Annotated in this window: 108 protein-coding genes and 1 tRNA gene (1 of these 109 only partly in view); 60 read left to right on the top strand and 49 right to left on the bottom strand. The window is 67.5% G+C overall.

All coding sequences use genetic code 11. The features are described 5' to 3' along the window. From whiA to CXY76_RS15940, 7 genes are all read left to right on the top strand, one after another. Nucleotides 1-202 carry the final stretch of a DNA-binding protein WhiA gene (gene whiA, locus CXY76_RS15970; RefSeq protein WP_104166284.1) on the top strand. The gene continues 779 nt to the left of window position 1, outside the view, so the window shows 202 of its 981 coding nt (coding positions 780-981); its start codon lies off the left edge, out of view; the stop codon is at nt 200-202. 158 nt (nt 203-360) lie between these two features. Beyond that, the gene (locus CXY76_RS15965; RefSeq protein ID WP_104166282.1) at nt 361-987 is read left to right on the top strand and encodes a superoxide dismutase; all 627 of its coding nucleotides are present in this window, start codon (nt 361-363) and stop codon (nt 985-987) included. A gap of 78 nt (nt 988-1,065) precedes the next feature. Further along, complete coding sequence (gene gap / locus CXY76_RS15960) at nt 1,066-2,070, top strand: type I glyceraldehyde-3-phosphate dehydrogenase (protein WP_104166280.1); 1,005 nt, start codon at nt 1,066-1,068, stop codon at nt 2,068-2,070. A gap of 14 nt (nt 2,071-2,084) precedes the next feature. Continuing rightward, nucleotides 2,085-3,299 carry a phosphoglycerate kinase gene (pgk, locus tag CXY76_RS15955; protein ID WP_104166278.1) on the top strand — a complete coding sequence of 405 codons (1,215 nt, stop codon included), beginning with the start codon at nt 2,085-2,087 and terminating at the stop codon, nt 3,297-3,299. Next, nucleotides 3,290-4,081: a triose-phosphate isomerase gene (gene tpiA / locus CXY76_RS15950; protein ID WP_104166276.1), complete on the top strand. Its 792-nt coding sequence runs from the start codon at nt 3,290-3,292 to the stop codon at nt 4,079-4,081. The genes pgk and tpiA overlap by 10 nt, the downstream gene beginning before the upstream one ends. A gap of 115 nt (nt 4,082-4,196) precedes the next feature. Further along, nucleotides 4,197-4,448 carry a preprotein translocase subunit SecG gene (secG, locus tag CXY76_RS15945; RefSeq protein WP_066595498.1) on the top strand — a complete coding sequence of 84 codons (252 nt, stop codon included), beginning with the start codon at nt 4,197-4,199 and terminating at the stop codon, nt 4,446-4,448. A gap of 123 nt (nt 4,449-4,571) precedes the next feature. Further along, nucleotides 4,572-4,940 (top strand): RNA polymerase-binding protein RbpA, encoded by a 369-nt coding sequence (locus CXY76_RS15940; RefSeq protein ID WP_066595496.1) that lies wholly within the window; start codon nt 4,572-4,574, stop codon nt 4,938-4,940. A 62-nt stretch (nt 4,941-5,002) separates the two neighbouring features. Here CXY76_RS15940 and pgl read toward each other — a convergent pair whose 3' ends face one another. From pgl to tkt, 6 genes are read right to left on the bottom strand one after another with little or no spacing between them, the layout of a single operon-like run. After that, nucleotides 5,003-5,773, bottom strand: coding sequence for a 6-phosphogluconolactonase (gene pgl / locus CXY76_RS15935; RefSeq protein ID WP_104166274.1), 771 nt, complete (start codon nt 5,771-5,773; stop codon nt 5,003-5,005). Continuing rightward, nucleotides 5,770-6,729: a glucose-6-phosphate dehydrogenase assembly protein OpcA gene (locus tag CXY76_RS15930; RefSeq protein WP_104166272.1), complete on the bottom strand. Its 960-nt coding sequence runs from the start codon at nt 6,727-6,729 to the stop codon at nt 5,770-5,772. The genes pgl and CXY76_RS15930 overlap by 4 nt, the downstream gene beginning before the upstream one ends. Continuing rightward, a complete protein-coding gene (gene zwf, locus CXY76_RS15925; RefSeq protein WP_088456243.1) occupies nt 6,726-8,267 on the bottom strand; it encodes a glucose-6-phosphate dehydrogenase in 1,542 nt (513 codons plus the stop codon). The genes CXY76_RS15930 and zwf overlap by 4 nt, the downstream gene beginning before the upstream one ends. 43 nt (nt 8,268-8,310) lie before the next feature. Beyond that, nucleotides 8,311-9,918, bottom strand: a complete 1,608-nt coding sequence (locus tag CXY76_RS15920; RefSeq protein WP_104166270.1) for a glucose-6-phosphate isomerase — start codon at nt 9,916-9,918, stop codon at nt 8,311-8,313. After that, nucleotides 9,915-11,027: a transaldolase gene (gene tal / locus CXY76_RS15915; protein WP_104166268.1), complete on the bottom strand. Its 1,113-nt coding sequence runs from the start codon at nt 11,025-11,027 to the stop codon at nt 9,915-9,917. Before tal ends, CXY76_RS15920 begins: the two co-directional genes overlap by 4 nt. Before the next feature lie 43 nt (nt 11,028-11,070). Further along, entirely contained in the window at nt 11,071-13,164 is a 2,094-nt protein-coding gene (gene tkt / locus CXY76_RS15910; protein ID WP_104166266.1) for a transketolase, read from the bottom strand. 294 nt (nt 13,165-13,458) lie between these two features. Here tkt and CXY76_RS15905 point away from each other — a divergent pair, with 294 nt between their 5' ends. Beyond that, the gene (locus tag CXY76_RS15905; protein ID WP_233200058.1) at nt 13,459-14,382 is read left to right on the top strand and encodes a heme o synthase; all 924 of its coding nucleotides are present in this window, start codon (nt 13,459-13,461) and stop codon (nt 14,380-14,382) included. 226 nt (nt 14,383-14,608) lie between these two features. Here CXY76_RS15905 and CXY76_RS15900 read toward each other — a convergent pair whose 3' ends face one another. After that, complete coding sequence (locus CXY76_RS15900) at nt 14,609-15,550, bottom strand: heme A synthase (protein WP_104166262.1); 942 nt, start codon at nt 15,548-15,550, stop codon at nt 14,609-14,611. 285 nt (nt 15,551-15,835) lie between these two features. Between CXY76_RS15900 and sufB the strand changes: the two genes are divergently transcribed. From sufB to CXY76_RS15860, 8 genes are all read left to right on the top strand, one after another. Continuing rightward, nucleotides 15,836-17,254 (top strand): Fe-S cluster assembly protein SufB, encoded by a 1,419-nt coding sequence (sufB, locus tag CXY76_RS15895; protein ID WP_104166259.1) that lies wholly within the window; start codon nt 15,836-15,838, stop codon nt 17,252-17,254. Further along, on the top strand, nt 17,255-18,481 hold the full coding sequence (gene sufD / locus CXY76_RS15890; RefSeq protein ID WP_104166257.1) for a Fe-S cluster assembly protein SufD: 1,227 nt from the start codon (nt 17,255-17,257) through the stop codon (nt 18,479-18,481). Between the two features lie 2 nt (nt 18,482-18,483). Further along, entirely contained in the window at nt 18,484-18,810 is a 327-nt protein-coding gene (locus tag CXY76_RS15885; RefSeq protein ID WP_104166255.1) for a non-heme iron oxygenase ferredoxin subunit, read from the top strand. 70 nt (nt 18,811-18,880) lie between these two features. Then, on the top strand, nt 18,881-19,645 hold the full coding sequence (gene sufC, locus CXY76_RS15880) for a Fe-S cluster assembly ATPase SufC (RefSeq protein ID WP_104166253.1): 765 nt from the start codon (nt 18,881-18,883) through the stop codon (nt 19,643-19,645). A gap of 4 nt (nt 19,646-19,649) precedes the next feature. After that, nucleotides 19,650-19,979, top strand: a complete 330-nt coding sequence (locus CXY76_RS15875) for a metal-sulfur cluster assembly factor (RefSeq protein ID WP_104166251.1) — start codon at nt 19,650-19,652, stop codon at nt 19,977-19,979. A 175-nt stretch (nt 19,980-20,154) separates the two neighbouring features. Next, complete coding sequence (locus CXY76_RS15870; protein WP_104166248.1) at nt 20,155-20,742, top strand: dihydrofolate reductase family protein; 588 nt, start codon at nt 20,155-20,157, stop codon at nt 20,740-20,742. A 48-nt stretch (nt 20,743-20,790) separates the two neighbouring features. After that, a complete protein-coding gene (locus CXY76_RS15865; RefSeq protein ID WP_104166246.1) occupies nt 20,791-21,441 on the top strand; it encodes a TetR/AcrR family transcriptional regulator in 651 nt (216 codons plus the stop codon). 121 nt (nt 21,442-21,562) lie between these two features. Further along, entirely contained in the window at nt 21,563-23,161 is a 1,599-nt protein-coding gene (locus CXY76_RS15860) for an ABC-F family ATP-binding cassette domain-containing protein (RefSeq protein WP_104166244.1), read from the top strand. A gap of 78 nt (nt 23,162-23,239) precedes the next feature. On the opposite strand, the gene CXY76_RS15855 is transcribed toward CXY76_RS15860, so the two are convergent. The 3 genes from CXY76_RS15855 to CXY76_RS15845 are packed head-to-tail and all read right to left on the bottom strand — an operon-like array spanning nt 23,240 to nt 24,701. Next, nucleotides 23,240-24,082, bottom strand: coding sequence for an SURF1 family protein (locus CXY76_RS15855; protein ID WP_104166242.1), 843 nt, complete (start codon nt 24,080-24,082; stop codon nt 23,240-23,242). Then, on the bottom strand, nt 24,079-24,309 hold the full coding sequence (locus CXY76_RS15850; protein ID WP_104166240.1) for a hypothetical protein: 231 nt from the start codon (nt 24,307-24,309) through the stop codon (nt 24,079-24,081). Before CXY76_RS15850 ends, CXY76_RS15855 begins: the two co-directional genes overlap by 4 nt. Beyond that, entirely contained in the window at nt 24,306-24,701 is a 396-nt protein-coding gene (locus CXY76_RS15845) for a DUF3099 domain-containing protein (RefSeq protein WP_104167314.1), read from the bottom strand. The genes CXY76_RS15850 and CXY76_RS15845 overlap by 4 nt, the downstream gene beginning before the upstream one ends. Nucleotides 24,702-24,879: 178 nt before the next feature. Between CXY76_RS15845 and fabG the strand changes: the two genes are divergently transcribed. After that, a complete protein-coding gene (gene fabG, locus CXY76_RS15840) occupies nt 24,880-25,590 on the top strand; it encodes a 3-oxoacyl-ACP reductase FabG (protein WP_104166238.1) in 711 nt (236 codons plus the stop codon). Between the two features lie 55 nt (nt 25,591-25,645). Here fabG and serB read toward each other — a convergent pair whose 3' ends face one another. Both serB and CXY76_RS15830 read right to left on the bottom strand, forming a co-directional pair. Next, entirely contained in the window at nt 25,646-26,293 is a 648-nt protein-coding gene (gene serB, locus CXY76_RS15835) for a phosphoserine phosphatase SerB (protein WP_104166236.1), read from the bottom strand. Continuing rightward, nucleotides 26,290-27,534 (bottom strand): glucose-1-phosphate adenylyltransferase, encoded by a 1,245-nt coding sequence (locus tag CXY76_RS15830; RefSeq protein WP_088456226.1) that lies wholly within the window; start codon nt 27,532-27,534, stop codon nt 26,290-26,292. Before CXY76_RS15830 ends, serB begins: the two co-directional genes overlap by 4 nt. An 81-nt stretch (nt 27,535-27,615) precedes the next feature. On the opposite strand from CXY76_RS15830, the gene glgA reads away from it, so the two are divergent. From glgA to CXY76_RS15815, 3 genes are all read left to right on the top strand, one after another. After that, nucleotides 27,616-28,797, top strand: coding sequence for a glycogen synthase (glgA, locus tag CXY76_RS15825; RefSeq protein WP_104166234.1), 1,182 nt, complete (start codon nt 27,616-27,618; stop codon nt 28,795-28,797). A 40-nt stretch (nt 28,798-28,837) separates the two neighbouring features. Continuing rightward, a complete protein-coding gene (locus CXY76_RS15820; RefSeq protein WP_104166232.1) occupies nt 28,838-29,620 on the top strand; it encodes an ABC transporter ATP-binding protein in 783 nt (260 codons plus the stop codon). 133 nt (nt 29,621-29,753) lie between these two features. After that, nucleotides 29,754-30,005: a type B 50S ribosomal protein L31 gene (locus CXY76_RS15815; RefSeq protein WP_066595443.1), complete on the top strand. Its 252-nt coding sequence runs from the start codon at nt 29,754-29,756 to the stop codon at nt 30,003-30,005. A 64-nt stretch (nt 30,006-30,069) separates the two neighbouring features. Here CXY76_RS15815 and treS read toward each other — a convergent pair whose 3' ends face one another. Beyond that, nucleotides 30,070-31,767 carry a maltose alpha-D-glucosyltransferase gene (gene treS, locus CXY76_RS15810; RefSeq protein ID WP_104166230.1) on the bottom strand — a complete coding sequence of 566 codons (1,698 nt, stop codon included), beginning with the start codon at nt 31,765-31,767 and terminating at the stop codon, nt 30,070-30,072. Between the two features lie 112 nt (nt 31,768-31,879). On the opposite strand from treS, the gene CXY76_RS15805 reads away from it, so the two are divergent. Both CXY76_RS15805 and CXY76_RS15800 read left to right on the top strand, forming a co-directional pair. Beyond that, nucleotides 31,880-32,809: an alpha/beta fold hydrolase gene (locus tag CXY76_RS15805; protein ID WP_104166228.1), complete on the top strand. Its 930-nt coding sequence runs from the start codon at nt 31,880-31,882 to the stop codon at nt 32,807-32,809. A gap of 20 nt (nt 32,810-32,829) precedes the next feature. Then, nucleotides 32,830-33,915, top strand: a complete 1,086-nt coding sequence (locus tag CXY76_RS15800) for a glycosyltransferase family 1 protein (RefSeq protein WP_104167312.1) — start codon at nt 32,830-32,832, stop codon at nt 33,913-33,915. 9 nt (nt 33,916-33,924) lie between these two features. On the opposite strand, the gene CXY76_RS15795 is transcribed toward CXY76_RS15800, so the two are convergent. Then, nucleotides 33,925-34,494: a histidine phosphatase family protein gene (locus CXY76_RS15795; protein WP_233199949.1), complete on the bottom strand. Its 570-nt coding sequence runs from the start codon at nt 34,492-34,494 to the stop codon at nt 33,925-33,927. A gap of 43 nt (nt 34,495-34,537) precedes the next feature. Then, nucleotides 34,538-35,392: a Sir2 family NAD-dependent protein deacetylase gene (locus CXY76_RS15790; RefSeq protein WP_104166226.1), complete on the bottom strand. Its 855-nt coding sequence runs from the start codon at nt 35,390-35,392 to the stop codon at nt 34,538-34,540. A 162-nt stretch (nt 35,393-35,554) separates the two neighbouring features. On the opposite strand from CXY76_RS15790, the gene CXY76_RS15785 reads away from it, so the two are divergent. Together CXY76_RS15785 and CXY76_RS15780 are read left to right on the top strand one after the other, a co-directional pair. Further along, complete coding sequence (locus tag CXY76_RS15785) at nt 35,555-36,358, top strand: RNA methyltransferase (protein WP_104166224.1); 804 nt, start codon at nt 35,555-35,557, stop codon at nt 36,356-36,358. A 63-nt stretch (nt 36,359-36,421) separates the two neighbouring features. Beyond that, nucleotides 36,422-37,645, top strand: a complete 1,224-nt coding sequence (locus CXY76_RS15780) for a D-alanyl-D-alanine carboxypeptidase family protein (RefSeq protein WP_104166223.1) — start codon at nt 36,422-36,424, stop codon at nt 37,643-37,645. Here the strand turns inward: CXY76_RS15780 and CXY76_RS15775 are convergent. Next, a complete protein-coding gene (locus CXY76_RS15775) occupies nt 37,642-38,475 on the bottom strand; it encodes an SGNH/GDSL hydrolase family protein (RefSeq protein ID WP_104166221.1) in 834 nt (277 codons plus the stop codon). The two genes, CXY76_RS15780 and CXY76_RS15775, sit on opposite strands and share 4 nt — an antisense overlap. A 134-nt stretch (nt 38,476-38,609) precedes the next feature. Between CXY76_RS15775 and CXY76_RS15770 the strand changes: the two genes are divergently transcribed. Beyond that, nucleotides 38,610-40,469: a DEAD/DEAH box helicase gene (locus tag CXY76_RS15770; protein WP_104167308.1), complete on the top strand. Its 1,860-nt coding sequence runs from the start codon at nt 38,610-38,612 to the stop codon at nt 40,467-40,469. A 125-nt stretch (nt 40,470-40,594) separates the two neighbouring features. After that, nucleotides 40,595-41,074, top strand: coding sequence for an Lrp/AsnC family transcriptional regulator (locus tag CXY76_RS15765; protein ID WP_066595420.1), 480 nt, complete (start codon nt 40,595-40,597; stop codon nt 41,072-41,074). A gap of 186 nt (nt 41,075-41,260) precedes the next feature. Here the strand turns inward: CXY76_RS15765 and CXY76_RS15760 are convergent, their stop codons facing one another. From CXY76_RS15760 to CXY76_RS15740, 5 genes are all read right to left on the bottom strand, one after another. Beyond that, the gene (locus CXY76_RS15760; RefSeq protein WP_035840308.1) at nt 41,261-41,464 is read right to left on the bottom strand and encodes a cold-shock protein; all 204 of its coding nucleotides are present in this window, start codon (nt 41,462-41,464) and stop codon (nt 41,261-41,263) included. Between the two features lie 250 nt (nt 41,465-41,714). Continuing rightward, nucleotides 41,715-42,554 carry a DUF3097 domain-containing protein gene (locus CXY76_RS15755; protein ID WP_199190336.1) on the bottom strand — a complete coding sequence of 280 codons (840 nt, stop codon included), beginning with the start codon at nt 42,552-42,554 and terminating at the stop codon, nt 41,715-41,717. A 10-nt stretch (nt 42,555-42,564) separates the two neighbouring features. Continuing rightward, nucleotides 42,565-45,966: an error-prone DNA polymerase gene (locus tag CXY76_RS15750; protein ID WP_104166219.1), complete on the bottom strand. Its 3,402-nt coding sequence runs from the start codon at nt 45,964-45,966 to the stop codon at nt 42,565-42,567. Nucleotides 45,967-46,013: 47 nt separating this feature from the next. Beyond that, nucleotides 46,014-47,642 carry a DNA polymerase Y family protein gene (locus CXY76_RS15745; protein WP_104166217.1) on the bottom strand — a complete coding sequence of 543 codons (1,629 nt, stop codon included), beginning with the start codon at nt 47,640-47,642 and terminating at the stop codon, nt 46,014-46,016. Then, nucleotides 47,639-48,337 (bottom strand): hypothetical protein, encoded by a 699-nt coding sequence (locus CXY76_RS15740; protein ID WP_233199945.1) that lies wholly within the window; start codon nt 48,335-48,337, stop codon nt 47,639-47,641. Before CXY76_RS15740 ends, CXY76_RS15745 begins: the two co-directional genes overlap by 4 nt. Before the next feature lie 83 nt (nt 48,338-48,420). On the opposite strand from CXY76_RS15740, the gene CXY76_RS15735 reads away from it, so the two are divergent. From CXY76_RS15735 to CXY76_RS15730, 3 genes are all read left to right on the top strand, one after another. Continuing rightward, entirely contained in the window at nt 48,421-49,146 is a 726-nt protein-coding gene (locus CXY76_RS15735; RefSeq protein ID WP_104166215.1) for an SOS response-associated peptidase, read from the top strand. A gap of 91 nt (nt 49,147-49,237) precedes the next feature. Next, nucleotides 49,238-49,402: a hypothetical protein gene (locus CXY76_RS19555; RefSeq protein WP_199190335.1), complete on the top strand. Its 165-nt coding sequence runs from the start codon at nt 49,238-49,240 to the stop codon at nt 49,400-49,402. Between the two features lie 58 nt (nt 49,403-49,460). After that, nucleotides 49,461-50,309, top strand: coding sequence for an SMP-30/gluconolactonase/LRE family protein (locus tag CXY76_RS15730; protein ID WP_104166213.1), 849 nt, complete (start codon nt 49,461-49,463; stop codon nt 50,307-50,309). Between the two features lie 21 nt (nt 50,310-50,330). Here the strand turns inward: CXY76_RS15730 and CXY76_RS15725 are convergent, their stop codons facing one another. Next, nucleotides 50,331-50,978, bottom strand: coding sequence for a DUF1345 domain-containing protein (locus CXY76_RS15725; protein WP_233199943.1), 648 nt, complete (start codon nt 50,976-50,978; stop codon nt 50,331-50,333). A 126-nt stretch (nt 50,979-51,104) separates the two neighbouring features. Here CXY76_RS15725 and CXY76_RS15720 point away from each other — a divergent pair, with 126 nt between their 5' ends. Continuing rightward, entirely contained in the window at nt 51,105-52,031 is a 927-nt protein-coding gene (locus tag CXY76_RS15720; RefSeq protein ID WP_104166211.1) for a DnaJ domain-containing protein, read from the top strand. A gap of 17 nt (nt 52,032-52,048) precedes the next feature. On the opposite strand, the gene CXY76_RS15715 is transcribed toward CXY76_RS15720, so the two are convergent. Continuing rightward, nucleotides 52,049-52,939, bottom strand: coding sequence for a hypothetical protein (locus tag CXY76_RS15715; protein ID WP_104166210.1), 891 nt, complete (start codon nt 52,937-52,939; stop codon nt 52,049-52,051). A 65-nt stretch (nt 52,940-53,004) separates the two neighbouring features. Here CXY76_RS15715 and CXY76_RS15710 point away from each other — a divergent pair, with 65 nt between their 5' ends. Both CXY76_RS15710 and CXY76_RS15705 read left to right on the top strand, forming a co-directional pair. Continuing rightward, the gene (locus CXY76_RS15710; protein WP_104167300.1) at nt 53,005-53,385 is read left to right on the top strand and encodes a hypothetical protein; all 381 of its coding nucleotides are present in this window, start codon (nt 53,005-53,007) and stop codon (nt 53,383-53,385) included. Then, on the top strand, nt 53,382-54,977 hold the full coding sequence (locus tag CXY76_RS15705) for an ABC-F family ATP-binding cassette domain-containing protein (protein ID WP_104166208.1): 1,596 nt from the start codon (nt 53,382-53,384) through the stop codon (nt 54,975-54,977). The genes CXY76_RS15710 and CXY76_RS15705 overlap by 4 nt, the downstream gene beginning before the upstream one ends. 31 nt (nt 54,978-55,008) lie before the next feature. On the opposite strand, the gene CXY76_RS19290 is transcribed toward CXY76_RS15705, so the two are convergent. From CXY76_RS19290 to CXY76_RS15690, 3 genes are all read right to left on the bottom strand, one after another. Further along, nucleotides 55,009-55,725, bottom strand: coding sequence for a hypothetical protein (locus tag CXY76_RS19290; RefSeq protein ID WP_146073474.1), 717 nt, complete (start codon nt 55,723-55,725; stop codon nt 55,009-55,011). 35 nt (nt 55,726-55,760) lie between these two features. Beyond that, complete coding sequence (locus CXY76_RS15695; RefSeq protein WP_104166204.1) at nt 55,761-58,232, bottom strand: GH36-type glycosyl hydrolase domain-containing protein; 2,472 nt, start codon at nt 58,230-58,232, stop codon at nt 55,761-55,763. Nucleotides 58,233-58,562: 330 nt separating this feature from the next. Beyond that, a tRNA-Leu gene (locus CXY76_RS15690) sits at nt 58,563-58,647 on the bottom strand. A 105-nt stretch (nt 58,648-58,752) separates the two neighbouring features. On the opposite strand from CXY76_RS15690, the gene CXY76_RS15685 reads away from it, so the two are divergent. From CXY76_RS15685 to mshC, 3 genes are read left to right on the top strand one after another with little or no spacing between them, the layout of a single operon-like run. Beyond that, nucleotides 58,753-60,078: a M20/M25/M40 family metallo-hydrolase gene (locus CXY76_RS15685; RefSeq protein ID WP_104167298.1), complete on the top strand. Its 1,326-nt coding sequence runs from the start codon at nt 58,753-58,755 to the stop codon at nt 60,076-60,078. A 51-nt stretch (nt 60,079-60,129) separates the two neighbouring features. Beyond that, entirely contained in the window at nt 60,130-60,984 is an 855-nt protein-coding gene (locus CXY76_RS15680) for an undecaprenyl-diphosphate phosphatase (protein ID WP_104166202.1), read from the top strand. A 13-nt stretch (nt 60,985-60,997) separates the two neighbouring features. Next, nucleotides 60,998-62,278, top strand: coding sequence for a cysteine--1-D-myo-inosityl 2-amino-2-deoxy-alpha-D-glucopyranoside ligase (gene mshC, locus CXY76_RS15675; protein WP_104166200.1), 1,281 nt, complete (start codon nt 60,998-61,000; stop codon nt 62,276-62,278). Nucleotides 62,279-62,312: 34 nt separating this feature from the next. Here mshC and CXY76_RS15670 read toward each other — a convergent pair whose 3' ends face one another. Then, entirely contained in the window at nt 62,313-63,254 is a 942-nt protein-coding gene (locus tag CXY76_RS15670) for a PAC2 family protein (protein ID WP_104166197.1), read from the bottom strand. 83 nt (nt 63,255-63,337) lie between these two features. Here CXY76_RS15670 and CXY76_RS15665 point away from each other — a divergent pair, with 83 nt between their 5' ends. The 10 genes from CXY76_RS15665 (at nt 63,338) to lnt (ending at nt 73,707) form a co-directional block, all read left to right on the top strand. Then, entirely contained in the window at nt 63,338-64,069 is a 732-nt protein-coding gene (locus CXY76_RS15665; protein WP_255408483.1) for an HAD family phosphatase, read from the top strand. Next, nucleotides 64,066-65,067 carry a tRNA (adenine-N1)-methyltransferase gene (locus CXY76_RS15660; protein ID WP_104166195.1) on the top strand — a complete coding sequence of 334 codons (1,002 nt, stop codon included), beginning with the start codon at nt 64,066-64,068 and terminating at the stop codon, nt 65,065-65,067. Before CXY76_RS15665 ends, CXY76_RS15660 begins: the two co-directional genes overlap by 4 nt. Before the next feature lie 105 nt (nt 65,068-65,172). Next, nucleotides 65,173-66,138, top strand: a complete 966-nt coding sequence (locus CXY76_RS15655) for an FKBP-type peptidyl-prolyl cis-trans isomerase (RefSeq protein ID WP_104166193.1) — start codon at nt 65,173-65,175, stop codon at nt 66,136-66,138. Between the two features lie 74 nt (nt 66,139-66,212). Further along, entirely contained in the window at nt 66,213-67,253 is a 1,041-nt protein-coding gene (locus tag CXY76_RS15650) for a YafY family protein (protein WP_104166192.1), read from the top strand. Continuing rightward, on the top strand, nt 67,250-68,266 hold the full coding sequence (locus CXY76_RS15645; RefSeq protein WP_104166190.1) for a YafY family protein: 1,017 nt from the start codon (nt 67,250-67,252) through the stop codon (nt 68,264-68,266). The genes CXY76_RS15650 and CXY76_RS15645 overlap by 4 nt, the downstream gene beginning before the upstream one ends. Next, nucleotides 68,266-68,607: a hypothetical protein gene (locus tag CXY76_RS15640; protein WP_104166188.1), complete on the top strand. Its 342-nt coding sequence runs from the start codon at nt 68,266-68,268 to the stop codon at nt 68,605-68,607. The genes CXY76_RS15645 and CXY76_RS15640 overlap by 1 nt, the downstream gene beginning before the upstream one ends. Next, entirely contained in the window at nt 68,601-68,843 is a 243-nt protein-coding gene (gene tatA / locus CXY76_RS15635) for a twin-arginine translocase TatA/TatE family subunit (RefSeq protein ID WP_104166186.1), read from the top strand. Before CXY76_RS15640 ends, tatA begins: the two co-directional genes overlap by 7 nt. Nucleotides 68,844-68,848: 5 nt before the next feature. Beyond that, nucleotides 68,849-69,643 (top strand): twin-arginine translocase subunit TatC, encoded by a 795-nt coding sequence (tatC, locus tag CXY76_RS15630; protein WP_369826162.1) that lies wholly within the window; start codon nt 68,849-68,851, stop codon nt 69,641-69,643. A gap of 8 nt (nt 69,644-69,651) precedes the next feature. Further along, nucleotides 69,652-72,096: an RNA helicase gene (locus CXY76_RS15625; protein WP_104166183.1), complete on the top strand. Its 2,445-nt coding sequence runs from the start codon at nt 69,652-69,654 to the stop codon at nt 72,094-72,096. A 9-nt stretch (nt 72,097-72,105) separates the two neighbouring features. Further along, nucleotides 72,106-73,707: an apolipoprotein N-acyltransferase gene (lnt, locus tag CXY76_RS15620; protein ID WP_233199941.1), complete on the top strand. Its 1,602-nt coding sequence runs from the start codon at nt 72,106-72,108 to the stop codon at nt 73,705-73,707. 49 nt (nt 73,708-73,756) lie between these two features. Here lnt and CXY76_RS15615 read toward each other — a convergent pair whose 3' ends face one another. The 4 genes from CXY76_RS15615 to CXY76_RS15600 form a co-directional block, all read right to left on the bottom strand. Then, complete coding sequence (locus tag CXY76_RS15615; protein ID WP_088456196.1) at nt 73,757-74,119, bottom strand: RNA polymerase-binding protein RbpA; 363 nt, start codon at nt 74,117-74,119, stop codon at nt 73,757-73,759. Between the two features lie 89 nt (nt 74,120-74,208). Continuing rightward, nucleotides 74,209-74,988: a glycerophosphodiester phosphodiesterase family protein gene (locus tag CXY76_RS15610; protein ID WP_104166181.1), complete on the bottom strand. Its 780-nt coding sequence runs from the start codon at nt 74,986-74,988 to the stop codon at nt 74,209-74,211. Continuing rightward, on the bottom strand, nt 74,978-75,958 hold the full coding sequence (locus CXY76_RS15605) for an SPFH domain-containing protein (RefSeq protein WP_104166179.1): 981 nt from the start codon (nt 75,956-75,958) through the stop codon (nt 74,978-74,980). The genes CXY76_RS15610 and CXY76_RS15605 overlap by 11 nt, the downstream gene beginning before the upstream one ends. Nucleotide 75,959: 1 nt before the next feature. After that, nucleotides 75,960-76,430 (bottom strand): NfeD family protein, encoded by a 471-nt coding sequence (locus tag CXY76_RS15600; RefSeq protein ID WP_104166177.1) that lies wholly within the window; start codon nt 76,428-76,430, stop codon nt 75,960-75,962. Between the two features lie 57 nt (nt 76,431-76,487). Between CXY76_RS15600 and CXY76_RS15595 the strand changes: the two genes are divergently transcribed. Next, nucleotides 76,488-77,282 carry an SDR family oxidoreductase gene (locus CXY76_RS15595; protein ID WP_233199939.1) on the top strand — a complete coding sequence of 265 codons (795 nt, stop codon included), beginning with the start codon at nt 76,488-76,490 and terminating at the stop codon, nt 77,280-77,282. Nucleotides 77,283-77,288: 6 nt separating this feature from the next. On the opposite strand, the gene CXY76_RS15590 is transcribed toward CXY76_RS15595, so the two are convergent. Beyond that, nucleotides 77,289-77,891 carry an HdeD family acid-resistance protein gene (locus CXY76_RS15590; RefSeq protein WP_104166175.1) on the bottom strand — a complete coding sequence of 201 codons (603 nt, stop codon included), beginning with the start codon at nt 77,889-77,891 and terminating at the stop codon, nt 77,289-77,291. 141 nt (nt 77,892-78,032) lie between these two features. Between CXY76_RS15590 and CXY76_RS15585 the strand changes: the two genes are divergently transcribed. Next, nucleotides 78,033-80,420 (top strand): excinuclease ABC subunit UvrA, encoded by a 2,388-nt coding sequence (locus tag CXY76_RS15585; RefSeq protein WP_104166173.1) that lies wholly within the window; start codon nt 78,033-78,035, stop codon nt 80,418-80,420. A gap of 509 nt (nt 80,421-80,929) precedes the next feature. Here CXY76_RS15585 and CXY76_RS15575 read toward each other — a convergent pair. Genes CXY76_RS15575 through dhaK form a run of 4 tightly spaced genes read right to left on the bottom strand, consistent with a single transcriptional unit; the run spans nt 80,930 to nt 83,716 of the window. Then, nucleotides 80,930-81,250, bottom strand: a complete 321-nt coding sequence (locus CXY76_RS15575; protein ID WP_104166171.1) for a hypothetical protein — start codon at nt 81,248-81,250, stop codon at nt 80,930-80,932. A 54-nt stretch (nt 81,251-81,304) separates the two neighbouring features. Further along, complete coding sequence (gene dhaM / locus CXY76_RS15570; protein ID WP_233199937.1) at nt 81,305-82,063, bottom strand: dihydroxyacetone kinase phosphoryl donor subunit DhaM; 759 nt, start codon at nt 82,061-82,063, stop codon at nt 81,305-81,307. Nucleotides 82,064-82,065: 2 nt separating this feature from the next. Then, entirely contained in the window at nt 82,066-82,704 is a 639-nt protein-coding gene (gene dhaL, locus CXY76_RS15565) for a dihydroxyacetone kinase subunit DhaL (RefSeq protein ID WP_104166169.1), read from the bottom strand. A 10-nt stretch (nt 82,705-82,714) separates the two neighbouring features. Next, nucleotides 82,715-83,716 (bottom strand): dihydroxyacetone kinase subunit DhaK, encoded by a 1,002-nt coding sequence (gene dhaK / locus CXY76_RS15560; RefSeq protein WP_104166167.1) that lies wholly within the window; start codon nt 83,714-83,716, stop codon nt 82,715-82,717. 282 nt (nt 83,717-83,998) lie between these two features. Here dhaK and CXY76_RS15555 point away from each other — a divergent pair, with 282 nt between their 5' ends. Beyond that, nucleotides 83,999-84,715 carry an MIP/aquaporin family protein gene (locus CXY76_RS15555; protein WP_233200055.1) on the top strand — a complete coding sequence of 239 codons (717 nt, stop codon included), beginning with the start codon at nt 83,999-84,001 and terminating at the stop codon, nt 84,713-84,715. A gap of 120 nt (nt 84,716-84,835) precedes the next feature. Next, nucleotides 84,836-86,350 carry a glycerol kinase GlpK gene (gene glpK / locus CXY76_RS15550; protein WP_104166163.1) on the top strand — a complete coding sequence of 505 codons (1,515 nt, stop codon included), beginning with the start codon at nt 84,836-84,838 and terminating at the stop codon, nt 86,348-86,350. 86 nt (nt 86,351-86,436) lie between these two features. Here glpK and trpD read toward each other — a convergent pair whose 3' ends face one another. Next, a complete protein-coding gene (gene trpD, locus CXY76_RS15545; protein ID WP_104166161.1) occupies nt 86,437-87,489 on the bottom strand; it encodes an anthranilate phosphoribosyltransferase in 1,053 nt (350 codons plus the stop codon). Nucleotides 87,490-87,631: 142 nt separating this feature from the next. Between trpD and CXY76_RS15540 the strand changes: the two genes are divergently transcribed. From CXY76_RS15540 to CXY76_RS15520, 5 genes are all read left to right on the top strand, one after another. Next, nucleotides 87,632-88,261, top strand: coding sequence for a heme-copper oxidase subunit III (locus tag CXY76_RS15540; protein ID WP_369826161.1), 630 nt, complete (start codon nt 87,632-87,634; stop codon nt 88,259-88,261). A gap of 24 nt (nt 88,262-88,285) precedes the next feature. Continuing rightward, the gene (locus CXY76_RS15535) at nt 88,286-89,098 is read left to right on the top strand and encodes a cytochrome c (RefSeq protein WP_104166157.1); all 813 of its coding nucleotides are present in this window, start codon (nt 88,286-88,288) and stop codon (nt 89,096-89,098) included. Nucleotides 89,099-89,152: 54 nt separating this feature from the next. Then, a complete protein-coding gene (locus tag CXY76_RS15530; protein ID WP_104166154.1) occupies nt 89,153-90,226 on the top strand; it encodes a ubiquinol-cytochrome c reductase iron-sulfur subunit in 1,074 nt (357 codons plus the stop codon). Nucleotides 90,227-90,240: 14 nt separating this feature from the next. Beyond that, nucleotides 90,241-91,839, top strand: coding sequence for a ubiquinol-cytochrome c reductase cytochrome b subunit (locus CXY76_RS15525; RefSeq protein WP_104166152.1), 1,599 nt, complete (start codon nt 90,241-90,243; stop codon nt 91,837-91,839). Nucleotides 91,840-91,942: 103 nt separating this feature from the next. Then, nucleotides 91,943-92,749: a hypothetical protein gene (locus CXY76_RS15520; RefSeq protein ID WP_233199935.1), complete on the top strand. Its 807-nt coding sequence runs from the start codon at nt 91,943-91,945 to the stop codon at nt 92,747-92,749. Between the two features lie 67 nt (nt 92,750-92,816). Here CXY76_RS15520 and CXY76_RS15515 read toward each other — a convergent pair whose 3' ends face one another. The 5 genes from CXY76_RS15515 to CXY76_RS15495 form a co-directional block, all read right to left on the bottom strand. Next, nucleotides 92,817-93,239, bottom strand: a complete 423-nt coding sequence (locus CXY76_RS15515) for a cytochrome c oxidase subunit 4 (protein WP_104166150.1) — start codon at nt 93,237-93,239, stop codon at nt 92,817-92,819. Next, nucleotides 93,240-94,976 carry a cytochrome c oxidase subunit I gene (ctaD, locus tag CXY76_RS15510; protein ID WP_104166148.1) on the bottom strand — a complete coding sequence of 579 codons (1,737 nt, stop codon included), beginning with the start codon at nt 94,974-94,976 and terminating at the stop codon, nt 93,240-93,242. It lies immediately after the preceding gene. 3 nt (nt 94,977-94,979) lie between these two features. Next, entirely contained in the window at nt 94,980-95,867 is an 888-nt protein-coding gene (gene coxB, locus CXY76_RS15505) for a cytochrome c oxidase subunit II (RefSeq protein ID WP_104166146.1), read from the bottom strand. A gap of 266 nt (nt 95,868-96,133) precedes the next feature. Then, complete coding sequence (locus tag CXY76_RS15500; RefSeq protein ID WP_104166144.1) at nt 96,134-96,490, bottom strand: iron-sulfur cluster assembly accessory protein; 357 nt, start codon at nt 96,488-96,490, stop codon at nt 96,134-96,136. Between the two features lie 130 nt (nt 96,491-96,620). Next, complete coding sequence (locus CXY76_RS15495; protein ID WP_104166142.1) at nt 96,621-98,057, bottom strand: dipeptidase; 1,437 nt, start codon at nt 98,055-98,057, stop codon at nt 96,621-96,623. Nucleotides 98,058-98,096: 39 nt separating this feature from the next. Between CXY76_RS15495 and CXY76_RS15490 the strand changes: the two genes are divergently transcribed. Continuing rightward, complete coding sequence (locus tag CXY76_RS15490; RefSeq protein ID WP_104166140.1) at nt 98,097-98,693, top strand: DUF3043 domain-containing protein; 597 nt, start codon at nt 98,097-98,099, stop codon at nt 98,691-98,693. Nucleotides 98,694-98,754: 61 nt separating this feature from the next. Here the strand turns inward: CXY76_RS15490 and CXY76_RS15485 are convergent, their stop codons facing one another. Next, on the bottom strand, nt 98,755-99,837 hold the full coding sequence (locus tag CXY76_RS15485; RefSeq protein WP_233199933.1) for an alkaline phosphatase family protein: 1,083 nt from the start codon (nt 99,835-99,837) through the stop codon (nt 98,755-98,757). Nucleotides 99,838-100,000: 163 nt separating this feature from the next. On the opposite strand from CXY76_RS15485, the gene CXY76_RS15480 reads away from it, so the two are divergent. After that, nucleotides 100,001-102,487 carry a DNA topoisomerase (ATP-hydrolyzing) subunit A gene (locus tag CXY76_RS15480; RefSeq protein WP_104166136.1) on the top strand — a complete coding sequence of 829 codons (2,487 nt, stop codon included), beginning with the start codon at nt 100,001-100,003 and terminating at the stop codon, nt 102,485-102,487. A gap of 40 nt (nt 102,488-102,527) precedes the next feature. Here CXY76_RS15480 and CXY76_RS15475 read toward each other — a convergent pair whose 3' ends face one another. Beyond that, the gene (locus tag CXY76_RS15475; RefSeq protein WP_199190334.1) at nt 102,528-104,606 is read right to left on the bottom strand and encodes a type IIA DNA topoisomerase subunit B; all 2,079 of its coding nucleotides are present in this window, start codon (nt 104,604-104,606) and stop codon (nt 102,528-102,530) included. A gap of 199 nt (nt 104,607-104,805) precedes the next feature. On the opposite strand from CXY76_RS15475, the gene CXY76_RS15470 reads away from it, so the two are divergent. Further along, the gene (locus CXY76_RS15470; RefSeq protein ID WP_066595309.1) at nt 104,806-105,042 is read left to right on the top strand and encodes a hypothetical protein; all 237 of its coding nucleotides are present in this window, start codon (nt 104,806-104,808) and stop codon (nt 105,040-105,042) included. A gap of 41 nt (nt 105,043-105,083) precedes the next feature. On the opposite strand, the gene CXY76_RS15465 is transcribed toward CXY76_RS15470, so the two are convergent. The 5 genes from CXY76_RS15465 to CXY76_RS15445 form a co-directional block, all read right to left on the bottom strand. Beyond that, entirely contained in the window at nt 105,084-105,821 is a 738-nt protein-coding gene (locus CXY76_RS15465; RefSeq protein WP_104166134.1) for a type 1 glutamine amidotransferase, read from the bottom strand. Then, a complete protein-coding gene (locus CXY76_RS15460) occupies nt 105,818-107,092 on the bottom strand; it encodes a MurT ligase domain-containing protein (RefSeq protein WP_104166132.1) in 1,275 nt (424 codons plus the stop codon). The genes CXY76_RS15465 and CXY76_RS15460 overlap by 4 nt, the downstream gene beginning before the upstream one ends. A 4-nt stretch (nt 107,093-107,096) precedes the next feature. Further along, nucleotides 107,097-108,425, bottom strand: a complete 1,329-nt coding sequence (locus CXY76_RS15455) for an RNA polymerase sigma factor (protein ID WP_104166130.1) — start codon at nt 108,423-108,425, stop codon at nt 107,097-107,099. Between the two features lie 238 nt (nt 108,426-108,663). Beyond that, nucleotides 108,664-109,998, bottom strand: a complete 1,335-nt coding sequence (locus tag CXY76_RS15450; protein WP_104166129.1) for a nitrate/nitrite transporter — start codon at nt 109,996-109,998, stop codon at nt 108,664-108,666. A 65-nt stretch (nt 109,999-110,063) separates the two neighbouring features. Continuing rightward, nucleotides 110,064-110,987: a proteasome assembly chaperone family protein gene (locus CXY76_RS15445; RefSeq protein WP_104166127.1), complete on the bottom strand. Its 924-nt coding sequence runs from the start codon at nt 110,985-110,987 to the stop codon at nt 110,064-110,066. 95 nt (nt 110,988-111,082) lie between these two features. Here CXY76_RS15445 and CXY76_RS15440 point away from each other — a divergent pair, with 95 nt between their 5' ends. The 3 genes from CXY76_RS15440 to CXY76_RS15430 all read left to right on the top strand — a co-directional run. Beyond that, nucleotides 111,083-112,570, top strand: coding sequence for a leucyl aminopeptidase (locus tag CXY76_RS15440; RefSeq protein WP_104166125.1), 1,488 nt, complete (start codon nt 111,083-111,085; stop codon nt 112,568-112,570). A 107-nt stretch (nt 112,571-112,677) separates the two neighbouring features. Next, nucleotides 112,678-114,051, top strand: a complete 1,374-nt coding sequence (gene lpdA, locus CXY76_RS15435) for a dihydrolipoyl dehydrogenase (protein WP_104166123.1) — start codon at nt 112,678-112,680, stop codon at nt 114,049-114,051. 67 nt (nt 114,052-114,118) lie between these two features. Beyond that, the coding region (locus tag CXY76_RS15430) for a biotin/lipoyl-containing protein (protein WP_304481759.1) at nt 114,119-114,459 on the top strand (341 nt) is incomplete at its 3' end.

Raw genomic sequence — 114,459 nt, 5'->3', positions numbered from 1 at the left:
CCTGCGCTACGCGGGGGAGCTGCGCCTGTCCTTCCGCGACTCCAGCCTGGACGAGCTCGGCCACCACGCCGACCCGCCCATGACCAAGGACGCTGTGGCCGGCCGGATCCGGCGCCTCCTGGCGATGGCCGACAAGAAGGCCGTCGACCTGGGCATCCCCGGCACCGACGCGAACCTGCCGGCCGATCTCGACGACGTCTGATCGGTTGCCGGTTGTCCGCCCACCCCTCAGCGGGCGGCCTGCACACCGGTAAGAGGGGACTAACGTCCCCTATTCACCTGAGTAGACTAAAAAGGTCACTTACAGTGCAGCCGACGGGAGAAATCCCGGTGCTGCCACACAATGAGGAGATACGAGCTATGGCCGAATACACCCTGCCTGAACTGGCTTACGACTACTCTGCGCTCGCGCCGAGTATCAGCGGCACCATCATGGAACTCCACCATGGCAAGCACCACCAGGCGTACGTGACCGGCGCCAACACCGCCATCGCCCAGCTTGCGGAGGCTCGCGACTCAGGCAGTCTCGTGTACGTCAACAAGCTCGAGAAGGACCTCGCGTTCAACCTCGGCGGTCACGTCAACCACTCGATCTTCTGGACCAACATGTCGCCGAACGGTGGCGACAAGCCGGTCGGCGAACTCGCCAGCGCGATCGACGACTTCTTCGGTTCCTTCGACAAGTTCCAGGCGCACTTCGCGGCCACCGCGATGGGCGTGCAGGGCTCCGGCTGGTCCGTGCTGGCCTGGGACTCCATCGGGCAGCGCCTGATCATCCAGCAGTTCTTCGACCAGCAGGCCAACTTCGCGGCCGGCACGGTGCCGATCCTCATGCTCGATGTCTGGGAGCACGCCTACTACCTCGACTACCAGAATGTGCGGGCGGACTACGTCAAGGCGTTCTGGAACATCGTCGACTGGGAGAACGTTCAGGCGCGATTCGTCGCCGCCCGTGAGAAGACCAGCGGACTCCTGCTGCTCTCCTAGCGTCTCCCCACTCACACCTTCAGTTCTTTTCTTTCCCACCACCCGGCGCCACACGCGTCATCAATAACAGGAGCTATTTTGTCTGTAAAGATTGGCATTAACGGATTTGGCCGCATTGGCCGCAACTACCTGCGCGCCGCACTGGCCCAGGGCAGCGACATCGAAATCGTCGCCGTGAACGACCTCACCGACACCAAGACCCTGGCGCACCTCCTCAAATACGACTCCATCACGGGCCGTCTGGACGCCACCGTCTCCGTCGAGGGCGACTCCATCCTCGTCAACGGCAAGCCGATCAAGGTTCTCGCCGAGCGCGACCCGGCCAACCTCCCCTGGGGCGCCCTGGGCGTCGACATCGTGATCGAGTCGACCGGTCGCTTCACCAAGGCCGACGATGCGCGCAAGCACATCACCGCCGGTGCCAAGAAGGTCATCGTCTCCGCTCCCGCCACCGGCGACGTTGCGACGATCGTCATGGGCGTCAACGAGGAGACCTACGACTCCGCGAAGTTCGACATCATCTCGAACGCATCCTGCACCACGAACTGCCTCGCACCGCTCGCCAAGGTCTTCAACGACAACTTCGGCATCAAGAGTGGCCTGATGACCACCATCCACGCGTACACCGCAGACCAGAACCTGCAGGATGGCCCGCACAGCGACCTGCGTCGCGCCCGCGCCGCCGCCGTCAACATCATCCCGACCTCGACCGGTGCCGCCAAGGCCCTGGGCATCGTCCTCCCGGAGCTCGCCGGCAAGCTTGACGGCTTCGCCCTGCGCGTACCCGTGCCCACCGGTTCCATCACCGACCTGACCGTCATCGCCGAGAAGCCGGTCACCGTCGAAGCCATCAAGGCCGCGTACAAGGCAGCAGCAGAGGGCCCCCTCAAGGGCATCCTGATGTACACCGAGGACGAGATCGTCTCCAGCGACATCGTGACCGACCCGCACTCCTCGATCTTCGACGCCGGCCTGCTGCGCGTCCTGGGCGACCAGGTCAAGCTGTCCTCCTGGTACGACAACGAGTGGGGCTACTCCAACCGCATGGTTGACCTCACCGAGTTCGTCGCCGAGCGTCTCTAACTAGGGGACACGCAGTGACGCTTCGCACTATCGAATCGCTGGGATCGCTCCACGGCAAGCGCGTCATCGTTCGGTGTGATCTGAACGTTCCGTTGAAGGACGGTCAGATCACCGACGATGGCCGTGTGCGGGCGTCCCTGCCCACCCTCAAGGCTCTGGTCGAGCAGGGTGCCCGTCTGGTGATCGTTTCTCACCTCGGGCGCCCTGACGGCCAGGTCAACCCCAAGTACAGCCTGGCGCCCGTTGCGGCGCGCCTGGCCGAACTGATCGGTTCCCCGGTGGCGTTCGCCACCGACACCGTCGGCGAATCCGCCCAGGCCGCGGTCGCGGCTCTGGCAGACGGTGACATCGTCGTGCTGGAGAACCTGCGCTTCAACGCGGGCGAGACCAGCAAGGTCGAAGCCGAGCGGGTGGCCTTCGCCACCGAGCTCTCGGCCCTCGGCGACGCCCTGGTCTCCGACGGCTTCGGCGTCGTCCACCGCAAGCAGGCCAGTGTCTTCGACCTGGCCCAGATCCTGCCGAGCGCGGCCGGCCTGCTCATCGCGGCAGAGCTCGACGTGCTCGACCGCCTCACCGAGAAGCCCGAGGCGCCGTACACGGTGATCCTCGGCGGCTCGAAGGTGTCGGACAAGCTCGGGGTCATCGGCCACCTGCTGCCGCGGGTGAACTCCCTCCTGATCGGCGGCGGCATGCTGTTCACCTTCCTCGCGGCCCAGGGCCACAAGGTCGGCGCCAGCCTGCTCGAGGTCGACCAGATCGAGACCGTTCGCGGTTACCTCGCCGAGGCCGACCGTCTCGGCGTGAAGATCGTCCTGCCGACCGACGTCGTCGTCGCCTCCAAGTTCGGAGCCGACGCCGAGTACGTCACGACGCCGGCCGACCAGATCGAGGACACCCCGTTCGGCGCTGCCGGACTGGGCCTGGACATCGGACCGGACACCGCAGCCGCATTCGCTGCGATCATCCGGGTGTCGAAGACAGTGTTCTGGAACGGCCCGATGGGCGTTTTCGAACTGGCACCATTCGCCGACGGCACCCGCACGGTTGCCGCCGCACTCACCGAGGTCAATGGGCTCAGCGTCGTCGGCGGAGGAGACTCCGCCGCTGCCGTGCGCATCCTCGGTTTCAATGATGACCAGTTCGGTCATATTTCTACCGGCGGTGGCGCCAGCCTCGAGTTCCTCGAGGGTAAGCGACTGCCAGGACTGGAGGTCCTCGGATGGCAGTAAGCACGCGTGTTCCCCTGATTGCAGGAAACTGGAAGATGAACCTGGACCACCTCCAGGCCATCGCCTTCGTGCAGAAGCTGGCGTGGAGCCTCAAGGACGCCGGACACGACTTCACCTCGACCGAGGTCGCCGTGTTCCCGCCCTTCACCGACCTGCGCAGCGTGCAGACCCTGGTGACCGCGGACAAGCTGCCCCTGGCCTACGGCGGCCAGGACGTCTCCACGCAGGAGTCCGGCGCGTACACCGGCGAGATCTCGGCTGCCTTCCTGGCCGCGCTCGAATGCCAGTACGTGCTGATCGGCCACTCTGAGCGACGCACCCTGCACAACGAGACCGACGATGTCGTCGCCGCCAAGGTGACCGCCGCGTTGAAGCACAACCTGGTTCCCATCATCTGCGTCGGCGAAACCGCCGCAGACCTGGAACTACACGGTCCCAGCGCCGTCCCGGTCGCTCAGCTCAAGGCCGCGCTGGCCGGAGTCGACAACGCCGCGGACATCGTCGTGGCGTACGAGCCGGTCTGGGCCATCGGCTCCGGCCAGGCGGCGACGCCCGACCAGGCCGAACAGGTTGCGGCGCAGCTGCGCCTGACCCTGGCCGAGGTTCTCGGCCAGGATGTCGCCGACAAGACCCGGATCCTCTACGGTGGTTCGGTCAAGGGCGTCAACATCGCCGGTTTCATGAAGGAACCGAACGTTGACGGAGCACTGGTGGGAGGCGCGAGCCTGGACATCACCGAGTTCTCCAGCATCGTCCGCTTCCAGAAGCACGTCGGACTGTAACGAGTGCCCGTCGTACCCCTTGCGGGGGGTGCGGCGGGTTTCGTTTGCCGTCAGGCTATAATTGCCAGTGGTCTTGGTGGAGCTCTAGCGCCCATCGTTTTGTGAAAGGTTTCGCGTGGAGATTCTCCAGGTTGTATTGCAGGTTTTGCTCGGCATCACGAGCCTCCTGCTCACCATGCTCATTTTGCTCCACAAGGGGCGCGGTGGGGGTCTATCCGACATGTTCGGCGGTGGGGTCACCTCGAACCTCGGCGCCTCGGGCGTTGCGGAACGTAACCTCAACCGCATCACCATCATCCTGGCCGTACTGTGGATTTCCTGCATCGTCGTGCTGGGCCTGATCACCAAATTCGATACCGGCGCCTAGCGGCGTCGGAGGGTCGCGGCACCACACCCGCGACACACAATGCATCCGGTCACCCACGGCGCGACCGGATGCGTAGCAGGACAACCCGAACAAGCCGAACAGTTTTTATAGCGGAGGAACACAATGGCATCTGGTGGAAGCGCAATTCGCGGCTCGCGAGTCGGAGCCGGCCCCATGGGCGAGCAGGACCGTGGTTTCCACGCCGATCGCATCCGCGTGTCCTACTGGGACGCTCTCGGCAATGAGACCGTTCGGTACTTCGCGGCGAACCTGCCGGACGAGGAGATCCCCGACACCATCGATTGCCCGTCGTCAGGTCTCCCCGCCGGTCGCGACAAGGAGAACCCGCCGTCGGTGGTCAAGCTGGAACCGTACAAGACGCACCTCGCGTACGTGAAGGAACGCCGCACGGAAGAGGAAGCGGAGTCGCTCCTGGAAGAGGCCCTGCAGCAGCTGCGGGTGCGTCGGGGCAAGCTCAGCGCCACCAACTAACAGCCACAAGAAAAGCGCATCGGTTCCGAGGAACCGATGCGCTTTTTGGTGTCTGCGGGGGCCTAGTGCGGCTGGGCGATCAGGTTCTCCGGAACCTCCGCCGCGGCCTCGCCGTCGACGAAGAAATCGGTGTAGTGCCGACCACGGATGCCGGCGACGGGCACCTCGTCACGACTCGCGCCGGCCAGGGCCAGGCCCAGCGCCGACGCCTTGTCGGTGCCGGAGACGACGAGCCAGATGCGCTCTGAGGAGTTGATCACCCAGCGGGTGAGACTCAACCGCTCCGACGGGGGCTTGGGCGAATTCAGCACCGCGATCACCGTGAGGTCATTCTCCCGAATGCCCTGCATGTGCGGGAAGAGCGACGCGATGTGGCCGTCGGGGCCGACACCGAGGAACGTGACGTCGAACTGTGGCACCAGGGAATCCGGTGCGGCCTTGCTCGCTAGTTCGGCCGCGTAACGATCGGCGGCGGCATCAAGGTCCAGGCCCTCATCCGAGGCCGGGAACGAGTGCACGTTCGCCGCGGGGATGTCGATGTGGTCCAGCAGCGCCGCGCGAGCCTGCACCTCGTTGCGGTCGGCGTGCGCGCGCGGAACCCAGCGCTCATCGCCCCACCAGAAGTCGATCTTGGCCCAGTCCACGCTGTCACGGTCGGGGGAGGCGTTGATCGCCTCCAGCACACCGGTGCCGACGGTCCCACCGGTCAAGATCACGTGGGCGTGCCCCTGCTCGTGCAGGATGTCGGCCATCTTGGTGATGAACCGGGCGGCGACCGAGGCGATCAGGGCCGACTTGTCGTCGTGTACGAGCACGCGCCTGTCGTGTGTCATGAGTGGTCTCCGGTCGATGTGGTGGGACCTGCCAGTTGGGGCAGGCCGCAGGTGATGACCTCGCCGTACAGCTCGTCGGGATCCAGGCGGCGCAGTTCGTCGCTCAGGCAGTCCCGCAGGCTGCGGCGCTTGAGGGTCAGGTCCTGCACGGGCTGGCCCGACTGGGTGAGCGTGGCAATGCCGGGAACCTCGCGTTCGAGCGAGATGACCCCGGACGCCCGGGTGAGGTGCACGCCGTGGATGCCGTTCGCGTGCTGGCCCGAGGTGAGCTCGTAGTCAACCGGGACCTGCAGCTGCAGCTGCAACCAGGCCGCGAGGAGGGTGGTGGAGGGGGAGTCCAGCGCGCCACTGACGGACACGGCGGTGATGGGCTCGTAGGGCGGTTGGTCCAACACCGCGGCAAGCTGAGCGCGCCACAGGGTCAAACGCGTCCACGCGAAGTCGGTGTCACCGGGGCGGTAGGTGGAACAGATACGCGTCAGAGCGGCCTGCGGGTCCGGCTGAGCCGACGCGTCGGTGATCCGCCGGTAGGCGATACGTCCCAACGGGGACTCTGCGGGCACCGCAGGGGCCTCGCCGGGCCACCAGGCCACGACGGGGGCGTCCGGCAGCAACAGCCCGGTCACGAGGCTCTCCGGGTCGCTGGCGGCGTCACCGTAGGCGCGCAGCACGATGACCTCGCTCGCGCCGGCGTCCCCGCCGACCCGAATCTCGGCATCCACGCGGGGCTCGTGCGCTATGGCTCCCTCTGCCTGGGTGGAGAGCACGATGACACGCATCGGGTGCTCCCGTGAGGCATCGTTCGCGGCCTCGATGGCGTTCTCCTCGTTGCCGAGCTCGGCAGCGATGATGAGGGTGAGCACCCGGCCGAGGGCGACAGCGCCGCCTTCCTCCCGGATGCGCACGAGTGCCTTGGAGATTTTGGCCGTGGTGGTGTCGGGCAGATCGACGATCATGGGCGTCTCCAGTTCCGGCCGTCTCGTGACAGCAGTTCGTCGGCTGATGCGGGCCCCCAGGTTCCGGGTCGGTATTGTTCCGGCTGTCCCTGGGTGGTCCAGAATTCCTCGATCGGGTCGAGAATCTTCCACGATAGCTCGACCTCCTCGTGGCGGGGGAAGAGCGGCGGGTCGCCCAGCAGCACGTCCAGGATCAGACGTTCGTAGGCCTCGGGGCTGGCCTCGGTGAACGCGTGGCCGTAGCCGAAGTCCATGGTCACGTCGCGCACCTGCATGCCGACACCGGGAACCTTCGACCCGAACCGGATGGTGACACCCTCGTCGGGCTGGACCCTGATGACCAGGGCGTTCTCGCCCAGTGCGGCCGTCTGGCTCTTCTCGAAGAGATACTGCGGTGCGCGCTTGAAGACAACGGCGATCTCGGTGACCCGGCGGCCGAGGCGTTTGCCGGCGCGGAGATAGAACGGCACGCCGGACCACCGACGGGTGTCGATCTCCAGGCGCAGGGCCGCGTAGGTTTCGGTCAGCGACTCCGGGTTCATGCCGTCTTCCTCGAGGAAGCCGAGGATCTTCTCCCCGCCCTGCCAACCGCCGGCGTACTGGCCACGGGCGGTACCCGTTGCCAGGTCTTCCGGCAGGCGCACGGAGGCGAGGACCTTTTCCTTCTCGGTGCGCAGGTCGGCCGCGTCGAAGGAGATGGGCTCCTCCATCGCGGTGAGCGCCAGAAGCTGCAGCAGGTGGTTCTGGATGACGTCGCGGGCGGCGCCGATACCGTCGTAGTACCCGGCCCGACCGCCGACGCCGATGTCCTCGGCCATGGTGATCTGCACGTGATCGACGTAGTTGGCGTTCCAGATGGGTTCGTACAACTGGTTCGCGAAGCGCAGCGCCAGAATGTTCTGCACCGTCTCCTTGCCCAGGTAGTGGTCGATGCGGAACACCGAATCGGCCGGGAAGACCGACTCGACGACGTCGTTGAGTTCGCGTGCCGTCTTGAGGTCGCTGCCGAACGGCTTCTCGATGACGACACGTCGCCACTGGCCGTTCTTCTGCTCCGCCAGACCGGACCGCCGCAGCTGCTCGGTCACCTGGGGGAACGCCTTCGGCGGAATCGACAGGTAGAACGCATGGTTGCCCATGGTTCCACGCTCGCGGTCGAGCTCCTCGATGGTTTCCTTGAGGAGCTCGAACGCGGCGTCGTCGTCGAAGGTGCCCGGCACGAAGCGGATGCCCTCGGCCAACTGGGCCCAGACATCCTCGTGGAACTCGGTGCGTGCGTACTCCTTGACGGAGTCGTGCACCACCTGCATGAAGTCCTGGTTGTCCCAGTCCCGCCGGGCGAACCCGACGAGGGCGAACCCGGGTGGCAGGAGCCCCCGGTTGGCCAGGTCATAGACAGCGGGCATGAGTTTCTTCCGCGACAGGTCTCCGGTTACGCCGAAGATGACGAGGCTGGAGGGCCCCGCGATCCGGTTCAGGCGATAGTCAGAGGGTGAACGCAACGGATTGAACTCCGGGGTGATTTCCACCGGGGACATGCGGCTCCTTAGAGGATTGAAGCGGTACGGCGCGAAGACGGACTTAGCGGAGCGCGTTGAACAGAGTGCTGATGTTCGCGGCCGGGTCGGTCAGGGTGAGGGTGAGCACGGGGCGACCCTTGTCGGCGAGGACGCTGGCGTCACCGCCGGCCTGAGCCTGGATGAGCTCGCCGAAGGTGAACGGACGGTCCGGGATATCGAGGTCCTCAGCGGGGGTGCTGAGGATCTGCAGGAACACGCCGGTGGGAGTGCCACCCTTGTGGAACTGGCCGGTGGAGTGCAGGAACCGGGGTCCCCAGCCGAACGTGACCGGGCGCTTGGACAGCGTCGCGAGCAGTCCGCGCAGCTCGGCGAGCTGGGGGAGCGCCAGACGGTCCACATACGCCTGCACGGCAACGTACCCGTCGGGGCCGAGCTCCTCGAGCAGCGCGTCGACGGCGCTGGCCAGGTCGCTGGCGGCACCGATCACGTGCGGCGTGCCACGAACCTCGATGCCGTCCGAGATGAACGCGGCGGGTTCGGGCTCCGGGCGGGAGTCCAGGAGGCCGCGGGTCGCGATCTTGGCGGACTCGACGTCGGGCTGGTCGAACGGGTTGATCCCGAGCAGCCGGCCGGCGATGACCGTCGCGTACTCCCAGACCAGGAACTGTGCGCCGAGGGTTCCGCTGACGCGGATCTCGTCGGCACCGTCGTGGTCGGCGAAGACCTCGTCACCGGCATCCGCCACGACGCGCACGATCTGCACGTCGGGCAGTGCCGCGGTGAGCTCGGGGGCGTCAAGGTCGAGCACGACGGGCAGGATGCCGGTGCCGATCTTGCCGGTCGACTCGGCGATGAGCTGTTCGGCCCAGTCGGCGAAACCCACGATGTGGGTGCCGTCGGAGACGATGGCCAGCTTGTCCCGGCGGGGAGTGGTCGACGCGATGGCCGCACCGAGGATGAGCCCCGGGTTGTCCACGGAGTCGACGGCCAGGGCCAGCGAGACCGCTTCGGCCTCGTCGAGTAGCTGTCCGATGTCGACGCCGGCCAGACCCGACGGCACGAGGCCGAACGCGGTCAGCGCCGAGAAGCGCCCACCGACGGTCGGGTCGGCGTTGAAGACGCGGTACCCGGCCTCGGTCGCGGACGCCTCGAGAGGCGAACCGGGATCGGTGACCACGATGATGCGATCAACGGGGTCGATGCCGAGGTCCCGGAACGCGCGTTCGAAGACGCGGCGCTGGCTGTCGGTCTCGACGGTGCCGCCCGACTTGGACGACACCACGAGGGCGGTCGACTCCAGACGGTCGTTCAGGGCTGCGAGCACCTGGCCGGGGTCGGTCGTGTCGAGGACGGTCAGGTCCACGCCGCTGGTGAGCGTGATGACCTCTGGCGCGAGCGACGAACCGCCCATGCCGGCCAGCGCGATGTGGCTGACGCCCTTGGCGTGCAGTTCCTCGCGCAGGGCGAGGATCTCGGCGACGAGGGGACGGGACGACACGACGGACTCGGTCCAACCGAGTCGCTTGCCGGCTTCCTCCTCGGCCTCTGGACCCCACAGGGCGGGGTCCAGCGACGTGATTCCGGAGGCGACGAGGTCGGCCACGAGGGTCGGCACCACGGTGCGGACGGCCTCAGCGGCCGCACCGCTCACCGAGATGTGGAAGCTCACTTAGCGGCCTTGAGCGCCGCCGTGACGGTGTCCAGGAGTTCGTTCCAAGAGATGATGAACTTCGAGACGCCTTCCTCTTCGAGGACGCGGGTCACGTCGTCGTAGGAGACACCCTGCGCGGCGATCGCGTCGAGCACGGCGTTGGCGGCATCGTAGGAGCCGGTGACGGCGCCTTCGACGATGACGCCGTGGTCGAAGGTGGCCTCGAGGGTCTTCTCCGGCATGGTGTTGACAACCTCGGGGGCGACCAGTTCGGTCACGTACAGGGTGTCGGGCAGGTCGGCCGACTTGACGCCGGTGGAGGCCCAGAGCGGACGCTGCTTGTTGGCGCCGGCCGCGAGGAGCCCGGAGGCACGCTCGGTCGTGAAGGACTGCTCGAAGACCTGGTAGGCCAGCTGGGCGTTGGCGACGCCGGCCTTGCTCTGCAGGGCCAGCGCCTCATCGGTGCCGACGGCCGCGAGGCGCTTGTCGATCTCGGTGTCGACACGCGACACGAAGAAGGACGCAACGGAGTGGATCGTCGACAGGTCGATGCCGGCCGCCTTGGCCTTCTCCAGGCCGCTGAGGTAGGCGTTGATGACAGCGCGGTACCGCTCGAGGCTGAAGATCAGGGTGACGTTGACGCTGATGCCCAGGGCAATGGTCTCGGTGATCGCCTCGAGGCCTTCGATGGTCGCGGGGATCTTGATCATCGCGTTGGGGCGGTTGACCTTGTTCCAGAGCTGCTGAGCCTGGGCGAGGGTCTTCTCGGCGTCGTGGGCGAAGCCGGGCTCGACCTCGATCGAGACGCGGCCGTCGAAACCCTTGCTGGCGTCGTAGATCGGGCGGAAGATGTCGCAGGCTGCGGCGACGTCATCCGTGGTGATCTCGAACACGGCGTCGGTGACGGTGGTGCCGGCGGCGGCCAGGGTGGCCACCTGGGAGGCGTACGCCTCGCCCTTGCTCAGCGCGCCGGCGAAGATCGTCGGGTTGGTGGTGACGCCGACGACGTTCTTCTCTTCGATGAGCGTCTTCAGTCCGCCGGACTGGATGCGCTGGCGGGACAGGTCATCGAGCCAGATGCTGACGCCGGCGGCCGAGAGTGCGGCGGTGGGGGTTGTTTCAGTCATGAAAATCAAATCTCCTTGAATGCTGCGCTAGTAGGTGTCGCGCTCAGAGCGCGGCGAGGGATTCTTTGGCGGCGGCCACAACGGCTTCTGTCGTGATGCCGAATTCGCGGAACAGGGTCTTGTAGTCGGCCGAGGCACCGAAGTGCTCGATCGAGACGCTGCGGCCGCGGTCGCCGACGTACTTGTTCCAGGTCAACGCGATTCCGGCCTCAACCGATACCCGGGCGGTGATCGCCTTGGGCAGAACGGACTCGCGGTACTCGGCGGACTGCTCCTCGAACCACTCCAGGCTCGGCACAGAGACGACGCGGGCGTTGATGCCGTCCGCCTTCAGCGTCTCGCGGGCGGCCACGGCGAGCTGTACCTCGGAGCCGGTCGCGATCAGGATGACGTCCGGGGTGCCGTTCGGTGCTTCGGCGAGCACGTAGGCGCCCTTGGCGACGTTCTTGGCCGAGGCGAAGGTCTCGCCGGTCGCGTCGCCGTCTCCACGCTCGAACACCGGGATGTTCTGGCGGGTCAGGACGATCCCGGCCGGGCCGTTGCGACGCTCGAGGATCGTCTTCCAGGCCCAGGACACCTCGTTGGCGTCGCCGGGGCGCACCACGTCGAGTCCGGGGATGGCGCGGAGCGACGCAAGCTGTTCGATCGGCTGGTGGGTGGGGCCGTCCTCGCCGAGGGCGACGGAGTCGTGCGTCCAGACGAAGATCGACGGTGCCTTCATGAGCGCGGCCAACCGCACCGCGGGGCGCATGTAGTCGCTGAAGATCAGGAACGTGCCACCGAACGGGCGGGTGTTGCCGTGCAGCACGATGCCGTTGAGGATGGCGGCCATCGCGTGCTCGCGGATGCCGAAGTGCAGGACGCGGCCGTACTTGTTACCGGTCCATTCACCCGTGGAGTGCTCGCTGGGGATGAAGGAGGCGGAGTTACTGATGGTGGTGTTGTTCGACTCGGCGAGGTCGGCGGAGCCGCCCCACAGTTCCGGGATGACCGGGCCGAGCGCGTTGAGCACCTTGCCGGACGACGCACGGGTGGAGACCTCGGTGCCGGCCTCGAAGACGGGCAGGGCCGCCTCGACGCCGTCGGGCAGGTCGCCGGAGAGGATGCGGTCGAGCAGGATCTTGCGCTCGGGGTTCGCTGCGGCCCACGCGTCGAAACGCACGTTCCACTCCGCGTGCTGCTCGGCGCCACGGTCGAGGGCCTTGCGGGTGTGCGCGATGACCTCGTCGGATACCTCGAAGGACTTCTCGGGGTCGAAGCCGAGGATTTCCTTCACGCCGGCGAGTTCCTCGGCGCCGAGGGCGGAGCCGTGGATCTTGCCGGTGTTCTGCTTCTTCGGGCTCGGCCAGCCGATGATGGTCTTGAGGATGATCAGCGACGGCTTGTCGGTGACGGCCTTGGCCGCCTCGATGGCGTCGTTGAGGGCGGCGACGTCTTCGACGTACTCGCCGGTCTGCTTCCAGTCCACCGTCTGCACGTGCCAGTGGTACGCGTCGTAGCGGGCCGCGACATCCTCGGTGAAGGCGATGTTGGTGTCGTCCTCGATCGAGATCTGGTTGGAGTCGTAGATCGCGATGAGGTTGCCGAGCTGCTGGTGTCCGGCGAGCGAGGACGCCTCGGAGGTGATGCCCTCCTGCAGGTCGCCGTCGCCGGCGATGACGTAGACGAACTGGTCGAACGGGCTGGTGCCGACAGCGGCCTCGGGATCGAACAGGCCGCGTTCGAAGCGCGCGGCGTACGCGAAGCCCACGGCGGAGGCGAGTCCCTGGCCGAGCGGGCCCGTGGTGATCTCGACGCCGTCGGTGTGGCCGTATTCGGGGTGGCCGGGGGTCTTGGAGCCCCAGGTGCGCAGGGCCTTGAGGTCGTCGAGCTCGAGGCCGTAGCCGCCGAGGTACAACTGCACGTACTGGGTGAGTGAGCTGTGGCCAACCGAGAGGACGAACCGGTCACGGCCGATCCACTCGTTGTCAGCGGGATCGCGACGCATCACCTTCTGGAACAGCAGGTACGCCGCCGGAGCAAGGCTCATGGCGGTACCCGGGTGGCCGTTCCCGACCTTTTCCACGGCATCGGCCGCGAGGATGCGGGCGGTGTCAACTGCCCTGTTGTCGATGGAATCCCACTGCAATGCTGCCACGTGAACTGACCCTTCTGAATCCGTCAAAGGCGGCACGTGTTTATCCCGCGCCGCTGGAGAGTGTTTGCCCGCCGACGTCGTTATCGGCATCGAGGTGCGCCGGAGAGTGCCCGTATCAGGTGGCTCACGGATGCATGCACCTCAGATTGGCGAGCGTTTCAAGTATACGGACCCCGGCTTGTTGACGTTGTTTCGCGAGTATTGCGGCGGTGTCGCACACGCGAGCCGGGAGTGAGAGGCGGCGAAATGATCTAGAATTGCGGCAATATGCGAAGCGCACGAGAAGCACCCGAGATGGCCGAGAACCCCCGCGAACAGGGGGTGACGGATCGTAACGAACGGATCCGGAACACCATCCGTGCGTACGTTTCGCTGACCAAGCCGCGTGTCGTCGAATTGTTACTCGTGGTGACGGCCCCGACGATGATCCTGGCAACCGGGGGCATCCCGGACCTGTGGCTGGTACTCGCCACGCTCATCGGCGGTGCGCTCAGTGCCGGCTCGGCCGGCGCATTCAACTGCTACCTCGACCGTGACATCGACCGCCTGATGAACCGCACCCAGGGTCGGCCGCTGGTCACCGGGGAACTCACCGACCGGCAGGCCCTGGTGTTCGCGTGGGTTCTGGGCGGCATCTCGATCGCCTGGCTGGCCCTGTTCACCAACTGGGTCGCCGCAGCGCTGTCGCTGGGCGCCATCCTGCTCTACGTCGTCTTCTACACGATGATCCTCAAGCGCCGCACCGCGCAGAACATCGTCTGGGGCGGTGTCGCCGGCTGCATGCCCGTGCTGATCGGCTGGGCCGCCGTGACCGGTGACCTGTCCTGGCCGCCGTTCATCCTGTTCATGATCATTTTCCTCTGGACCCCGCCGCACTACTGGCCGCTGTCGATGAAGTACCGCGACGACTACCAGGCCGCCGGCGTGCCCATGTTGTCAGTGGTGCGTGGACGCGCGCAGGTGGGCCTTCAGGTCATCCTCTACGCCTGGGCCACGGTGGCGTGTTCGCTGCTACTGGTGCCCATCGCCGGCATGGGGCTGGTCTACACCCTGGTCGCGGTCGGCTCCGGCGCCTGGTTCATCTACGAGACCCACCGCCTCTACAACCTCGCCATCCGCCACGAGCACGTGTCGCCGATGCGGGTGTTCCACGGTTCGATCGCGTACCTCACCCTGGTCTTCGTCGCCGTGGGTGTCGACCCGCTGCTGCCCTTCTAGCCGGACCCAGCGCCGAGCCGGGCCCCGTGCTCTCTCGCTCGGTGCCCGCCTGCCGCGAAAGCGGTGATGTGGCTGCTTCGAGCACGCTGAGGTGACCGTTTCACCGCTCTCGCGGAATGGGGCTACCGCGAAAGCGGTGATGTGGCTGCTTCGAGCGCGCTGAGGTGACCGTTTCACCGCTCTCGCGAGGGTGCTTGAGCGCAGGGGAGCGGGTGAGCGGCGCGGGTCAGCGGGCGAGGGACTCCGCGGGAGCTTGCGGCGCCGGGGGAGCGTCCGACATCACGGGCTGCTTGAGGTTCAGGATCAGGGCGGTCATCGCCGAAGCGAGCACGCAGGCCAGCACCATGTGGATGCCCACGAGCAGGGCCGGCAGGCCCAGGTTCGCCTGGATGAGGCCGACCGCGGTCTGCGCGAGTTCGACCGCGAGGAGCAGCACAACCCACCGGCGCACCGGTAGGCGCCGGGTGACGGCCCAGACGACGAGGACGAGGGTCAGGACCACGGTCACGTAGGCGGGCCAGCTGTGGATGTGCTGCAGCAGCTCCGAGTCCAGCCCGTTGCGGGGCGCGTCCGCGTCGCCGGCGTGCGGACCGGAGCCGGTGGTGAGGATGCCGACGGCGATGGTGACCGCCACGGCGACGCTGGTGAGGTGGGTCACGATCAGGAAGCCCAGCGGCACGACCCGCTCGCGCGGCCCTGGCGCCGTGTACAGCCTGTACACGAACGCCGTGCAGAGGCCGACCAGGCCGACGGAGATCACGAAGTGGATGCCGACGACATACGGGTTCAACTGGGTCAGCACGCTGACGCCGCCGATCACGGCCTGCGCCGGGATGCCCAAACCGGCCAGCAGGGTCAGGGTGAACAGGTCTGGCCGGCTGCGACGCATCCGCAGCACCGCAACGAACGCGGCGATCGCCACCAGGCCGAGCAGGACACCGAGCAGACGGTTGCCGAACTCGATGACGCCGTGGATGCCCATCTCCGGCGTGTTCACGATCGAGTCGGCCGTGCACTTGGGCCAGGTGGGGCAGCCCAGGCCGGAGCTGGTGAGGCGGACGAGGCCTCCCGTGCCGACCAGGAAAATCTGAGCGGCGAGGTAAACCCAGCCGAGCACCCTCAAGCGACGGTCCACTTGGGTGGGCAACCATTGGATAATCCGGTTCACGGGTTCTGCTCCCTGCTGGTGCGCGCGTATGTGAATACGCCGGGCGCACTACTAATGCGATCACTAGCCTGTAGAATTAGGTGTTTCACGGGCTCCGTGTGCGCGACGTTCATTCGTACAACGCGACACGACCGGCCCTGTTCATCTTAGGTACGCAACGTAGCCATCCACACAACTCACGCGCGCACCGGGCGTGCACGTCCGACCAAACGGTCGGGCGACGCACCCGGCTCGGGAATGACCGGACTGATATCCGGGTTGATGTGGGTAGGAGAAGAGGTAAAGATGTCTGACGTATTGCTGAACCGACCCGAGCTTGACGGGCTGGGGGTCTACGAATTCGGCTGGTCCGATTCCGACGCCGCCGGCGCCTCCGCCCGCCGCGGTATCTCGCCCGAGGTTGTCACCGACATTTCGAACCTCAAGAAGGAACCGGCCTGGATGCTCGAACGCCGGCTGAAGGCCCTGGCGCTCTTCGAGCGCAAGCCGATGCCGACCTGGGGAGCAGACCTCTCCGAGATCGACTTCGACAACATCAAGTACTTTGTGCGGTCCACCGAGAAGCAGGCCCAGACCTGGGAAGACCTGCCCGACGACATCAAGAACACCTACGAGAAGCTCGGCATCCCCGAGGCTGAGCGCATGCGCCTGGTTTCCGGCGTCGCCGCGCAGTACGAGTCCGAGGTGGTCTACCACCAGATCAACGAGGAACTCGAAGCTCAGGGCGTCATCTTCATGGACACCGACACGGCGCTCAAGGAGCACCCGGAGTTCTTCGAGGAGTACTTCGGCAGTGTCATCCCGTCCGGCGACAACAAGTTCGCCGCACTGAACACCTCCGTGTGGTCCGGCGGCTCGTTCGTCTACGTGCCGCCCGGCGTGCACGTGGAGATCCCCTTGCAGGCCTACTTCCGGATCAACACCGAGAACATGGGCCAGTTCGAGCGCACGCTGATCATCGCCGACGAGGGCAGCTACGTGCACTACATCGAAGGCTGCACCGCACCGATCTACAAGTCGGACTCGCTGCACTCCGCCGTGGTGGAGATCATCGTGAAGAAGAACGCCCGCGTGCGTTACACGACGATCCAGAACTGGTCGAACAACGTCTACAACCTGGTCACCAAGCGCGCCACGGCCGCCGAGGGCGCCACCATGGAGTGGATCGACGGCAACATCGGCTCCAAGGTCACCATGAAGTACCCGTCGATCTACCTGATGGGGGAGCACGCCAAGGGCGAGACCCTGTCCGTGGCCTTCGCCGGCCCCGGCCAGCACCAGGATGCCGGCGCCAAGATGATCCACATGGCCCCGTACACCCAGTCCTCGATCGTCTCCAAGTCGATCGCCCGCGGTGGCGGCCGCGCCGGCTACCGCGGCGAGGTACGAGTGGATGCCACGGCGCACCACTCCGCCAACACCGTGCGCTGCGACGCCCTGCTGGTGGACACCCAGTCGCGCTCGGACACCTACCCGGCCATCGACATCCGGGTCGACGACGTACAGCTCGGCCACGAGGCCACCGTCTCGCGGGTCAGCGAAGAGCAGCTCTTCTACCTGATGAGCCGCGGCATGCCCGAAGACGAAGCCATGGCCATGATCGTGCGCGGCTTCATCGAACCGATCGCCAGGGAGCTCCCGATGGAGTACGCCCTCGAACTCAACAAGCTCATTGAAATGGGCATGGAAGGATCCGTCGGCTAAATGTCCGCCGCCTCGACTTCAACAGCACCCACGTCCTCACCAACCTCGTCAGAGGCTCTGCCCACCGCGGAACAGCACGGCATCAAGGAGCACTCGGACGGACGCTTCGGCTTCGTCCCCGTGCAAACCAGATCCGCCCGGTTCAAGAGCTTCGACGTCGCCGACTTCCCCGCCGTCACCGGCAGGGAAGCGGTCTGGAAGCTCTCACCCGTCGCGAAGTTCACCGACCTCACCGGCGGAGAACTCGACGGCTCCGCCTATGACATCGACACCGCGTCGCACGCCGAGGTCGACGTCTCCTGGGTCGAGCGCTCTGATGCCCGCATCGGCACCGCCGGCGCACCGGAAGAGCGCGCCGCCGCGAACGCCTGGAGCAGCTTCGAGACGGCCCTGGCCATCACCGTCAGCGGCGAGGAAGCCAAGGAGATCACTCTCACCCGGGCGAACCTCGGCTCCGCACCCCGGGCCGCGCACACCATCATCGAGGCCCGGCCGTTCAGCCAGGCCGTCGTGATCCTGCAGAACACCGGCGACGCCCGGCTCTCCGAGAACGTCGAGATCATCGTGGGCGAATCCGCGAACCTCACCGTCGTGACGGTTCAGGAATGGAACGCCGACGCCGTACAGCTGGCGAATCACTTCGCCACGATCGGCCGCGACGCCCGCCTCAAGCACGTCGTCGTCTCCCTCGGCGGCGGTATCGTGCGGGTCAACCCGTCGGTGCACCTCGCCGGTCAGGGCAGCGACACCGAGCTGTTCGGCCTGTACTTCGCCGACGCCGGCCAGCACCTCGAGCAGCAGGTGTACGTCAACCACGACGCGCCGAACAGCCGCAGCCGGGTCACCTACAAGGGTGCCCTGCAGGGCGCCGGCGCCCGCACCGTCTGGATCGGCGACGTGCTGATCGGCCGCACCGCACCGGGAACCGACAGCTACGAGCAGAACCGCAACCTGGTCCTCACCGAGGGCACCAGGGCCGACTCCATCCCCAACCTGGAGATCGAGACCGGCGACATCCTGGGTGCCGGCCACGCCAGCGCCACGGGTCGCTTCGACGACGAGCAGCTGTTTTACCTGCAGTCCCGCGGCATCGGTGAAATCGAAGCACGACGCCTCGTCGTACGCGGCTTCCTCAGCGAAATCGTGCAGCACATTGGATCGAAGCCGCTCGAGGAACGCCTGCAGGGCGCCATCGAAGACGAGCTCCGCGGAACAGAAGGCAACTGAACATGGCGTCCACCAAGATTTGTGCGCTCGACGAGCTCGAACCCAACGAGGCCATCAAGGTTGAGATCGGCGGCGTGAACATCGCCGTCGTCCGCGACTCCCACGGCGCCGTCTTCGCCATCGGCGACACCTGCACCCACGGTGACATCTCGCTGTCGGAGGGTTTCGTCGAGGGCGACACGCTCGAGTGCTGGGCGCACGGCTCGAAGTTCTCCCTCCGCACCGGGCGTCCCCTGACCCTGCCGGCCTACGAGCCCGTTCCCGTCTACCAGGTCGACCTGATCGACGGCGACGTGTTCATCGATCCTCTGGTCACCATCGCCGTTTGATGCGCCCCGCCGCATCCGGCCCCACACACTGAAGCCCGCACCACGCGGACAACGAAAGAGATACTGAAAAATGTCTGTTCTTGAGATCAAAGACCTGCACGTCAGCGTCGAGACCGACCAGGGCACCAAGCAGATCCTGCGCGGCGTCGACCTCACCATCAACGAGGGCGAAATCCACGCGATCATGGGGCCGAACGGTTCCGGCAAGTCCACCCTGGCCTACACAATCGCCGGCCACCCCAAGTACCACGTCGACAGCGGTTCAATCCTGCTCGACGGCGCCGAGGTGCTGACCATGACGGTCGACGAACGCGCCCGTGCGGGCCTCTTCCTGGCCATGCAGTACCCGGTCGAGATTCCGGGCGTCACGGTGACCAACTTCCTCCGCACAGCCAAGACCGCCATCGATGGCGAAGCACCGGCGATCCGCACCTGGATCAAGGATGTCCGCGAGTCGATGGCCAAGCTGCGCATGGACAAGAGCTTCGCCGAGCGCAACGTCAACGAGGGCTTCTCCGGCGGCGAGAAGAAGCGCAACGAGATCCTGCAGCTGGAACTGCTCAAGCCCAAGTTCGCCGTTCTCGACGAGACCGACTCCGGCCTCGACGTCGACGCCCTGAAGATCGTGTCGGAGGGCGTGAACCGCGCCAAGGAGAACACCGGCCTCGGTCTGCTCCTGATCACGCACTACACGCGCATCCTGCGCTACATCAAGCCCGACTTCGTGCACGTGTTCGTTGACGGACGGATCGCGGAGCAGGGTGGCCCCGAGCTCGCCGACCGCCTGGAAGATGAAGGTTACGATCGCTTCCTCACCGAGACGCCCGTAGGCTAGAGCCATGGTTTCGACACTCACCCCGGCGCGCTTCGACGAGATCGAAGAGGCCCTCAAGGACGTCATGGACCCGGAACTCGGCATCAATGTCGTGGACCTCGGTCTCATCTACGACCTCGGCTGGGACGATGAGAACGATGCGCTCATCATCCACATGACTCTCACCTCGGCCGGCTGCCCGCTCACCGATGTGCTCGAAGAACAGACCGCCGAGGCGCTGGACGGCGTCGTCGACCAGTTCCGCATCAACTGGGTGTGGATGCCGCCGTGGGGTCCCGAGAAGATCACCGACGACGGCCGCGACATGATGCGAGCCCTGGGCTTCGCGATCTGACCGTCACCAGCACCTGCACCACCTGTCCCGCGCCGGGACGGATGCCATCGCATCCGTCACCCGGCGCGGTTCTGCGTTAACCGGCTCGTCACGGAACACCCTTCAGCAGCACGATCCGCCACGAACCGCGACGCTCCGGCTATTTTGGGGGCACCCCGAGGCGAAGGAGAGCAGCATGAGCACAGTAGTCATGTACAGCACGGTGTCGGTGGACGGCTTCATCGCGGACGAGAATGACCAGCCCGGAGCACTGTTCGACTGGTTGACCAGCGGTGACGTGCCGTTGGACGAGAGCGGCCAGTTGACGGTGTCGCAGGCGTCCTACGACTACACGCGGCAGTACTGGGACCAGATCGGGGCGACCGTCGTCGGCCGCCACGTCTTCGACATGACGGACGGCTGGGACGGGACGCCGCCGGCCGGCATCGACCACGTGGTCGTCGTGACGCACCGGCCAGCGCCCGAGGGCTGGGACCCCGAGGCGCCGTTTCACTTCGTCTCCGGCGTCGAGGCAGCCGTGGCCAAGGCACGTGAGCTTGCGGGGGACCGCATGGTCGAGATTGCCGCTGGCGACGTCGGTGGCCAGGTGCTTGCCGCGGGCCTGATCGACGAGGTGCGCATGGACGTCGTACCCGTCGTGTTCGGGTCCGGCAAGCGCTACTTCGGGTCGGTCAACGCGCAGCACCTGTTGGAGGATCCTGACGTGGTGATCCAGGGCAACCGGGTGCTTCACCTGCGCTTTCGGGTGCGCCGTCGACCCTGACAAGCCTGTGGAACCGGATGTCAGTCATTAGAGGGGTATTCTATTGTCATGGACAAGCCCCGCACCCGCAGTCAGATCCGCCGAGATATGCAGACGGCGGGCACCCGGGGGGACATCGTCGAGGCCGCCGCCGACCTGATGCGGGAGAACGGCTACGCGGGCACGTCGATCGCCGCCATCGCCGAGCGCGGTGGCGTGGCCGTCCAAACCATCTACAACACCGTCGGTTCGAAGGTGGATGTTCTCGCCGCGGTACTCGCGGCGGCCAACACCGCGTCGCGGGCCACCGGACTCTCCGTGGCCGAGCTCGCCGCCGGCATCAGCGAGGCCGCGACACCGGCCGTTGCCGTCGGCGGCCTGGCGGGCTGGATCGCGGCAGACAACGAGCGGGCGGCGCCCCTGTACCGCGTGGTGAACGAGGCCGCCGGAACCGACCCTGAAATCCGTGAGCTCGAAGTCACCATGGCCGCCCGGAGTCTGCACGCCTATGCCGAGGCCGTCGGCGCCCTCCGGGCGCAGTTGGGCCTGCGGCCCGGGCTGAGCGACCACGAAGCGGCGACGTCGATCTGGGCTCTCGGCCATCCCCAGGTGTTTCACACTCTGGTGGTCGGGCTCGGCTGGTCCAGGGAGACCTACACGGCCTGGCTGCGATCCGCGCTGCCGGGAGTGCTGCCGACCGGGCGGTTGCCGGCCCGGTAAACCGCCTTCGGCCGGGTCGGTTCCGGCACTTCGGCTCAGAAACCGCGCGCGAGCAAATATACTGGTTAATTGGCCATGTTCGGCCGCTCTCCCACGACTCCCCTTTGAATGGACTATTGCTGTGCTCAGTGTGCAAGATCTCGAAATCCGAGTAGGGGCGCGCGTGCTCATGGAGGACGTGAGCTTCCGCGTTTCCGCCGGCGACAAGATCGGCCTGGTCGGGCGCAACGGCGCAGGCAAGACCACGCTGACCAAGACCTTGGCGAGGGAGACCATGCCCACCAAGGGCAAGATCGAAAGCTCAGGCGAGATCGGCTACCTGCCGCAGGACCCCCGCTCCGGTGACCCGGACATGCTCGCCCGCACCCGCATCCTCGATGCCCGCGGGCTCGGCACCATCTCCCTCGGCCTCACCCAGGCCGGCATCGAGATGGGCAGCACCGACAGCAAGACCAGCGAACGGGCGATGAAGCGCTACGGCACCCTCACCGACGAGTTCAACGCGCTCGGCGGCTACGCGGCCGAGGCCGAAGCAGCGTCGATCGCCAGCAACCTGAACCTGCCCGACCGCATCCTCGACCAGCCGCTGCGCACCCTGTCCGGTGGTCAGCGCCGCCGCATCGAACTGGCCCGCATCCTCTTCTCCGCCGCCGAGACCATGATCCTCGATGAGCCCACCAACCACCTCGACGCCGACTCCGTCGTGTGGCTGCGCGAGTTCGTGAAGAACTACCGCGGTGGCTGCATCATCATCAGCCACGACATCGAACTCGTCGGCGACACCGTCAACCGGGTGTTCTACCTCGATGCCAACCGCATGGTCATCGACATCTACAACATGAACTGGAAGAACTACCAGCGCCAGCGCGTCGCCGACGCCGACCGTCGCAAGAAGGAACGCGCCAACGCCGAGAAGAAGGCATCGACCCTGCAGCTGCAGGCCGCCAAGTTCGGCGCCAAGGCCAGCAAGGCCGCCGCCGCGCACCAGATGGTTGCCCGTGCCGAGAAGCTGCTCTCCGGACTCGACGCCGTGCGCGCCGTCGACCGGGTGGCCAAGTTGCGCTTCCCCGAGCCCGCGCCGTGCGGTCGCACCCCGCTGATGGCCACCGACCTGTCCAAGAGCTACGGCTCGCTGGAGATCTTCGCGGCCGTGGACCTCGCCATCGACCGCGGCTCCAAAGTCGTCATCCTGGGCCTCAACGGTGCCGGTAAGACCACCCTGCTGCGGATGCTGGCCGGCGTGGACAAGCCTGACACCGGCGAAATCGTGGCAGGCCACGGCCTGCGGATCGGCTACTTCGCCCAGGAGCACGAGACCATCGATGTGAAGCGCAGTGTGCTGCAGAACATGATCTCCTCCTCGCCGAACATCACCGAGATGGAAGCCCGGCGTGTGCTCGGCTCGTTCCTGTTCACCGGCGACGACTCGCACAAGCCGGCCGGGGTCCTCTCCGGCGGAGAGAAGACCCGTCTGGCCCTGGCGATGATCGTGGTCTCCGGCGCGAACGTCCTGCTGCTCGACGAACCGACTAACAACCTCGACCCGGCCAGCCGTGAAGAGATCCTGGACGCCCTGGCGCACTTCACCGGCGCCGTGGTGCTGGTCAGCCACGATGAGGGCGCTGTCGAGGCGCTCAACCCCGAGCGGGTACTCATCATGCCCGACGGCACCGAGGACCACTGGAACAAGGACTATTTGGACCTGATCACGCTGGCCTGACCGCTCGAGTCTCCGCACAAGAAAACCCGCCGTCCCTCACGGGGCGGCGGGTTCTTCGTTCCCGGCGAGCTGATCAGGCTAGGGGCGCTGATCGATCAGCTCGTCCTCGATCTCGGCATCGCTCCTGGGCCTGGCCGCCTTGCGACGGGCGCGCTCCGCGGCCCTGTCTTGCTCCTCCGGGACGTCGGCGTTGATGCTGCGGTACTCCTGCCGTGCCGCCCAGCCCAGACCGATGAAGGCCATCAGGGCGAAGACGAACCACTGGAAGGCGTAGGAAAGGTGCGGGCCTTCATCGCGGACCGGGCGCGTGACGGCCGTCGGCCGGTCGGCGGGAGCCGGGTCCTCGGACTTCATGAGGCCGTACGCGCCGGTGTATGTCTCGGTGCCGAGACGCTCGGCGATCTCGGTCAGGTTTATCGTGGCGATCTGGTTTCCGCTGGCGCTACGACCGGCCAGTGACGGCTCGCCCTGCTTGAGGCGGGCGATCACGGTGACCTCACCGGACGGGGCCTCCGGTACGGCGTCTGGTGCGTTCTGGTTTTCGCCGGTGGGGATCCAGCCGCGGTTCACGATGAAGACGTCGCCGTTGGTCAGCAGCAGGGGAGTGAGCACCTCGAAGCCGGGGTTGATGTTCAGCGGCCGGTTGCGCACGAGGAGTTCGTCGTCCGTGAGATAGGTGCCGGTCAGTTCGACGGGCAACCACTTCTGGGATTCCTCGAAGGACTCCAGCGTGGGCAGGGCATCGGTGACGGGAACGCCCTCGGCGTCGAAGTTCGCATCCACCCGGCTGATCTCGGCCTGCGCCTCCGCCCGCCGAGCGAGCTGCCACGCCCCCAGCCCCGCACAGACCACGGCGAACACGATCGTCAGCGCGAGGTAGCCGGCCCATTGCCTGGAGAGCAGAAACCGCCAGCCGGTCATGCCTTTTCCGTTTCGTCGAGCTTGAGTGGACTCACCCGGAGCGGGAAATCACGGGTCAGCAGGAAATCACGCAGGAAGTCGACGTGCTCGTCGCAGGCCAACCAGGTCTTGACCCGGTCCTCCGCGTGGATGCGCGGATTGCGCCAGTCCAGCCGCCAGAGCGCCGGCTCCCTGCAGCCGGCTCGTGAGCAGCTGGTCGATTCCGGTGCTGCGCCGAATCCAATCACCGGGGGTCCTTGCTGTCGGGTGAAGCAGTGTCGTGTGAAGCGGTGTCGTGTGAAGCGCTGTCACCGGGGGTGCCGGCGTCCGGAGGGGTCGCGTCGGGCCGGGTCGGATCGGGCGCGGCCGGATCGGGGCGGGGGAGCACGGCCACGGCGCCGGGACGAAGCACGGTCTGGGACCGTTGGTCACCATGCACGTTCGCGGCGATGACCGCGAAGTACGGCAGCAGGATGGCCCCCAGCGCGCAGACCACCAGCCACCAGCCCTGTACGAAGAGCATCATCACGATGCACACCATGCGGATGCCCATGGTCACGGCATACCTGATCATGCGGCGGCGCCGCTCCTCCTCCGGCGACAGAGGGAGCGTCGTAATCGACTGCTGCTGCTTCATCATGCCCATCGCTCAACTGACGGTGACGATCTCATCCCGTCCGGGGTCCCAATACGCCTGTCCACGCGTTGATTCAAGACTACGTCCACTGTCCGTTCCCCGGGTCCGATCACGGGACGCTCTAAGCTGAATGAATCTGTGCCCGCCGTTCGGCGGGCGTTCCCACTGAAAGGACCGCGCCATGGCGACCGCTCGAACAGTTCTGGTAACGGGAGGCAACCGCGGCATCGGCTACGCCATCGCCGAGGAATTTCTCGCCAAAGGCCACAGGGTCGCCATCACAGCGCGCTCCGGCGAAGGCCCGGCCGGAAGCCTCACCGTGCGCGCCGACGTCACCGATTACGCCTCGATCGACGCCGCCTTCACCGAGATCGAGGCCGCATACGGCCCCGTGGAGGTCGTCGTGGCCAACGCCGGAATCACCAAGGACACCCTGCTGATGCGTATGTCGGAGGACGACTTCACCTCGGTCATCGACACCAACCTCAGCGGTGCGTTCCGGGTGGTCAAGCGGGCCTCGAAGGGCATGCTCAAGGCGAGGTTCGGCCGGATCGTGCTGATCTCCAGCGTCGTGGGTCTGTACGGTTCCGCCGGGCAGGTCAACTACTCGTCGTCGAAGAGCGGCCTGGTCGGCCTGGCCCGATCCGTCACCCGCGAGCTCGGCGCCCGCGGCATCACCGCGAACGTCGTCGCCCCCGGTTTCATCGAGACCGACATGACGGCGGCGCTGCCCGAGGCCCAGCAGGCCGAGTACAAGCGCAACATCCCGGCGGGCCGGTTCGCGTCCCCGAGCGAGGTCGCCCGGGTGGTCAGCTGGATCGCCGGTGACGACGCGTCCTACATCTCCGGCGCCGTGATCCCCGTCGACGGCGGACTGGGCATGGGCCACTAGGCCGTAGCCGCCAGCCTCACGAGGCCGGCCCCGACCGGGGGAATCCCGGTCGGGTTCAGCCGCGCAGCCCCAGCAGCGGCAGCACCTGGCTGAGATCGTTCGTGCCGATGACCAGATCGGCCGAGCGGCGCACCACGGGCTTGGCGTTGAAGGCGACACCCAGGCCGGCCACCCGCATCATGGTGAGATCGTTGGCGCCGTCCCCGACGGCGACGGTCCCGCACAGGTCGACGCCGTCCAGGGCCGCCCATTCGGTGAGCGCGTGCGCCTTGGCCGTGGCATCGATGATCGGCCCGACCAGACCGCCGGTCAACCGGCCGTCCCGCACCTCGAGGCGGTTGGCCCGCCAGTGGTCCAGGCCCAGGGTCTCGGCCAGCGGGTCCAGGAGTTCGTGGAAGCCGCCCGAGACGACACCGACCCGGCTGCCCCCGGCATGCAAACCGTCGATCAGCGCGTGCACACCATTCGTGGGGCGGATGAGCGCGCCCACCTCGGCGAAGACATCGGTCGAAAGGCCCGCCAGGGTGGCCACCCGCTGCCGCAGGCTCGCGGCGAAATCGAGCTCGCCCCGCATGGCGCGGTCGGTCACCTCGGCCACAAGGGCGAGGGAACCGGCCGCGTCGGCGAGAAGCTCGATGACTTCGTTCTCGATGAGGGTCGAATCGGCATCAAGGACGACGAGGAATCGGGCTGCAGGAATCACGGGTGGACGTGCACGCCCTTGCCGACCACGGTGATCCCGGATTCGGTGACGCTGAAGCCACGCGCGAGGTCGCGGTCCCGGTCGACGCCGATCGCGGCGCCCTCCGCAACGATGACGTCCTTGTCGAGGATGGCGCGGTGCACGACGGCGCCCGGACGGATCTGCACCCTGTCGAACACGATCGAGTCCACCACGTGGGCGCCGGAGTCGATGACGGCCCACGGGCCGACGACGCTGCGTTCCAGGTGGGCGCCGGAGATGACGCAGCCCAGCGACACTATGGAGTCGATGGCGGTCCCGAGTGAGCCCTTGCTGTCACGCACGAACTTGGCCGGCGGGGAGTTCAGCTGCTGGCTGAAGATCGGCCAGCTCTGGTTGTACAGGTTGAAGACCGGCAGCGCGGAGATCAGGTCCTGGTGGGCCTCGAAGAACGAGTCGATGGTTCCCACGTCGCGCCAGTAGTACCGGTCGCGGTCGGTCGACCCCGGCACGTCGTTGCGCTGCAGGTCGTAGACACCGGCCTCGCCACGCGAGACGAAGTCGGGAACGATGTCACCACCCATGTCATGGCTGGAGTCGGTGCGTTCGCCGTCGCGGCGCACGGCCTCGATCAGGGCGTCGGCGTTGAAGACGTAGTTTCCCATCGAGGCGAAGACTTCGTGCGGCGCGTCGGCGAGCCCGACGGCATCCTTGGGCTTCTCCAGGAAGTCCTTGATCCGGTCGGGGGTGGCGGCATCCACTTCGATGACGCCGAACTGGTCGGCCAGGCCGATCGGCTGGCGGATGGCGGCGACCGTCGCCTGCGCACCGGACGCGATGTGCGCCTCGATCATCTGGGAGAAGTCCATCCGGTAGACGTGGTCTGCACCGACCACGACGACGATGTCGGGCTTCTCATCGTGGATGAGGTTGAGGCTCTGCAGGATGGCGTCGGCCGAGCCGCTGAACCAGCGCTTGCCAAGCCGCTGCTGGGCGGGGACCGAGGCGATGTAGGAGTTGAACAGCCCTCCGGAGACGTGCCAGGTCTGTGAGACGTGGCGGTCGAGGCTGTGCGACTTGTACTGGGTGAGCACGACGATCTGGGTGACACCGGAGTTGATCAAGTTCGACAGCGCGAAGTCGATCAGACGGTAATGCCCTCCAAACGGCACTGCTGGCTTAGCGCGGTCTTCGGTCAACGGCATCAGCCGTTTTCCCTCGCCGCCTGCGAGAACGATTCCAAAGATCTTCTTGGCCTTCATAACTTCAGAGTAGGGCCATACGGGGGGAACGACCAGCGTGTGGGGGTGTGTCCGCCGTTCAGCCTGCGCTAGTTTTACTGCATGCGCGTCGATCTGCTTACCAAGGAATACCCGCCCGAGATCTACGGAGGAGCCGGCGTCCACGTCGCCGAGCTGGTCAAGGCCCTCCGTACCGACATTGATGTCACCGTGCGGTGTTTCGGTGCCCAGAGGGCCGAGGCCGACACCTTCGCCTACGGCGTTCCGGCCGAACTCGCCGACGCCAACGCCACTCTGACCACGCTCGGCGTGGACCTGCAGATGGCCCAGGACGTGCAGGGTGCCGATGTCGTGCACTCACACACCTGGTACGCCAACGGTGCCGGCCACATCGCCAAGCTGCTGCACGGCGTGCCCCACGTCGTCACAGCGCACAGCCTCGAACCGCTGCGCCCGTGGAAGGCCGAACAGCTCGGCGGCGGTTACCGCGTCTCGAGCTGGATTGAGAAGACCGCCTTCGAGGCGGCCGACGCCGTCATCGCCGTCAGCGGCGGAATGCGCGCCGACATCCTCCGCAGCTACCCGGCGCTGGACGAGGCGCGTGTGCACGTTGTCTACAACGGCATCGACCTGGACCGGTGGAAGCCGACCACCGACGACGACGTCGTTCGCGCCCTGGGGATCGATCCCGACCGGCCTTCCGTCGTGTTCGTCGGCCGGATCACCCGCCAGAAGGGCCTGCCGTACCTGCTCCGTGCCGCCGCCCTGCTGCCGCCAGAGGTGCAGCTCGTACTGTGTGCCGGCGCCCCCGACACGCCCGGCATCCTCGCCGAGGTCACCGAGCTGGTCGAGGCGTTGCAACGGGAACGTTCCGGCGTGGTGTGGATCGACAGGCTGCTTCCGCAGCACGAACTCTCGGCCGTGCTCACCGCCGGAACCGTTTTTGTCTGCCCGTCGGTGTACGAGCCGCTGGGCATCGTCAACCTTGAAGCCATGGCCTGCGGCCTGCCCGTCGTCGGCACCGCGACCGGCGGCATCCCCGAGGTCGTTGCGGATGGCGTGACGGGACGCTTGGTGCCCATCGACCAGCTCAGCGACGGCACCGGCACACCGACCGACCCGGAGGTCTTCGTGTCTGACCTGGCCCGGACCCTCACCGAGGTGCTGGCCGACCCCGCCCTGGCGGCGCAGATGGGCCGCGCCGGGCGCGTGCGCGCTGAGGAGATGTTCAGTTGGGGTCAGATTGCCGCGAGCACTCGGGAGATTTACGCCGCGCTGCTCTAGCGTGACCGAGGGCCCCGGCGACGCCCGATAACATGGCTGTATGGTCAACGTTCTTCACTTCACCGGAGTTTCCGTCGTCCGGGGTGGCACAACCATCCTGGACTCAGTGGATTGGAGCGTCGACGGCGATCAGCGCTGGGTCATCCTGGGCCCCAACGGTGCAGGCAAGACCACCACGCTCCAGATCGCGGCCGCGCTCATCCACCCGTCCCAGGGAACGGCCGAGGTCCTCGAAGAGCCGCTCGGCGGCAGTGACCTGTTCGAATTGCGTCCGCGCATCGGCTTCGCCTCCACGGCCATGGCCCGCCGGGTGCCGGCCGGTGAAACGGTTCTGAACGTGGTGATGACCGCCGCGTACTCGGTCACCGGCCGGTGGAACGAGGAATACGAGGAGATCGACGAGCGTCGTGCCCAGCGCGTCCTCGGCGAGTGGAAGCTCGATCACCTTGCCGATCGCAAGTTCGGGACCCTGAGCGACGGCGAGCAGAAGCGCGTGCAGATCGCCAGGTCCATCATGACCGACCCGGAGATCCTGCTTCTGGACGAACCGGCAGCCAGCCTCGACCTCGGAGCCAGGGAAGAACTGCTGCGCCTGCTCAGCGGGTACGCGAGCGAGCCCAACTCCCCGGCCATCATCATGGTCACCCACCACGTGGAAGAAATCCCGCGGGGATTCACCCACGTGCTGCTGCTCGCCGACGGCAAGATCGTCAGCGCCGGCCCCCTGACCGAAGCGCTCACCTCCGACACTCTCACCGAGGCTTTCGGTCTCCCGATCGAGCTGACCGAGACCGACGGGCGCTACGCGGCACGCGCAATCTGAGCTTTCCAGGGTCTGGCCACTCCCGGCCTCAAGATTCTGCTAAACTCGGTAGCTGGTCCTCGTGACCGATACACTTTTCTGCCGCAACCGGCGAGCCAGATCCCACCCATCGAAACGCAACAAGGAAGTCTCCATGAAGTCTGACATTCACCCCACATACGCTCCCGTGGTCTTCCGCGACCTCGCGTCGGGTGCGACGTTCCTTACCCGTTCGACGGTCTCCAGCTCGAAGACCATCGAGTGGGAAGACGGCACCACCTACCCGGTCATCGACGTGGAAATCTCCTCCGAGTCGCACCCGTTCTACACGGGCAAGCAGCGCATCATGGACTCCGCCGGACGCGTGGAGAAGTTCAACTCGCGCTACAAGGGCTTCGGCAAGTAGTCACGCCGCATTACCCCTAAAGGGCGACCTGCTGAGGCAGGTCGCCCTTTTTTGCGCCCTCCGATCACCCGCAGTGCAGCCAGTAGAAGCTCTGCGCCCCCAGGGTGAGGGTGAGCCCGCCCTCCTCGTCGAAGGAGGGGAACACGGCCCCGCCGAAGATGTCATAGAGGCGGGTGCCGGCCAGATCGGGTTCCTGAATCCGGAACGCGACGGGGTTGTGCGCGAAACTGAACACGCAGAGCAGGGTCTCCGGCTGGTCGCCGAAGCTCGACCCCGAACCGGCGTACACCCTGGTGAAGGCCAGGATGGACTCGTGGTCGGTGGACAACACCGTGAGCGACCCCAACCCGAAGGCCGGATGGCTGGTGCGCACGTGGATGACGTTCCGGATCCAGTGCAGCAGTGAACCGGACTGCGCGAGGTGGGATTCGACGTTGGTCTGGGCGAAGTTGTACACCAGCGACTGCACGACGGGCAGGTACAGCTTGCCGGGGTCAGCGGCCGAGAACCCGCCGTTGCGGTCCGGTGTCCATTGCATCGGGGTGCGGGAACTGTCCCGGTCGGGCAGCCAGATGTTGTCGCCCATCCCGATCTCGTCGCCGTAGTAGAGAAACGGGCTGCCGGGCAGGGAAAACAGCAGGGCGTGCGCGAGCTCAAGCTCCGAGCGGCTGTTGTCCAGCAGCGGCGCCAGGCGCCGGCGGATACCGATGTTGGCGCGCATCCGCGGGTCGTAGGCGTACCAGCCGTACATCGCCTGCCGGTACTGCTCGCTGACCATCTCCAGGGTGAGTTCGTCGTGGTTGCGCAGGAACACCGCCCAACCCGCGCCCTCGGGGATGTCCGTGGTCTCGGAGAGAACCCGCACGAGCTCGCCGGCCCGCTGGGAGCGCAGCGAATAGAAGACCCTGGGCATCACCGGGAAGTCGAAGGCCATGTGGCATTCCGGCTCGTCCTCGGTGCCCAGGAAGGCGGCCACCTCCCGCGGCCACTGGTTGGCCTCGGCGATCATGATGCGCCCCGGATACTCGCGGTCCACAATGGCCCGCAGCCGCCTGATGAACTCGTGGGTGAGGGGCTCGCCCTCACCGTTGCCCTCGTCGGACTCATACAGGTAGGGGATCGCGTCCAGCCTGAACCCGTCCACGCCCAGGTCCAGCCAGTACCGGACCACGCTGAGGATCGCGTCGTGCACGGCCGGGTTGTCATAGTTCAGGTCGGGCTGGTGGGAGAAGAACCTGTGGAAGTAGAACTGGCGCCGGACCGAGTCGAACGCCCAGTTCGACTCCTCGGTGTCCGTGAAGATGATCCGGATGTCGGGGTACTTGTTGTCGTCGTCACTCCAGACATAAAAATCACCGAACGGCCCGTCGGGTTGCTGCCGGGACTGCTGGAACCACGGGTGCTGGTCGGAGGTGTGGTTGAGCGGCAGGTCGATGACGATGCGCATATTGCGCTCGTGCGCCTTCGTGACGAGTTCCTTGAACTCGTCGAGAGTGCCGAACTCGGGCAGGATCGTTCGGTAGTCGGCCACGTCGTAGCCGCCGTCACGCAGCGGGGAGGTGAAGAACGGCGGGATCCACAGCGCGTCGATGCCCAGCCACTGCAGGTAGTCGAGCTTGGAAATCAGCCCGGACAGGTCCCCGGTGCCATCCGCGTTGCTGTCGACGAAGGAACGGACCATCACCTCGTAGAACACCGCACGGCGGTACCACCGCGGGTCGAGGGTCAGCCCGGGAAGCTGAATGGGTGCGGTGAAGCTCACGGCGTTCCTTCCGTCCCTGGCGGGTGTGGATGGTGCAGATATGAGCGATTCTAGGTCGATCGGTGCAATTCCGGTCAGGCCTCTCGCTCGCCGCCAGCCTAAACTGGGATCGATGATCGTTCCCTCGCCCTACGCCGACCTGCTCACCCTTATGGACGCGCGCGCCCACACCCTCTCCGTGCTGGGCAGCGACACCCGTTATTGGGAGTACGGTGACCCCGCCAGCCCCACGACAGTCGTGATGGTGCACGGGTTCCGCGGTGACCACCACGGCCTCGAAGCCGTCGTGGCCCAGCTCCAGGGCCTGCGGGTCATCTCGCCGGACCTGCCCGGCTTCGGCGAATCGGCTGCCTTCGGCACGGCACCGCACTCCATCGAGTCCTATGCAGCCTGGCTGGCCGATTTCCTGCGCCTGCTGGCGCTGCCCGGCCGGGTCGTGGTCCTCGGCCATTCGTTCGGGTCGATCGTCGTCGCCGCGGCCGCCGCGGCGCCGGGGGGCCTGCCGGCCCAGGACCTGGTGCTGGTGAACCCGATCGCCGCCCCCGCCCTGTCCGGGCCCCGCGGCATCCTGACCCGGCTCGCCGTCTTCTACTACTGGCTGGCGTCCAAGCTGCCCGAGCGGCTCGGGTTCGCGCTGCTGCGCAACCGGGTGATCGTGCGGGTGATGAGCATCACCATGGCCAAGACCCAGAGCCGGCAACGGCGACGCTGGATTCACAACCAGCACGACAGGTACTTCTCCGCCTTCGCGGACCGCACCGTGGTGTTGGAGGCGTTCACGGCATCCGTCAGCCACGACGTCAGCGAATACGCCGCCGCCATCGGCACCCGCACCCTGCTGATCGCCGCCGAGAAGGATGACATCACCCCGGTGACCGCCCAGGTTCGGTTGCGCGCCGTGTTCGCCGACGCCCAGCTGCACGTCCTGCCCGGCGTGGGCCACCTCATCCACTACGAAGTTCCCGAGGACGCGGCCAGGGCGCTGCGCGCCTTTCTCGACCCGGTCAGCCCGGCCCGGGCGCCCGACGGAGCCGCGTCGTGACGTCCTCGGCGTCTCGCCCGCTGCGCATAGTCTTCGACTGCCGCTACACGCGGATCGACAGGCACGACGGCATCAGCCGGTACACGGCGGGTCTGGTCACCGAACTGAGCCGGCTGCATCCGGTGACGATGCTGATCAGCGACCACCGGCAGCTGGCCCTGTTGCCGGCTCTGCCCTGGCAGCTCGTGCGGTCGCCCACCAGCCCGCTCGAACCGCTGGTGGCCCTGACCGTGAACAGGCTGGCTCCCGACATCGTGTTCAGCCCGATGCAGACGATGGGCTCGTGGGGCAGACGGTATCGCCTGGTGCTGACCGTGCACGACCTCATCTACTACCGCAACCGCACCCCGCCGCGTGAGTTTTCCTTCGGCATCCGCCTCCTCTGGCGGCTCTACCACCTGTCCTGGACCCCGCAGCGGATGCTGCTGAACCGCTCCGACGCCGTCGTGACGGTGTCGGAGACCACCGGTGCGCTGATCCAGCGCCACCGGCTCACCCGGCGGCCGGTCTCCGTGGTGCCCAACGCGGCCGATTCCGTCGCCGCAACGGCCCAGCCGGGCGAGCGAACCGGACCGGCGACCAAACGCCTGGTCTACATGGGCTCGTTCATGCCGTACAAGAACGTGGACACCCTGGTGCGCGCCGCCGCGGCTCTGCCCGGCTATGAGCTGCATCTGCTCAGCCGCGTCGGTGACGCCGAGCGCGCCCGGCTGGCCGCCCTGGCCCCGCAGGCGACCCTGGTCTTCCACAACGGAGTCAGCGACGAGGAATACGTCTCGCTGCTGTCCAGCGCCACGGCCCTGGTCACCACGTCTCTCGACGAGGGCTTCGGCATCCCCCTGGTCGAGGCGATGAGCCTGGGCATCCCGGTGCTGGTGAGCGACATTCCCATCTTTCGGGAAATCGGCGGCGACGCGGCCGGTTATGTGCCGCCGCTGGAGCCGGACGCGCTGGCGGCCGCGGTGCGCGCCCTCGAGGCGCCGGGGGAGTGGCTGCGCCGCTCACGGCTCTCCGTGGTCCAGGCCGGGCGTTTCACCTGGGCCGAGTCCGCCGAACGTCTTCTCCGGGTACTGCAGGGCACCCAGGCGGCATCCCGCCGACGGTGACCGCGGTTCTCAACGCGCCGAGACGACGCTCTCCAGGTGGAGTCGGCCGCCCTGCCAACGGAACTCGTGAATCGAGCCGTTGGGAATGAGCTCACCGGCGGCGGGCCTGTCTCCGCCCGTGGTGTAGCGCAGGAGCGTGCCGATCACCCCGCCGTGGCAGACGACGACGACCTCCCGGCCGACGTAGGTGAGGGCGATCCGTTCCAACGCCGGCAACACCCGGTCGAGCACGGCCTGGCGGGTTTCGAGACCCGGCACTGAGGAGCCGTCCGGGAACCGCGCCTGGCGTTCCGCAAAGGTCAGCCCCTCGATCTGGCCGTGGTGACGCTCGGTGAGTTCGGGAATGACGAGCGGTGCCGGGTGGTCCAGTTCACCGGCGATGATCCGGGCGCTTTCGTGCGCACGTAGCAGCGGACTGGTGACGATCGCGTCCCAGCGGGTGCGGCTCAGTTTCAGGCCGGTTTCCGCCGCCTGGGCCCGGCCCGTGGAGTTCAGCGGGATATCGGTGCTGCCCTGGATACGTTTTTCCAGGTTCCAGTCGGTCTGGCCGTGTCTGACTATCGCGAGCTTGGTGATCACAACGCTGCCTTCTGCTGGACGAGTACTGCTCGGCGCTGGCCGGCTACAGGTCGGTGAGTCGGGTCACCAACCCGGCAAACGTCTCCGACGTGCCTGCCTCCAGTTTAACCAGGGCGCGGCCGTCGCCCTTGGTCGCCCCGCGGTTGATCACCACGATGGGCAGCTTGCGGCGCCTGGCCTGCTCGAGCAACCGGATTCCCGAATTGACCGCGAGTGAGGAGCCCGCCACGATCAGGGCGTCCGCCGCGCGGACGAGAGCGGAGGCCGCGGTGAACTTCCCCGTCGGGACCAGCTCACCGAAGAACACCACATTGGGCTTGAGCAGCCCGCCGCACACCGAGCAGTCCGGAACGATGAAATTCTCGATGTCGACCACGATGGCGTCGCCGTCCGGTGCGATCTCGACCTGGTCGGGGTCAGCCAGCACCGGATTGTGCGCCTCCAGGCGGGCGGCGATGCTGTCCCGGCCGAATGCCTGCCCGCAGGAGAGGCAGACCACCAGGTCCATCGATCCGTGCAGGTCGACGACGTGGCGGGACCCGGCGCGGGTGTGCAGGCCGTCGACGTTCTGGGTGATGATGCCGCTGACCAGGCCGGCGGTTTCGAGGGCGACAAGCGACCGGTGGCCCAGATTGGGTTCGGCGGCCCGGAACCGGTGCCAGCCCAGGTGGCTTCCGGCCCAGTAGCGTTTGCGCGCCCGTTCGTCGGCGAGGAAGGTCTGGAAGGTCATCGGCACGCGCACCGGGGCGCCCGCTCCGCGGTAGTCGGGGATTCCGGAATCGGTACTCACCCCGGCGCCGGTGAGGACGGCCGTGCGCCGGCCGCGCAGGATCGCCGCCACGGCGTCGAGGTCTTCCCCGGCCGCCGCAGACGTCGTCAGGACAGTCTCGGCCGTCATGATGCTCCATCCTCGTGCGTCGCCGCCGGCCGGGCCCCGGGGGAGCTGGCGTGGCGTCGATGTCCTCTGAGTCTAAACTGGTCAGTTTTCGGCTGTGTTACGGTTCCAGGTTCCGGCACCGGCAGCCGGCAACAGACCCCTCCCAGAAAGGCGGCGGCTTTCGTGCAGATCGTCCCGATTACCGACCTCGATGCGCCCGGCCTCGCCGACTACTCGCGTCTGACCGACGTTGCCCTGCGCCGCGTGTCCGAACCGGCGAACGGCCTGTACATCGCCGAGTCGGCCAAGGTGATCGGCCGGGCCCTCGCCGCCGGGCATCGTCCGCGTTCGGTTCTCGTGCAGGAGCAGTGGCTGCCGGATGCCGAGCGCCTGCTGGCGGACTGGCCGGATGTCCCGATCTATGTGGGCTCTGCGGCGCTCCTGGAGCAGCTCACCGGCTACAACCTGCACCGCGGGGCCCTGGCGGCCATGCACCGCCCCGACCTGGCGTCGGTGGCCGACATCATCCGCGGCGCCCGGCGCATCGTGATTCTCGAAGACATCGTCGACCACACCAATGTTGGTGCGATCTTCAGGTCGGTCGCAGGGCTCGGTGCTGATGCCGTGCTGATCACGCCGCGCTGTGCCGACCCGTTGTACCGGCGCAGCGTCCGGGTGAGCATGGGAACCGTGCTGCAGGTGCCCTGGACCCGGCTGCCGGAATGGGACCAGGCCGCGTCGGTCCTGCACGAGCACGGCTTCCACCTGGCGGCGCTGGCCCTGGCCGACGACGCCGTCTCCCTGGACGTCTTCGCGAACGACCCGCCGGAGCGGGTGGCACTGATTCTCGGCACCGAGGGCGACGGACTGAGCCGCACCGCATTGGCCGTGGCCGACACCGTGGTCACGATCCCGATGCTGCACGGCGTGGATTCGCTGAACGTCGCCTCGGCCAGCGCCGTGGCCCTGTGGGCGCTCCGCGCCTAGCCGTTTCCCTGGCGCGCGGCGACCCTGCGAACACGTCCGGGCACCCGTGGTTAGAATCATCGAATGTCTAACTCCCGTGGCCAGGTCTACCGCCGTCGGCGTATCGCAGTCTTCGGCGTGCTCGCCGTGGTCCTCGCATCCGGCGCCTACCTCACCAGCACGGGCCTCGCCCCGGTCTCCAGCACGGCCGCAGCCCTCACCGACCCGCCCGCGCTCAGCCAGGCGGCTGTCGCACCCGCCTGGCCCGACCAGGGTGCCGGCGCCATCGGCGCCGTCGGCTTCGACGGGGTCCTGAGCTCCAGCGGCGACCAGGCTTCGGTGCCCATCGCCAGCATCACCAAAATGGTCACCGCCCTGGTGATCCTCGAGGCCAAGCCGCTCACCGGCGACGAGCCCGGACCCGACATCACCTTCACCGACGCCGACGTCGACATCTACTACGACGCGATCGCGGAGGACGGCTCGGTGGCGCCCGTTTCCGCCGGCCAGGTGCTCAGCCAACGCGAAGCCTTCGAAACGATGCTGATTCCCTCGGCGAACAACTACAGCGTGTCCCTCGCCGTGTGGGCGTTCGGTTCCGTGGACGCGTACCTGGCCGCCGCCGCGGACTATCTCGCCGCGAACGGCCTGACTGGCACGACCGTCGCCGACACCAGCGGCATTTCCGCCCAGAGTGTGAGCAGCCCGGCCGACCTGGTGGCCATCGGCAAACTCGTGATGGCCAACCCGGCCCTGGCGGGCATCGTGGCCATGCCCAGCGCCGTCATCCCGACCGTGGGCACCGTGACCAACACGAACAAGCTGCTCGGCGTCGACGGCGTCGACGGCATCAAGACCGGCACCACGGACGAGGCCGGCGCCTGCCTGCTCTTCGCCGTGGACGTTCCCGTCGGCGACACCTCGGTCACCCTGGTGGGTGTCGTGCTCGGTGGGGACACCCACAGCGAACTCAACGAGAGCATCCTGAGCCTCATCGACAGCGTGGAGCCCGGGTTCCGCACGGTGACCCTGGTCGAGGCCGGCACGTCCTACGGCACGTACACGACCCCCTGGGGGCAGTCGGCGCGGGCTGTGGCCGAGACCTCCGAGTCCGCCGTGGTCTGGTCCGACACCCCGATCGAAAGTACCGTCGACGTCTCGGCGCTGACCCTGGGTGAGAAGGGCGACTCCGTCGGCAGCGTCGACGTGACCGTCGGTACGGAGACCGTCACTGTTCCGCTCGTCCTCGACCAGACCATCACCGATCCGGGGCCGTTCTGGCGTTGGACCAACCCCGGCGAGATCTAACCGATTCCGCGTTCGGTCTCGATTTCGGTTTCGGTGTCGTCCGGCTGGTCGAGCCTGGTCACCGGGTCCGCGGCGGGGCGCTTGGGCAGGATGTTGTCCCCCGAGGACTGGTGACGCACCCGGCGCAGCACCCAGGGCACCAGATACTCCCTCGCCCAGGCGAGGTCTTCGGTGCGCGCCTGACGCCAGGTGACGCCGGGCATCGGCTCCGGCAGCTGCGGCTCGAGCGCATTGAGCACATTGAGCGCGTCCAGCACCATCCTGGCCACGGTGTGGTGGCCAAGCGGATTGAGGTGCAGCCGGTCGGGGGCCCACATCCGGGGGTCCTGGATCTCGGTCAGCGACCACATATCGGCCACGATCGCGCCATGGGCGGCGGCGATGGCGCGGATGTTCTCGTTGTAGATCGCCACCTTGCCGCGCAGGCCCCGCAGCACGGGGGAGAAGCGCACATCGGTGCCGGTGAAAACCACCACCGTGGCGCCCTCCGACCCGAGCAGTCCGACCGCGTCGTCAAACCGCGTGGCGATGGCATCCGGGTCACTGCCCGGCCGCAGAACATCGTTGCCGCCGGCGGAGATCGTGACCAGGTCGGGCCGCAGGGCCAGCGCTGGACCCACCTGTTCGGCCAGGATCTGATTCATCAGCTTGCCCCTGACCGCCAGATTGCCGTACGCGAAATCGTCCGAACCCAGGCTGAGCATCTCGGCAACCCGGTCCGCCCACCCGCGGTTCCCGCCGGGGCTGGCCGCTTCCGGGTCACCGATGCCCTCGGTGAACGAGTCGCCGAGAGCGACGTAGCGGGACCACGGATGCTGCTGTTTCGACATGCTGTCAGTCTGCACCGTCGGGCGGATGTCGGCGCGAGTTGGTAATCTCTTATGAAGTGACTACTCCACCTGACTTCGGATCCGCTTTCCGGGAACCCTCGCACCGGGAGACCACTGAACCCGGATTGTTCGCCCTGCCTGATCGGGAGAGCAATCTCGCCGACACCGTCGACACCCCGCCCGTCTTCGGGCCGGACCGCGGACCGGCCGGCACCAGCGCCGCGGAGCACCTCTCCCCGTCATTCCCCGAACGAGCCGCCTGGGGCACCGCGAGCAAGCTCCGCGCCTGGCAGGCCGAGGCCCTCGAGGCCTACTTCCAACACCAGCCCCGCGACTTCCTCGCCGCGGCCACCCCCGGTGCCGGCAAGACCACCTTCGCGCTGCGCCTGGCCGCCGAGCTGCGGGCCCGCCGGGTGATCGACCGCATCACCGTGGTCGCCCCGACCGAGCACCTCAAACGCCAGTGGGCGGATGCGGCCGCCCGCGCCGGCATCCGCCTGGATCCCGGCTTCAAGAACGCGCACGGCCGCTACGGTAGCCATTTCCACGGCATCGCCGTCACCTACGCTCAGGTGGCCACCCGCGCGGCGCTGCACCGCGAACTCACCCAGGCCAGCCGCACCCTGGTGATCCTCGACGAGGTGCACCACGGCGGCGACGCCCTCAGCTGGGGCGACGCCATCCGCGAGGCCTTCGATCCGGCCACCCGGCGGCTCTCGCTCACCGGTACCCCGTTCCGCTCGGACACGTCGCCCATCCCGTTCGTGACCTACCTGCCCGACAAGCACGGCATCCGGCTGTCACAGAGCGACTACAACTACGGCTACGGCCGCGCCCTCGAAGACGGCGTCGTGCGCCCGGTGATGTTCATGGTCTACGCCGGGCACATGAAGTGGCGCACCCGGACCGGCGACGAGATGGAGGCCAAGCTCGGCGAGGGCAATACCAAGGACATCACCTCGCAGGCCTGGCGGACGGCACTGGAACCCACCGGCCAGTGGATTCCCGCGGTCCTGCGGGCCGCGGACGCTCGCCTCACCGAGGTGCGGCACGGTATCCCGGATGCCGGCGGCCTGGTGATCGCGACGGACCAGACCACGGCGCGCGCGTACGCGGCCATCCTCGAGGAGATCTCCGGCGAGGCCGCCACCGTGGTGCTTTCCGACGAAAAGGAATCCAGCGACCGGATCGACGAGTTCTCGCACAACACCCGGCGCTGGATGGTCGCGGTGCGGATGGTGTCTGAGGGTGTGGACGTTCCGCGCCTGGCCGTGGGCGTCTACGCGACGAGCGCCTCCACGCCGCTGTTCTTCGCGCAGGCCATCGGCCGGTTCGTGCGCGCCCGCCGTCGCGGTGAGACCGCCTCGATCTTCCTGCCCAACGTGCCCGGCCTGCTGAGCCTCGCCAACGCGATGGAACTCGAACGCGACCACGCGCTGGACCGCAGCAACCGTGACGACGGCGACGACGGCATGTACAACCCCGAGGACGCCATGGTGGCGGCCGCCAACAAGTCCGAGAAGGCCTCAGACGACCTCGGCCAGGAGGAATTCACCTGGCAGGCGCTGGATTCCCAGGCCACCTTCGACATGGTGATGTTCAACGGCGACGAGTTCGGGGAGCTCGCCGAACCCGGCACCGACGAGGAGTTCGACTTCATCGGCATCCCCGGGCTGCTCGAACCCGAGCAGGTCTCCGAGCTGCTGCGCCAACGACAGCACCGGCAGGCCAAGCGCGGCTCTGAGCGGCGCACAGCGGCCGCGGCGGTCGAGGGAGCACCGGAGGAGCCGATACCCCTGTATCGCACGCTCAAGGAGCAGCGGGCGCTGCTGGGCAGCCTCGTGGGTATGTGGTCCAAGCTGGCGGGGGAGCCGCACGCCATGGTGCACGCCGAGCTGCGCCGGCTCTGCGGGGGACCCGCGGTCGCCCAGGCCAGCGTCACCCAGATCCAGAAGCGCATCGACCTGCTCCGCCGCCGCCTCGGCCGCAGCTGACCCGACGCTCGCAGATTCACCGTCGACATCCGCCGGAAACCCATCTGTGACGCAGTTGGTGCAGGAGCGGCTGTCGCTGTCGAAGAACGGTCGATAAACTGACGCTCAAACGAAAGAGAGCGTGTATGGATTCCAAGAAAGCCGACCTGGACCGCGTCGACCGGGCGCTGCTCCGCGCGCTCTCGGTCAACGCTCGCGCCTCCGGAGCCGCGTTGGCCGCCGAAATCGGCGTGGCGGAGTCCACGGTGTCCCTCCGGCTGCGCCGGCTGCAGCAGCTGGGCCACATCCGCGGCTACCGGGCCAACATCGACCTGGCCGCCCTCGGGGCCTCACTGCAGGCCCTGATCTCGGTGCGACTGGCCAAGCACGCGAGGGAGCAGATCGATGACTTCCGCAGTGCCGCTCCGCACTGGCCCGGCGTGATCGGGTTGTTCCACACCGCCGGCGCCGACGACTACCTGTTGCACGTGGCCGCGGCGGATGCCTCCGACCTGCGCGACTTCGTCCTCGAGCACCTGGCAGAGCATCCGGCGGTGGCGCACACCGAGACCAACCTGATCTTCGAGTACGTCGACGGCGACGGCTGGCAGGACCTGGTCAAGTAGCGCGCCTGCTCGTTCCCGCCAGCCCGTTCCCGCACGCCAACTGTTCCCCGTGCGGACAAATGCACCCGGTACGCCGGACGCACTTGTCCGCCTGGGGAACAGTTGTTTTGCCTACGCGGGTTAAAAAAGCAACGCCCCCGCCGAAGCGGGGGCGTTGCAAGCAGCTTTGAGCTGCCGCAGCTCTATTTAGAGGGCGCGGATGTTCTCGGCCTGGGGACCCTTGGGGCCCTGGGTTACCTCGAACTCGACCTTCTGGTTCTCATCGAGCGACTTGTAGCCGTTCGAAGCGATCGCGGAGTAGTGCGCGAAGACATCGGCGCTTCCGTCGTCGGGAGCGATGAATCCGAAGCCCTTTTCAGCGTTGAACCATTTCACGGTACCTGTTGCCATTATGAAACTCCTCCAGGAGTGTTAGAAAGGCCCCGACTTTCGAGGCCGTTCGTCGCGGTATTCGTCGTCCGCTTCCGAAAGGAATAAGCCCGCACCGACCGAAGTCGATACGTTTTTTAGACGTGCAAGCACTACAACTACTTCGACAACACTAGCCCACATCGCTCGGTCTGCGTGAAGTTCTGTGCGAAAAAGCGATCAAAGTGTTACGAATTCTGACAGAAATGCTCAAAGTGTGCCGGTGACGGCGCTATTCGACGGTGACGAAATCGATCAGCTGCTCGACCCGGCCAAGCAATGACGGTTCGAGATCGGCGTAGCTGCGCACCTGTCCCAGGATTCGCTGCCAGGCCCTGGCGATGTCGGCCTGGTCGTCGTGCGGCCAGCCGAGCGCCGCGCAGATGCCGTGCTTCCACTCGATGTTGCGCGGAATCTGCGGCCAGACCGGCAGATTCAGTCGGGCCGGCTTCACCGACTGCCAGACATCCACATAGGGATGTCCGACCACGAGGACGTGCCGGCCGTGTGGGCCGCGGGCGACGGCCTCGGCTATGCGGCTCTCCTTGGATCCGGGCACCAGGTGGTCAACGAGAACGCCGACGCGGCGTGTCGGTCCCGGCTTGAAGTCCGCCAGCAGTTCGGCGAGGTTGTCCACGCCCTCGATGTACTCCACCACGACGCCCTCGATGCGGAGGTCGGCGCCCCAGACCTTCTCGACGAGCTCGGCATCGTGGCGGCCCTCGACGAAGATGCGGCTGGCCCTGGCCACCCGCGCCGGCGCATCCGCCACCGCCAGCGAACCGGACGCCGTGCGTCCCCGGGTCGCCGGGGCGGCAGCCCGAGGCGGCACGAGGACGACAGGCTCGCCGTCGAGCAGGAAGCCGCCGCCGAGGGGGAACAGCCGGAGCTTCCCGTGCCGGTCCTCCAGGGTGACGACCTTCTTCTCGACCCTGATCACCGCACCGCAGAACCCGGTGGCGACCTCCTCGACGACCAGGTCGCGTACGGCCTCCTGCTGGGGGACCACACGGCGGCCGGCCTCCCGCCATCCGGCGGCGAGCACATCATTGGAGTAACGGTCTTCATTCACGCAATCGACGCTAGCGGAAGTCCCTCGACGACGTGTGGGCCGCCACGGTGAGGGGTTCGAATCTGTCGGCGATGAGGTTGACAACGCCCTCCGGGGAGCGTTCGAGGATGCCGCGGATCATCAGTGCGGGCGACTCCCGGGCGATCCGGCGGAAGTGGGTCCAGACCCCGACGCTCACCACGACGTTGACGTTTCCGGTCTCGTCCTCGAGGTTGATAAAGGTGACACCGTTCGCGGTAGCCGGTCGCTGGCGGTGGGTGACCACACCACCCACCTCGATGCGGCGGCCGTTCTCGGTGGCGGCCAGCTGATTCGCGGCCAGGGCGCCCCGAGCGGCCAGGACCGACCTGGCGTGCCGGATCGGATGGTCGTCGGTGGAGACCCCGGTTGCCCAGAGGTCGTAGGCCACCTGCTCCACCGGCGTCATCAGGGCCAGCAGGGGTGGTTGCACGGTCTCGAAGGAGCCGCGCAGGTGCGCGTCGGTCTCCTGGGCCGCTTCCCCGGCCGACCAGAGTGCTTGCCGGCGTTCGAGGCCCAGCCCGTCGAAGGCTCCGGCCGTGGCCAGGGATTCGAGCTGTTCGGTGTTGAGCCGGGCGCGGCGGGCCAGGTCGTTCATCGACCGGAACGGACCGAACCTGGTCCTGTCGGTGACGATCCGTTCGGCCACCGCCGTGCCGATGGATCGCACGTCGGCGAGCCCGAGCCGCACGGCCAGGGCGGTGTCCCTGCGGTGGCCCCGGTCGTCCACGGGCAGGGTGCGGTCGTAGACCGGCACGGCGGGTTGGTCGTGCTCTAGGCAGCCCGGCCGTCCCACCGGCTCGCCCGACGCGTCGGGCAGCGACTCGAGCACCGCATCCGCGCCGGAGAGCTGCACATCGGGTCTCAATACCTGCACACCGTGCCGACGGGCGTCCGCGACCAGGGATTGCGGCGAGTAGAAGCCCATCGGCTGGGCGCGCAGCAGTGCGGCGAGGAAGGCGCCCGGGTAGTGCAGCTTCAGCCAGGCGCTGGCATAGACGAGCAGGGCGAAGCTGATCGAGTGGCTCTCGGCGAAGCCGAAGTTGGCGAAGGCCTCGATCTTCTCGTAGATCTCGTCGGCCAGGTCCCCGGTGATGCCGTTGCCGGCCATGCCTTCGTACAGGGTGGCGCGCAGGGAGGAGATCTTCTCGATGCCGCGCTTGGAGCCCATTGCCCGGCGGAGCAGGTCGGCGTCCTCGCCGCTGCAGCCGCCCACCGCCATGGCCATCTGCATGAGTTGCTCCTGGAAGAGCGGGATGCCGAGGGTGCGTTCGAGGACCGGCTCGAGTTTGGGGTGCAGGTAGGTCACCGGTTCCTGGCCGAGCTTGCGCCGGATGTACGGGTGCACGGCGCCACCCTGGATGGGGCCGGGGCGGATGAGTGCGATCTCGACCACGAGGTCATAGAAGCGGCGCGGTTGCAGGCGCGGCAGGGTGCCCATCTGGGCGCGGCTCTCCACCTGGAACACCCCGATGGAGTCGGCGCGGCAGAGCATGTCGTACACCCCGGCCTCCTCCCGGGGAATGCCGCCCAGGCTCCAGTCCTCGCCGAGGGAGTCCCGAACCAGGTCGAAGGTGTACTGCAGGGCGGCGAGCATGCCGAGCCCGAGCAGGTCGAACTTGACCAGGCCCATCCAGGCGCAGTCGTCCTTGTCCCACTGCAGAACCGTGCGGTTCTCCTTGCGGGCGTGTTCGATGGGGCAGACCTCGCCGACGGGCCGGTCGGTGAGCACCATCCCACCGGAGTGGATGCCGAGATGGCGGGGAAATCCGAGCACCTGGCCGGCGAGGTCGGCGACCTGGTCGGGGATGTCGTGGTCGGGGCTGGACACCGCCGAACCCCACTGCTCCACCTGTTTTGACCAGGCATCCTGCTGTCCGGTGCTGTAGCCGAGGGCCTTGGCCATGTCGCGTACCGCGAACTTCGGCCGGTAGGTGATCACGTTGGCCACCTGGGCGGCGTTGAGCCGGCCGTAGCGTTCGTAGACGTACTGGATCACCTCCTCCCGCCGGTCGGAGTCGAAGTCCACGTCGATGTCGGGTTCTTCCTCCCGCAGGCTGGAGAGGAATCTCTCGAAGGGCAGGCGATAGAAGATCGAGTCCACCGCGGTGATCCCGATCACGAAGCACACGGCCGAGTTGGCCGCGGACCCGCGGCCCTGGCATAGGATCCCGTTGCGCCGGGCGAACTGCACGATGTCGTGCACGATCAGGAAGTAGCCCGGGAAATCCTTCGCCTCGATCACCGCGAGCTCCTTCTCCAGGCGCTCGCGCACATTGGCGTTGTACCCGGGGTACGCGCGTTCCGCGCCATCCCAGACCAGCTGACGCAACCAGCTCATCGGCGTGTGCCCGTCCGGAACGTGCTGACGGGGCAGTCGGGGCCTGGCCCGGCGCAGCGAAAAGGCCAGCTCGTCGGCGAGTGGCACCGTACGGGCGACAGCCCCCGGATACCGGCCGAAGCGCGCGGCCATCTCGGCTCCGCTCCGCAGGTGCTGGGTGGGCGCTGCGGGAAGCCAGCCGTCCATATCGTCCAGGCTGCGCTGGGCGCGCACGGCGGCCAGGGCGGAGAACAGCCTGAAATCGGCCGGTTGGGCATAGTGAACGTTGTTGGTTGCGAGAACCGGCAGACCCGCCCGGTCCGCCAGAGCGGCCAGCCTGTCGTTGGTCACGGAGTCCTGCGGCCGGCCGTGGTCGACCAGTTCGACGTTCACGCTGTCGCGTCCGAACAGGGCGATCAGGCGGTCCAGTTCCCGGGCCGCCGCCTGGTCGCCGTCCTGCTGCAGGGCCTGGCGTACCGCGCCGGACCGAGATCCGGTCAGGATGCTCCAGGTCCCGCCGGACGACTCGGCGAGCTCCTCGACGTCGTAGACGGGCCGGCCCTTCTCGCCCCCGGCGAGCTGACCGTGGGTGAGCGCGGCGGCCAGTCGGTGATAGCCCTCCTGACCCCTGGCCAGAACCACGAGGTGACTGCCCTCGGGGTTCGGTACCCCGTTCTGCCGACGGGTCAGCCCGAGGGACAGCTCTGCCCCGAAGACAGTTCGCACACCCGGGTAGCTCTCCGCGGTCTCGGCCAGGCGGACCGCCCCGTACAACCCGTCGTGGTCGGTGAGGGCCAGGCCGTGCAGGCCCAGCGCGCCGGCCTCCTCGAGGAGGCGTTCCGGGGAGCTTCCGCCATCGAGGAAGCTGAAGTTGGAGTGGGCGTGCAGCTCCGCATAGCCGACGACGGTCCCGGCCGGTGGGCGCGGCGGGGTCTCTGCCGCGTAGGGCTGGCGATGTCGGGACCAGGCAGGGCTGTCACCGCCGTCGGCCTCGGGGGGAGGGCCGCCGGGGCGCCGGTCGGAGAGCCTGCGCTCCAGTTCCGACCAGGGAATGGGCGGGTTATTGAATCCCATCGGGGTGCATCGTCCTCTCTGTCATCCGGGGCCTGGTCATACCGGGCCTAGTCATACCGGGCCTCGGCCCGCCAACCGTCGTCGTCCAGCGCCAGCAGCCACGCGCCGCCGGTCTCCTCGACGATCTGCACCCGTTGCACTGTGCGGCCGGCCATGGGGTCCCACCAGCGTTCCCGCACCGGCCACGGGCCGGCCCAGGCAACCACCGGGCTCGGCGGGCCCCCGGTGGACCCCTCGATGGACCGGGGCGGTGAGAATCGCGCCGGCTCACCATCGAGAGCGCCGCGGTCATCGACCCGCAACGACCGGCCGTCGTCGGTGACGAGGGCGACCGGATGGCGTTCCCGGTACACCGTGGCGGGAAGCAGCCCGCCGAGGCTCCCGGACCAGGGGCGGTCGGCGCCGCCCGGACCGCCGGTCGGCAAACCGGCACCGTCATCGCCCCAGGGCACCCACACCTGGCGGTCGGCGAGCATCCGCCCACCGCCGATGGCCGCCGTCACGACGCCGGCGTGGCCCACCAGGCCCTGCACCCGGGTGAGGGCATGGTGGATGCGCTCGTCGGGGCCTGTTCCCCACAGGCCGTCCTCGTGGTTCGCGACGGCGTCGACCCTGTCGGGGGAGAAGACCACCCGGACGACCCCGGCGGCCAGGCCCGAGTCGGCCCGACCCTCGCCCTGCAGCTGCCAGCGCACCCTGTCGATCAGGTCGGAGGCGGTGAACCACCGGGGATGTCGCCAGGTCCGTTCGGTCAGGAGACCGTCTTCGGTGCTGACCAGGATCGAGACGGCCGTGCACACGAGCGTCTGCTCCCGCAGGGTCTGCACGAAGGTGTCGGCGGTGCTGCGCAACGCGAAGGCGAGCTGGTCGATGCGGTCCAGGGCCGGTTCGAACTCCTGGCCGCGGTCGAACACCGGTGTGGGGGTGCGGGGCACGACCTCCTCGTGCTCGCGCCCGGCAGCCCGGGCGTGCGCCTGCGCCGCTGCCGCCCCGAAACGGCGGTGGACGTCCTGGGCGGGCAGGGCGGCGAGCTGGCCGAGGGTGTGCACCCCCAGCCGGGCCAACAGGGTGCCGAGCCCGGCCTCGGCCACTGCCGACACGGGCAACGGCGCCAGGAACGCGGCCGATTCCCCGGGCGGGACGATGTGCACCCGGTCCAGACGCTCCGGCAGGGCGCCGCGGGGATCAACCGCCCGCGCCCGCGACGGAAACCCCTCGCGCCGCGCCGCCTGCTCGGCCGCAAAGGGGCCGTCGGCGATTCCGGCCCTGGCCTCGGGAAGTCCGGCCCCGTGCAAGTAGTCGAGCATGGCTCGTGCCGCGGCGTCCTCGCTGCCGTAGTAGCGCACCGGGCCTCGGGCGCGGATCGCGCAGGTGCCCGGACGGAGCACGGCCACACCGGGCGTGATGTCCTCGAGGCCGTCCAACACGGGGTCGAAGGCCCGCCGGTCCAGCGCGGGGTCGTAGGGCAGCACGACGAGGTCGGTGCACCGGAACTGGGCCTCCCGTACGGTCAGGCCGCGCCGGACACCCTGGCGTCGCGCCTCGATGGAGCAGGCGAAGACCATCCCGTGCTCTATGAGAGCCATCGGGCCGTCTGCGGGCAGGTCGGTGGCTGACCGAGCGGCCAGCACGGGCCAGTCCGGGCACCACAACACGATGGTGCGTTCGCGGTTCATGACTCACCCGGCTGCCGGATGCCGGCGGCGGCGGCGGCGGCGTCGGGAAGGTGCACGAGCGTGGACCGCCGTCGTCCGGAGCCGTTCCGCCCGGTGACGTGCACGGCCAGGTCCCGACCGGCCAGGTAGCCGTGTCCAGCGCCCAGGCCGTCCCAACGGGTGTCGGTGACGCGCAGGGCGGCCTCGCTCTGGGGCCACGCCCCGGCCACGATCAGGGTGCATCCGCTCTGCCGCAGCCGCGCGCCGAGCCTTGCCGCCTCGGCGTCGCCGACGGCACGTGCGGGATGCACGACGACGACGGGCAGCACATCCACCAGCGCCGCCGTCACGGCCAACCACTGATCGGCGGGGGAGGGAACCAGCACGAGTCGCTCGAGGTCGATTCCGTATCCGATCGCCGCCTCCGCGCCGAAGTCGGGCAGGCCCACCACGGCGCCCCAGCCACCGTCCGCTGTCGCCGCTGCAACAGCGGCCATGATCAGCGACGTCGAGTTATCGACCGTGTAGACCACACCGGTGCGCAAGATCCCGTCCGGCAGGAGCCCGGCGAGGACTCCGGAGACGGGCCGTCCGCCGGCATCCCAGCGGTCCCGCTGCATTCCGTGGATGCGTGCCTGCAGTTCGCTGACCCGCTCGGCGGCGGAGCCGGCGGGAGGACCGGCTGCGTGCGCTACGGAGGTCAGAGGAATGGACACCCTCTAATTTTCGAACACAGATTCGATTTCGTCAACCGGTGTGGATAACCCGGTCCTGCTGTGGCGCACGGTAACCTGAGCCTATGTGTGGGCGATTCATCATTACCGATTCGGCGCCTGACCTCGCCGCCATGTTCGACATCGAGCACGAGGCCGGAGAGCTGCCGGAGCCGTCCTGGAACGTCAAACCGACCGAGCAGATCCCCATCGTGCTCGAATCGATGAAATCCGATCCGGTCGTGCGTCGGCTGGAACCGGCTCGCTGGTCGCTGGTGCCCACCTTCTCTCCCGAGCTGACCGCCGCGTTCGCCACCTTCAACGCCCGCGCCGAGAGCGTCGCCGAGAAGCCGACCTTCCGCACGGCCCTGGCCAAGACCCGGGCCATCGTGCCGGTCACCGGCTACTACGAATGGCACACGGAGGGCACCACGAAGACGCCCTACTTCGTGTACTCCGATGACGGCCTGCCCCTGGCACTGGCCGGACTGTACTCGTGGTGGCGCAATCCCACTCTCGGACCCGACGACCCGGCCCGATGGGTATTGACGGCCACCGTCCTCACCACCGCCGCCCAGGGCGCCCTCTCCGACATCCACGACCGGATGCCCGTGGTGCTGCCGGAGGAATGCTGGGATCGCTGGCTGGACCCACACGCCGACGGCGACCAGGCCCTCGTCGACGCTGCGGTCGAAGCCTCCACGGAGGCGGCGGCCGGGTTGGCCTTCTATCAGGTAGCACCGGTCTCCGGGGATGCGCCGGAGCTCATCGACCCGCTCGGCCCGGAGCGTGAGGTCGGCTACAGCGTCTGACCGGCGCTGAGAGCCACGCGGCACGCGACGAACTAGTACTCTCGAAGCGAGCCCGGATAAGCTTTCGCGGCACCGTCGAGAGGATCCTTCCATGCCCATTCTTACCTTCGTCGTCGCGATGGCCGTCTTCGTCCTGGGCCTGTGGCTCTTCGGCCTGGCCTTCACGGTGACCGCCTGGCAGGGCGCGATCTTCTTCGCCGGCATCCTGGCCGTCAGCGCGGCCGTCGCCATCCCCGTTCGCGCACTGCGCAACTGACCTGCCCGATTGACCAGGGCCGGCGACCGGCCCCGACACCCCGATCGACGAGGATCCCATGCGCGCCGAACAGCTCACCGACCCGATCACCTTTCACGGTGAGGGCCCGGTCTTCGCAGCGTCCTGGGGCGGATTGCGCCTCGTCGACCTATTCGCCGGCGACGTTCTGTCGCTGGCCGACGACGGCACGGTGACCCGTCGGCACGTGGACAGCATCGCCGCCGCCCTGCGGCCACGCGTCGGCGGCGGTGCGGTCATCGCCCTCGAACGCGGCTTCGCCCTCGAGGACGCCGACGGCACCCTGACCCGGCTGCCGGAGGTGTGGGCGGATCCGAGCGTGCGGATGAACGACGGCGGCGCCGCTCCGGACGGTTCGTTCTACTGCGGCTCCATGGCGTACGACCAGCGCACCGGCGCCGGATCGCTGTACAGGCTCGCCCCGGACGCATCGGTGCACCTGGCCGTGGCCGGCGTGACCATCTCCAACGGTCTCGCCTGGAGCCCGGACGGTTCGCTGGCCTACTACAACGACACGCCGACCGGCCGGATCGGGGTCTTCGACTGGACCCCGGAGACCGGGCTGACCGGGCTGCGCACCTTCGTCGACATCCCGTCCACCGACGGCTACCCCGACGGCCTCACCGTGGACGGCGAGGGCGGCGTGTGGGTGGCACTGTATGCAGGCGGGGCGGTGCGCCGCTACGCACCGAACGGCACCCTGGACGAGGTCATCGAGGTGGCCGCCCACCGGGTCACGGCCTGCACCTTCGGCGGCGACGACCTCCGTCGGTTGTTCATCACCACCTCCCGCGAAGGTCTCGCCCCTGGCGAGGACCCGCTGGCCGGCTCGATCTTCTCGGTGACCCCGGGTGTCGCGGGGCTGCCGGTCGCGCCCTTCGCCGGTTAGGCGCTGCCCCGCGGGTGCGGCTCAGAGGCCGGCCACGAGGTTGATCAGCGTCGCCAGGATGATCGAGCCGAACAGGAACGACATCAGCGCGTGCCGCAGGGCCACCGCACGCATCGCCGACGAGGTCAGTGTTGTGTCCGACACCTGGAAGGTCATTCCCAGGGTGAAGGACAGGTACGCGAAATCCGCGTACCTGGGCGGCTCCAGCTGGTTGAAATCGATGCCGCCGTCGTCATCCGCGTAATACATCGAGGCGTACCGCAGGGCGAACAGGGTGTGCACGAGCACCCAGGACAGCGCGACGACGACAAGCGCCAGGGCGGCGAGCAGGGCCTGGCCCGGCCCCTCGGCAGCACGCGCCTGCAACAGCACGATGAGAATGCTGCCGAGACTGGCCAGGCTGGCCAGGATCAGCAGCAGGTCGGTGATGCCCCGCGACGGGTCTTCCCTGGTGGCGTGGGCCGCCGTGGTGGCGGCGTCCAGCGGAACGACGCTGACCCACACCCAGCCGATGTAGAGCACCGCCGCGACCGCCCAGCCGATCGCGGGCGCCAGCAACCAGTTGCCCAGCAGACCCGACGCCAGACCCGCGAGGATGCCGACGGCCACCATGACGATGAACCGGGTGCTTGAGCGGTGCACCCGGGGAACTGGAGTTGAGGTCTTCACTCGCTGATCGTCGCACAAATCGCCCGGTCCGCGAGCGCCGCACGGTGTCGGCCAGATGCCAGCAACGCTGGCTAGGCTGGGAGCCGAACGACCTTTCTTCGTTCCTGGCCGAAAGAGACCGCACGAATGTCAGAGAGTCCGGCCGCAGCCAGCCCCTACGAGGTGCTGGGCGTGAGCCCGTCGGTGACCGACGAGGAGTTGCGACGCGCCTACCGCCTCAAGCTGCGGCAGTCCCACCCTGATGTCGGTGGCAGTGCGGCCTCCTTCCACGCCGTGCAGGTGGCCTGGGAACGCATCGGGAGTCCAGAGTCCCGGGCCGCGTACGACGGGGCCCGCTACCCGGAGACCGCTTACTCCGGCACGAGCAGCACGTCGCGCCCGACGGGCAGGCCCACCTCGAACGGAATGAAGGCCAGGATGCATGGCCATCCCGGCGGCCACTCCCGCCAGCGCTACCTGGCGCTGCTGCGGGAATGGGCCGGTCGCGGCACCGTCATCGCCGACCCGTACGCCCCTGACCTGGTGCGGTCGGCGCCGCGGGAGATCAGGCACCGGCTGGCCAAGGCCCTCGCCGAGGAAAACACCGCCCAGCTGATCTCCGGCCTCGGCATCGGATACACCGCCTGGCACGACATCGCCACCCGGGACGATGTCGAGAAGGTCGACCATGTCGTGCTCGGCCCGGCCGGGCTGTTCGCCATCCTCTCGGAGGACTGGGGGTCGCCCGTGCAGCTCAAGCGCGGCGAACTCGTCGGCGAGGGCCTGGCGCCGGGCGAGGAGCCGCTGGACGAGTTCGCGTCCGCAGCGCGAATCCTGGCCAAGTCCCTCCGGGTGCGCTTCACCGCGCTGATCGTGGTGGTACCGGATCAGGCCGTGGCCGAGCCCCTGTCGATGCCGAGCCGGGGCAGACGGCCGATGGTGGTCGTGATCCCGCGGTCGCGCCTGGTCGGGGTGCTGCGAGACGGTATCGCCGGGATGGAACGCGGCAGCTTCGAGAAGGTGTTCGAACTGCGCAGCACCCTGCAGAACGGCATCCGCTTCGTCGAAGACTAGGCGGATGCCGGGCGCCGCTAGGCGGGTACGGCGTCGGCGAGGCCGAGCTTCTGCACCCAGTGGCCCAGGAACGCGGCGCCCGCCTCATCGTGGATGAGGTCGCCCTCCACGATCACCGGGTACGGCCGCTCCAGGATGCCGTCGGCCGGGCGCACGTCCACGTGGGCCACGTCGTAGCCGGCCGCGTGCAGGTGGTCGGCCATGAGGTAGTCGCTGCGGGAATCGCCCACCGACCGCCACACCCGGGGGAGCGGTCCGCCCTCGGCGAAGAAGGCCAGGGCGCGCTGGGCGGCGTGGTCCTTGTCCAGGTCGACCGATTCGATGTCGGTGGAAATGATCGTGGTGTCAATGCGGAACGGTACCGCTCCCTCGGCGTCGGGGGAGACCCTGTCGCCGAAGCGCACACCCAGTCCGTGTTCGATCAGGATGGCGTACGCGGCATCCTCGAACGACGCCTGAGCGACGTGGTAGGCGGCCCGGTCGATATCCGTGCGCTGTTCGACGGAGATCATGGCGAGCTTGGTCTCGTCGAAGAACATGGTGTCGGCGTAGTCGGTGGCGACCAGCTCGCGGATGCGGCTCACCACGGGGGCGGGCAGGGCGACGCTGGCGTCGACGATGACCTCGCCCATGCCGGTGTCGGTGATGGGGAACCACACGGCGCCCTTCTCGCAGACCCCGTACATGCGCATCTCGCGTGGCAGGCCCGCGGTGACCAGCGGGGTCACGACCTGCTCGCTGATGAACTGCGCCGACCGACCGGTGATGAAGCCGATGGGCACGTTCGCCCCGGCCAGCGTGATGAGGTCGGTGATGATGCTCGGTGTGGCGATGGTGCGGGTGTCCGGGCTGGCGATCGGGCCATCCACATCGAGCAGCAGGCCGAGCGGGGAAACTGTTTCAGGCATGCTTCATTGAACCAGTTCCTGCCCCGGAGCGTTGGCGTCCGTCGCAGCGCCTATCGTTGAACCTGATGATTACCAGACGAGAAGCAGCGCTCCGCCTCGACATTCCCCTCGAGATGGCGCAGCGCCACGACCTTCCCAGCCGCATGACCGAAGCACAGCTCGCCGAGATCGAGAAGAACCCGCCCGCCTGGCTCGCGCAGTCGCGCGCGAACCGCACCGGCAAGAAGCCCGTCTGGATCGAGTTGACCTGCAGCGTGTGCGGGTTCACCGAGGCGACGCGGCCGAAGAAGTGGTGGCCGACGTTCACCTACCTCAGCTGCGACCACCACGGTTATGACGAGCTCCCGGCCGCCGCCGCCGGCCTCAGCCGCCGTGAGGTGGATGGCATCGGCAGCCGCTTCATCGGCATCGTCGATGCCGCCGAGGATGGGGAGCAGGACTCATGAGTTTGATCCGGCTGAACGACGTCACCGTGCGTTTCGAGAACACCCAGGTGCTCCGGGAGACCTTCTTCAGGCTCGAACCTGGCGACCGGGTCGGCATGATCGGCCGGAACGGGTCGGGCAAGACCACCCTCATCAAGCTGATCCTCGGCCAGGTGACGCCGGACTCCGGCACGGTCACCGTCGATGACGGCGTGAAGATCGGCTACTTCTCCCAGTTCTCCGAGCTGAACGGCGCGGCCACGATCACCGAGGTGCTGGACGCCCTGTTCGTGGAGATCAAGGCCGTCGAAGCCGAACTCGCCTCGATCGATCTGGCCATCGCCGCCGATTCCTCGGCCGGCGCCGAGCTCGACCGGCTGATCCATCGTCAGTCCGAACTCTTTGAGGACATGGACCGGCTGGACGGCTGGGACTACCCGAGACGCATCGACGCGGCCCTGACCATCCTGGGCTTCGACGAGGCGCACCGCAGCTGCGCGATCGACGAGCTGTCCGGCGGCTGGCGCAACCGCGCGGCCCTGGCGAAGATCCTGCTCGAGGCACCGGATGTGCTGCTGCTGGACGAGCCCACCAACTACCTCGACGTAGCCGGCGTGGAGTGGCTGGAGAGCTGGTTCCGCGACTTCAAGGGCGCCGCCGTGATCGTCTCGCACGACCGCACCTTCCTCGACGCCGTCGTGACCCGCATCATCGAGCTGGAGAACTTCCACCTGCACGAGTACCCGGGCAACTTCGGCGAATACGTGGTGCAGAAGCAGTTCCGTCTCAAGACCCTCGAGCAGCAGTTTGTGCACGAGTCCGAACTGCTCGCCTTCGAGTCCGAGGGCATCGCCGACCGGCGCGAGGCCCAGAAGAACGCCAGCCGCAAGCTCGGCAGCCAGCTGGCCACCATCAAGAAGTCCCGCACACCCCGACCGGTCGACAAGATCATCACCGAGATCTACGGCGGCCTGCACGTGAAGGATGTGCTCTGCCGGGTCGAGATGCTCAGCAAGGCCTATGGCGAGAAGGTGCTCTTCAACGACCTGAGCTTCGAGATCCGCCGTGGCAACCGCATCGTGGTGCTCGGCGCGAACGGCAGCGGCAAGACCACGCTGCTGCGGGTTCTCACCGGGGAGGAATCGGCGGATCACGGCGAGGTGGACTGGGCCAAGGGCGCCGGCATGGTGTCGTACAACCAGGTGCTCGCCGAGCTGGATGACACCGACACCGTCAGCCACGCGGTCAACGCGCTCGAGGGCAGCCTGGCGTTCACGGCCACCCGCAAGTCGGTGAACCGGTTTCTCACCATGTTCCAGTTCTCCGAGGCCGACCTCAAGCAGAAGATCGGCAACCTCTCCGGCGGCCAGAAGGCCCGCGTGGCGATGGCCCAGTGCCTGCTGTCCGGCGCCTCGGTGCTGCTGCTGGACGAGCCCACCAACCACCTGGACATGTCCAGCACCCAGGTGATGGAGCGGGCGCTGCTGCACTTCCCCGGGGCCGTGGTGGTGGTCAGCCACGACAGGTTCTTCACCGACAAGATCGCCAACCGCCGCCTGATCTTCGGCAGTGAGGGTGCCGAAGCCGGCGAGGTCGAGGTCGCCGTAGCCTGACCCGCGCATCGCGTGCAACCCCTCAGGGTCGCTAGGGGCCGGCGAGAGTGCCGTCCGGGAGGGCCTCACGGATCGACCCGGGGCCGGTGCCCAGGTAGAGCGGCCAGATCACCTCGGCGCTGCCCGGTAGTTGCCAGACCAGACCCTCGAGCGCGGATGCCTGGTACAGCGGCTGGCCGGCGGGCCGCCCGGCGCCGGGCTCCTGGATTTCCGTGTACTCGGAGGTCGGGTCCTCGTCGACGTAGCTGCGGGCGCCGTCCCAGGCCGGCTCCAGATAGGCGACGATCGCCGTTCCGGCCGGCACCGTTCCAGCGCACTCGTCCGGACTGCTCGACGCAAATTCGATGTAGACGCTGCCGTTGACGGCCGCGTCCAACTCTCCGTAGACAACCGTGACGTCCCGCACGACGATCACCGCGCTTCGCGTCGTCGACGTCTCCTTCGATGCGGTGTAGGTGCTGTCGCGGCCCGCCTGGATCCGATCGATTTCGCCCATGATCACCACGGTGCTGTCCGCGGCCAGCACCGCCAGTGACTCGATCGGGTCGTAGTCCACGATCCCCGGTGGGCTGCACGCCGTGAAGACCTCGTCCGCGCTGGGCCCGGCCGGCGCCGGCCCCATGATCGGGCCGGCGGCGGACGGAGCCGTGGCGTCGGCGTGGCCGCATCCGGTGATCAGCACACCGACGCACGCAACGGCGACGCACAGCTGCCAGGCCCGTGTTCGGACTGTTCGGTAGATGTCCATACCCACTATTGTCCGGACGGCCGCAACTGGTTCCCCTACAGGGTCGCGCGCACCTGCACCGTGGCGCCGGCCGGGGCGTAGGGCACCGTACGGCCCTCGATGGCGACACCGTCGACCTCGAGGCTGGCCCGGGAACCCTCGCGGCCCGAGTTGGCCACCGTGATCACGTACGTCGCGCCGCGGGCCTGCCGGGTCACGGTGAACTCCGCGACATCCGGTCCGATCTGCGGGTCGACCACGAGGCCGTCGTAGTCGGTGCGCACACCCAGGAGGTACTGGGAGACCGTCACGAAGTTCCAGGCCGCCGTGCCGGTCAACCAGGAGTTCTTGGCCTCGCCGTGCCTGGAGGCCTCCTTGCCGGCGATCATCTGCGCGTACACGTACGGCTCGGTGCGGTGCACCTCGGAGATGTCCTCCCGGTAGGCGGGCGTGATCTTCCGGTAGTGGTCGAACGCCTTCGCGCCGCGGCCGATCACGGTCTCGCCGATGATCACCCACGGGTTGTTGTGGCAGAAGATGCCACCGTTCTCCTTGTAGCCCGGGGGATAGGTCGACACCTCGCCCAGTTCCACGCGGTAGCTGCGGTACGCCGGGTACTGCAGCACCAGGCCGTGCTCGGAGCCGAGGAGCCGGTCTACGGAGTCGAGGGCACGGAACGCGGGACTGGTCTTCACCGGGGTGCCGTCGCTGTTGTGCTCGACGCCGACGCCGGCCAGGACGGCGAAGCCCTGCGGCTCGATCCAAATCTGACCCTCGGTGTCCTCGGAGGTGCCCACCTTGTTGCCGTAGAAGTCGTAGGCGCGCAGGAACCAGTCGCCGTCCCAGCCGTGCGTCAACAGCGCCTGGCTCATCTCGGCGGCGGCCTTGCGGGCCTTGTCCGCCTGCACGGTGTCACCACCGCGTTCAGCGATGGTCGCGTACTGGCCGGCGGCGAGCACGAACTGTGCGGCGATGAAGGTCGACTCCGCCACCCCGCCGGCCTGGTTTTCGGTGGTCTGGAACGACTCACCCGGGGTCGTGGAGAAGCAGTTCAGGTTCAGGCAGTCATTCCAGTCGGCCCGCCCGATCAGTGGGAGCCCGTGCGGGCCGAGATTGTTCAGGGTGAACTCGAACGACCGGGTCAGGTGGGTGTACAGGGTCTCGGCGAGGGCGTCGTTGTTGTCGAACGGCACCACCTCGTCGAGGATCGTGTAGTCGCCGGTCTCCTTGAGATAACCGTCCACCCCGATGATCAGCCAGGCGGGGTCGTCGTTGAAGCCGGACCCGAGCTCGTTGTTGCCCCGCTTGGTGAGGGGCTGGTACTGGTGGTACGCGGACCCGTCCGGCAGCTGGGTCGCGGCGATGTCGAGGATGCGTTCGCGAGCGCGGTCCGGGATCAGGTGCACAAAACCGAGCAGGTCCTGGGTCGAGTCCCGGAAGCCCATGCCGCGGCCGATGCCGGTCTCGAAGTACGACGCCGAGCGGCTCATGTTGAAGGTCACCATGCACTGGTACTGGTTCCAGATGTTGACCATCCGGTTGAGCTTGTCGTCCGGGGAGGTCACCGTGTACGCGGAGAGCAGGTCAGTCCAGTAGACGCCGAGGGCGTCGAACGCGGCATCCGCGGCTTCGGTGGTGGACAGGCGGGCCAGCAGCGCCTGGGCGCGGGTCTTGTTGATGACCTGCTTGGCGTCGTCCGCCCACTTCTCCTCGCCGGTCTCGGCGTTGTTCTCGACGTAGCCGAGAACGAAGACCAGGTCGCGGCTCTCACCGGGCTGCAGGGTCGAGTCGACCTGGTGGGAGCCGATCGGGTACCAGCCCGATGCCATCGAGTTAGCCGCGGCGCCGGCGTGCGGGACCTTGGCCTCGGCCAGCGTTTCGTAGAGCCCGACGAAGGTCTCCCGGTCGGTGTCGAAGCCGGCGATCTCGGCGTTCACGCCGTACACGGCGTAGTGGTCGCGACGCTCCCGGTATTCGGTCTTGTGGTAGATCGCGCTGCCGTCGACCTCCACCTCGCCGATGGAGAGGTTGCGCTGGTAGTTGGTCTGGTCGTCCTGGGCGTTCCACAGGCAGAACTCGAGGTAGGAGAACAGGGAAAAGGTCTTGACCGCATCCGACGTGTTGGTGATCGTGACCTTCTGCACCTCCGCCGTCTCGCCGAGGGGAACGAAGTAGAGCGTGGAGACCCGCAGGCCGCCGCGTTCACCCGTGATGCGGGTGTAGCCCATGCCGTGGCGGGTTTCGAAGAAGTCGAGGTCCTTCTTCATCGGCAGCCAGCTGGACGTCCACACGTCGTCGCCGTCCTTGATGAAGAAGTAGCGTCCACCGGAGTCGGTGGGGACGTCGTTGTAGCGGTACCGGGTGAGGCGACGCATCTTGGCGTCCTTGTAGAAGGTGTACCCGCCCGCCGTGTGCGAGACCAGCGAGAAGAAGTCCTCGCTGCCGAGATAGTTGATCCACGGGTAGGGGGTCAACGGGGTCTCGATGACATATTCCCTGGCTTCGTCGTCGAAGTGGCCGAACTTCATGCGTGCACCTTTTCGGTTTCAACGGACCGAATGTCGCGGGGATTCAACATCCTGAATCCGCCGTCGCAGCCGGGCCTAGTCTCGTGAGAGCGCTCTCACGAGCGCTTGGGATGACTCTAGCATCACGATTGTGGAGCCCGCACGCGGCTGCGTGAGCCGATACGGCCGCTCAACAACGCGTTCCCGGGAATCTTCACCGGGCGGGGAGTTCGGAGCGGCAATGCGGCAGGGCATCGGTGCGCGTTAACGAGACAGGGCCGGATCCTAAGATCCGGCCCGTGAACTGTCTCAACCAGTTCTCGTTGATCGTTGTCTTACCAACAATCTCCGTGTCCGAGAGGGGACTTGAACCCCTACGCCCTATACGGGCACTAGCACCTCAAGCTAGCGCGTCTACCATTTCCGCCACCCGGACTGGATGTTTTGGCCGCAGTTATGTTTTGCTGCCGGGGAATAACTTAGCACGGATCCAAACCACTTCCGGACACCGGTGGGTTCCATGCCCGGTAGCGTGAACTGCATGACAGCCCCCTCCACCAGCCCCGCATCGGCCGACGTTCTCGACCTCACCACCGAGATCGCCCGCGACCTCATCAGGTTCGACACCACGAACTATGGCGAGGGTCGCTCCAACGGCGAGACGGATGCGGCGGAGTACGTCGCGGAGAAGCTGCGCGCCCTAGGACTGAAACCGGAGCTGTTCGATTCGGAGCCGGGCCGCACCAGCGTGGTCGCCCGGGTGCCCGGCCGCGACCGTAGCAAGGGCGCCCTGGTGGTGCACGGCCACCTGGACGTGGTGCCCGCCGACCCGGCGAACTGGTCGGTGGATCCGTTCGGCGGCGAAATCAAGGACGGCATGCTGTGGGGGCGCGGCGCCGTCGACATGAAGAACATGGACGCGATGATCCTGGCGTCCCTCTCGGATGTGCTCGACCAGGGCGGCCAGCCCGAGCGGGACCTCGTCATCGCGTTCTTCGCCGACGAGGAGGCCGGGGGAGTGCTCGGCTCCCACCACCTCGTCGACACCCGTCCGGACCTGTTCGCCGGCGCGACCGAGGCCATCAGCGAGGTCGGCGGCTACTCGATCAGCATCGGCGGGGAGCGGGCCTACCTGCTCCAAACCGGTGAGAAGGCTCTCATCTGGCTCAAGCTCGTGGCGCACGGGCCGGCCGGGCACGGCTCCCGGCTGGTCACTGACAACGCGATCACCCGGCTCGCCGAGGCCGTCGCCAAGGTGGGGCGCCGCGAGTGGCCGATCCGGCTGACGAACACCACCCGGCAGCTGCTGTCGGAGATCGCGCGGATCCTCGGCGTGGAGCCGCAGTCCATGGGTCCGGACGAACTGGCCCTGGCGACGGGCACGGCATCGGGGTTCATCCAGGCGAGCCTGCGCACCACCATGAACCCGACGGTGTTGCAGGCCGGTTACAAGCACAATGTCATTCCCGACCGTGCGGAGGCCCTCATCGATGTGCGCTCCCTGCCGGGCGAGGAAGACGCCGTGCTGGCCGAGCTGGCCGAGCTGGTCGGCCCCGACATCGAGATCGTCGTGATGCACCGTGACGTGGGGCTGGAGACCGAGTTCGCCGGCCCGCTGATCGACCGGATCGTGCAGACCCTCGACACCCACGACCCGGGCGCTCCCGTGCTGCCCTACCTCATGCCCGCCGGCACCGACAACAAGGCGTTGAGCAAACTGGGCATCAAAGGATACGGCTTCGCCCCGCTGAAACTCCCAGCCGATTTGGATTTTCCGGCGCTGTTCCACGGCGTTGATGAGCGCGTGCCACTGGACGCATTAGTGTTTGGCAGGACGGTTTTGACCGATCTGCTGACGACGTACTAGCCCGCTGTCGCGCTACCGGCCAGCACACCGCACAAGCGAAACGAGTATCACGTGGACTTCCTCAACGCGGTCATCCTGGGCCTGGTCCAGGGTCTGACCGAATTCCTGCCGGTCTCCTCCAGCGCCCACATCAGCATCGTGGGACAGTTCCTCGGCACCGGTGAGGACCCCGGCGCCCGTTTCACCGCGATCACCCAGATCGGCACCGAGGCGGCCGTGGTGATCTTCTTCTGGCGCGACATCGTGCGCATCATCGGCCAGTGGGCGAAGTCCCTGGTCGGCAAGGTGCCACGCAGCGACGCGGACGCGCGCATGGGCTGGCTGATCATCCTCGGCACCCTGCCCATCGTCATCCTGGGCCTGCTGTTCCAGGACCAGATCGAAACCAGCCTGCGCAACCTGTGGGTCACCGCGATCATGCTCATCGCGTTCGGCGTGCTGCTGGGCGTCGCCGACTACGTCGGTGCCAAGCGCCGCAAACTGGACGACCTCACCGTCGGGCACGGTGTCATCTTCGGCTTCGCACAGGCGCTGGCCCTCATCCCCGGCGTCTCACGTTCCGGCGGCACCATCACGGCCGGCCTGTTCCTCGGCTACGAGCGGGCCGCCGCCGCCCGCTACGCGTTCCTGCTCGCCATCCCCGCCGTTCTCGGCAGCGGCTTCTACCAGATCTACAAGTCGATCAAGGAACCCTGCGTCGCGGCCGCCGCGAACTGCACACCCGAACTGTTCGGCCCGCTGGAGACCCTCGTCGCCACCGTCGTGGCGTTCGTCGTGGCCCTGTTCGTGATCGGCTTCTTCATGAGCTACATCTCCAAGCGCAGCTTCATGCCGTTCGTGGTCTACCGCATCGCGCTGGGCATCGTCGTGATGGTCCTGCTCGGTACGAACACCATCACGGCGTAGTTAGGCTGGAAGCATGCGCGCCTGGTCACACCCCGTCATCCCGTCTATTCCGGGACTCTCAGCGGCCCCGCGCCTGCACGACACGGCGACGGACTCGATCGTCGAAGCCAAACCGACCGACGTGGCCAGGTTGTACGTCTGCGGCATCACCCCGTACGACGCCACCCATCTGGGCCACGCGGCCACCTACCTCGCCTTCGACACCCTGCAGCGGGTGTGGCGCGACGGCGGTTACCGGGTGCACTACGCCCAGAACGTGACCGACGTCGACGACCCGCTGCTCGAACGCGCCACCGCGACCGGCGTCGACTGGCGCGAACTCGCCGTGGAGCAGACCGACCTGTTCAGGGCCGACATGGAGTCCCTGGGCGTCATTCCGCCGGACGATTTTGTGGCCGTGACCGACGTCATCGACGACATCAGCGCCGCGGTGCTGACGCTCCGCCAGTCCGCGCTGGCCTACAAGGTGCCGACGCCGGATGCGCTGCCTACGCCCGACGGGCCCGGCGCCGACCTGTACTTCGACATTCGTGCGGCCGAGCGCCAGGCGCCGTGGACCCTGGGGGAGGAGAGCAACCTCGACGTCGACACCATGCTCACCCTGTTCGCCGAGCGCGGCGGAGACCCCGACCGGGCCGGCAAGCGCGACAGGCTCGACCCGCTCCTCTGGCGTGCCGCCAGAGCGGGAGAGCCGGCCTGGGAGTCACCCGTGGGCGCCGGCCGCCCCGGCTGGCACATCGAGTGCTCCGTCATCGCCCTCGCCGAGCTCGGCACCGATTTCACGGTGCAGGGCGGTGGGAGCGACCTGATCTTCCCGCACCACGACATGAGCGCCGGCCACGCAGCCGCGCTGTCCGGGCATCCGCTGGCCCAGGTGTACAGCCACACCGGCATGGTCGCCTACCAGGGCGAGAAGATGAGCAAGTCGCTGGGCAACCTGGTCCTGGTCTCCCGACTTCGGGCGGGCGGCACCGACCCGCGCGCCATCCGCCTGGCCCTGCTCGCCCAGCACTACCGCACCGACTGGGAGTGGACCGCGCAGCAGCTGGTGGACGCCGAGGCTCGCCTGGCCGCCTGGACGCTGGCGTTCGGCCCCGTCGACACCGCGACCGGCGCCGCAGTCTCGGCGTTTGAGAGCGCTGCGGCGGTCGTCGAGCGGATGCGCGCCGCGCTGGTCGACGACCTCGACACCCGCGGTGCCCTGGACGCTGTGGACGAGGCTGTGGCGGCCGGCGTGGACGACCGCGCCCTCGTCGCTGCCGCGATCGACGCCCTCCTGGGCGTCAAGCTCTAACCGGAGACACGCCCACGGCCGGCCGGCCGGCCGCCTAGGGCTGGCGCGGCTCCGGGCCCTGGCGGCCGTCCGCCCAGCCGTCACGGCCGCCGTCGCCGCGTTTGCGCAGGTACTTCTCGAACTCCTGGGCGATCGCCTCTCCGCTCGCCTCCGGTGAGTCGACGGTGTCCCTGGCCTGCTCGAGCTGACCGATGTACGCGGCCATCTCCTCGTCCTCGGCAGCGAGGGCATCGATGCCCGTCTCCCACTCCGAGGCGTCGGTGACCAGGTCGCCGCGGGGGATCACGACGTCGATGATCTCCTCGAGCTTGTCGATCAGGGCGAGCATGGCCTTGGGCGACGGGGCGTTGTGCACGTAGTGCGGCACGGATGCCCAAATCGACAGGCTCGGGATTCCCACGGTTTCCGCCGCCATTGCCAGCACACTGAGGATGCCCACGGGCCCCTCGTAGCTGCTGCGCTCGATCTGCAGTTCGGCGCGCACCTCGGGATTGTCGCTCGAGACGAAGATCGAGATCGGCCGGGTGTGCGGCACATCAGCCAGCATCGCGCCGAGGAAGACGATGCCGCTCACGTCGGCGGCGAGCACGGAGTCCAGAATCTCGGCCGTGAAGCTCTTCCAGCTGCGGGAGGGCTCCGTTCCGACCAGCAGGTAGATGTTGCCGGCGTTGGTGCCGCTCACCTTGAGCTGCGCGTCCTCGGCCAACGGAACCCCGCTGGCACCGGGAACGACGGGACCGTACATGACCGCGCTGGGCCACTCGATGACCCGGTGGCCGTCTTCATCGGTGGAGATGGTGGGGCGGTTGAACTGGTAGTCGAAGTAGAGCTCGGGGTCGATCCGCTTGACCTCTTCGACGTCGAGGAGCTCTTTCAGCGTACTCACGGCACCCGTTGCGGCTTCGCCTGCATCGTTCCAGCCTTCGAAGGCGACCACCAGGAGACGTCCGCTGAGGAACCCATTGCCGTCTGTCACTTGAGTGAAACCTCGTGTATTCCGGCCACCACGACTGGGCGGCCTCCTTCAAGGATAGGCCGTGCCCCCTAAACTTGAACCCCGTGACACTGATCCCCGCACTCTCGTCCCCACCCGCCGCCGTTCTCTGGGACATGGACGGCACCCTGGTCGACACCGAACCGTACTGGATGCGCGCCGAACACGAGCTCGTGGAGTCCTTCGGCGGCGTCTGGACGCACGCGGACGCCATGCTCCTGGTCGGCTCCGGCCTGCTCGGCTCCGCCGCCATCCTGCAGAACCGCGGGGTGAACCTGGCCGCAGAGGCCATCGTCGACGTGCTCACCACCCGGGTTCAGGAGCAGCTCGGCTCCGCGGGTATCCCGTGGCGCCCCGGGGCCCACGAGCTGCTCACCGAGTTGCACGGCGCCGGGATGCCGATGGCCCTGGTGACGATGTCCGAACAGCGGATGGCCCGCCAGATCGCCGACCTCGTCGGCTTCAACGCCTTCGCCACCATCATCTCCGGCGACATGGTGCAGCAGAGCAAGCCGCACCCCGAGGCCTACCTCACGGCCGCGGGCATCCTCGGCGTCGACCCCGCGCACTGCATCGCGATCGAGGACTCGCTGCCCGGCGTCGCCGCGGCGGTCGCCTCCGGCGCCGTCGTCCTCGCCGTTCCGCACATGGTCCCGCTCGAGCAGAGCGAGCACTACACGCTGCTGCAGAGCCTGGCCGGCAGCTCGCTTGCCACCCTGACCGAGGTCTACCTGACCCGACGATCTTCCCCATCCACCCGCACCGATACCCACACCGAGGACGCAACACGCGCATGAGCGACAACCAGGTCATCCAGAACAGCGGTCCGTTCCGCGCCGGCGACAGAGTGCAGCTCACCGGCCCCAAGGGCAAGCTGAACACCATCACACTCGAACCGGGCAAGACGTTCCACACCCACCGGGGAATCCTCGAGCACGACGACATCATCGGCCGGCCCGACGCCTCCGTCGTCACCAACAACGTGGGCGTCGAACACCTCGCGTTGCGCCCGCTGCTCATCGACTTCGTGATGAGCATGCCCCGCGGCGCGGCCATCATCTACCCCAAGGATGCCGCCCAGATCCTCGCCCAGGCCGACATCTTCCCCGGCGCCACCGTGGTCGAGGCCGGCGTCGGCTCCGGCGCGCTGTCGCTCTGGCTGCTGCGCGCCATCGGTCCGGCCGGCACGCTGGCCTCGTTCGAACGCCGGGAGGAGTTCTCCGACGTGGCCCGCGCCAACGTCGCCACCTTCCTCGGCACCGACCCGCAGAACTGGACCATCACGCTCGGCGACCTCGCCGACACGCTGCCGGAGACCATGCCCGCGCAGTCCGTTGACCGGGTGGTGCTCGACATGCTCGCCCCGTGGGAGTGCATCGATGTCGTCTCCGACGCGCTCAAGCCCGGGGGAGTGCTGCTCTGCTACGTGGCCACCGTCACCCAGCTGTCACGCGTCGCGGAGGCCATCCGTGCCACCGGCAACTACACCAACCCGGATTCGCACGAGACGATGGTGCGCGGCTGGCACGTGGAAGGCCTCGCGGTCCGCCCCGATCACCGGATGATCGGCCACACCGGCTTCCTCATCACCGCCCGCCGCCTGGCCCCCGACACGATCCTGCCCGAGCTCAAGCGTCGCCCGTCGAAAACCGACTTCAGCGACGCCGATGTCGAGCTGTGGACGCCGGGCGCCCTCGGCGAGCGGTCCGTCAGCGCCAAGGTGATGCGCAAGCGCAACCGCACCGCCGAGAACGGCGCAGCGCTCTCCAAGGCTCGGGACCTCGACGCCGGATAGGATGGTCTTCGGCCTGCCGCCCGCACCAGCGGTTTCGGTCGACATCACCCCGAACATCACCCGACGGCATCACGCTGCCGCCTCCCCGTATCGAAATGAGGACCTGTGCGTAAAGTTCCCGCACTTATCGCAACCGCCGGCCTGGTGCTCGCGACCCTGACCGCCTGCAGCGCCGGCCCCGACAACGCCGACTGCACGGCTCCGGTGTCCTCCGGCGACGCGTCCAAGCTCGTGGAGGTGACGGGCAAGTTCGGTTCGGCCCCCACGGTCGACTTCCCGACCCCGCTGAAGACCGACACCACCCAGCGCAGCGAGATCATCGAGGGCACCGGACCTGGCCTCTCCGAAGGCCAGAAGGTGCAGGTCGACCTCAGCGTCTTCAACGCCACCACGGGTGACGCCATCGAGCAGAGCTCGTACGACGGCACCACCATGGCGAGTTTCGTGCTCAACGACCAGACCCTCACCGGCCTGACCGACGGTCTGCTCTGCGCCCAGGTGGGCTCCCGGGTCGCCGTCGTCGCGTCGGCGGCCGACACCTTCGGCCCGGCCGGCGGCAACGAAGACATCGGCGTCGCCGCGGACGACTCGCTCGTGTTCGTGCTCGACGTCGTCAAGGCGTACCTCACCCGCGCCGACGGCGCCGACCAGCTGCCCGTCGCCGGCCTGCCCGCCGTGGTCCTCGCGGAAGACGGCACCCCCGGCATCACCGTTCCCTCGGCCGAGCCGCCCACCGAGCTCAAGGTCGGCGTGCTCAAGAAGGGCGACGGCGAGACCGTCACCGACGGGTCGACCGTCACCGTGCACTACACCGGCGTGGTCTGGGACACCAAGGAGGTCTTCGACTCCAGCTGGGCCGCCGGGTCGCCTGCCGCGTTCGTGGCCGCCGATGGTTCCACCACCGAGGGCGGTGTGATCCCCGGCTTCGCGAACGCCCTCATCGGCCAGACCGTCGGATCCCAGATCGTCGCCGTCCTCCCGCCCGACCAGGCGTACGGCGACCAGGCGACCGACACCATCCCGGCCGGCTCCACACTGGTCTTCGTCGTGGACATCCTCGGCGTCGACTAACGGCCTCCCGGCCCGTCCCGCGTTCACCGCGGGACGGGCCGACCACCGAGTGCACCACCGATAGAATCGCGTACGTGTCGCCCACCCCAGAACAGCCGCACCCGGTCACCGTCGAGGAACGCCTCTTCAGCCTGGTCCTTGCGCTCATTGCCACCCAGATCGGCCTGACCAAGGCCGATATCCTCTCGACCGTGCAGGGTTACCGGCAACGGTTCCGGGTCGGCGGTGACAACGCCAGCCTCGAGCGTCAGTTCGAACGCGACAAGGACGACATCCGCGAACTCGGGATCCCGCTGGAAACCATCGAGTCACCCGACGACCCCGGCAGCAACCACCACCTGCGCTACCGGATCCCCAAGGGGCTGTACGACCTGCCGGCTGACATCGCGTTTTCGCCCGATGAGATCATGCTGCTCAAACTCGCCGCCGCGGTGTGGCGGGAGGGGTCCCTCTCGGCCGAGTCCCGCCGCGCCCTCACCAAGCTCAACTCTCTCGGCATCGATTCGAGCGACCCCGTGATCGGCTACGCACCGTCGCTGCGCGCCCGGGAGGCGTCCTTCGAGCCGCTCGGCAAGGCCATGGACCGCGGTCAGGTCGTCGCGTTCCTCTACCTCAAGCCGGGCGAGAGCGCGCCGCGCCGCCGGGTCATCGCCCCGCTGGCCGTGGTGCTGCACGAGGGCCGGTGGCACCTATACGGCGCCGACCAGGACGCCGGAGCCACCCGCACCTTCCTGCTCGCCAGGATCGTCGGCCCCGTGGTGACCGTGCCCGGTCGCACCATCGCGCCGGCCGAGGACGGCCAGGGTGAACGGGCCCTCGCCGAACTCGACGCGTTATGGCAGGCCCAGGTCGCACTGATCACCGTCGAACCCGGGTCGGATGCCGCGGTGCGGCTGAGCAAGCGCGGCGAGCCTGGCCCGGCCGAGGACAGCGTCGAACTGCACTACACCGACGTCAACATCCTCGCCGACGAGCTGGCCGGCTACGGACCGGAGGTCTACGTGCTTTCCCCATCCACCCTGATCGACGCCGTCCTGGACCGCCTCCGCCGGGTGCGGGACAGCCACGCCCCGCTGCCGGAGACGCCACTGCCCCGGCCGGAGGCCGCACGATGACCGCTGCCAAGCCCGCCGCATTCGGAGCGTCTGACAAGCTCACCTTCCTCCTCTCCCTCGTGCCGTTCTTGATGGACCACGACAGGGTGAGCGTGACCGCGGTGGCCGACCACTTCGGGGTCGCCCCCGAGCGGGTGCGGGATGCCGTGAACCTCATCGCGATGTCGGGGGTGCCGGGGGAGACCCGGCAGTACCTGCACGGCGACCTCTTCGACATCCAATGGGACGAATTCGAAACCAACGACAACATCGTCCTCACCCATCTGGTCGCCATCGACGATTCGCCGCGGTTCTCGGCCCGGGAGGCTGCCGCACTCATCGCTGGACTGCAATACCTCTCCGCCCTCCCGGAGAACGGCGACAGGGACGCCATCGCCACGCTGATGGCCAAGCTCACCCGCAGTTCCACGGGTGCGCCCAGCCAGCTCGCGGTGTCCCACACCGACGCCGACGTGGCGATATCGGTCATCCAGGCCGCCGTGCGCGCGGGTACCCAGGTGGAATTCGACTACCTGAACGCCCGCGGGACCGACGAGCACCGCTGCGTCGACCCGTTGCGGATCCAATCGGTCGACAGCGACTGGTATCTGCGCGGCTGGTGCCATCTGCGCGAGGCCATGCGCACCTTCCGGCTCGACCGGATGAGCAACCTGCGCTCCACGGATGTGCCCGCGGACTCCCACGATGACGGCGTCGTCCTTCCGGACACCCTGTTCCAGGGCTCCGCCGACGACCTCACCGTCACGATCGAGCTGCCCGCTGCGGCCCTGGAACTCCTCGCCGACTACGGACCCGTGCCTCACGGTCCGGCCGCCGCCGAGGGACTCTCCCGGGCCGAGGTGCGGGTATCGCACTTCCACGGCCTCAAACGACTCGTCTCCGGTCTGGCCGGCGTCGTCACCGTGGTGGACCCGGGCGCCGCCAGGCAGACCGTCGCCGACTGGGCCGCCGCCGGCGCCGCCAGGTACGAGGCGGCAGCGCAGGGCGAGCCGGCCGCCGGGGCGCCGAACTGATGCCGGTCTGGTCCTGGATCCTGATCTGGGCGCTGCTGGTCGCCGGGCTCCTCGCGATGCTGGCCTGGTTCGCCGTGCACCTGTTTCGCAAGCTGATGGCGACCTTCGGCGCCCTCGAAGACCTCGGCGACCAGCTGGCCGAACTCGACCTCGACACCGCGCTGCCGCCCACGCCGTTCTCCCCGGCCGTATTCCGGAAGCGACGCGACCTGGCCGCCGCGATCGACCAGGCGCGCATCGAGCGCGCCCACCGACGGGCGCACCGGCGGGATCTCAGGATCAACCGGGGTAAACTAATCCAACACACTCCCTACAAGCCAGAGGATCGACCCTCATGTTGAGCAATCTGACCGGATGGCATTTTCTGATCATCCTCGTCGTCATCCTGCTGTTGTTCGGCGCGCCCAAGCTGCCCGGCCTGGCCCGCAGCCTCGGCCAGTCGATGAAGATCTTCAAGAACGAGATCAAGAGCGACACCGTCGACGAGCCCGCAGACAAGACCGGCACGCCGGCGCACCCGGACTCCGCTGACGGCACGACGCGGCCCGTCGGCCCGGGCGACCAGACGAAGTCCTAACTCCCGTGGCCGTGCGCACCACCAAGCGTGCGAACCGTGCGGGCACGATGTCGCTGGGCCAGCATCTGGTCGAGCTTCGTAAGCGCCTGTTCCGCGCCGCCGCCGGCATCTTCATCGGCGCCATCGTCGGCTGGATGCTCTCCGAGGGAGTCTGGTCCGCCCTGCGCGAACCCATCTACGCCATCATCGAGGCGCAGAACCGGAACGCGCAGATCAACTACCCGGACATCACCTCCGCGTTCGACCTCAAGCTGAAGATCGCGTTTTACGTGGGCCTGGTGGTGTCCAGCCCCGTCTGGCTCTACCAGATCTTCGCGTTCCTGATGCCGGGCCTCACCCGCGGCGAGAAGAAGTACGTCTACGGCTTCGTGCTCACGGCGGTGCCGCTGTTCCTCGCCGGCTGCGCAGCCGGCTGGTACGTGCTCCCGCAGGTCGTCGGCCTCATGACGAGCTTCGCGCCTCCCGAGGACGCGGCATTCATCAACGCCCAGAACTACCTGGACTTCACCCTCAAACTGCTCGTCGCCATCGGCATCGCCTTCGTGCTGCCGGTCTTCGTGGTCCTGCTGAATTTCGCCGGGGTGATCAGCGCCTCCTCGATCATCAAGTCCTGGCGCATCGCCGTTCTGGTGATCATCCTCTTCACCGCCATCGCCACCCCGGCCGCCGACGTGATCTCGATGTTCATGCTCGCGGTGCCGATGATCCTGCTGTACTTCGCCGCGTACGGAATCGCGTACCTGCACGACAGGCGCGCCGCCCGGCGCGCTCGTGCCCTCGAACGGGAGTTGGCGCTCTAGCGCACCAGATGTCAGACCTCCAGACACCGGCCGACCGGTACACGGCAGCACGCCTGCGGGCGCAGACGCCCAAACTCGAGACCTTCCGTCGGGGCTTGCGCTTCGACCTGGATTCCTTCCAGCTTGCCGCGGGCGCCTCGCTCGAGGCGGGTAACAGCGTGCTCGTCGCCGCACCCACCGGCGCCGGCAAGACCGTCGTCGCCGAGTTCGCCATCTTCCTGGCCATGCAGCAGAAAACCGCCAAGGTCTTCTACACCGCGCCGATGAAGGCGCTGAGCAACCAGAAGTTCCAGGAGCTCGTCGCCGAGTACGGCGCAGACCAGGTGGGTCTGCTCACGGGGGACACCAACGTCAACGCCGGCGCCCGGATCGTCGTGATGACGACCGAAGTCCTCCGCAACATGCTCTACGCCGATTCCGACCTGCTCGGCAATCTCGCCTTCGTGATCATGGACGAGGTGCATTACCTGGCCGACCGTTTCCGCGGCGCGGTCTGGGAAGAGGTCATCATCCACCTGCCCCAGTCGGTGCGGATGGTGTCGCTGAGCGCGACGGTGTCCAACGCCGAGGAGTTCGGTGACTGGCTGCAGGCCGTGCGCGGCGACACCGACGTCATCGTCTCCGAGGAACGCCCGGTGCCGCTGGACCAACACGTGCTGGTCAAGAGCAAGATGCTCGACCTGTTCGATTCGTCCGGACTGGCCGCCACTCACCGGGTGAACCCTGAACTGGTCAGGCTGGCCCAGTCCGGCGGCCGCCCGCTCTCCGACAGGTCAGGCTCTGGTCGCCGTAACTCGCACCAGAGCAGGTACCACCAGCAGCGCGCGCAAGCGGAGTCCGGGCGCATGGACCGGGCCGAGATCGTGCGGATGCTCGAGGGCAAGCACCTGTTGCCCGCCATCTTCTTCATCTTCAGCCGGGTCGGCTGCGACCAGGCCGTGCGTCAGGTCCTCCGCGCCGGCGTGCGCCTCACCGACACCGCCGAGCGTGACCTGATCCGGCAGATCGTCGACGAACGATGCCGCACGCTGCTCGACGAGGACCTCGCCGTGCTCGGCTACTGGGAGTGGCTCGACGGTCTCGAACGCGGCGTGGCCGCCCACCACGCCGGCATGCTGCCCGCGTTCAAGGAAGTCGTCGAAGAACTCTTTCAAAAGAAGCTGGTCAAAGCGGTTTTTGCCACTGAGACGCTGGCGTTGGGCATCAACATGCCCGCCCGCACCGTGGTGCTCGACAAGCTCGAGAAGTTCAACGGCGAGGCGCGGGTGCCGATCACGCCGGGGGAGTACACCCAGCTCACCGGTCGCGCGGGTCGCCGCGGCATCGACGTCGAGGGGCACGCCGTCATCCAGTGGCAACAGGGACTGGACCCGCAGGCCGTCGCCTCCCTGGCGTCCCGGCGCACCTACCCGCTGAACTCCAGTTTCAAACCGACCTACAACATGGCCGTGAACCTCATCGACCAGTTCGGGCGCGAACGCACCCGGGAGGTCCTGGAGTCCTCGTTCGCGCAGTTCCAGGCCGACCGCGCCGTGGTTGACCTGGCCCGCCGGGTGCGAGCGCAGCAGAGCTCGCTCGACGGCTACGCCACCTCGATGGCCTGCCACCTCGGCGACTTCACCGAGTACTCCGGCATCCGGCGCCGCCTGTCCGACCTGGAACGGGAGAACGCGGCCGCCGATTCGAACGCGCGGGGCCGGGACCGGCGCCAGAAGGAACTGGCCGCCCTGCGGAAGCGCATGCGCGCGCACCCCTGCCACAGCTGCCCCGAACGCGAGGCCCACGCCCGCTGGGCCCAGCGGTGGTGGAAGCTGACCCGGGAGACCGAGGCGCTGACCAGCCAGATCACGGCCCGCACCGGGGCCGTCGCCCGGGTGTTCGACAGGGTCACCGACGTGCTGCTCGGCTTCGGCTACCTCCTGCCCGGCGAGGACCGCACGGTCACGCTGAGCGAGAGCGGGCGCATCCTGCGCCGCATCTACGCCGACCGGGACCTGCTCGTGGCCGAGTCACTGCGCCGTGGCCTCTGGAACTCCCTCGACGCGCCGAGCCTGGCCGCGATGGCCTGCGCCCTGGTGTTCGAACCCCGCCGCGACGAGGGCTTGACCGACGAACGGTTCCTGCCCAAGGGCCCGTTCCGGCCCGCCCTGGACGCCACCCAGATCCTGTGGAGCCAGCTCGACGACCTCGAACGCGACCACAAGCTGCCCGGCAGCAATCCCCTCGCGGGCGGCCTGAGCCTGGCCATGTGGAAATGGGCGCGCGGGGATTCGCTCGGCCTGGTGCTTGAGGAGGCCGAGATGGCCGCGGGTGACTTCGTGCGCTGGACCAAGCAGACCATCGACCTGCTCGACCAGCTCTCGCTCGTCGCGGACGGCCCCGTCGGTCGCACGGCGCGGGTGGCGATGGACTCCATCCGGCGCGGCATCGTCGCCTATTCCTCGGTCGCATAGGCTGTTGAGGTGAAGACCGGCATACTCCGAGGCACCGGCCTGCCCCTGTGGGCGGCGATTCTGCTTGCCGCCGGCGCCGGCGCCATCCTGGACGGCGGATTCCCGGATCGTGACTGGTGGATCCTGGCTCCGATCGGTGTGGCGTTGATGTTCCTGGCCCTGCTGGGCCGTGGGCCCTGGACAGGCCTCCTGGTCGGCCTGGTGGCCGGCCTGTCGTTCTGGCTCATTCACATCAGCTGGCTCACCCTGTACCTCGGGCCGGTGCCCTGGCTGGCCCTGGCCGGACTCGAGGCGCTCTTCTTCGGCGTCGGCCTGGCGCTGACCGCGGTGGTGCTGAATATCGGTCCGCGGGTCTGGCCGTCGGTCGCCGGCCGGATCGGTGTGCTCCCGGTCGTCGTGGCGGGGCTGTGGACGGCTCGGGAAGCGATTTCCGCGGTGTGGCCGTACGGCGGATTCGCGTGGGGCCGAGTCGCCATCTCCCAATCCGAGAGCCCGTTCAACGGGCTCATCGCCTGGGTGGGCATGTCGGGTCTGAGTTTCGTGATCGTCTGGCTCAGCGCCCTGACCGTGCAGCTCTGCCGGGAGCCGGGGGTACGCGTCGGGGCCAGGTCCGCGACAGCGGTGGCCGCGGTCGCCCTGTTGCTGGCGTTCCCGGCGTGGCCGACCCTGCAGAGCGGCACGGCCCGGATCGCTGCCGTGCAAGGCGCCTCCGACGCCGGCCTGTTCGCGCAGAACGCGCCTGGCCAGATCCTGAACGACCACGTCTCGGCGACCCTGCCGCTGGTGGGGGAGCCGGTAGACTTCGTCGTCTGGCCGGAGAACGGGATCGACGTCGACCCGCTCAGGTCCGCAGACTCGGCACGGGTGGCCGATTACATCAGCCGGGCCATGAATGCTCCGCTGATCGCCGGAACCATCACCGAGCGGAACGGCAAGTACTACAACACGTCGTTGCTCTGGAAGGCCGGCGAAGGTGCCGTCGACCTCTACGACAAGGTGCACCCGGTTCCCTTCGCGGAGTACATGCCGGACCGGGCCTTCTGGCGGCCCTTCGCGCCCGAGCTCATCGACCTCGTCTCCCGGGACTACGAGATCGGCACCAGGGACAATGTCTTCGACATCGACGGCATCATCGCGGGAATCGCCATCTGCTTCGACATCGCCGATGACCAGCTCGTGCACGAGATGATCGACGACGACGCCGAGATCATCCTGGCCCAGACCAACAACGCTGACTTCGGTCGCACCGATGAGTCGGTGCAGCAGCTGGCGATAGCACGGCTCCGCGCGATCGAGGCCGGTCGCACCGTGGTGAACATTTCGACCGTCGGGACGAGCGCGATCATCACGCCCGACGGCCAGACCCTCGACAGCCTGCCCACCTGGGTGTCCGGCGCGATGGTCGAGACCGTTCCGCTGAGCGACTCGAATACTCCGGCGATGACGGCGGGCCGGGCCCTGGAATGGTTCGTCTCCGGCCTCGGCTTGGCGGGGGTGCTGTTCTGCGTCGTCTCGGCCCGAGCCCTCGGGCTCTCCGAGACCGGTCCCCGGCTGTCGGCCGGCCCCGTGGCTGCTGACCGCGCGAGGATACGCAAACGGCGCCGGGGTTAGCCGACGCCGTCAGGTGTGGGTGCGGGAGCCAGGCTGCCCGCTGAGGTGGCTAAGCGCCGACTTTCTGGCCCCGACGCTGACGCAGGACCGCGAGGCGTTCCTCCAGCAGCTCTTCGAGCTCGGCCCGGGTGCGACGCTCCAGGAGCATGTCCCAGTGGGTGCGGGCGATTTTTTCGTCGGAGTGGTCAACGACCACTGGCTTCGAATCAACCAACCGGGTTGCGGTCTGGGAGCAGAAACGGCACTCCCATTCGTCTGGTGCCTCTGCTTCGGCGGAGAAAATCATCACCGTCTCGCGTTCGCACGTTGCACACAAATACGTGTGACTGACGCGTGGGGAAAAGGTCACGCCCTCTTCGCTCTGCAGGCTCTGCGAACCCAACCTCATGCCACGCAAACTACGATCTGCCATCGTGTGGTCTCCTCTCGCGATGCATTCCTAGTTCTAAACCATCAAGCTGTGCGTTATCTTTCCGTTACCGCCTATCTCCCGGGGATCTCTCAGAAACCGGGTCTGTCTGGTGTGGATTCTCTGCCCTTGACGAGGTGGGCGGCGAGGTCGCAGCGGTCGGTGACGAGGCCGTCGACGCCCAGTGCCAGCAGCCGGGCCATCAGGGCCGGGTCATTGACCGTCCACACGTGCACCTCCACGCCGATTGCATGCATTCGGCGGATCACGCGGGGGGTGACGATGCGCAGCCGACCCGCCCGCAGCGGCACTTGGATGGCGTCGACCCCGCGCAGGATGCGGGGGAGCGCCCAGTGCTGCCGGAGGCCCACAGCGGCGAGCATCAGGGCGATCCCCTGGGCAGAGGCCGATGTCGTCGCTCCGGGCACGGCCCGGAGCACCCGACGGCGCCGGCTCTCAGAAAACGAGGTGAGGAGCACCCGGCGGGAGGCGGCGGCCGCCCGGATGGCGCGCGCGGCCGGCAGCACGGCGTCGGCGGACTTGATGTCGATGTTGAACCTCGCCTCCGGGAACGCGGCCAACGCCTCCGCGAGGGAACAATAGGTCTGACCCGCACCGAGGTCGACCCGGCTGAGCTGGGCCATCGTGAGCGCGTTCACGGCCGGTCCGTCGTTCGGCAGGACAGGGTCGTGGCTGATCACGGCGATGCCGTCGCTGCTGGCGTGCACGTCGGTTTCGAGGTGTGTTGCCCCGCCGAGGATGGCCTGCAGAAAGGCGAGCAGGGTGTTTTCCGGCGCCTGGGTGCTGAGCCCGCGGTGCGCGAGGATGCGCGGCCCCGGCGGGGACAGGAAGGTAGACGGTTCAGCGCTCATGTCCGGGCCCCGGTGTTTCTGGGAGTGCCCCCGACGGTTCGGCTGCGGCGGCGCCCGGGTGAGAACCTGGAACCGCGTTCGGGCCGAAGGCCCTGCCGATGCCTTTCATCGCCTCGGTCAGCTCGCTCGGCACGATCCAGAGCTTGTTCGCCGTGCCGTCCGCCAGCTTCGGCAGGGTCTGCAAGTACTGGTAGGCGAGCAGCTTCGGGTCGGGGTCGCCATCGTGGATGGCCTTGAAGACCGTGGTGATGGCCTCCGCCTCTCCCTGGGCCCGCAGCACGGCAGCCTTGGCCTGGCCTTCGGCTTGCAGGATCGAGGCCTGACGCGCTCCCTCCGCCGTGAGGATGGCGGACTGCTTGGTGCCCTCGGCCGTGAGGATCAGCGCCCGGCGGTCTCGTTCGGCGCGCATCTGCTTCTCCATCGAGTCCTGAATCGAATGCGGCGGGTCGATGGCCTTCAGCTCCACCCGGCCGACCCTGATGCCCCACTTTCCGGTGGCCTCATCCAGCACGATCCGCAGTTGCCCGTTGATGTTGTCCCGGCTGGTCAGCGCCTCCTCGAGGTTGAGCCCGCCGACCACATTGCGCAGCGTGGTCGTCGTGAGCTGCTCGACCGCGCCGAGGTAGTTGGCGATCTCATAGGTCGCCGCGCGGGCATCCGTCACCTGGAAGTAGACGACCGTGTCGATGGACACCACCAGGTTGTCCTCGGTGATCACCGGCTGCGGGGGAAAGGAGACCACCTGTTCGCGCATGTCGATGAGCGGTCGCACCCTGTCGACGAACGGCACCAGGATGTTGAGTCCGGGCATCAGGGTCTTGTGGTACTTGCCGAGGCGTTCGACGACACCGGCACTGGCCTGGGGAATGATGCGGATGGTGCGCACGAGCACCACCACGACGAAGACCAGCACGACGATGATGAGGACCAGCACGAAGATCTGGAGCAGGAGTTGATCGAGATTTGGCACGTCAATCGGTCCTTTCCTCGGGGACGACAACAGCTGTGGAACCCTCGATGGCCGACACCAGCACCCGTTCGCCGGGATCGATGCGGGTCTGGACCCGGTCGGGGGAGAGGCCGGCCGTCCAGGTCTCGCCGTTGTCGAGCCTGACCAGACCGCCCAACTCGGTGATCGTGGAGGACACCCGCCCGCCCATGCCGATCAGCGCGGCCACGTTGCTGGGCGGTACCGACGCCGCGCCCTTGGCCATCAGCCGCAACAGCACCGGGCGGATCAGCAGCAGCAGCAACACCGAGACGGCGCCGGCGACGAGGATCTGCACCCACCAGTCCCAGCCGAGCAGGTTCGCGCCCAGCCCGGCGAGACTGCCGACGGCGATCATCAGGAAGGTGAAATCCAGGGTGAGCAGCTCGATGATGACGCAGACCAGGATGAACACCAGCCATACGATCCACAGGTAGTCCGTCAAATCCACCATGTCGCCGCCCCTCTTAGCGTCGCTTGCAGATGACGCTAGCACTTGGAGGTGTTGGGCATGTTGGTAGTGTTTATCCCCGTGAGCACACCATCGATGAATCCCCTCCAGCCCGGCAGCCTCTCGGGAAAGCGCATCCTCGTCACGGGCTCGTCCCGGGGGATCGGAGCCGACACCGTCGCCTACTTCGCCGAAGCCGGCGCGAAGGTCGTCATCAACTACCGGAACAAGGAAGCACGCGCCACCAAGCTGGCCGATGCCATCCGCGCCGCCGGCGGAACCGCCATCACCGTGGCCGCTGACCTCACCGACGCTGAGTCCGTCTCGGCGATGTTCGACACCATCCGCGCCGAGTACGGCGGACTCGACATCCTCGTGATGAATGCCTCCGGAGGCATGGAGTCCGGCATGGCCGAGGACTACGCCATGCAGCTGAACCGCGACGCCCAGGTCAACCTGCTCACCGCGGCAGTGCCGCTGCTCAGCGACGGCGCCCGCGTGGTCTTCATCACGAGCCACCAGGCGCACTTCGTCGACACCGCGTCGAACGTCGCGGTCTACGAGCCGGTCGCCCGCAGCAAGCGCGCCGGCGAAGACGCCCTGCGCGCCGTCATCCCCGAACTGGCCGAGGCCGGCATCGGCTTCGTCGTCGTCTCCGGCGACATGATCCAGGGCACCATCACGGCCGTCCTGCTCGAACGCGCGAACCCCGGAGCCATCAGCGCCCGCCAGGATTCCGCCGGCAAGCTCTACAACGTCAGCGAGTTCGCCGCCGAGATCGTTCTCGCCGCCGTCGAGCCGGTGCCGGCGAACAACACCCGCTACGTCGGCGACACCTCGGACTTCACCAGCTAGATCTGCTCACCCGGCGGTGGCGGTGACGCCGCGTCCGAAGGTGAACGCCCGCACGAGCTGCACGAGTCCCGAAATGATCAGCATGATGCCGCCGATCGTGACGAGAACGCCGATGGTCTGCACCGGCGCGAACAGCACGATCAGGCCCGCCAGGATGCCGACCACGCCGAGCAGGATTCCGGGCCAGCGGCTGGAGTCCGTGGTGTACTCCACCAGTGCCGCCACCCCCTCGACGATCCAGACGATGCCGACCACCAGTCCGAGAACGGCCAAGGACCCCTCGGGGTTCCGGAGCGCCAGGATGCCCAGGATCAGCACCAGCACGCCGAGAACGATGTTGAGCACCCGGCCCCCGGCGGCCGACCCGGTGCTGGCCACCCCGCGCACGATCCGGACGACCCCGCTGACCACGAAGTACAGCCCGAACAGCACGGCGATGACCGCGAGGGTGGCCTCGGTCCAGACCAGCAGGATCGTCCCGATACCGATCGCCACCACGGCACTGACCGCGAAGGCCACCCGGATGCCGCTGATCTCCCGCCGGCTCAGCTGCCGGGGGTCGATGGCGATGGCGAAGACTGCACTGGCGGGTCCGACGGTGTTGGGCATGCCGACAACCTAATCCGAAGCCGCCCGCACGGCTACGCGCAGCGCACCCGGCACTGAAACTGCCCGGTGACAACGGAGATCCTCACGTATGCTCGAAGCTGGTCGGCTGCAGAGCCACGGCACCCCCTTTTTGGAGACACGATGAACGCTTCAGCCCCGACGGCCCCGTCGTCGTCCATCCAGGTTGCGGACAGCCACGACCTGATCCGGGTGCAGGGTGCCCGGGAGAACAACCTCAAGGACATCAGCGTCGAAATCCCCAAACGCCGCCTGACGGTGTTCACCGGCGTCTCCGGCTCCGGCAAGAGCTCGCTGGTCTTCAGCACCATCGCCGCGGAGTCGCAGCGGATGATCAACGAGACCTACAGCGCCTTCCTGCAGGGCTTCATGCCGTCGCTGGCCCGGCCGGATGTGGACCTGCTCAGCGGGTTGACCACCGCGATCATCGTGGACCAGGAGCGGATGGGCGCCAACGCCCGGTCGACGGTCGGCACCGCCACCGACGCCAACGCGCTGCTGCGCATCCTGTTCAGCCGGCTCGGCCAGCCCTACCTCGGCGGGCCACAGGCGTTCTCCTTCAACGTCGCCTCGATCTCTGGCGCGGGCGCGGTGACCATAGAGAAGGGCGGCACCACCACCAAGGAGCGCCGCAGCTTCAGCATCACTGGCGGCATGTGCCCGCGGTGCGAGGGCATGGGCAAGATCAACGACATCGACCTGACCCAGCTGTACGACGACTCCAAGTCGCTGAACCAGGGCGCACTCACCATCCCCGGCTATACCGCTGACGGCTGGGGAGTGAAGATCTTCACCGGCTCCGGCTTCCTCAACGCCGACAAGCCGATCCGTGACTACACCACGAAGGAACAGCACGACTTCCTCTACAAGGAGCCGGTCAAGGTGAAGGTCGGCGACATCAACATGACCTACGAGGGCCTGATCCCCAAGGTGCAGAAGTCGTTCCTGGCCAAGGACCGCGAGGCCATGCAGCCGCACATCCGCGCCTTCGTGGACCGCGCCGTCACCTTCGCGACCTGCCCGGACTGCGGCGGCACCCGCTTGAGCGAGGGAGCACGGTCGTCGCGGATCGACGGCGTGAACATCGCCGACGCCTGCGCCATGCAGATCAGCGACCTCGCCGATTGGGTGCGCACCATCGACGACCCGACAGTGGCTCCGCTGCTGGCGGCACTGCAGCACCTGTTCGACTCGTTCACCGAGATCGGCCTGGGCTACCTCTCGCTCGACCGGCCGGCCGGCACCCTGTCCGGTGGTGAGGCGCAGCGCACCAAGCTGATCCGGCACCTCGGCTCGTCGCTCACCGACGTGACCTATGTCTTCGACGAACCCACCATCGGGCTGCACCCGCACGACATCCAACGAATGAACGAGCTGCTGCTGCGGCTGCGGGACAAGGGCAACACCGTACTCGTGGTGGAGCACAAGCCGGAGATGATCGCCATCGCCGACCACGTCATCGATCTGGGCCCCGGTGCCGGCACGGCGGGCGGATCGGTCTGCTACGAGGGAACTCTCGAGGGCCTCCGGGCCAGCGACACCCTCACCGGCCGCCACCTCGACTACCGCGCCAGGGTCAAGGAGAGCGTGCGCACACCCGCCGGGGCCCTGCAGATCCGCGGCGCGACCGCGCACAACCTGCAAGATGTCGACGTCGACATCCCCCTGGGAGTCCTCGTGGTCATCACCGGCGTGGCCGGTTCGGGCAAGAGCTCGCTCGTGCACGGCTCCGTCCCGGCCGGCGCCGGCGTGGTGTCGATCGACCAGGGCGCGATCCGCGGCTCGCGGCGGAGCAACCCGGCTACCTACACGGGAATGCTCGAGCCGATCCGCAAGGCCTTCGCAAAGGCCAACGGCGTCAAGCCCGCCCTGTTCAGTTCCAACTCCGAGGGCGCCTGCCCGAACTGCAACGGTGCCGGCGTGATCTTCACCGACCTGGGCCCGATGGCGACGGTCTCGACCACCTGCGAGGTGTGTGAGGGCAAACGGTTCGACGCCTCCGTGCTGGAATACCGGCTCGGTGGCCGCGACATCAGTGAGGTTCTCGCGATGTCGGTGACCGAGGCCGAGGTGTTCTTCGGCGCCGGCGAGGCCCGCACACCGGCCGCGCACGCCATCCTGGTAGGCCTGGCCGACGTGGGGCTCGGCTATCTCAGCCTGGGTCAGCCGCTGACGACGCTGTCCGGGGGAGAGCGGCAGCGGTTGAAGCTGGCCACCCACCTCTCGGAGAAGGGCGGCGTGTACGTTCTCGACGAGCCGACCACGGGCCTGCACCTCGCCGACGTCGAACAGCTTCTCGCCCTGCTCGACAGGCTGGTGGACTCCGGCAAGTCGGTCATCGTCGTCGAACACCACCAGGCGGTGATGGCCCACGCGGACTGGATCATCGACCTGGGTCCCGGCGCCGGCCACGACGGCGGCCTGATCGTGTTCGAGGGAACACCCGCCGACCTCGTCGCGGCACGATCCACCCTCACAGGCCAGCACCTCGCGGCATACGTCGGCGCCTGACCCGAATTACCGAGACGAGCTGCGGTTCTGCTGAGAAAAGCTGATTTCTTGACATAACATGCAGATTGGCGCGCTGAGCGGCTCGAAAGGGGTGCGTCAACGAAGCGCCCGACCGTCGCCGGCACAGCCGGCCAGCCGGCCACCGGGCCACATGCGACCATGTCCGGTGTGCCGACTTATGCCCGGCGCCCGGCAGACGCCGACGTGCGGGCCGGCGCCGTCACGGAGCCAGCCGGCGTGTTCGAACGTCGGAGCGGCCCGGTCCCGGCCATCTTCCCGGCCATTTTCCCGCTACCGTTATGTGACCGATAATGCACATTATGTCAACAAACAGAGATCGGGGCCGGGATCAACCCCGGGTTGAGGGTTTCACAGCTCCTCGGCGATCTGCCTGATAACCGCCAGCCGGCGGTCCCACTCGGCACCGATGCGGTCCAGCCGCCGCGCCGCATCGCTGAGTTGTGTGCCGATCACCCGGTAGCGCAGTTCAAGGCCGGCGCCCGCAACACTCAGTCCGGCGCGCCCTCGTCCGGCCTACGGCGCATGACCATGCCGAATTCATTGACCGGTTCGAACGCGTCCCGGTCCCAGGCGCCCGGGTGCGGAATCGGACAGTTCAGCACGGTGTCGTGCGCCGAGTGTTCGATGGTGTGCTCGGTCATCGGGCGGCCGCACACCGGGCACTGGGCCAGCCCGGTCGTCTCCGCCGCGTCGTAGGTGCCCACGGGCGGGGAGTCGAAGGCTGGCCGGAGCCGGTCCTCCACCCAGTCGAACAACCGGTTGGCGCCTCGGCGGTGAGCCTGGGCCGAGGATTTCTCATTCTGGACCATGGCCACAGCGTACGCCCCTGCAACGCCCCCGGCCAAGGAACGCCAACCGTGCCGCTATTCTTCGCCGAAACCGGTCTCGATCAGGTCGGCCAGGGCGTCCACCGCCGCCCGCGATCGTTCGTCGGGCCCGGAGATCTCCACGCTCATCCCCCGGGTCAGCCCGAGCGACATGATGCCCAGCAGGCTGTGGGCGTCCTTGCCGTTGACGGTGACTTCAGCGTCGAATCCACTGGCGAGTTTCACGAAGTCCGCCGCGGGCCTGGCGTGCAGCCCGTCCCGGTTTCGCAACGTCACCGTACGGCTGACCGGACGCGCCGCGCCCTCGGCACCGTCTGCGCCCGCCGGTTCGGACGGCGCAGCCTCTGTCGGGGCTGACCCGCCGCCCTGTGCCGACTCGGCCGCCGCGAGTACGGCCGCGAGGTCTCCCCCGATCTCGGCCGTGACGGCGGCCGCCACACCGCCCTCCACGAGCGGCGCGTCGGCGATGCGCACCCGGGCCCGCACCTCGTCGTCGAGGAAATCCACCGCGGTCTCCGCGGTCAGGATGGCCGAGCCCAGGTCGCAGAGCAACACGACGCCGCCACCGTGGTCGGCCTCCGCGATGCCTGCCGCGATCTTGTCGAAACTCGTGCCGATTCCGCCGTCATCCATTCCGCCCGCGGCCACCAGGGCGACGTTCGGGGCCATCTGGCGGGCCAGCGTCACCAGACCGGAGGCGATCTCGCCGCTGTGCGAGACGAACACCACGCCTACCAGGGGCTCAGGAGCGTCCGGGTCAGTCACGTTCGGGTCAGTCACAATCAGCTCAGCCACAATCAGGACTGTGCGGCCGCATCGGCGCCGCAGCGGAGGATGAGCGCCGTCGACTGAGCGCCGGGATCGCGATGGCCGATGGCTCGCTCCCCCAGGTAACTCGCCCGGCCCTTCCGCGCCACCCAGGGTTCGGTCGCAACGGCGCCGGCCTCGGCAGCGTCTGCGGCGGCGGCCAGGATCAGGCTGGGGCTGGCCCCGGCGGCTTCGGCCTCGACGGCCGCCTCCACTGCCGGGGTCCAGGCATCCACCATGGTCTTGTCACCGGATTCGGCCTTGCCGCGCAGCACGATGCCGTCCCGCCCGGCCGTCAGCAGGGCGACGACGGCCGGGCCGTCCAGTTCGGCGGCCCCGCTCACGGCGGCGGCGGCCTTGAGGTACGCGGTGCCATAGAGCGGACCGGCCGCACCGCCGACGGTCGAAATGAGCGTCGCCGCGAGAGCCTTGAGCAGTTCACCAGGAGTTTCCACGTCAGCCAACGCCTCGAGCTTGGGCAGGACGGCCTGGAAGCCCCTGTCCATGTTCTCGCCGTGATCACCGTCGCCGATCTCGCGGTCGAGGGTGTTCAGCTCGGCGCGGTGCTCAGAGAGAACCTTCGCGCTGCTCCTGATCCAGGCCTGGGCCCATGCGACGTCTACGCTCATTCGGTCTTCCCTACTTTCCCCACCGCAGTGCGGCCGTGTGCACCGGAGCATCCCACAGGGCGGTCAACTCATCGTCGAGTTTGAGAACCGTGATCGACATGCCCTGCATCTCCAGTGATGTTGTGAAATTGCCGACGAGCGTGCGTGTCACCTCGATGCCTCGCTCGGCGAGAACTTCGGCGGCCCGTCGAAATACAATGTACAGCTCAACCTGGGGCGTCCCGCCCATTCCGTTGACGAAGAGCAGGACCTTGTCCCCGGATGCGTAGGGGATGTCGTCCAGGATCGGTCCGAGGATCCGGTCGACGATCGCATCGGCCGGTTCGAGCTTGATCCGCTCACGCCCGGGCTCGCCGTGGATCCCGATGCCGATCTCGATCTCGTCGTCGGCGAGGGTGAAGCTGGGCTCCCCGGCGTGGGGCACGACGCACGGCGTGAGCGCCACGCCCATCGAGCGCACCTGGCCGATCACCTTCTCGGCGACGGTCGCCACGGCGGTCAGGTCGTCACCGCGTTCGGCGGCCGCACCGGCGATCTTCTCCACGAGCACGGTGCCGGCCACTCCCCTGCGCCCCGCGGTGTACAGCGAGTCCTTCACGGCGACGTCGTCGTTGACGATCACCGTGCGCACCTCGATCTCATCGGCCTCGGCCAGATCCGCCGCGGTCTCGAAGTTCAGCACGTCGCCTGTGTAGTTCTTCACGATGTGCAGCACCCCGGCTCCCCCGTCGACGGCCTTGGTGGCGGCCAGGATCGGGTCGGGGGTCGGCGACGTGAACACGGCGCCCGGCACCGCCGCATCCAGCATGCCGAACCCGACGAAACCACCGTGCAGGGGCTCGTGCCCGCTGCCACCGCCGCTGACGATGCCGACCTTTCCCGCCACCGGCGCGTCCGCACGCACGATGAACACGGGGTCCAGGGAAACACGCACGATATCCGCGTGCGCCGCACCGAAACCGGCGACGGCTTCGTCGACAACGTTCTTCGGGTCGTTGACAAGCTTTTTCATGACCATTCCTTCGTTTCGTCGGGATCGATCGGCGCAGGCTTCAGCGCCGGGCACGTAACTGTGCTCCCTGCACAACCTACGCGCTGCCATCGGTCTGGGTAAGAGGCAGATGATGCTGCCCACCGGGACTATTTCGCTCGCGCCCCGCCCGCGCTATGGTGACTGCGAAATCGCTCACCGCGAAGGGATTGCTCCGGTACAGCCGGCATCTCGATTCTTACGAGAAAGGTCATCGTGGACAATATCGGTCTTGTATTTTTGTCGGAGGTGCTGGGCACAGGGATGCTCATCCTCCTTGGTTGTGGTGTCGTGGCCAACGTGGCCCTGACGAAGAATAAGGGTTTCGGCGGCGGGTTCCTCATGGTGACCTTCGGCTGGGCCTTCGCGGTCTTCGCCGGTGTCACGGTGGCATACAACTCAGGCGCACACCTCAACCCGGCCGTCACCCTCGGCCTCGTCGCCTCTGGCGCCACCGAATTCGGCCTCGGCGTCCCGGTGAACTTCCTGTCCGTGCTCGTTTATCTGGCCGGCGAGTTCCTCGGTGCCTTCCTCGGCGCCGTCGTGTGCTGGCTGGCCTACAAGCAGCACTACGACGAGGAGCCCGAGCCCGCCAACAAGCTCGGAACCTTCTCGACCGGGCCGGCCATCCGCTCGTACGGCTGGAACCTGGTCACCGAGATCATCGGCACCTTCGTGCTGGTCTTCGTGGTGATCGCATTCGGCGGCGGCCGTCAGGGCGAGAGCGGCGGTCTCGCTGCGCTGGGGGCGCTGCCCGTTGCGCTGCTGGTTCTCGTCATCGGCGTCTCGCTCGGTGGCCCCACCGGGTACGCCATCAACCCGGCCCGTGACCTCAGCCCCCGGATCGCGCACTTCATCCTGCCGATCAAGGGCAAGGGCTCCTCGGACTGGGCCTACTCCTGGGTTCCCGTTGTCGGACCCGTCATCGGCGGAGTCCTGGCGGGCTGGGCGTCGCTGGTCTGGCTGCCGGTCATCGCGTAACCGTGGCAGGCCGGTCCCTCCACGGACCGGCCTGCTTCGCTGTGCAACACACCACCTAAAAACCGCCAGACGGTTTTATAGTCTGTTCAAGCCACCACGCAACGTACAAGGAGGTACACCATGGCTAAGTATGTACTCGCCATCGATCAGGGCACCACGAGCTCTCGCGCCATCATCTTCGACCACGCCGGATCCATCGTCTCGACCGGACAACTCGAGCACGAGCAGATCTTCCCCCGCGCCGGCTGGGTGGAACACGACCCGATGGAGATCTGGGACAACACCCGTGAGGTGATCGGCCAAGCGCTCTCCAAGGCCAACCTCACCCGGCACGACATCGCCGCGGTCGGCATCACCAACCAGCGCGAAACCGCAGTGGTCTGGGACCGCACCACCGGCAAGCCCGTCTATAACGCCATTGTCTGGCAGGACACCCGCACCCAGCCGATCGTCGACCGGCTCGCCGCCGACGGCGGCGTGGAGCGGTTCAAGCAGAAGGTGGGCCTGCCGCTGGCGACCTACTTCTCCGGTACCAAGATCGTCTGGATCCTCGAGAACGTTGAGGGTGCCCGGGCCAAGGCCGAGGCCGGCGACCTGATGTTCGGCACCACGGACTCGTGGGTGCTCTGGAACCTCACCGGGGGCCTGGAGGGCGGCGTACACGCCACCGACGTCACCAACGCCAGCAGGACCCTGTTCATGGACCTGGAGACGCTGCAGTGGGATGACGAGATCCTGCGCATCTTCAATGTGCCGAAGTCGATGCTGCCCGAAATCAAGTCCTCGAGCGAGGTCTACGGCACGGTCAACGAGCACAGCCTGTTGCGCGAGGTGCCGATCGCGGGCATCCTCGGCGACCAGCAGGCCGCCACGTTCGGCCAGGCCGCCTTCGACCAGGGCGAGGCGAAGAACACCTACGGCACCGGTAACTTCCTGATCTTCAACACCGGCACCGAGATCATCCACTCCAAGAACGGCCTGCTGACCACACTGGGTTACAAGCTCGGCGACGCCGAACCGCACTACGCCCTGGAGGGGTCGATCGCCGTCACCGGCGCCCTGGTGCAGTGGCTGCGCGACAACCTGGGCATGATCACCTCCTCGGAGGAGATCGAGAAGCTCGCCGCCACGGTCGACGACAACGGCGGTGCGTATTTCGTGCCGGCCTTCAGCGGCCTGTTCGCGCCGTACTGGCGCTCGGATGCCCGCGGCGCCCTGGTCGGCCTGACCCGGTTCGTCAACAAGGGCCACATCGCCCGGGCGGCGCTGGAGGCCACGGCCTTCCAGACCCGCGAGGTGCTCGATGCGGTGAATGCCGACTCCGGGGTGCCGCTGACCGAACTCAAGGTCGACGGCGGCATGATCAAGAACAACCTGCTCATGCAGTTCCAGGCCGACATCATCGGTGTGCCCGTGGTGCGTCCGGTCGTCGCCGAAACCACCGCGCTCGGCGCAGCCTACGCGGCGGGCCTCGCGGTCGGCTTCTGGAGCACCCTGGACGAGCTGCGGTCGCAGTGGCAGGAAGACAGCCGCTGGACGCCGAAGTTGAGCGAGGAGGAAAGCGCCCGCCAGCTGCGCAACTGGAAGAAGGCCGTCACCAAGACCTTCGACTGGGTCGACGAGGACGTGCTCTAACCGTCAGAACCTCCAGCTGAAGCCGCCGCCGCCGGTTGCGCAGCCCCGCACACCTGCGGGGCTGCGCAACCGGATAGCCCGGCAGGTCAGGCGCGGCTGGCCTGCACCCAGTCAGCGAGCTTTGCGGTTCCCGCGCCGGAGTCGATGGCCTGCCCTGCCACGGCCAGTTTCGCCCGAAACCGGTCCAGGATGCTGACCTGCGACTGCGCGGGATCGTGAGCGAGGTCGTAGGCGACCAGGCCCGCTGCCGCGTTCAGGAGCACGATGTCCCGCACCGGTCCGTGCTCACCGGCGAGGACCGAGTGCACCACTTTGGCGTTGTGTTCCGGCGAACCGCCGATCAGTTGGCTCATGGTCGCCCGCGGGATGCCGAGATCGCGCGGATCGATGTCGTGCTCGGTGACCAGACCCCTGGACACCTCCCAGACGTGACTGTGACCCGTCGTGGTCAGCTCATCGAGGCCATCGTCACCGCGGAACACCAGTGCCGACGCGCCGCGGGTCTGGAAAACCCCGACGAACAGCGGGACCCTGTCGAGGTTGGCCACACCGACCGCGGATGCTTCCGGGCGGGCAGGGTTGACCAGAGGGCCGAGGAAGTTGAACACCGTGGGGATGCCCAGCTCGGCCCGAACGGCGGCGGCGTGCCGGAAACCGGGGTGGAACGCCGCTGCGTAGGCGAAGGTGATGCCGGTGGCGGCCAGGATCGAGGCCACGACGTCGGCCGACAGGGTCAGGTCGATACCCAGCGCGGCGAGCACGTCTGACGAACCCGATGCGGAACTGGCCGCCCGATTGCCGTGTTTGATCACCGGCACGCCGGACGCCGCACACACTATCGATGCCATGGTCGAGACGTTCACGGTGCCGAACCGGTCTCCCCCGGTGCCGACGATGTCCAGCCCCATCGAGTTGACGTTCAGCGGAACGGCGTGGTCGAGGATCGCGTCCCGGAAACCGACGATCTCATCCACGGTCTCGCCCTTGGCGCGCAACGCCACCAGGAAGCCGGCGAGCTGGGCCGGAGTGGCCTCACCGAGCATGATGCGTTCCATGCTCCAGGCCGCATCGGCGACGCTCAGGTCCTCTCTACGCAGAAGGGCATCGAGAACGGCGGGCCAAGACTGGGATTCGAGCATGGCCCAATCTTAAGCGCCGGCGCTCCCCCGGCCGGCATTTCGGCACCGAGAGCCTGTGGTTGGGGAGGCCATTTTTCACATTAGGGTCTTATGGCACTTCACCTTGAGAAAAACCTGTGGAGGAATCGGTCATAATGGAGGAGTGACGACGACCTCAATTTCTCCCCGGGCGACCATTCCCGTAGTTAACAGGCCCAACAGCGTGGCGGTTGGCACCATTGTCTGGCTGGGTAGCGAGGTCATGTTCTTCGCTGGCCTCTTCGCCATCTACTTCACCTTGCGGTCCACCTCCCCGGAGCTGTGGCAGTTCGAGACGGAAAAGCACAACTTCGTCTTCGCCCTGGTGAACACCCTGGTCCTGGTCTCCTCCTCGATCACCTGCCAGTTCGGCGTGTTCGCCGCCGAGCGCCTGCAGGCCAGGTCCACGGGCTGGAAGCCCAGCCAGTGGGGCATGGTCGAGTGGTTCTTCCTCACCTATGCGCTCGGCGCCATCTTCGTCTCCGGCCAGGTCCTGGAGTACGCGACCCTCGTGTCGGAAGGCGTCACACTCGCCTCCAACGCTTACGGCTCGGCGTTCTACCTCACCACCGGATTCCACGGCATCCACGTGACCGCCGGACTCATTGCCTTCCTCCTCGTGATCGGTCGCGGTTTCGCGGTCAAGAACTTCGGTCACAAGGAAGCCACCAGCGCCATCGTGGTCTCGTACTACTGGCATTTCGTCGACGTCGTGTGGATCGGGCTCTTCCTGGTCATCTACGTTCTCAAATAACAAGCAGGAGCGGACACACTCAGTATGCCCAGGACTAAGAAACCTACCAACGGCCGCGCACGTCGCACCGGACGGCGCAGCCCGGTCGCCAGCGTCGCGTTGATCGCGATCGGACTGCTCTTCACCGGCGGCGCGTACGCGATGGTCAGCACCAGCACGGCCACCGCACAGACCGAAACGGCGTCGCAGCAGACCATCAGCGAGGGTGAAAAACTCTTCGCCGCGAACTGCGCAACCTGCCACGGCCTCAGCGCCGATGGAACCGGTACCGGTCCCAGCCTGATCGGTGTGGGTGCCGCGTCCGTCGACTTCCAGGTCGGCACCGGACGCATGCCCATGCAGGCCAACGGTCCGCAAGCCATCGTCAAGCCGGTTCAGTTCACCGAGGAGCAGACCGCGGCTCTGGTCGCCTACGTCGCATCCCTCGCTCCCGGCCCGGCACTGCCCGAAGCCGAGTACCTCGATGCCGAGGGCGACGCCGCAGCCGGAGCCGAGTTGTTCCGCATCAACTGCGCCATGTGCCACAACGTCGCCGGGGCCGGCGGCGCGCTCACCGAGGGCAAGTACGCTCCCGCGCTGGAGGGCGTCAGCCCGGAGCACATCTACGAGGCCATGGTCACCGGACCGCAGAACATGCCGGTGTTCAACGACATGAACATCTCGCCCGAAGACAAGCGCGACATCATCACCTACCTCAAGTACCTCGACAACAACCCGTCTCCGGGTGGATTCGCCCTCGGGTCCCTCGGACCGGTGTCAGAAGGACTGTTCCTCTGGATCTTCGGTCTGGGCGCCATCGTCGCCCTGACCGTGTGGATCGCGGCGAAATCAAATTGATCGGCACCCGGAATATGACACAGCGACCACAGACAGCGCCCCCGAAGGAGAACCATGGCCAGCGATGAGACCAGCGGAAAGGACCTGACCGCTGCCGACTCCTCGAGCGTCGAGCACGTCACGGCCGCCGCGGGCACCGCCGTGGTTGCACGCGACGCGTTGAAGAATCCCGGCCTGCCGCCGCACCGACAGCGTGTGACCGACCTCGACCCGCGCGCAGAGAAGCGCGCGGAGCGCACCGTCTACACCCTGTTCTACCTGTCCGTTGTCGGCAGCATCTTCGCTATCGCGGCGTACATGGTCTTCCCGATCGTTCCCGAGGAACCGGGTTCGGTGCGGTTGAACAACCTGTTCATCGGTATCGGACTCGCGCTGGCGCTGCTGGCACTCGGTATCGGCATCGTGCACTGGGGCAAGTCCCTGATGCCCAACACCGAAGGCATCGATCAGCGCCACCCGGTTCGCGGCAGCGACCAGGCTCGTGAGCGTTCCGTGGAGATCTACCACGAAGTGATCGAGGAGTCCGGCCTCGGCCGTCGCGCCCTGATCCGCAACAGCCTCATCGGTGCCCTCGTGGTGTTCCCGCTCCCCGCTGTCGTCTTGTTCCGCGGGCTCGCCCCGCAGGACCAGGACCCGGTCGCCCTCTTGAATCAGACCATGTGGAAGAAGGGCACCAGGCTGGCCCTGGATCCCTCAGGGGCGCCGATCAAGGCCTCCGACGTGACCCTCGGGTCGTCGTTCGCCGTGATCCCGGAGGGACTGCAGGACCTCGAGCACGGCAGACTCGAAGAGAAGGCGAAAGCCGCCGTCATCCTCGTGCGCATGAAGCCCGAAGACCTCAACCAGCTCCCCGAGCGTGTCACCTGGTCCTACGACGGCATCGTCGCGTACTCCAAGATCTGCACGCACGTCGGATGCCCGGTGGGCCTGTACGAACAGCAGACGCACCACCTCCTCTGCCCGTGCCACCAGTCGCAGTTCGACGTGGCCGACCACGCCAAGGTCATCTTCGGACCGGCCAAGCGCGCACTCCCCCAGCTGCCCATCGCGGTGGACTCCGAGGGATACCTGATCGCCCAGAGCGATTTCCTTGAACCCGTCGGACCGAGCTTTTGGGAGCGACAGTGAGTACCGCAACTAATATGAAACCCGCAGCGACGAAGAAGCCCGGCGGTTTGACCGGCGCCGCGGCGAATTACATCGACGAGCGCACCAGCGCCTCCACCCTGGTCAAGGAGCTAGGTCGCAAGATCTTCCCAGACCACTGGTCGTTCATGCTGGGTGAGGTGGCGCTGTACAGCTTCGTCATCATCCTGCTGTCCGGGTCCTTCCTGACCTTCTTCTTCCAGGCATCGATGGCCGAAGTGCACTATGACGGCTCCTACGTGCCGCTCAAGGGCGTGGAGATGTCCGTGGCCATGGCGTCTTCGCTGGACATCTCCTTCGATGTGCGCGGCGGTCTCCTGATGCGCCAGGTGCACCACTGGGCAGCTTTGCTGTTCGTGGCGTCGATCGGCCTGCACATGCTCCGCATCTACTTCACCGGAGCCTTCCGCAAGCCGCGCGAGCTCAACTGGGTGATCGGCTTCGTGCTGTTCATCCTGGCCATGGCCGAGGGCTTCACCGGCTACTCGCTGCCGGATGACCTGCTCTCCGGCAACGGCCTGCGGATCATCGACGGCATGGTCAAGGGCATCCCCGTCGTGGGAACCTGGATCTCGTTCCTGCTCTTCGGCGGTGAGTTCCCGGGCACCGACATCGTCGGTCGCCTGTATTCGCTGCACATCCTGCTGCTGCCGGCGATCATCGTCGCGCTGATCGCGATCCACCTCCTCTTCGTCGTGGTGCACAAGCACACGCAGTACCCCGGTGCGGGCCACACGAACGAACGGGTCGTCGGCTACCCGGTGCTGCCGGTCTACGCCGCCAAGGCCGGTGGATTCTTCTTCATCGTCTTCGGCGTGGTGATGCTGATGGCCTCGTTCTTCACGATCAATCCGATCTGGAACTACGGACCGTACGACCCCTCACCGGTGTCTGCCGGAACCCAGCCGGACTGGTACATCGGTTTCGCCGACGGAGCACTGCGACTGGTACCGCCGGGACTGGAATGGGTGTGGTTCGGCCACACCTGGTCGTTCAACATCCTGATCCCCCTCACCGTCATCGGTATCTTCATCGTCACGGTGCTGATCTACCCGTTCATCGAGGCCTGGATCACCGGCGACAAGCGCGAGCACCACGTCCTGGACCGTCCGCGCAACGCGCCGACCCGAACGGCCATCGGCGCCGCCGGTGTCACGTTCTACGCCGGCCTGTGGGCGGCAGCGTCCTCGGACATCATCGCCACCCACTTCAAGCTCACCATGGAGGGTGTCATCCACGCTCTTCAGGTGATCGTGATCCTGGGCCCGTTCATCGCATTCTTCATCACCAAGCGGGTGTGCCTGGCGCTGCAGAAGAAGGACCGCGAGATCGTTCTGCACGGCTATGAGTCCGGCCGTATCGTGCGTCTGCCCGGCGGCGAGTACATCGAGGTGCACCAGCCTGTCGACGAGTACGAGCGCTGGAAGCTGGTCAGCTACGCCGATTACCAGCCGCTGGAGCTGACACCCAACGCCCAGGGCAAGGTGTCGCCTCTGCAACGGGTTCGCGCCGGCCTGTCCCGCTGGTTCTTTGAAGACCGGATTGCCCCGGTCGGGACCAAGGAACTCGAAGAGAGCCACGGCGATCACCACTAGTTCCTCAGCCGAACCGGTTCGGGCACCGCACCCACTCCAGACACTGTCTGAGTGGCTGCGGTGCCCGAACTGTTCCACCGACCTCGTCCCGGCGGGCGAGCTGGTGCTCGCCTGCCGCAACGGCCACCGGTTCGACACGAACCGGCGAGGCTTCGCCTCCCTCCTCGTCGGCTCACGCAAACTCATCGGCGATTCCGCCGCGATGCTCGACGCGCGCGATCTCTTCCTGGAACGCGGCTGGTACACCGAGCTCCGCGATGCCCTCAGCGCCCTTGTGGCCGCCGAGTCACCGCACCGTGTCATCGACATCGGCTGCGGCACCGGCTACTACCTCCGCGGCGTCCTGGACGCCGTCTCGGGCCGCGACTCCCCCGGTTCCCCGTCAGCCCGGACCACCGGCGTCGGAGCGCTGGCCATGGACCTGTCCGCGGCCGCGGTCGCACGCACCGTCCGGGCCGGACTGACCGATCCGAACTCGACCACCAACGGACTCGTCGCGGACGTCTGGTCTGCCCTTCCGATCCGGGACGGTGCCGCTGACGCCGCGATCAACGTGTTCGCTCCCCGGAATCCGGCCGAGTTCCATCGCATCCTGGCTCCTGGCGGGCTCCTGGCCGTCGTGGTGCCACACCCGAGCCACCTCCAGGAGCTCCGCGCCGCCGGCCTGGCCCTGGACGTGCACGGGAACAAGACCGACGACCTGGTCACCAGCCTGGCGTCAGGCTTTCACCTGGAGTCCACGGCGGACCTGTCCAGGACCCTGCTGCTCTCCCCCGACGACGTTGCCGCCCTGATCGGAATGGGCCCGTCCTCGCACCACCCGTCATCCGCCGACCCCGCTGACCGGGCCGGGTCAACCGAGGTCACCGTGGCGTTCCGACTCCTTGGATTCCGCCGCTCAAACGCTTGAGCCTCGGCACACGACGAAGCGCCAGCGACCCTAAGGTCACTGGCGCTTTTTCGTGCGGTGTCGAGGCCTAGCGGGCGAAGAGTCCGCGGTAGTACTCGTAGACCCAGCCGACGAGGCTGATCACGCCGATGCCGACCGCGATGAATGAGATCCAGAAACCCACGGCCAGTCCCAGGAACAGCAGCGCGGCGCTGGCCGCGAGCATGATCGGCCACCAGCTCCATGGGCTGAAGAAGCCCAGCTCGGGGTCGCCGTCATCGATGTTCGCGTCGAGCATGTCTTCGGGCAGCTCGCCGCCCTGCGCCTTGTAGACGCGGGACAGGTAGAAGGCGATGAACGCCACGAGCAGGGCGCAGAGCGAGATCGCGAAGGTTCCGACCCACTCGATGCGACCCTGGGTCGGGTCGACGAGGCCCCACACGACGTACGCGACTGCGACCAGCGCGAGGAATCCCGTCAGGATCCAGTAAAGGTTGACATTGGCTTTCATCTACTTAACCTTTTCCGATCCTGCGTCATAGGTGGGAGCATCCGGTGCGTCCTTTGCCGGACCGATACCGACGGGCATGCCGACCTCCGGGTGGTTCAGGTCGAAGGCGGGACGCTCGGAGCGGATGCGCGGGATCGACGTGAAGTTGTGGCGCGGCGGCGGGCACGATGTCGCCCATTCCAGGGAGGCGCCGTAGCCCCACGGGTCGTTGACCGTGACCCTGGGAGCCGTGCGGGCGGTGACATACACGTTCAGGAAGAACGGGATCATCGACACGGCGAGGATCATCGACCCGACGGTGGACAGCTGGTTCATCCAGGTGAACCCGTCGTCGGGCAGGTAGGACGCGTAGCGGCGGGGCATGCCCACCACTCCGAGCCAGTGCTGCACGAGGAAGGTCGTGTGGAAACCGATGAACAGGAGCCAGAAGTGCCACTTGCCCAGGCGCTCGTTGAGCATCTTGCCGGTCCACTTGGGCCACCAGAAGTAGAAGCCGCTGAACATGGCGAAGACGACGGTGCCGAACACCACGTAGTGGAAGTGGGCGACCACGAAGTAGGTGTCTGACACGTGGAAGTCCAGCGGCGGCGAGGCGAGGATGACCCCGGTCAGGCCACCGAAGGTGAACGTGATGAGGAAGCCGATGGCCCAGAGCATGGGGGTCTCAAAGGTCAGCGAACCGCGCCACATGGTGCCGATCCAGTTGAAGATCTTCACGCCCGTCGGAACGGCGATGAGCATGGTCATCAGGGAGAAGAACGGCAGCAGGACCGAGCCGGTCACGTACATGTGGTGTGCCCACACCGTCACGGACAGCGCCGCGATGGAGATGGTCGCGTAGATCAGGGTCTTGTACCCGAAGATGGGCTTCCGGCTGAAGACCGGGAACACCTCGGACACGATGCCGAAGAACGGCAGGGCGATGATGTACACCTCGGGGTGGCCGAAGAACCAGAACAGGTGCTGCCAGAGAATGGCGCCACCGTTGGCCGGGTCGTAGATGTGCGACTGGAAGATCCGGTCGCTGGCGGCGGCGAGCATGGCCGCGGCGAGGACCGGGAACGCCATCAGGATCAGCAGCGAGGTGACGAGAGTGTTCCAGGTGAAGATCGGCATCCGGAACATGGTCATGCCCGGCGCGCGCATGGTGATGATGGTGGTGATGAAGTTCACGCCACCGAGGATCGTGCCGAAGCCCGAGAGGCCCAGGCCCACCATCCAGAGATTGCCGCCGATGCCCGGCGAGAACGTTGTGCTCGCCAGCGGTTGGTAGGCGAACCAGCCGAACGATGCCGCTCCCTGCGGGGTGAGGAAGCCGCCGACCGCGATCAGGCTGCCGAAGAAGAACAGCCAGAAGGAGAAGGCGTTCAGTCGCGGGAAGGCGACGTCGGGGGCACCGATCTGCAGCGGCATCAGGGCGTTCGCGAAGCCGAAGAACAGCGGCGTGGCGAACATCAGCAGCATGATGGTGCCGTGCATCGTGAAGAGCTGGTTGTACTGCTCCTTGGTCTGCACGATCTGCAGCCCGGGTTCGAAGAGCTGGGCGCGCATCACGAGCGCCATCACCCCGCCGAGGCAGAAGTAGATGAACGAGGTGATCAGGTACATGTAGCCGATGACCTTGTGGTCGGTGGACGTGATCCACCGAACGATGATGTTGCCCTTGCGGTCTACGCCGGTCGGCCGTGCGGCCGAGGGCGCGGCCGGGGCGCCGGCGGGAGCTGTTGTCGTGCTCATGGTCTAGTTGCCTTCCTCAGCCGTCGGGGCGTCGGTGCCTGGTTGGTTCAGGTTGCGGTCGTATTCGTTGGAAACCTGGCCGTCGTTGCCGGCGGCGCGCAGGGAGTCGACGTAGGCCTCGTAGTCCGCCTCGGACACGACCTCCACGTTGAAGAGCATCAGCGAGTGGTACTCGCCGCAGAGTTCGGCGCACTTGCCGGCGTAGGTGCCGACCCGTTCGGGGATGACCGACATGTAGTTGGTCTTGCCCGGGATCATGTCCTTCTTGTAGAGGAAGTCGATGACCCAGAAGGAGTGGATCACGTCGCGCGCCTCGAGGGCGATCTCGATCTTCTTGCCGACCGGCAGCACGAGCGTGGGGATCTCGGACTCGACCAGCGCGCCCTTCTCGCCGTCGAGGTCCGGCTGACCCTGGATGCCCTGGGTGTAGACGTCGTCGGTGACGTAGTTGAAGTCCCACGCCCACTGCTTGCCGATCACTTCGATCTGCAGGTCGGGTTCCTCGAACCGTGCCTCGATGGCGTTCTGGTCCCGCGCGGTGAACGCGAAGAAGCCCAGCACCAGGATGAGGGGGACGATCGTGTAGAAGATCTCGATCGGCATGTTGTAGCGCAGCTGCACCGGAAGGCCGGTCTGGCCCTTGCGTCGGCGGTAGACGACGACGGACCAGATCGTGAGGCCCCAGGTGATCAGACCCACGATCAGCAGCACGATCCACGAGGTGGTCCACAGACCGGACACCCGCTCGGTGTTGTTGGTTACCGGGGACTCGCCCTCCTCGAAACCGGGCAGGTACCCGTTGAGCTGAGCCTGGGTGCATCCGGCGAGGACTATGGCTAGCGTTGCTGCGACCGGAATGACGGCCCATCGGAGACGGCGGTTTTTGAGCACCGGTGACCTTTCGGAAAGACGTGAAGGCACTACACAGGAAGTGCGTTTATCATCTTTAGCTTACTCCGCGCCGGTCCCGCCCGAGTGCACGAGCGACGGGCCCGTCGCAATTCTCCACCCCGATCGGCGCATCACAACAGGGCCGAAGGGCCTGTTCGAGGCCGTTTTGACGGGGGAAGAGACGTCGGCGGCGGGCACACGACGCCGATATACACAAAAGGAGACCGTCCCATGGACGGTCTCCTTCGTGTGTATCGATCGGAGCGCTAGTTGAACGAGTCTCCACATGCGCAGCTGCCGCCGGCGTTCGGGTTGTCGATGGTGAAGCCCTGCTTCTGGATGGTGTCCTCGAAGTCGATGGAGGCGCCCTCGAGATACGGGACGCTCATCTTGTCGACGACGACCTCGACACCGTCGTAGTCCCTGACGGCGTCACCCTCGAGGGTGCGTTCGTCGAAGTACAACTGGTAAATCAAGCCGGAGCAGCCGCCGGGCTGAACCGCGACTCGCAGACGCAGGTCTTCGCGGCCTTCCTGGGTGAGCAGGCTGCGAACCTTCGCGGCGGCGACGTCGGTGAGGCCGACGCCGTGGGCGGCTGTGCTGGTTTCGATCGTGTCGGTCATGGTGCTCCTCGGTATTATCCGGTTTCGCGTCGGTGAGCATCCCACGCGCATGGGGTCCGCCGGCGAATCTTCTCTTAGTGTATCCGGCCGTGCCGTGAGCGGGCTGGATCACGCGGACGCTTTCTGTGGATCAGTGGCCCGTGCGGTCGTTCAGGCGGCCCAGAAGGAACGCCTCGCTGAGCACGGCCCGTTTGAAGACGCCCAGGTGCAGCGACTCGTTGGGGCTGTGCGCGCGGGAATCGGGGTCTTCCACACCGGTCACCAGGATCTGCGCTTCGGGGAACTCCCGGACGAGGTCCGCAATGAACGGGATCGAGCCGCCCACTCCGATGTCGACGGGTTCCACGCCCCAGCCGGCCGTCATAGCCAGCCGCGTCTCGGCCACGGCCCACCCGCCGGTGTCGACCAGGAACGGTTCTCCGGTGTCCAGGTCGTCGATGGCGACGTGGGCGCCGAACGGCGCGTTCGCCCGCAGGTGCGCCTCGATAACGGTGGCAGCCTCCCTGGCGGACTGGCCCGGCGCGATCCGCACGCTGATCTGCACGCTGACCGCGGGTGTGAGGGTGTTGGACGCATTGGCGACGGTGGGCGCGTCGATACCCGTCACCGTCAGCGCGGGCTGGGACCAGATGCGGCTGAGAATGGAGCCGTGCCCGATCGGGGCGACCCCGTCGAGCAGGCCGGTCTCCTGACGCAGCGCGGCTTCGTCGTACGGCGGGGTCGGCGCGTCGTGACTGGTGAGACCGCTGATCGCGACGGACCCGTCTGCGGCGTACAGGGTGCCCAGCAGCTTGATGGTCGCCATCATCGCGTCCGGCACGGCCCCGCCGAACATTCCGGAGTGCGACGCGTGCGCCAACGTGCTGACAGTGAGCCGGAACGTGACGTTGCCCCGCAGTCCGATGGTGATGGCCGGAGTGTCGACGTCCCAGTTGTTCGAGTCGGCGACGACGATTGCGTCGGCGCGGAGCGCGTCCCGGTTCTCGGTGAGGAAGGTGGCGAAGGAACGGCTGCCGAATTCTTCCTCGCCCTCGATGAAGAGGGCCAGGCCGAGGTCAAGGTCCCCGCCGGTTGCAGCGAGCAGGGCCCGCAATGCGGCGACGTGCGCCATCACGCCGGCCTTGTCGTCCGCGGCGCCGCGGCCGTACAGTCGGTCCCCGCGCAGTGTCGGTTCGAAGGGCGGTGAGTCCCACGCGTCGTCGAGCCCGGGAGGCTGCACGTCATGGTGGGCGTAGAGCAGAACCGTGGGGCGGCCGTTCCTGGCCGCGCGGGTGGCGAGGATGGCAGGCTGTCCGAGTTCGTCGGTACCGGGGATGCCGGCCTGGGTGACCGTGACGGTGTCGAAGATCCCGATCTCGCGCACCAGCTCGGCGACGGCGTCGGCGCTGACGCGCACGTGATCGCGGTCGAACGCCGCCCAGGACACCGAGGGGATCCGCACCAGGGCGCACAGGTCGGCGACCGTACGGGGAAGCTCCCGTTCGACGGCGTTCCGCAGCGCCGATTCGAGGGTTTGTGCTGCGACTTGCTGGGTGGTTGCTGCTGCTGTGTCCGCGGTATCCGTCATGCGAGTAATCTTAAGGCAACCTAAGTGCAAGGAACTGATGTGGCTAAGCAACCTGTAAATCCCGGCGCAGAACCGTCGATCGAGTCCGCCGACGAGACGAAGTCCCGCCTGGCCGGTACGTCAACGCGCAAGGGCCAGCCCACACCGAGCCGCCGTGTGCAGGAGGCCGCGAACAAACGCCCGCTCGTTCCGGACGACCGCAAGCTCGCCGCCAAGCAGGCGCGGGCGAAGTCGGCCGAGGCCCGCGAGAAGGCCCGGCTCGGCATGGCCGCCGGTGACGACAAGTACCTCCCGGTGCGCGAGCGTGGACCGCAGAAGCGTTTCGCCCGTGACTACATCGACGCGCGATTCAACGTGGGCGAGTTCATGATCCCGGTGATGTTCCTGGTCATCCTGCTCACCTTCTTCCCGGATCCGTCCGTGCAGACCTACGGCATCCTCGCTCTCTGGGCGTTCTTCCTGGTCGCGATCGGCGACTGCATCGTGCTCGGTTTCATTCTGACCAAGAAGATCCAGGCCAAGTTCGGCGCCGACAGGGCCGAGAAGGTGCGTTGGTACGCGGCCATGCGAGCACTGCAGCTGCGGGTCATGCGCCTGCCGAAGCCGCAGGTCAAGCGCGGCCAGTACCCGGCCTGATCCACGACAGCACACAAAAACCCCTCGGAGCCGGCTCCGAGGGGTTTTTCTGTGTGTCGGGTCAACGCCGGTAGGCGCCCAACCTGATGACGGGAACTCGAAGTTCCTCGTCGGTCAGCGAGCCGTGCTGGCCGACCATGCTCCGAGCGGACTGGTTGGGCTCCCGGGAGTCGTAATAGGCGATCAGCTTCCGTGCCGCCACGATGACGTCGCCGATCCGAGCCGCGGCATCGTCGCGCACCGCGCCGAACAGGCCCGCAGCCACGGCCTCGCTGCGCGTGAAGATCCAGGCGCGCTCCCCCTCGACCCCACGCCAGGTCTCCGCCAGCGCGTCGGCGTCGACACCGTCCTCGGTGTAGAGCTGCAGGCAGCGGGGGTCACCGCCGATGTGGCGCACCCCGGCGACGAGGGCCGGCACGGTGTCGAAGAGCACCTGCTTGGCCGCGGGAACATCGACGACTCCGTGGTCTGCCGTGAGGATCATGCCCTCGTCCGGGCGCAGGGTGCCGGCGAACCGCGCCGTTTCGGCATCGAGGCTCTCCAGCTGCGCCAGCCACCGAGCGGATTCCCAGCCGTGGGCGTGCGCGTTGACGTCCAGTTCGGGCACGTACAGGTAGATCAGGGCCGTGGGCTCGGCGTCGAAGATCGCCCGCGCCGCGGCGAACCGCGCACCGATGGTCTCGGCCGGCACATAGCCGGCACCGCGCAGCACCGCCTGGCTGAAGCCGGAATCCGTGAACCGCTTGGGCCCGACGGCGAAACTGGGAATCCCGGCCGCCGCGGCCGTGTCGAAGACCGTCGGCTGGTTCTGCCAGCTGTGCGGTTCCATCCGCTCGTCCCAGCCGGTGAGCTGGTTGACCACCCTGTCGTTGGCCGCGTCGAAGACCTTGTAGCCGACCAGCCCGTGGGTGCCGGGCGCGACCCCGGTCGTCAGCGAGGCGATGCCCGCGGCGGTCGTGGCCGGGAACACCCCGTCGACGACGTCGGTCTTGGCCAGATGCGAGGTGAGGAACCGGGCATGCCCGGCGCGTGCGCGCAGGTTGCTCACCCCGAGGCCGTCCGCGAGGAGCACGAGTGCCTTGCCGGCCGGCGGGAGCCCGAGCGGGTTCGGCTGGGACCGGACCGAGGCCAGCGAACTTGTCAAAACGTCGGCAAGGCGAACGGCGCTGAAGGGCCGGACCGGTAACATAGGGGGCATCTGGCCCAGTCTGACATAGACCCGGCCGCAGGTTTCCTCAGCGCAGGTCCGTGCGCATCAGCCTGGTGCTCCCGGTTCTGCCGACATGCACCACACTCAGAATCTACGAATGAGCCGCTCAGACAAGACAGTGTCAGCCAACACGGGGTCCGCCGCATCCACCGAGCGCATCGAAGACGTCGATGTGTCAACGGAGATGCAGGGGTCGTTCCTCGAGTACGCCTACTCGGTGATCTACTCCCGTGCCCTCCCCGACGCCAGGGACGGCCTCAAGCCGGTGCAGCGCCGCATCCTGTACCAGATGAGCGAGATGGGCCTGAAGCCCGACCGCGGGCACGTGAAGTCGGCCAGAGTCGTCGGCGAGGTGATGGGAAAGCTGCACCCGCACGGCGACACCGCCATTTACGACGCCATGGTTCGGATGGCCCAGGCCTTCACCCTCCGGGTTCCGCTGATCGACGGGCACGGCAACTTCGGGTCCCTCGACGACGGGCCCGCCGCACCCCGGTACACCGAGGCGCGCCTGGCGGCACCGGCCCTGGCGATGACCGAGCACCTCGACGAAGACGTCGTGGATTTTGTGCCCAACTACGACAACCAGCTCACCCAGCCGGACGTGCTGCCGGCGGCGTACCCCAACCTTCTCGTCAACGGGGCCAGCGGCATCGCGGTGGGCATGGCCACCAACATGGCCCCGCACAACCTCGTCGAGGTCATCGGCGCCGCCAGGCACCTGCTCGCCCACCCGCGCGCGACCCTGGACGAGCTCATGGAGTTCGTGCCGGGCCCCGACCTGCCCACCGGCGGCACCATCGTGGGCCTGGCCGGCATCAAGGACGCCTACTTGACCGGTCGCGGCAGCTTCAAGACCCGGGCCAAGGTGTCGGTCGAGGCGATCACCGCCCGCAAGGCCGGACTCGTCGTCAGCGAGCTGCCCTACCTGGTCGGGCCCGAACGGGTGATCGAGAAGATCAAGGACGGCGTCAACTCCAAGAAGCTCAGCGGCATCTCCGACGTCACCGACCTCACCGACCGCACCAAGGGCCTGCGGCTCGTGATCGGGATCAAGACCGGTTTCAGCCCCGAGGCCGTGCTCGAGCAGCTGTACAGGGTGACTCCGCTAGAGGATTCCTTCAACATCAACGCCGTCGCCCTCGTCAACGGCGGCCCGCAGACGCTGGGCCTGGTCGAGCTGCTGCAGGTGTACGTCAACCACCGCGTCGAGGTCGTCACCCGGCGTACCGCGTACCGACTCGCCCGTCGCCTGGAACGCCTGCACCTGGTCGAGGGACTGCTCATCGCGATCCTCGACATCGACGAGGTCATCCAGGTGATCCGCGCCAGCGACGACACCGAGCAGGCCCGCACCCGGCTCATCGACGTGTTCGATCTCAGCCAGCTGCAGGCCGAGTACATTCTCGAGCTGCGGCTGCGCCGGCTCACCAGGTTCTCCCGCATCGAACTCGAAACCGAGCGAGACCAGCTGCTCGCCGAGATCAAGGAGCTGCAAGCCCTGCTCGCCAGCAAGCAGGCCATCCGCACCCTCGTCTCGGACGAGCTGGCCGCCATCTCCGACAGGTTCGGCACCCCGCGGCGCACCCTGCTCACCGAGGCCCGTCCGAGCATTGCCGGCGCCTCGGCGCGGAAGACGGCCGTGCTCGAAGTGTCAGACTCCCCCACCCGCGTGTATCTGAGCAGCACGGGCCGCATCGCCAGGGTGGACCTGCCGCAGCCCGGCGACGACCAGACCGAACGCATCACGCCGGCGCACCGCCGCAGCAAGCACGACGCCGTCCTGTCCGCCCTGGACACCTCCAGCCGCTCGGAGATCGGTGCCGTGACCAATAAGGGCCGGCTCATCCGCTTCTCCCCCGTTGACCTGCCCGTGCTGCCGCCCACCTCGATCCAGTTGGCGGCCGGTGTGCGCGTGCGCGACTACCTCTCGCTGGGCAGCGGCGGTGAAGTGGTGCGCGCCCTCGTGGCCCTGGACAGCGACCGGGCCATCGCGCTCGGCACCCGGCAGGGCATCGTCAAGCGGGTCACCCCGAACGACTGGGCGAACAAGCCCGATTTCGAGATCATCGCGCTCAAGCCCGGCGACGAGGTCGTGGGCGCCGTCCAGGGCGCCGAGGACGACGAACTGGTCTTCGTCGCCTCCGACGCCCAGTTGTTGCGCTTCCCCGCATCGACGGTGCGCCCGCAGGGCCGCACGGCCGGCGGGATGGCGGGCATCAAGCTGGGCCCGGACGCGCGGGTGGTGTTCTTCACCAGCCTGGCGGCCGACGCCGCCGAGGAGGCCGTGGTGGCGACGATCGCCTCCGGCAGCCAGACCCTGCCGGGAACGGATCCCGGCAGCGCCAAGGTGTCCGCCTTCACCGAGTTCCCCGCCAAGGGCCGAGCCACCGGAGGGGTGCGCTCGCACCGCTTCCTCAAGGGCGAAGACGTTCTCGGTGTGGCCTGGGTGGGTGCGGCACCCGCACGCGCACTGGGCGTCGAGGGTTCTCCCCGCACACTGCCGGACACCGGTGCCCGACGCGATGCCTCCGGGACCATGCTGGACGCCCTCGTCGGCTCGATCGGTTCGGGTATCGGCTGACGCCGGTTTTCGGCTGCCCGGCCCGCACCTGTCGGGCGGGTCAGACGTCGATGCGTTCGCGGCTGAGCTTGTCCGAGCTGTCGATGATGAACTCCTTGCGCGGGGCGACGTCGTTGCCCATCAGCAGTTCGAACACCTTGCCCGCCATTTCGGCGTCGGCGACCCGAACCCTGCGCAGGGTGCGATGTGCCCGCTCCATGGTCGTCGTCGCCAACTGGTCGGCGTCCATCTCGCCCAGTCCCTTGTACCGCTGGATGGGATCCTGGTAGCGCTTCCCGCTCTTCTTGAGCGCGGCGAGCACACCCTGCAACTCGGCTTCGGAGTACGTGTAGATGGTTTCGTTGGGCTTGCTGCCCGGATTCATCACGACGACCCTGTGCAAAGGGGGCACGGCGGCGAAGATCCGGCCGGCCTCGATCATGGGGCGCATGTACCTGAAGAACAGGGTGAGCAGCAGGGTACGGATGTGCGCGCCGTCGACGTCGGCGTCGCTCATGATGATGACCTTGCCATAGCGGGCGGCGGACAGGTCGAAGCTGCGCCCGGAGCCGGCGCCGATGACCTGGATGATCGACGCGCACTCCAGGTTGGAGAGCATGTCGGCGACCGACGCCTTCTGCACATTGAGGATCTTGCCCCTGATGGGCAGCAGCGCCTGGTGCTCGCTGTCCCTGGCCAGTTTCGCGGTACCGAGCGCCGAGTCGCCCTCGACGATGAACAGCTCGCTGAGGGCCACGTCGTTGCTGCGGCAGTCGACCAGCTTCGCCGGCAGCGAGGAGCTCTCCAGGGCGTTCTTGCGCCGCTGCGTCTCCTTGTGGGCGCGGGCGGAGATGCGCGACTTCATCTCGGCCACGATCTTGTCGAGCACCACGGCCGACTGGGTCTTGTCGTCGCGCTTGGTCGAGCTGAACCGCTCGGTCATGGTCTTCTGGATCACCGCGGCCACGATGGCGCGCACCGCCGGCGTGCCGAGCACCTCCTTGGTCTGGCCCTCGAACTGCGGTTCGGGTAGCCGGACGGTGAGCACGGCGGTGAGCCCGGCAAGGATGTCGTCCTTCTCCAGCTTGTCAGAGCCGACCTTGAGCCGCCTGGCGTTCTGCTCGACCTGCGCCCGCAGGAACTTGAGCATCCCCGCGTCGAACCCGGCCTGGTGGGTGCCGCCCTTGGGGGTGGCGATGATGTTGACGAAGCTCTTGATGACGGTGTCGTACCCGGTGCCCCAGCGCAGGGCGATGTCGACCTGGCACTCCCGAACGAGCTCGGTGGGGATCATCGCCCCGGTGTCGGTGAGCACCGGCACCGTTTCGGTGAAGCTTCCCGCTCCGGTGAGCCGCCAGGTGTCGGTGATCGGCGTGTCGACGGCGAGGTAGTCAACGAACTCGGAGATGCCGCCGGCGAAGGTGAACGACTCCGCGACGGGCACCGCGCTCCGACGGTCGTCGATGTTGATGGTCAGGCCCGGAATCAGGAACGCCGTCTGGCGGGCCCGGCCCATCAGGTCGTCGGTCTGGAACGTGGCGCCCTTGGTGAAGATCTGACGGTCGGCCCAGTAGCGGATCCGGGTGCCGGTGACACCCTTGCGCACCTTGCCGACCACACGCAGTTCGCTCTTGTTCTCGAACGGCGTGAACGGCGCATCCGGGCTCTTCTCGCCGGTGTCGGCGAAGACGCCGGGTTCGCCGCGGTGGAAGGACATCGCCCAGGTCTTGCCGTCCCGGTCGACCTCGACGTCGAGGCGTTCCGACAGGGCGTTCACGACAGAGGCGCCGACGCCGTGCAGGCCGCCGGAGGCCGCATAGGAGCCGCTGCCGAACTTGCCGCCGGCGTGCAGCTTGGTGAAGACGACCTCCACACCGCTCAGGCCGGTCTTCGGTTCGATATCGACCGGGATTCCGCGCGCCGTGTCGCTGACCTCGACGCTCTCGTCGGGATGCAGCACGATGCCGATCGACGACCCGTGCCCGCTGAGCGCTTCGTCGACCGAGTTGTCGATGATCTCCCAGAGGCAGTGCATGAGCCCGCGGGAGTCGGTCGATCCGATGTACATGCCGGGGCGTTTGCGCACCGCGTCCAGGCCTTCGAGGACCGAGAGGTGGCGGGCGGAATAGTCAGAACTCACAACGGTTAAGAATAGCGACCCGAACGCGTTCAGCCCCGATCGACACTCGATCGGGCTCCCCGCGCCGGGTGCACCGCGCAGAATGCTACGCGGTGAGCGAAATGTCACCCAACTGTGGCCCAATCCGAGCCAGGCCGTGTTTACATGGTGAGTAAGGATTCAATTGGTATCACCTGGTATCAGTCTGGAGGAGGAGAATATGTCCCAGATCGCCACCGAAAATGGTGCCGTCGACCAACAGGGCGCCCCCCACCAGCTCACCGCGGCCGACCGCTGCGACGCTTGTGGCGCTCAGGCCTACATTCGTGTAGTCGTGAATAACAGCGAGTTGCTCTTCTGCGCCCACCACGGACGCAAGCACCAGGAGAAGCTCGCCGCTATCGCCGAAAGCTGGCACGACGAGTCGAGCCGACTCTTCGAGGACCAGAAGTCCTAACCCGTCCGGTAGGACTCACCCGGCTCCTGGCCGGGTGAGTCCTACTCCGAGGTGAGGCTGAGCCGCACTGCAACCTGGTTGCGTGCGGCTTTTGCTATGCCGTCGACCGCATCGGTCTGCGCGGACGGAGCCAGTGACAGCGCCCTGGCGGCGCAGGCCGACCGGAGCATCCGGTCGGCGAGCTGCGGATTGCGGGCCAGGACCGGGCCGTGTAGGTGAGTGCCGATGAAGCTTCCGGCAACTGCACCCTCGGTTCCGTCGCCGTTGCCGGTGCCGTAGGGCACCGTGCCCAGCGGGGCCGCGGCGCCGGCGTACCCGCGCAGGTGGTTTTCGAAGCCGAGCAGGCGCAGCCCGTCGGCGTCGACGACGAGGTCGTCGGTGACGCGGGCGGGCAGGGCGCTCGCGCGCCCCGAGACGAGGCCGAGACCGTCGACCGTCGAGCCGTCGGCCAGGTCGAGCCCGGCGCTGAGCAGCTCCCAGCCGGTGCCGACGGCGAGCACGGGCACTCCCCCGGCCAGCCAGGCACGCAGTGGCTCGGCCAGGGCCCTGAGGGCGTCGCGTGCGGCGACGAGGTCGGTGTCGGTTCCCGATCCGATGACGACGAGGTCGACGGTCTCGGGAAGATCAGCAACGGACTGCACGGGCACGATCCGGGCTGACCGGCCGGCCCACCGGGCGCGTTGCGCGAGAACCCGCGCGTTCGCGGCGTCACCGTTGGTGTCCAGCAGCTGCGGGAGCAGGGTCACGATGGTGAGGTCTGCCGGGTGGTCGACTGTCATGACGGGTCCGCTTCGTTGGTTTCCAGGCCGAGGTGCGCCCGGGTACGCCGCATCGAGTCGGCCGAGAAGATGATCGTCTTGACACCGTGGGCAGGTTCCGGCAGAGCCAGGAAGTCGTCGAGGGCCCGCCCGAGGTCGGGTTCGATCCGGTCGACGATCACACCGTCGTAGGCCAGTTGCAGCCCGATATCGTAGGCCTTCGAGCCCGAGGCGATCTGCACGTGGCCGAGGCCGGACGTGTCGGCCGGCCAGAGGTAGGAGGGGTCGCGCACGTCGGAGCCGACGGCGACGAGGATCTGTTCGGTGTCAGGGTCCAGGCTGTCCACATTCAGCTGCAGGCTGGCCGGGTTCTGCACGAGCACGAATTCCACGGTGCTGCCACGCACCGACACGACCTCGCCGCGACCGAAGACCGGGGGGATGGTGGAGATCGCCGCGACCGCGACGGCGGCGTCGAAGCTCTCGAGCAGGGCCGACCGCGCGGCGGCAAGTGCGGTGAGCGCATCCACCGCGTAGTGGGTGCCTCTGGCCGGCAACCGCAGCTCGTGCACCCGGCCGTCGACCAGGACGGTGGCGTCGAGCCCGCTGACCCCGGTCAGGACCATGCCGTCGGCAGCGTCGAGCCGGGTCGGCGACGTGAGCGAGTAGCCCAATCCCCGCGGGTTCGCGGCGAGCACCTCGTCCGACACTCCGTAACGGGCCACGGTGACGCCGGAAACGACGCCGTCGCCCAGCCGGGCCAGGTAGAGGTCATCGGCGTTCAGCACGACGGAACCGGTGGCGCGGGCGGCGATCTTGGCCAGCATCGCGGCAACCATGTCGGAGTCGTGGAAACGGTCGATCTGGTCCACCATCACGTTGGTCAGCACGACCACGCGCGGGTTCAGGGAGCCGGAGATCAGGGCGCCATGGCCCTCGTCCATCTCGAGAACCGCGATGTCGCCCTCGATGCGGCCGGTCAGGCTGACCCGCTCCAGCAGCGCCGAGGTGAGTCCCTGGCTGATGTTCGCCGTCGACTGGTTGGTGAAGACCGACATGCCGTGCGCGCGCAGGGCGGCAACGAGCATCTTGGTGGTCGTGGACTTACCGGCCGAACCCGTGACGATGACGAGCCCGCCGGGGAACCCGTTCAGGGTGCGCGGCAGGAACCCGGGCGCGATGGTGTTGACCACCAGCCCGGGGACCGCAGACCCGCCACCGGGCTTGCGCCAGCGCGCGAGGGTGCGTGCGACCCTGCCGAGCAGGATCGCCGGCGCATACCGCAGAGGCAACTCTTTACTCGAGGTAGTCGCGCAGCGACTGCGACCGGGACGGGTGGCGCAGCTTGGCCATGGTCTTGGACTCGATCTGACGGATCCGCTCACGCGTGACGCCGAAGGTGTCGCCGATCTGGTCGAGGGTCTTGGGCATGCCGTCGCCCAGGCCGAAGCGCATCCGGATGACGCCGGCTTCGCGCTCGGACAGCGAGTCGAGCAGGCTTTCCAGCTGCTTCTGCAGCATGGTGAAGCCCACCGCGTCGGCGGGAACCACCGCTTCGGTGTCCTCGATCAGGTCGCCGAACTCGCTGTCGCCGTCCTCGCCGAGGGGGGTGTGCAGGGAGATCGGCTCGCGGCCGTACTTCTGCACCTCGACGACCTTTTCCGGGGTCATGTCGAGCTCGCGGCTCAGTTCCTCCGGCGTGGGTTCGCGGCCGAGATCCTGCAGCATCTGGCGCTGCACGCGGGCGAGCTTGTTGATGACCTCGACCATGTGCACCGGGATACGGATGGTGCGGGCCTGGTCGGCCATGGCCCGGGTGATGGCCTGGCGGATCCACCAGGTCGCGTAGGTGGAGAACTTGAAGCCCTTGGTGTAGTCGAACTTCTCGACCGCACGGATGAGGCCCAGGTTGCCCTCCTGGATCAGGTCCAGGAACTGCATTCCGCGTCCGGTGTACCGCTTGGCCAGGGAGACGACCAGACGCAGGTTGGCGCCGAGCAGGTGGCTCTTCGCGCGGGCGCCGTCCTTGGCGACCCACTGCAATTCGCGTCCGAGTGCGCTCTTCTTCTCGGCGTCGGTCATCTGCGAGAGCTTGTCTTCGGCGAACAGGCCGGCCTCGATGCGCATGGCCAGTTCGACTTCTTCGGCGGCGTTGAGCAGCGCAACCTTGCCGATCTGCTTCAGGTAGTCCTTGACCGGGTCGGCCGTCGCGCCGGTGATGGCGCTCGAGTAGACCGGGACCTCATCCTCGTCGTCGACGAGGGACAGCACGAGCGCACCCTTGGGCAGCGGCTCGGTAGGGGCGACGCGCTTGGCGGCACCGTCGGTGGTGTCGTCGTCGTCGGTGTCGTGCTCGTCACCGGGAGCGGCGGCCTCGTCGTCGCCGGCTTCGGCAGCGCCGGCCTTTTTCTTGCCCGCGGGCGCCTTGGCCTTCGTGGTCGCGGCGCGCTTGCGCGGCGCGGCCTTCTCAGGGGCGTCGGCGCCGGCGGCGGCGGCGGCCTTGGCGGCACGCGTTGCCGCGGCCTTCTGTGCGGGCGTCTTGGCCGCGGTGGCGGTCGATGCGTCGTCGGCCGGCTGGGTCTCGGTGGTCTTCAATTCGGGCTCTGTCTTCGTCGGGGTTGCCATTCGAACACCTCTCATGCCGTGGTTCGTGCGCGTGCGGCGCGGCCTCGCTCAGTGCGGTACTCGGCCGGGCCGGGTTCATCTGAGAGCGGGGGTTATGGGCAGTACGTTTTTGGGCAGTACTAGGACCCATGTCAAGTCCCCGGGATTGCAGCCGACAAGCAGCCGGTGCGCCCAGGAACCAGAACGGGTCCTATTGACAATTATTGCACGGATTGTGTATAAACCGAGCCACGCACTCTTACTCTCCGTGCCTGCGTCGCCGTAGTCTCCTGGAGAGTTCAACCCAGAGTGGCGCCACTTCTATTCCCTCATCCCGGGACAGCAGCCGCCTGGTTCGTTTGCGGGTGCTCACGAGCATGAGCACACCGATCCCGACGACCAGGAACTGCACGGCGAACGCGACACGGAACGAGTCCAGCGCGTAGAGGTCGCTGGCGCCGCCCTGGGCCTGCCGCCAACCGTCCTGGAGGTCCAGCAGCACCCCGATCAGGAACATCATCACGAAACTGGCCAGGAACCCGCCGACGTTGACGACCCCGTTGGCCGACCCGAGACTGCGTTGCGGGTTGAACGTGCGCGCGAAGTCGAAGCCGATCAGCGAGCCCGGGCCACCGCCGCCCAGCACGATCAGCAGGACGACGATGAGCCAGAATGGCGGCGCCACCGGCCAGAGGAGAACCACAGCCCACGCCGCGGCCATGACCGTGACGATGCCCAGCACGATATTGCTGCGACGCAGCGGATGCCGGGCCGTCAGTACTCCCAGGATCGGTCCGCAGATCATTCCGGCGGCAACCGGGATGGTGAGCATCATGGCGGCCATGCTCGACTCGTAGCCGAGACCGTAGACCATGAACGGGAAGCCCCACAGGAGGGTGAAAACCGTCCCGGAGGACTGGGTGACGAAATGGGACCAGAAGCCCAGCTGGGTTCCCGGCCGGCTGAGGCTGTGCCGCAGCTGGGTCAGGGCGCTCCCCCAGCTCTGCGGCCGCGGTTGGTCCGGCGACCCGGCCGGCCGGTCGCGGATGCCCACGACAACCACCACGAAGGCCACGAAGACCACCAGGGTGGCGCCCAGGAACGCCGGTGTCCAGCCGAACTCGCGCAGGACCCACGCCAGCGGCACGGCCGAGAGCACTTGGCCCAGCTGGCCGATGTTGCCGAACCACTGCGAGAGCTGGGGCACGATTCGGCCGGAGAACCAGGAGGTGATCAGCCTGATCACCGAGATGAAGATTGCGGCGTCGCCGGCACCCACCAGCATCCGCCCCACCACCGCGAGAGTGATGGACGGTGCCAAGGCCAGCGTCAGCTGCCCCGCCACCATCAGGACGGTGCCGGCGAGCATCAGCACGCGGGGCCCGAACCTGTCGATCAGCACGCCGACCGGGATCTGGGCCGCCGCGTAGACGATCAGCTGCACCACGGCCATGCTGGACAGGACGGCGGCCGAGCCGCCGAATCGTTCGGTTGCCGACACACCCGCGATGCCGAGCGAGGTGCGCTGCATGACGGCGGCCAGGTAGACGAACGATCCGAAGGAAAAGATCAACCAGGATCGACGAGAGTTCACTCGCCTCAATCTAGCCGGGTGCGACACTCCCCCCGACCATCGCGGCCCGCCGGGTGGGCATCGGGCTAGGGCTGTTGGCCGTCGTCCCGGCCACGTCTGGTCGCGAGGAACTTCTCGAGCTCCGCCGCGATTTCATCTGCCGACGGCAGCGCGCCGTCCTCGTCGGTCAACGGCGACCGCAGGGTGTTGCCCTCCATATAGGCGTCGTAGCGCTCTTCGAGGGTGCCGACGAGCTTGGCGAGTTCGGGGTTCTCCGCCACCTGCTCGTCGATCCGGCCGATGAACTCGCGGTTCTTCTCCCGCAGCCGATCGGTGGGGAAGATCAGCCCGGTCGACGCGCTCGTGCTTTCCAAGGCCGACAGGGCCGCGGACGGGTATTCGGTGTCGGCGAGGTAGTGCGGGATCAGCAGGACGTAGCCGATGGTCCAGGCGCCGATTTCCTGCAACCTGAATTCCACGAGGTGCAGGGCGTTGGCGGGCACCTGGGTGTGCGGGCGCCACACCGACATGCTCTCAATGAGGTCGGTGCGGTTGCCGCTGACCGTCACACCGATGGGTCGGGTGTGCGGGACCGGCATCGGGATGGCGTGCACCCACGTGGTGGAGGACACCGTGAACCGGCCGACGAGATCGAGCACCGCGGCAGTGAACTGCTCCCACCGGAAGTCGGGTTCGAAGCCGGCCAGGAGCAGGAACGGCTGGCCGATCTCGTCCCGAGCCAGGTACAGCCGGAGCCGGGGCGGCTGGTAGTCAGTCAGGTGATCCTGATCGAAGTAGATGATCGGTCGCCGCGCCCGGTAGTCGAGCAGCAGATCCGCGTCGAACTCGGCGATGACCTCGTGCTCGAGGGTCGCGAGCAGGTATTCGGTGAACTGGGACACCGCGCCGCCGGCGTCCGCGAATCCGGTGAGGCCCGCGACGAGATGCAGCCCTTCTGGAACGCCTGCGGCGTCCGAAGTGAGCGTATAGATTTCGTCTGGATCGCGCATCCATTAACTCTAGGCGGACGATTCGCCCGGCGTCGGAGAATCGCTCCTCCCGCCGTGGTGCCCAGAGCGAACACTCTGCCCCGTAGCATCAAGGCATGACCGTTTCCCGCGTTTCCGTGTCCGCACAGCCCTCGATCGAATCCACTGCCGACGTGCTCGTTGTCGGCGCCGTGCAGGGAAAGGACGGGCCGACCCTGTTCGCCGACCCGGGCTTCGAGGGGATCGCGGCACAGTTCGCCGCCGTCGGCGTGACCGGGACGAAGGACCAGGTGGTTCGCCTCGCGCCCGTCGTCGGAGCCGCGCGCAGCATCGCCGTGGTCGGGCTCGGCTCGGATGTCACACCGGAGTCGCTGCGTTACGCGGCCGGCTCAGCGGTGCGCCAGCTCACGGGCGCCGCCACGGTGGCGTTCGCCCTGCCGTTGGCCGACGCGGACCAGGCGGCGGCGGTCCTGGAGGGTGCTGCGCTCGGTGCGTACGCCTTCACGACCTACCGCAAGGCGTCCCTGGCCGCCACCAAGCTTCCGGCCGCCGACATCACCGTGCACACGGATCAGGCCGATGAGGACGCGTCCGACCGCGCCGGGATCGTGGCCGAGGCCGTGAGCCTGGTGAAGGACCTCGTGAACATGCCCCCGCTTGACCTGTATCCCCAGTCCCTGGCCGACCTCGCCGCTGCGGCCGCTGAGGGACTCCCGGTCACGCTGACGATCTGGGACGAAGACCAGCTCGTCGCCGACGGATTCGGCGGCATCGCCGGTGTGGGCCAGGGGTCGACCCGGCCTCCCCGACTGGTCAAGGTCAGTTACGACCCGATCGAGGCGACCAAGCACCTGGCGCTGGTGGGTAAGGGGATCACCTTTGACACCGGCGGACTCTCGTTGAAGCCGCCGGCGTCCATGGTGGGCATGAAGTACGACATGACCGGTGCCGCCACCGTGCTGGCCGTCACCCTGGCCGCGGCCCGCCTGCGCCTGCCCGTGCGGCTCACGGCGTGGCTGTGCATCGCCGAGAACATGCCGTCCGGATCCGCGATCCGCCCGAACGACGTGCTGACCATGCGCGGCGGTCGCACCGTCGAGGTGCTCAACACCGACGCTGAAGGCCGGCTGGTCCTCGCTGACGGGCTCGTCGCCGCGGGCGAGGAGAACCCCGACGCGATCATCGACGTCGCGACCCTGACCGGCGCCGCGATCGTGGCCCTCGGCACCCGGTACTCCGCGGTGCTGGGCGACGACGACCTCGTGGCCCAGGTCCTCACCGCGAGCAAGGCAGAGGGCGAACTGGCCTGGCCCATGCCGATGCCCGAGGAACTGCGCGCCCTGCTCAACTCCGACGTCGCGGACATCGCGAACGCCAAGATCGGCAACACCGGCGGCGGGATGCTCCTGGCCGCGGTCTTCCTGAACGAATTCATCGGCACGACAGGCGAGGACGCCGACGCCACCCGCATCCCCTGGGCTCATCTGGACATCGCCGGCAGCGCCCAGCTTGTCGGCGGCGGGCTCGGCTTCACCGCCCCCGGCCCGACCGGCGTGACGGTCCGGACCCTGTTGCGACTGGCCGAGGAGTTTTCGCGCAAGTAGTAAGGTCTTATAGGCAGGAAAATCCTTGCCGTTCAACGCCCGCCCGCGCACGACACGTGCGTCGGACGGGCCGTGAAAGTGTATGTGATGCACGAGGGAGTATCTGGGTGTCTGAACAGAATTTTGACCTTGTAGTTCTCGGTGGCGGCAGCGGCGGCTACGCGGCCGCCTTGCGCGCCGTTCAGCTGGGCCTGACCGTCGGCCTGATTGAGAAGGACAAGCTCGGTGGCACCTGCCTGCACGTCGGTTGTATCCCGACCAAGGCGCTGCTGCACTCGGCCGAGGTTGCGGACGTGAGCCGCGAGTCGGCCAAGTATGGCGTGAACACCTCCTTCGAGGGCATCGACATCGACGCCGTGACCAAGTTCCGTGAGGGCATCGTTGCGAGCAAGTTCCGTGGCCTCCAGGGACTGATCAAGGCCCGCGGTATCACCGTCATCGCCGGCGAGGGTCGCCTGATCTCCCCCACGACCGTGCAGGTCGGCGAGGACACCATCGTGGGCAAGAACGTGGTGCTGGCCACCGGGTCGTACTCCCGTTCGCTGCCGGGGCTGGCCATCGAAGGCCGTGTCATCACCAGCGAGCAGGCCCTGGAGCTCAACTACGTGCCCAAGAAGGTCGCCGTGCTCGGCGGTGGCGTCATCGGCGTCGAGTTCGCCAGCGTCTGGAAGTCCTTCGGCGCCGACGTCACGATCATCGAAGCCCTCCCGCACCTCGCTCCCAACGAAGAAGAGTCGGTGTCGAAGCAGCTCGAGCGGGCGTTCCGCAAGCGCGGCATCGACTTCTCCCTCGGCGTGCGGTTCCAGTCGGTAACGCAGGATGACTCCGGCGTCGTCGTCACGCTGGAGAACGGCACCACGATCGAGGCCGAGCTGCTGCTCGTCGCCGTCGGACGCGGCCCGTCCACCGCGGGCCTCGGCTTCGAAGAGGTCGGCATCACCATGGACCGCGGTTTCGTCATCACCGACGAGCGCCTCGCCACCAACATCCCCGGCGTCTTCGCCGTCGGCGACATCGTCCCCGGACTGCAGCTCGCGCACCGCGGCTTCCAGCAGGGCATCTTTGTCGCCGAGGAGATCGCGGGCCTGGCCCCGATCGTCGTCGACGACCTGAACATCCCGAAGGTCACCTACTGCGACCCCGAAATCGCGTCGGTCGGCTACACCGAGGCCAAGGCGGCCGCCAAGTTCGGCGCCGACCAGGTTTCCAGCTACGAGTACAGCCTCGGCGGCAACGGCAAGAGCTCGATCCTGGGCACCACCGGATCGATCAAGGTCGTCCGCGTCGCTGACGGTCCCATCGTCGGCATCCACATGATCGGCGCCCGCGTGGGCGAGCTGATCGGCGAGGGCCAGCTCATCGTCAACTGGGAGGCCTACCCTGAGGACCTCGCGCCGCTGCTGCACGCGCACCCCACCCAGAACGAAGCACTCGGCGAAGCTTTCCTGGCTCTGGCCGGCAAGCCTTTGCACGCGATGTAACCCGTTTCGGCACACAGATTCTCACTAACATTGGTCAGACATTAATGGTTTCAAAGGAGACAAACGCATGAGCGAATCCGTCAACCTCCCGGCACTCGGTGAGAGTGTCACAGAGGGTACGGTCACCCGCTGGCTCAAGAACGTGGGAGACCGCGTCGAAGTCGACGAACCGCTGCTCGAAGTATCGACCGACAAGGTCGACACGGAGATCCCATCCCCCGTTGCCGGCATCATCGAAGCCATCCTCGTCCAGGAGGACGAGACCGTCGAGGTCGGCACCCCGCTGGTGACGATCGGCGACGGCTCCGCTGCGGCCGCAGCCCCGGTCGCCGAGGCACCCGCCGCCGAGGCACCCGCCGCCGAGGCACCCGCCGCTGAGGCGCCCGTCGCCGAGGTTCCCTCGACCGA

Origin of the sequence: Cryobacterium sp. N22 (assembly GCF_002929555.1) — a bacterium.
Classification (GTDB): Bacteria; Actinomycetota; Actinomycetes; order Actinomycetales; family Microbacteriaceae; genus Cryobacterium.
The sequence above is the reverse complement of the archived record's forward strand: the minus strand, read 5'-3'. Positions and strand labels throughout refer to the sequence as shown.

What these genes read in the sequence shown, in the direction of transcription:
- CXY76_RS15705 (WP_104166208.1), top strand. Translation starts at nt 53,382, where the DNA reads ATGAGTTTGATCCGGCTGAACGACGTCACCGTGCGTTTCGAGAACACC.
- CXY76_RS15615 (WP_088456196.1), bottom strand. Translation starts at nt 74,119, where the DNA reads ATGGCAGATCGTAGTTTGCGTGGCATGAGGTTGGGTTCGCAGAGCCTG.
- CXY76_RS15750 (WP_104166219.1), bottom strand. Translation starts at nt 45,966, where the DNA reads ATGGGATTCAATAACCCGCCCATTCCCTGGTCGGAACTGGAGCGCAGG.
- CXY76_RS15625 (WP_104166183.1), top strand. Translation starts at nt 69,652, where the DNA reads ATGTCAGACCTCCAGACACCGGCCGACCGGTACACGGCAGCACGCCTG.
- tal (WP_104166268.1), bottom strand. Translation starts at nt 11,027, where the DNA reads ATGACTGAAACAACCCCCACCGCCGCACTCTCGGCCGCCGGCGTCAGC.
- CXY76_RS15765 (WP_066595420.1), top strand. Translation starts at nt 40,595, where the DNA reads ATGGATTCCAAGAAAGCCGACCTGGACCGCGTCGACCGGGCGCTGCTC.
- CXY76_RS15595 (WP_233199939.1), top strand. Translation starts at nt 76,488, where the DNA reads ATGTTGGTAGTGTTTATCCCCGTGAGCACACCATCGATGAATCCCCTC.
- CXY76_RS15445 (WP_104166127.1), bottom strand. Translation starts at nt 110,987, where the DNA reads ATGCGCGATCCAGACGAAATCTATACGCTCACTTCGGACGCCGCAGGC.
- glpK (WP_104166163.1), top strand. Translation starts at nt 84,836, where the DNA reads ATGGCTAAGTATGTACTCGCCATCGATCAGGGCACCACGAGCTCTCGC.
- CXY76_RS15535 (WP_104166157.1), top strand. Translation starts at nt 88,286, where the DNA reads ATGCCCAGGACTAAGAAACCTACCAACGGCCGCGCACGTCGCACCGGA.
- CXY76_RS15600 (WP_104166177.1), bottom strand. Translation starts at nt 76,430, where the DNA reads ATGGTGGATTTGACGGACTACCTGTGGATCGTATGGCTGGTGTTCATC.
- CXY76_RS15440 (WP_104166125.1), top strand. Translation starts at nt 111,083, where the DNA reads ATGACCGTTTCCCGCGTTTCCGTGTCCGCACAGCCCTCGATCGAATCC.
- CXY76_RS15455 (WP_104166130.1), bottom strand. Translation starts at nt 108,425, where the DNA reads ATGGCAACCCCGACGAAGACAGAGCCCGAATTGAAGACCACCGAGACC.
- CXY76_RS15905 (WP_233200058.1), top strand. Translation starts at nt 13,459, where the DNA reads ATGGCCGAGAACCCCCGCGAACAGGGGGTGACGGATCGTAACGAACGG.
- CXY76_RS15715 (WP_104166210.1), bottom strand. Translation starts at nt 52,939, where the DNA reads ATGCCTGAAACAGTTTCCCCGCTCGGCCTGCTGCTCGATGTGGATGGC.
- CXY76_RS15640 (WP_104166188.1), top strand. Translation starts at nt 68,266, where the DNA reads ATGCCGGTCTGGTCCTGGATCCTGATCTGGGCGCTGCTGGTCGCCGGG.
- CXY76_RS15940 (WP_066595496.1), top strand. Translation starts at nt 4,572, where the DNA reads ATGGCATCTGGTGGAAGCGCAATTCGCGGCTCGCGAGTCGGAGCCGGC.
- CXY76_RS15875 (WP_104166251.1), top strand. Translation starts at nt 19,650, where the DNA reads ATGGTTTCGACACTCACCCCGGCGCGCTTCGACGAGATCGAAGAGGCC.
- CXY76_RS15790 (WP_104166226.1), bottom strand. Translation starts at nt 35,392, where the DNA reads ATGACGGCCGAGACTGTCCTGACGACGTCTGCGGCGGCCGGGGAAGAC.
- CXY76_RS15805 (WP_104166228.1), top strand. Translation starts at nt 31,880, where the DNA reads ATGATCGTTCCCTCGCCCTACGCCGACCTGCTCACCCTTATGGACGCG.
- CXY76_RS15645 (WP_104166190.1), top strand. Translation starts at nt 67,250, where the DNA reads ATGACCGCTGCCAAGCCCGCCGCATTCGGAGCGTCTGACAAGCTCACC.
- sufD (WP_104166257.1), top strand. Translation starts at nt 17,255, where the DNA reads ATGTCCGCCGCCTCGACTTCAACAGCACCCACGTCCTCACCAACCTCG.
- zwf (WP_088456243.1), bottom strand. Translation starts at nt 8,267, where the DNA reads ATGTCCCCGGTGGAAATCACCCCGGAGTTCAATCCGTTGCGTTCACCC.
- ctaD (WP_104166148.1), bottom strand. Translation starts at nt 94,976, where the DNA reads ATGAGCACGACAACAGCTCCCGCCGGCGCCCCGGCCGCGCCCTCGGCC.
- CXY76_RS15780 (WP_104166223.1), top strand. Translation starts at nt 36,422, where the DNA reads ATGTCTAACTCCCGTGGCCAGGTCTACCGCCGTCGGCGTATCGCAGTC.
- CXY76_RS19290 (WP_146073474.1), bottom strand. Translation starts at nt 55,725, where the DNA reads ATGGACATCTACCGAACAGTCCGAACACGGGCCTGGCAGCTGTGCGTC.
- CXY76_RS15760 (WP_035840308.1), bottom strand. Translation starts at nt 41,464, where the DNA reads ATGGCAACAGGTACCGTGAAATGGTTCAACGCTGAAAAGGGCTTCGGA.
- tpiA (WP_104166276.1), top strand. Translation starts at nt 3,290, where the DNA reads ATGGCAGTAAGCACGCGTGTTCCCCTGATTGCAGGAAACTGGAAGATG.
- CXY76_RS15525 (WP_104166152.1), top strand. Translation starts at nt 90,241, where the DNA reads ATGAAACCCGCAGCGACGAAGAAGCCCGGCGGTTTGACCGGCGCCGCG.
- mshC (WP_104166200.1), top strand. Translation starts at nt 60,998, where the DNA reads ATGCGCGCCTGGTCACACCCCGTCATCCCGTCTATTCCGGGACTCTCA.
- CXY76_RS15470 (WP_066595309.1), top strand. Translation starts at nt 104,806, where the DNA reads ATGTCCCAGATCGCCACCGAAAATGGTGCCGTCGACCAACAGGGCGCC.
- CXY76_RS15730 (WP_104166213.1), top strand. Translation starts at nt 49,461, where the DNA reads ATGCGCGCCGAACAGCTCACCGACCCGATCACCTTTCACGGTGAGGGC.
- pgl (WP_104166274.1), bottom strand. Translation starts at nt 5,773, where the DNA reads ATGACACACGACAGGCGCGTGCTCGTACACGACGACAAGTCGGCCCTG.
- CXY76_RS15815 (WP_066595443.1), top strand. Translation starts at nt 29,754, where the DNA reads ATGAAGTCTGACATTCACCCCACATACGCTCCCGTGGTCTTCCGCGAC.
- trpD (WP_104166161.1), bottom strand. Translation starts at nt 87,489, where the DNA reads ATGCTCGAATCCCAGTCTTGGCCCGCCGTTCTCGATGCCCTTCTGCGT.
- CXY76_RS15590 (WP_104166175.1), bottom strand. Translation starts at nt 77,891, where the DNA reads ATGCCCAACACCGTCGGACCCGCCAGTGCAGTCTTCGCCATCGCCATC.
- CXY76_RS15685 (WP_104167298.1), top strand. Translation starts at nt 58,753, where the DNA reads ATGACAGCCCCCTCCACCAGCCCCGCATCGGCCGACGTTCTCGACCTC.
- CXY76_RS15865 (WP_104166246.1), top strand. Translation starts at nt 20,791, where the DNA reads ATGGACAAGCCCCGCACCCGCAGTCAGATCCGCCGAGATATGCAGACG.
- CXY76_RS15775 (WP_104166221.1), bottom strand. Translation starts at nt 38,475, where the DNA reads ATGTCGAAACAGCAGCATCCGTGGTCCCGCTACGTCGCTCTCGGCGAC.
- CXY76_RS15735 (WP_104166215.1), top strand. Translation starts at nt 48,421, where the DNA reads ATGTGTGGGCGATTCATCATTACCGATTCGGCGCCTGACCTCGCCGCC.
- sufB (WP_104166259.1), top strand. Translation starts at nt 15,836, where the DNA reads ATGTCTGACGTATTGCTGAACCGACCCGAGCTTGACGGGCTGGGGGTC.
- CXY76_RS15965 (WP_104166282.1), top strand. Translation starts at nt 361, where the DNA reads ATGGCCGAATACACCCTGCCTGAACTGGCTTACGACTACTCTGCGCTC.
- dhaL (WP_104166169.1), bottom strand. Translation starts at nt 82,704, where the DNA reads ATGAGCGTAGACGTCGCATGGGCCCAGGCCTGGATCAGGAGCAGCGCG.
- dhaK (WP_104166167.1), bottom strand. Translation starts at nt 83,716, where the DNA reads ATGAAAAAGCTTGTCAACGACCCGAAGAACGTTGTCGACGAAGCCGTC.
- CXY76_RS15465 (WP_104166134.1), bottom strand. Translation starts at nt 105,821, where the DNA reads ATGACAGTCGACCACCCGGCAGACCTCACCATCGTGACCCTGCTCCCG.
- CXY76_RS15610 (WP_104166181.1), bottom strand. Translation starts at nt 74,988, where the DNA reads ATGAGCGCTGAACCGTCTACCTTCCTGTCCCCGCCGGGGCCGCGCATC.
- CXY76_RS15930 (WP_104166272.1), bottom strand. Translation starts at nt 6,729, where the DNA reads ATGATCGTCGATCTGCCCGACACCACCACGGCCAAAATCTCCAAGGCA.
- CXY76_RS15530 (WP_104166154.1), top strand. Translation starts at nt 89,153, where the DNA reads ATGGCCAGCGATGAGACCAGCGGAAAGGACCTGACCGCTGCCGACTCC.
- CXY76_RS15555 (WP_233200055.1), top strand. Translation starts at nt 83,999, where the DNA reads ATGCTCATCCTCCTTGGTTGTGGTGTCGTGGCCAACGTGGCCCTGACG.
- CXY76_RS15845 (WP_104167314.1), bottom strand. Translation starts at nt 24,701, where the DNA reads ATGATGAAGCAGCAGCAGTCGATTACGACGCTCCCTCTGTCGCCGGAG.
- CXY76_RS15745 (WP_104166217.1), bottom strand. Translation starts at nt 47,642, where the DNA reads ATGAACCGCGAACGCACCATCGTGTTGTGGTGCCCGGACTGGCCCGTG.
- CXY76_RS15870 (WP_104166248.1), top strand. Translation starts at nt 20,155, where the DNA reads ATGAGCACAGTAGTCATGTACAGCACGGTGTCGGTGGACGGCTTCATC.
- glgA (WP_104166234.1), top strand. Translation starts at nt 27,616, where the DNA reads ATGCGCGTCGATCTGCTTACCAAGGAATACCCGCCCGAGATCTACGGA.
- CXY76_RS15855 (WP_104166242.1), bottom strand. Translation starts at nt 24,082, where the DNA reads ATGACCGGCTGGCGGTTTCTGCTCTCCAGGCAATGGGCCGGCTACCTC.
- CXY76_RS15500 (WP_104166144.1), bottom strand. Translation starts at nt 96,490, where the DNA reads ATGACCGACACGATCGAAACCAGCACAGCCGCCCACGGCGTCGGCCTC.
- CXY76_RS15575 (WP_104166171.1), bottom strand. Translation starts at nt 81,250, where the DNA reads ATGGTCCAGAATGAGAAATCCTCGGCCCAGGCTCACCGCCGAGGCGCC.
- CXY76_RS19555 (WP_199190335.1), top strand. Translation starts at nt 49,238, where the DNA reads ATGCCCATTCTTACCTTCGTCGTCGCGATGGCCGTCTTCGTCCTGGGC.
- CXY76_RS15830 (WP_088456226.1), bottom strand. Translation starts at nt 27,534, where the DNA reads ATGAAGGCCAAGAAGATCTTTGGAATCGTTCTCGCAGGCGGCGAGGGA.
- CXY76_RS15585 (WP_104166173.1), top strand. Translation starts at nt 78,033, where the DNA reads ATGAACGCTTCAGCCCCGACGGCCCCGTCGTCGTCCATCCAGGTTGCG.
- tatA (WP_104166186.1), top strand. Translation starts at nt 68,601, where the DNA reads ATGTTGAGCAATCTGACCGGATGGCATTTTCTGATCATCCTCGTCGTC.
- CXY76_RS15515 (WP_104166150.1), bottom strand. Translation starts at nt 93,239, where the DNA reads ATGAAAGCCAATGTCAACCTTTACTGGATCCTGACGGGATTCCTCGCG.
- sufC (WP_104166253.1), top strand. Translation starts at nt 18,881, where the DNA reads ATGTCTGTTCTTGAGATCAAAGACCTGCACGTCAGCGTCGAGACCGAC.
- CXY76_RS15710 (WP_104167300.1), top strand. Translation starts at nt 53,005, where the DNA reads ATGATTACCAGACGAGAAGCAGCGCTCCGCCTCGACATTCCCCTCGAG.
- CXY76_RS15720 (WP_104166211.1), top strand. Translation starts at nt 51,105, where the DNA reads ATGTCAGAGAGTCCGGCCGCAGCCAGCCCCTACGAGGTGCTGGGCGTG.
- CXY76_RS15820 (WP_104166232.1), top strand. Translation starts at nt 28,838, where the DNA reads ATGGTCAACGTTCTTCACTTCACCGGAGTTTCCGTCGTCCGGGGTGGC.
- CXY76_RS15480 (WP_104166136.1), top strand. Translation starts at nt 100,001, where the DNA reads ATGAGCCGCTCAGACAAGACAGTGTCAGCCAACACGGGGTCCGCCGCA.
- CXY76_RS15695 (WP_104166204.1), bottom strand. Translation starts at nt 58,232, where the DNA reads ATGAAGTTCGGCCACTTCGACGACGAAGCCAGGGAATATGTCATCGAG.
- fabG (WP_104166238.1), top strand. Translation starts at nt 24,880, where the DNA reads ATGGCGACCGCTCGAACAGTTCTGGTAACGGGAGGCAACCGCGGCATC.
- CXY76_RS15495 (WP_104166142.1), bottom strand. Translation starts at nt 98,057, where the DNA reads ATGACGGATACCGCGGACACAGCAGCAGCAACCACCCAGCAAGTCGCA.
- CXY76_RS15660 (WP_104166195.1), top strand. Translation starts at nt 64,066, where the DNA reads ATGAGCGACAACCAGGTCATCCAGAACAGCGGTCCGTTCCGCGCCGGC.
- CXY76_RS15885 (WP_104166255.1), top strand. Translation starts at nt 18,484, where the DNA reads ATGGCGTCCACCAAGATTTGTGCGCTCGACGAGCTCGAACCCAACGAG.